Raw genomic sequence first — 110,731 nt, 5'->3', positions numbered from 1 at the left:
CGGACACACCCCCGAGGAGGACGGGCAACTGCGCCGGTCCGCCGGAGCACGGCTGAAGCAGCTGCGCCACGTTCTCGCCCATGCGGTGGCACCTCACAGCCATGAGGCGGCCGACAAGGTCGACTCGGCGATGGAGACGTCCGGCGAGGGCATGCGGACGCTGTGGATCTCCCTCGCCGTTCTGGGGGCGACCACGGTCGTCCAGGCATTGATCGTCGCCCTGTCCGGGTCGGTGGCGCTGCTCGGTGACACCATCCACAACGCCACCGACGCGTTGACCGCCGTTCCGCTCGGTATGGCCTTCCTGCTCGGACGCCGGGCGGCGAACCGCCGCTACACCTATGGGTACGGCCGCGCCGAAGACCTCGCCGGCATCCTCATCGTGGCCACCATCGCCGCCTCCGCGGTCCTGGCCGCCTGGATGGCCGTCGACCGTCTGCTCGACCCACGTGACATCACCCATCTGTGGGCCGTCTCCGCCGCCGCGCTGACGGGCTTCGCCGGCAATGAGTGGGTCGCCCGCTACCGCATCCGCACCGGGAGGAGGATCGGCTCGGCCGCCCTGGTCGCCGACGGGCTGCACGCCCGCACCGACGGATTCACCTCGCTCGCCGTACTCCTCGGGTCCGGCGGCGCGGCTCTCGGGTGGCCGGCGGCCGATCCGGTCGTCGGTCTGCTCATCACCGCCGCGATCCTGTTCGTCCTCAAGGACGCCGCCCGTGAGGTCTACCGGCGCCTGATGGACTCCGTCGATCCCGCTCTCGTCGCCACTGCGGAGATCGCGCTGCGGAGCGTGGACGGGGTGATCGGCATCGGAGCCGTCCGGATGCGCTGGATCGGCCATGCCCTGCGGGCCGAGGCCGACATCGTCGTCCACGCGCATCTCACGGTCGTCCAGGCACATGAGCTGGCGGTCGCGGCCGAACACGCGTTGATCCACACGGTTCCGCGGCTGACCGCAGCGACTATTCACACCGATCACTCCCCCACCACCGGCCCCGACCCGCACAGCGCGCTCGCACACCATGGTGATCGCCCGGACCCGGCCGGTGCGCTGCGGTGACGCCCCGAACCGGCCCTGTCCCTTGCGTGTCCCTCAGGGCGACGGAAGGCTGTGGTGGCGAAGGCGCCGGTCGGGTCGGCCCCAGGGGCCGGCGGCGGCCGGGCGTCGGGGATGCGAAGAAAGGGAGATCATCCATGCCGGCACAAGCAACGGGGCGGCAGCCCACGGCTGAACTCGACGCCCGCTACAGCTCAGCACTCGATCCACGCCCTGGTGCGGCGGACGTGACCGCCACCCCCTGGAGCGAGGCGCGGCAGCAGCTGGAGCGGGCCGAGATCTTCTGGGTGTCCACCGTGCGGCCCGACGGCCGGATGCACGTCACTCCCGTGATCGCCGCCTGGCACAGGGGGGTGATGTATTTCTCCACCGGCCCGCAGGAGCAGAAGGCGGTGAATCTCGCCCATGACGGGCACTGCGCGCTGACCACCGGACGTAACTCGCTCACGGAAGGACTGGACATCGTGGTCGAGGGCGAGGCGAAGCGGGTGGCCGACCCGGCGGTGCTCGAGGAGGTGATCACGGCGTACGAGGCGAAGTACGGCCCGCACATCACATCGGCCGAAGGCACCTTCCACGGGATCGCAGAGGCATTCCGGAGCGGGGACGCGGTGGTCTTCGCGGTGGCTCCGTCGACCGCGTACGGCTTCGGCCGTGACGACGGGGTGTACAGCCACACCCGTTGGACGTTCTGAGCCCGCCAGGCTGCGGTGACGAACCACCGGTACGGGGTCGCCGGACCTCGCCCCCTGCACCCCCGCACCGGGGGCCCCGTGTCTCTTCGAACTGCCCGGCGTCCGCCGATCGAATGAATCCGGCCTGGCCGGAACCGATCGTCCGGCGTGTAACTCGCACAACTAAATCGAACAGACGTACTATCCAAGTGTGCCGATGTACGACTTCCCCCAAGACCTGCGCGACGCCCAGCTCGCCCTCCACCGGACCCGCACGGCTCTGGACCGCTGCGCCGCGAGTCTCCCCTGGTCCGCCGAGCCGATGACCGGCTGGCAGACCGACAAGCAGCTGCACAGCGGCTACCGGTCCGAGAAGACGGACAGCCCTGGCTACACCTGCGAGCAGCGCGACGAGGTGGCACGGCTCCGGAAGCAGTTGCTCGACCTCAGCGTCACGGTGTCCACCCACCCGTACTGGGCGACGGTGGAGAAGGGGGACGCCGTCGAGATCCGCATGGCACTCAAGCACGCCCACGAGGCGGCGGACGGGGTGCCGCGGCCGTGACCGGCGGGATATCCCGGCTCGAGAAGTGGCGGGCGACGCGCGAGTACCTCGCCTGGCAGCTTCGGCATGCCGACCATCGCATCCGAGAACTCGAGGCACTGGAGCAGCGGGAGAGGCACCTGCGTGAGCGGGCCCGGGCCGAGCGGTCCTGGAAGATCCAGCCCCAGCGTTCCAGTTCGAGCGCCCTGCTGCACCGCGGGAACTGCACGCTGTACAGGAACGACTCCGGGTTCATCAGCCGCGACGAAGCGATCATCGCGCTCGCCGAGCCGGACATCGAGCCGTGCCAGATCTGCAACCCGCAGACCGGACTGCGGTGAGCCGGCACGGGGAGTCGTGTTACGTGACCAGGGCGGCGACCCGTGGAACCGGGCCGGCACGCGAAGAGCCCCGCGCGACCGGGCGGGCGTCGAGACCCGACCCGGCCGGCTCGCCCCCGCTCAGGCGTTCCGCCGGGCGGCCTCGCGTTTCCGGCGCTTTCCGAGGGGCGCCTGCGAGAGGTCCTCCGCGCTGCTCCTGAGGTTCTTGTAGCCGTAGCCTCGCTCCCCCAGCCAGGCCTTCGCCGCGGCCTCGGCGCGCTCGGTCGCCTCCAGGATGTCCTCCTCCTCGTCTCCGGAGTCCGAGAAACGGAAGGTGAAGGCCGACCGTGCGGCCAGGTCGTAGGAGAGGTGCCCCTCGGGGGTGAAGGCCGCCCGCAGGACGTCGTGCTCCGCGGCACGGTCCAGGAGATCGGCCCGCTGATCGGCGCCGAGACTGTCGAACACGCCGCGGACCGTGATCCGGAAGGTACGAGTACTCATCCCGCGACCCTAGCCAGCGGGGTCGCTCCCGCTCCACCGGATTTCCGTGCAGCGCGGCCGAGGCCGGACAGGGAGGACGGATTCCCCCGGCGCCGCAGGACACGGCGCGCGAACTTGATAGGCAAGTGAACACTTGCCTATCCTGACGCCGTGGCCGACGATGTCTTCAAAGCCCTGGCGGACCCCACCCGCCGCACCATCCTCGACGAGCTCGCGGACAAGTCCGGACAGACTCTCTTCGAGATCTGCTCGCGACTGAGCATGAAGCATCGGCTCGGCCTTTCGCGCCAGGCGGTCTCGCATCACCTCGCCGTCCTAGAGGCAGCCGGTCTCGTCGAGACCAGGCGGGAAGGCCGCTACAAGTTCCATGACCTGAACACAGCCCCGCTGCGGCGGATCACCGAGCGATGGCTCGTGCCCGACGCACCCGGACCGGAGGAGAGCGCCCCATGAGGATCCACCTGACCAGCGTCTTCGTCGACGACCAGGCGAAGGCCCTGCACTTCTACACCGAGATTCTCGGCTTCGCGAAGAAGCACGACGTTCCGCTGGGCGAGAAGGACCGGTGGCTGACCGTCGTCTCGCCGGAGGAACCGGACGGCACCGAACTCCTCCTGGAGCCCGCCGGGCACCCGGCTGCGGCGACGTACCGCGACGCGTTGGTCGAGGACGGCATCCCGCTCGCCCAGTTCGCCGTCGAGGACGTGAAGGCGGAGTACGAGCGCCTCAGCGGGCTCGGCGTCCGCTTCACCCAGGAGCCCCTGGAGATGGGCCCCGTGACGACCGCGGTCTTCGACGACACCTGCGGCAACTTGATCCAGATCGCCTCGCAGTAGCCGCTCCGGCACCGCGCGGAGCCGGCCATCGCCCGGCAGCGGCCGGAGGAAGGGCACGCGGCCCCGGGACATCTCGCTCGGGGAGAGGGCCGCGACCGAGGACTGCCCGGCACAATCCCCTCCGGCTGCACGCCTTGGGGGGTACCTCGACGAGCGGATCCATCACCCCGAGAGCGGCGGGGAACCGATCCGCTGCCCCTGACCGGGGCGACCACGGCGAGCAACGAACTGCCCAGCGGCGAGGACAGCGCCGCGATCCACGACCGGCTGCTGGTGCGAAGAACTTCGCGGAGCGTTCCTCGGCGGCGGCACCAGTTACGAGATGCGTCGCCTGGATTTCCGCGTGTTCGGTGTGGCGGTCGGTGCGCCGCGGAGGCGGGCTCGGTCCCGGAAGCTCTGTGCGACATCCTCCGTTCCGTCGAGGACCTCACCGACGTCCACGGCGCCGCCGAGCTCTTCCGCGTCATCTGACGGGACCGGGCCCGCCGGGAGGGTTACCGGGCGGCGCCGTGGATGACCGTCAGGGCATGCTCCCGCGCACGCTCGCTCAGGATGCCGTCCAGTTCGTCGAAGAGCGCACCCGCGGTGCTCCCCTTCCAGTCGGCCGGGAGCAGTGCGAGGGGGATGCCGGGGTCGCGGTAGGGCAGTCGGCGCCATTCGGTGAGCATGGGGACATAGGCGCGGAACGCCTCCCGTGGAGTGGCCCTGGCCCAGGAGGACGCGTCGGCGAGCGGGCTGTGGCGGTGGAGGAAGTCGGCGTACATATCGGTGAGTTCGTCCAGGTCCCACCAGGTGCTGACCTTGGAGCGCAGGTCTCCGAAAGCGAGGTGCTCCGCGCCGAAGATGTCCACGTAGCCGGTGAGCCGACGGCTTTCCAGGGTGCGCCGTGTCTCCGTGGCCAGATTCCCCGGGGCGATCCAGGCGCCCGGGGCGGCGGTGCCGAAGCCCAGCCGGGTCAGGCAGGTGCGGAGCTCGTGGCGCTTCTCGCGCTCGGTCTCGGGGACGGAGAACACGACCAGGAGCCAGCCGTCCTCCACCGTGGCCCGGGCGCGCTCGAAGATCCGTACGTCGCCTTCGGCGAGGGTGCCGAGGGCGGAGTCGGCGAGCGAGTAGCCCGCCTTGCTCCCGTGCCGCACGCTTTCCAGGATGCCGCGGCGCTTCATGCGTGAGACCGCGGAGCGCACCGCGGGTGCTTCCACGCCGAGGTCGGACATGACGCGTACGAGGGACGCGACCGAGAGCCAGTTGGCCTCACCTCGCGCGTAGAGGCCGAACAGGGTCGTGATCAGTGGGCCGTGGCGGGTCTCACGGTTCGCCGCACCGGGAGTGTCCGACCGGGTTGCCGCCGTCATGTCCGCACCATGGTCCCCGTAGCCGAGCCGTTCACGAATCCCCCAGCGTAAGGGATGGGGTGCGAGGCCCGGCCGTACCAGGTTGGCCGCGAGGAGACCGTCGGCGAGGGCGGCGTCTGTGTGGTGGGCGGGCCGGCACCCCGAGCCCGCCGGCGCGGATCAACTACGCCTCGCGCCCGTCAGCCGCGCAGCCGGGAGTTGAGCCGGGCTGCCTGGCGCGTCAGGTGGTCGCGTTCGGCGAGGTCGTGTGCCTTCCGGGCGGCCCTGGCGTACAGACTCGCCGCGGCCGCCAGGTCGCCGCCGCGCTCGTGGAGGTACGCCGCCACCGCGTCGTAGCGGGGCAGGGAGTCGTCCAGGGCCGCGAGCGCCGCCAGACCCGCGCGCGCTCCGTCGGCCTCGCCGACGGCGACGGCGCGGTTGAGCCTGACCACCGGGCTGTCCGTCAGACGCGTGAGCTCGTCGTACCACTCCACGATCTGCACCCAGTCGGTCTCCTCGGCGGTGGGCGCGTCGGCGTGGAGTGCCGCGACCGCTGCCTGGGCCTGGAATTCCCCCAGCCTGTCCCGGGCGAGGGCGGCCTGCAGGATGCGGACTCCCTCGGCGATCGCACCGGTGTCCCACCGGCCGCGGTCCTGTTCGGCGAGCGGCACCAGGCTGCCGTCGGAAGCAGTCCTGGCGGCGCGCCGGGCATGGTGGAGGAGCATCAGGGAGAGCAGCCCGGACACCTCGGGGTGGTCGATCGACGAGGCGAGCTGCCGGGTGAGCCTGATGGCCTCGGCCGCGAGGTCGACGTCCCCGGAATAGCCCTCGTTGAAGACCAGGTAGAGGACGCGCAGCACGGTGGCGACGTCGCCGTGCCGGTCGAACCGTATGCCGGAGACGGTTCGCTTGGCCCTGCTGATGCGCTGCGCCATGGTGGCCTCGGGCACGAGGTAGGCCCGGGCGATCTGACGGGTGGTCAGTCCGCCGACGGCGCGCAGGGTGAGTGCGACCGCGGACGACGGCGTCAGCGACGGGTGGGCGCACAGGAAGTAGAGGCTGAGCGTGTCGTCGTACGCGTGCGCCGGCCCGGGTGCCGGCTCCTCGTCGACGAGGTCCTCGCGCCGGCGCCGGGCGGTGTCCGCCCGGGCCGCGTCGAGGAACCTGCGCCAGGCCACGGTGACCAGCCAGCCCTTGGGGTCCCGTGGCGGATCGGCCGGCCAGACACGGACCGCCTCGACCAGTGCGTCCTGAAGGGCGTCCTCGGCCGCCGCGAAGTCGGCTCCGCGGCGGACGAGGATTCCGAGCACGCTCGGCGTGAGGCTCCTGATCCGGGCCTCGTCCACCCCTGGACTCACTCCGCGATGGTGGGCGGAGTGCCCAGGAACGGACGCAGTTCGAGCCACTCGTGGATCGGTTTCCCGCCCGCACCGGGGGCTGCGGAAAGCTCCCCGGCGAGCTCGACGGCGCGCTCGTAGCTGTCGACGTCGATGACCATCCAGCCGGCGATGAGGTCCTTGGTCTCGGCGAACGGCCCGTCGGTGACGGGCGGGCGCCCCTCACCGTCGTACCGGACGAACGTTCCCTCCGGGGAGAGCGCCTGACCCTCGACGTACTCGCCGGTGCCTTCGAGGCGGGTCGCGAAGTCCTGCATGTACTTCATGTGCGCCGAGATCTCCTCAGGCGTCCACCGGTCCATCGGGACGTCGTTGGCCGGAGCCGGTGCGCCTCGGTAGTGCTTGAGCAGCAGGTACTTGGCCATCGGTTTCTCCTCTGTGCTGTGCGGCCCTTCGTGGTCGCGTTCACTGCGGGGACGGAGCCGGCTGCCGGTTCTCGACATCGTGGACCGATTTCTTTTTCGGCTCTCCCTGCCGAGTCGGATCGTGCACGGCGTCGCACGGGGCCACCCCTCCCATGGGCTGTGCGCACAGCATGCCCCACGGAAGTCAGGATGTCCGCGTCCGAACGTGGCTGCCGCACGACCGAACGGCTGTCTTCCCGCCGGGGCCGGCCTCCTGCCCGACCCCGCGCCACCTCCGACAGGAAATGCGAAAAACTTATTGCGCAACTTATCTTTCCTACCTACCGTGGGCTCATGTCAGAGAAGCGTGCGCCCGAACAGATCACCGACCTGCGCCGGTTGAAGGCCTTCACCAACCCCCTGCGGATGCGGCTCTACCGACTGCTGTACGCGGCAGGCACGGCGACCGCCTCCCAGTTGGCCGAACAGGTCGACCAGGCCCCGTCGCTGGTCAGCTATCACCTGCGCAAGCTGGCCGAGCACGGTTTCGTGGCCGAGGCGAGCGGGCGGAGCACCGACGGCCGGGAGCGGTGGTGGCAAGTGGCGACCGAGGAGGGCTGGGGGTTCCGAAGCTCGGACTTCGCGGACACACCCGAGGGCGCGGCCGTCACCGGTGCGCTGGCCCGGGGCATCTTCGAGACCCGCGTCTCCCAGTACCGCACCTATCTGGACCAGTCGGCCGCCTGGGGCAAGGCATGGACCGATGCCGCGTTCAGCTCCGAGTGGCTTCTCGACCTGACCCCCGCCGAGCTCGCGGAGATGAGCGAGGAGTTCACCGCGGTGGCCCGGCGCTGGCGTGATCGCGTCGAGGAGGCCAAGAGGACCGGGGAGACGGACGGCCGTGAGCACGTGTCCGTGCACCTCCACAGCTTCCCGTTCCGGCCCTGACGCCGCACGCCACCGCCACCCACTCCTAGGAGTCCCGCATGACGACCACCGACCCGGCCCTGCCCGGACACGCCTCCCGGCCGGCCCACCGGGACGGCAACGTGCTGCGGTGGCTCACCGCGCACACCGCCTCGCTCGTCGGCGACAGCGTGTACTTCGTCGCACTCGGCTGGTCGGCCCAGAAGGCCGCCGGGCCCGCCGAGGTCGGACTCGTCATGGCCGCGGGAGCTCTGCCACGGGCGTTACTGATGCTCGTCGGGGGTGTGGTGGCGGACCGGTTCGACCCGCGCCGGGTGATTCTCGGCAGTGACGTGCTGCGCTGCCTGCTCATACTGTCGGTGGCCGCCGGCATCGCTCTGAGCGCACCGGCCCTGTGGATGCTGGTCGCGGTGGCGCTCGTCTTCGGCGCGGTGGACGCGCTGTTCGTACCGGCGATAGGGGCGCTCCCACCGAGGATCACCGGCCCCGGCCAGCTGGCCCGTGTCTCCGGCATGCGTTCCCTGTCGATGCGCCTCAGCCAGATCGCTGGTCCGCCGATCGGCGGACTGGCCATGGGGCTGGGAGGCGCGGCGGCCGCATTCACCGTCGCCGGCCTGCTCTTCGCACTGTCGCTGCCGTTCCTGTCGACGATGCGCGTACGCCCCCTCGAGAAGCCCGGGGGGGAACAGCCGGAGAACGGCACCGTCCGCCAGGACCTGCTGGACGGGCTGCGCTACATCCGCCGCCACCGCCTCGTCGGTCCACTCGTCGTGGTCGGCGCCCTCTGCGAGCTCGGGCTCGTCGGCACCCTCAACGTCGGCATGATCCTCCTCAACGCGGAGCGCGGCTGGGGACCTTCCGGCTACGGCTGGATCGTGAGCGGCTTCGGTGCGGGGGCGGCTGCGGGTGCCGCGCTCCTCAGCGTCGTCGGCCGGCTGCCCCGTGCCGGCCTCCTGCTGGCCGGCACGTTGCTCGTGAGCTCCGCGGGAGCCGTCTCCATCGCCCTGGTGCCCGCCCTGTGGATCGCGGTGGCCATGGCCCTGGTCACCGGGCTGTGCGCAGGCACCTTCGGCGGTGTGAACAACGCACTCGTCCAGGCCGCGACCGATCCCGCCTATCTCGGCCGGGTCACTTCCGTCGTCATGCTCGCCATGGTCGGTCTCGCGCCTCTCGGCTACCCACTGGTCGGCGCCGCCATCGGCGCCTGGGGCAGCGCCCCGGTGTTCGTCGGCTGCGGAGCCTTCGCCTGCCTCGGCGTGGCGGTCGTCCTGGCCTCCGGAGCGGTACGGCGCGCCGAACTGCCCAGGGCGCACTGACACATGGCCCGGGGCCGATGCGCCTCAGCCGGCGCGAGTGCGGAGGTGGGCAGGTCCCCGGCGCAGGTCTCGGACGGCGTCGAGGGCCAGGACGGCGAACAGGGCCGTCAGGGCGAAGTCCAGGCCGGTGACGCTGTCGGGGATCAGGGAGCCGAGCAGGGCACCGGCGGTGGCGCTGCCGGCCCGGTACAGGTGCGTGAAGAACCGAGCCACAGGATCCGCCGCCCGGGCCAGGCGCGGGAACGCCCGGTGGCGGTGAGAGGCGTATGCCTCATCGGTGAGTGAGAAGGTGCTGTACGCCTTGGCGAGGCGGCCCCGTACGCGTTCCAGGGGGAAGGACAGTGCGTAGCAGGTGTGCCGGGCGTTCACCAGGAAGGCCGCCACGGCTATGTACACCGGCGGGGCCGCGACGACGACCATCCGGTGAGCAGGAACTCGAACGAGCCGGCGTAGACGAGTGCGGCATGCGGTCGACCGCGACATCTTGTTCCATCTGCAGCAGGACGGCCGGCTGTCCAGCGTCGACCTGGCCAAGCGGGTGGGTCCGACCCCGCCACCCTGTCTGCGCCGGGTCGAACGGCTGGAGGAGAGCGGCGTCATCACGGGCTACAGGGCAGCCATCGATCCCGCCGCTCTCGGGCGTCAACTGGAGGTCCTCGTCGACGTGGAGATCTACGCCCAGGACCGCAAGAGCTTCGAAGCCTTCGAAGCGACGGTGGCCGCCCATGACGAGGTCGTCGAGTGCCGGCGCATGTACGGCCGCCCCGACTACTTCCTCGGCGTCGCCGTGTCCGACCATGCCGCCTACGAGGCCTTCGTCACCGAGAAACTCAGCGGCCTCCCCGCCGTACTGCGTCTCGAGTCCCACCTCACGATGAAGACGGTCAAGATGAACGGCTGACGGACCGCGCGGCTCACCGCCGGCGGGTCTCCAGGTCGCGTGCGCGGCGGCCCGACGCGGGAACCATCCGTACGACACCGCGGACCACGGTGTCGATCAGGTCGTCCGTGGGGGCGTCACTCCCGTGTGTCAGGAGCCGCGCGAGGGTGTGCACCAGTGCCGGCGAGCCCATGACGCGCCGATTGAGGAGCGGACGGTAGCCGTAGCGGGCGAACACCAGCTCGGCGACAGTGTTGCCGAGCCTGTAGTAGCGCCCCCAGCGACGGTTCACCTCGCTCGCGTACTGGTGCAGAGCCTGCTCACGCCCGGGGCCGTCCGGGCGGTGCAGAGCGAGGGCAACGGTCTCGGCGGCGACCTCGCCCGCCTCCATGGCCTGGACGATGCCCTCACCGCTCCACGGACTGACCATGCCCCCGCTGTCGCCGACCAGGAGCAGGCCGCGACCGTACTGGGGCCTCCGGTTGAACCCCATGGGCAGCGCGGCGCTCCGCAGGGGCGAGTCGGCGTTCTCCTCCCGCAACCCCCACTGCGCGGGCACCCGGGCCAGCCACCGGTCCATGGTGGCCCGCAGGTCGACCGTCCCGTGACCACGATGCGGCAGCGCACCCAGGCCGACGTTCACCCGGCCGTCGCCGAGCGGAAAGATCCATCCGTATCCCGGCAGATCACGTCCGGTCCTGGAGCAGCGCAGATCGGCCCAGAGCTCCAGGTAGGGGTCGTGCGTGCGGGCCTCGCTGCGGTAGTAGCGCCGAGCGGCCGTGGCCATCGGCTTGCCGTGGTCCCGCTCCAGGCCCATGGCCAGGGCCGTGCGGGCGGAGGCACCGTCGGCGGCGATCACCACGGGGGCACGGTAGTTCCTCGGCTGCCTGTCGGCTCCCGCGACGGCGCTGACACCGACGATGCGACCGGCCCGATCGGTCAGGGGGCCCGTCGCCTTGGTCTCCAGACACAGCCTCGCTCCGGCGGCCACGGCGTGGCGGGCCAGGATGTCGTCGAAGTCGTGCCGTGACCGGGTGAGTCCGAAGTCCGGGTGGCTGCCCGACCGCGGCCAGTCGATGTGTACCTGCCGACCTCCGCACACCCACCGCATGCCCTTGGTGCGTGTCCATCCCGGAGCGTCGATGTCGACTCCCATGCGGACCAGCTGCTGCACCCCTCGGGGGGTGAGACCGTCGCCGCACACCTTGTCCCGGGGAAAGGTGCCCTTCTCGAGAAGCAGTACGTCCACTCCGGCTCTCGCCAGGTGCAGCGCCGCGGCCGAACCCGCGGGCCCCGCCCCCACCACGATCACCTGCGCCTGGTGGTCGCCGTTACTCACACCCTCGTCTGACTCCACGTGCTGGCTCCTCGATGAGTCGGGGCGGCCGACGATCCCGTGCGGCACCGGTATCGGCGGTCGGTCCGGCAGGCCCGGCTCCGGGCCTGCGCACGGAGCACCTACCCGGTGCGAGCCGGGGACACCCTCCCGAGCAAGTGGTGAACACGTGATCAGATGCCTGCGGAGCGCCGTGTGTTCGATCTGTTTCGGCCGCACTGGGCATTCCACCGACACACCCAGGCCGTCGCGCGCACCGGCCCATGACGGCGACCAGGCCCCGGGATCGTGCTCCCGGGGCCTGGGTGATCTCGACCTGTACCGTCAGGCGGTCGTGATGTTCTCCGCCTGCGGGCCCTTCTGGCCCTGGGTGACGTCGAAGGTGACGGCCTGGCCTTCCTGGAGCTCACGGAAGCCTGTGGCGTTGATGGCGGAGTAGTGCGCGAAGACGTCCGGCCCGCCGCCGTCCTGCTGGATGAAGCCGAAACCCTTTTCGGCGTTGAACCACTTGACGGTTCCGCTGGCCATGCTCGTGCCTTCCCGTTGAGATCCGGATCCGCACCACGCGGTCCCGGAGGTGTCGCGGTCCGCACCGACACAGCGAAACGCCCGCACCGAAGCGCGGGCTGGTACGGCGAACCACGACATCTGGCAGTGACGCTACATGGCGAAACCGGCCCCCACCAGAGAGCAACGACGGGATGTGTGGGACTTGTGCGCTCGACTCACTCCTACGCACGGCACGGGCCGGGCGTGATCCACTGACGCCGTGTCCGATTCGCTCACCTCTGAGGACCGAGGCGCAGCGAGCGGGCGACCGGACCCAACCGGCCCGAAGGGCCGATAGATGGCCAATTCGCATCTACCGCCGCACCACCTTCGCCGGTGTCGGTAGCATCAATCGCCATACCTGTTTCAGACACAACGACCGAAGGACGAGGACTGCATGTCCGAAAACACTCCTACATCCGGCATCAGCGCAGACTACGCACAGCGGATCACGGATGATCTCGCGGCGAACCGGAGCGAGCAGGACCGGGCGCGTGCCGAGCTGACCCGCCTGCAGGACGAGCTCATCCAGCTGGAGGAGGGTGAGCAGATCCTGGTCAAGATGCAAGAAGTACTGGGAACCGCCGAGAAGCCCGCTCCGCGCAAGAACAAGGCCCGCAAGGCTTCGGTCTCCGTACCCGCCGCGCGGCGGGCCAAGAGCGGGACAGCGGCCGGGAAGGCCGGAAGCACACCGAAGTCCCGGGCGCGGGCCGGAGAGAAGGCTTCCGCCGGAAAGACCGCCTCCCCCAAGGCAGCCGCTCCCAAGGGTGCCGCCGAGCCGACGTGGCGCGAACTGGTCACCGGATACCTCGCGGACCAGAGGGAGCCGAAGTCCGCCGCCGAGGTGGCTGCGGCCCTGACGGAGGCCCACCCCCAGCGCACCACGCAGGTCACCGTCGTGCGGAACACCCTAGAGCAGGGTGTCGCACACGGGCTGCTCGAGCGCTCCAAGCAAGGACGTTCCGTCTACTACAGCCCGGTCTCGACCGCGGACCTCGAGACGGCCGCCGGAACGCCGGCCAAGTAGCCGAAGCCCGTAGCAGAGGTGGACGACTCCGCCCACGGACCGGCCGTCACGGCATTCCCGGCGGGGCTGTCGGCCGGCCGGGCAGTGGCGCCGGGCAGACCGCCGGCCTGGCTTCGCCCGCGGTCCCGGCCGGGCCCATTCGGTATCCGATCCGGTCTCTTCCGAGCCTGTCGGCATCGGGGTCCCGGTCCTGCACGTGCGGGCAGAGATCATGCGCTCCGCCCCTGCAGGCCGACCCGGATCCCCCGTCAGAAGCTCACCCGGGCGTGGGACTTGTCCGGGAGGCCTGTGTCATGCCGGAGACGTGGCGCGGGGTAGGCCGTCGGCAGAGGCATGCCACGCGCGGCCATGATGTCCCGGACACGGTCCGGGTAGTCGGTGATGATCCCGTCGACCCCCATGTCGAGGAGTGCCTCGATGGTCGCGGGGTCGTCACAGGTCCAGGGGACGACCTTCAGTCCCCGGCGGTGCGCGTCGCGCATCATCTTCCTGTCCGGGTAGAAGCGGAAGCCCGGGTCCGTGACCGTGCCGCTCTGCGGGAAGCCGTAGTTCGGGGACAGCGCGGTCACGCCGGGAACGGCGGCGGCGGCCCTCACGAAGTCTCCGTCGTAGTCGTCGACGTCGATCCCGCCGAGCCAGGGGGAAGCTCCGGGCTTCCCCACCTGGAGGAAGTCGTAGTTCGTCAGCGCCACCAGAGGGTAGTCCGGCGCGAGGTGGTGCATCTCCTTCAACGACCCCCAGTCGAAGGACTGGACGGACACCTGGTCCTCGATGCCCGAGCGGTGGATCTCCTCGAAGACACGGCGGACGAACAGCTCGCGTGGTGCGGTCTGTTCGGGAGCCCCTGCCTCCACCTTCGTCTCGATGTTCAGCTTGAGCCGCTTCGCTCCGTAACTCCTCACCAGGCCGAGGACGTCACCCAGTTCGACCATGCGGAAGCCGTCGACCCGCTCCTGCTCCGGGAAGCCCGGCAGCTGCTGGTATCCACAGTCCATGGTCCTGATCTGCGCGAGCGTAAGGTCCTTGATGTACTTGCCGACGTAGGGGTACATCAGGTCGTCCGACGTCAGCGGGCCGGTGTCCCGGCACTTCTGGGCGCTGACCTGACGGTCATGGGTCACCACCACTCGCCGGTCCTTCGTGATCTGGGTGTCCAGCTCCAGGGTGCTGACACCCAGGCGTATCGCCTTGCCGAAGCCTTCGAGGGACGACTCCGTGGTCAGGCCGAGGCCACCACGATGGGCCTGCAGGTCGAACACGGCCCGGTGAACGGGTTGGTGCCTGTGGTGCGCCACAGCGGCGTGCGCGGTCGCCGGGACGGCGAGGGCAGGGAGAAGGACCAAACCGGCGATTATGTGCCTCAAGGACATGAGTGCCTCGTCTGTCACGTCGAGCAGGACGCCGCGAAGCCAATCCCGCAGACCGGGCTCGCACGAAGACCCACGGTAAGCGCCTGGTGAACGTCGGCGAAAGGCCGGCTCCTGGGCAGCCCCGCGCCGACATGGTCGTTCGTGGGGAGGCTCCGCCGGCCTGCCGCGGCGGGCGGCCAAGGAGGAGCGGAGCGTGCTGGTCGCCGGAGCCCTGCGGCGGAATGCCCGTGGCGAATCGCAGGAAGGCGCCTTTCGGATGAACCCGCTGCCGGCCGGGAATAGCAGGGACGTCACACGGTTGGCCTCAACATGACCTCTGAGAAGCGTGGGACATTCGGACGGATCGGCATCTGGAGCAGCGCCCTTCACGGGTCGCGGACGGACGACGCGGGCAGGGGTGCGATCGCTGAAGCCGTCGCCGAGCTCGAGGAGCTGGGGTACGGCACCCTCTGGATCGGCGGGAGCCCCTCGGTCGAGGATGCGGCAGCCCTCGTGACCGCCACGCGGACGATCACCGTGGCGACCGGCATCCTGAGCATCTGGGACCACTCCGCCGGGGACGTGGCGGCGCGGATCGCCGCGATCGCCCCAGGCGCGCGGGGGCGGTTCGTTCTCGGTCTGGGCGTCAGCCACGGCCCGATGGTTCCTCAGTACTCGAAGCCCTACAGTGCGATGGTCACCTATCTCGACGCACTCGACGCGGCCACGCCGCCGGTGGGCCCCGGACACCGGGTCCTCGCCGCGCTCGGACCGAGGATGCTGAAGCTCTCCACCGACCGGGCGCTGGGCGCTCACCCCTACCTCGTCACCGCCGAGCACACCGCGGAGGCGCGTGCGGCACTCGGCCCCGACGCACTGCTCGCCCCTGAGCTGTCGGTGGTCCTCGACACCGACGTCGACCGGGCCCGCACCACCGCACGGAACATGCTGGCGATGTATCTCAGGCTTCCCAACTACACCGACAACCTGCTGCGTCTGGGATTCGCCGAGAACGACTTCGACGGGGGCGGCAGTGCCCGTCTTCTCGACGCTCTCTTCGCCCTGGGTGACACCGCACGCGTCAAGGCCCGGACCCGCGAGTATCTCGACGCCGGAGCCGATCACGTGGCGCTGCAGATCCTCACCGCCGACGAGGGCGGCAGCGGCCTGCCCCGGGCCGAATGGCGCGAGCTGGCCGGGGCGTTCGCCGGCGAGTTGTAGACAGCCGCTCCGCCGGAGACCGCTATCCGAGTTCGACGGTGGTGGCGGCGTAGATGCCGGAGAGGTCGATCTCGGGTGTGCCCCCGGTATACATCCGGGCACATTCGAAGGTCGGTTCGAGCCCCAGGCGTTCCACGAGTCCGATCGCCGCTCGGTTCACATCGGGCACGTCCAGGGCCACCGGCTCCCCCCGCTGTACCGCCGACAGACCGTTCAGCAGGGCGAGAGCGATGTCGTCGGAGGCGGCGTAGAGCGGTCCGACGCGCGCCCCGGTCCCGGCGGGACGCGCGGTCCCGAACCCCCGCAACTCGCCGTCCTGCAGGGCGACCAGGGCGGTGTGGCCGGGTACTGCCACCCACAGCGAGAGGAAGGCGTCACGAGGCCCGGGGAAGAATCGGCGGTCGTAGGAAGTCAGCGCCCCGAAGGGAACGGTTCCGGCGTCGACGACCGTGATGCCTGCGGCGGTCTCCTCCGCGTGCGGCACACCCGCGTACCGCACGTGGTTCCAGGCGGTCCGGAATCCGGACCTTCGGTAGTTGTCCTGCTGTTCGACCACACCGTCGAGGCCCACGTTCCGGCCCCCCAGGTGATTCATGGCCGCCCGCCACGCCTGGATCCCGTAGCCCTGACCGCGGACCGGCGGGCTCGCGATGTAGAACCCGATGAATCCGTAGTCCGCTCCGTACCGTACGGCGGACACGGAGGTGACGGGTTCGGCGTCCAGTTTGCCCATGAAGAACCCGTGCGGGTCGGCGGCGTGGAAGGGGAGGCGGTCCAGCTTCCCCGGGTTCCACCCTTCGTCCTCGGCCCACTCCAGGAGTGTCGTCATCTCACGGGTTCCGGCGGTCGTGATCTCGTACTCGTCCATGCTCCTCTTCTACTCGGTGTTCCGGCCGGTTCGGCGGATCGACGACGCGGGTCCACCGGCTCCCCGCTGAGAGACGGTCGCGTTCCCTGCGTCACCGTCGGACCGCGACGAAGCACGTCATGCCGTCCCGCAGCGTTCCCGGAGGACGCCGACTCCGTCGCCCTCCAGTTCCCCGAGGTACGAGGCACGACCGGCCATGGCCATCACCAGAGCCGTGGTGGTGCCGGACACGAGTGGTCCGGCACCTGCCGCGAACGGGCCGTCGGACGCGACGAGCCGTAGCCCACGGATGCGTTGCTTCGCGGGGAGCACGAGGTCCGAATTCCGGTAGTGGTCGGCGACCCGGGTGACCGTCTCGATCGGGTGGTCCCGGTGGATCCCCAGCGGACGCCGGATGTCCTCCGAGTGCACGATTGTTTCTCCGAGCATGGCGACGACAGGGAGCGGCGGCTTCGTCCTGCTCGGCACGATGCTCCGGAATCGCTGGAGCGTCCCCGCCGGTGTCGTCCCCAGGTACTCCGCCAGCCGCATGGCCACCTGCCGGTCGAAGTCGAACCTGCATCGGATCACACCGGCCATCCACCGCACCGTGTCGAGGCTCGCCCCCGCGGTGAGGTGCGCCAGAACCTCACGCACCGTCAGTTCGCTGCACAGTGAGGGCGTCGCCCACTGCGCGTCGGACAGGCGGGAGAGGTCGTCCGCCAGCGCTGCTCGCTCGGAACGGATCAGGGGCCAGATTCCGCCGGCTCCATGGCCGGTGTCCACCACCGGTGTCGCATCGGTCATCAGGGCATGTCTCCTGTCACGGATGGTTCTGTGCGACGCCCTGGGCAGGACCGGATCGAGCCTCGTTCGGGCGACAGGGGTGGGGACTGTCTCGGCACAGGAAAATCATCGGGCCGAGAGACACACGAGCCGTACGCACCGCGTTCCCGCCCTCACCCTCACCACCTTCGCCGGTGTGCCGTGGAACGCGCCCTACTACACGCGCTGCGGATTCCATCCGCTCGACGACCGCGCACTCGGCCCGGGGCTGCGTGAGATCCGCAGCCAGGAAGCCGCTCACGGTCTGGACCGGTGGCCCAGGGTCTGCATGCGCAGAGACCTGTGACCCGGTGTACCGCTGTTCGGTCCAGGGCCGCCGTTCACGACGGGCCTGATCCGGGTGTACCGACACCTGCTCGATGTGGAGGTTCCCGTCGACGGGCTCTGCGATCAGGTAGGCCACCGGGACGTCGGCCGGATCGACGGCGACCCACGCCAGTCCGTTGTGCCGGTAGCGAGCCAGTTCACCGACCGGGAGCGGTTCGTCCTCGGCGACCTCCGGCATTCCGACATCCCTGAAGCACTGTCCGGCGGCTCGCTCGATGTCCTGGAGGCGGGGAAGCTCGTCGATGCTCGCGGGGCGGATACGCATCAGGCCATTGTCGGTGAGGACCATGCCGTTGCGTGCCGGTGGTGGCGGATTCACGCTCCGCACGGAAGCCGCGGAGGTGAGCACGGAGCGATCGGGTGGCGCGGGGCCGGAGGGTGGTTCACGCCTGCTGCGCGTCCCCGGCCGGAACGTTGCCTCTGTGGCTGTTCCTGCCGGGGACGCGCGGGTCACCGTCGGCCGACTCTGCGGCCGTTTCCGATGCCCGCGACATGCAGGGCCAACAGGATCAGCCCGATCAGCATGACGTTCGTCGAAGCGAAGACGTCGTTCGTAGCTATCTCGGCCGCGTTGATCAGAAAAGCGATGAAGAAGAGAACTGCGGCAGCAATACCCAGCATGATGTGGCTCCTTTCGCCGTTGGAACGCATGTGCCCCCGGATGCTCGCATCAGACGTGGACTGCATCGCGTGCACGTACCGGCGCACGCGGGCCGGCGGGCCCGGCGGCCGTCAGCGGGTGGGCCTGCATTCGTTCCTGGACCGGATCCCGACCTCGCGGGACCATGCCGAACACCGGGAGGCCATCCGTCACCTCCTGGCCGGAACGCTGCCGGAGCAGGTGCGCGACCGGCCGACCCACTTCCAGGAGAATGACCACCCGCTGGATCAGGTCGGACACATGCAACTGGTCGGCGGCCCCGAAAGGTGTTGCGGCGCCGACGCGTCGATCGGCATGCTCACTGCCGTGAACCCCGCACCCGAACACATCGGTTCCAGCGTCTCCGTCAGCCTCCGCGTCCGCGATCTTTCTGCACGGGACCTGTCCGCATGCACCTGGTCGGGCTCGGCCACGCACCTACGCCATGTGGAGGAGGAGTTGGTGCGCGCTGCGGCCGGGGAGGTGGACTACCTGGCCGTGTGCACCGCAGCGGATCTGCCGGTGGCGATCGGCGGCGTCGACTACCGGGTCGCCGACGGGGCAGGAACCCTGTGGCAGCTCGCAGTGCTCCCCGCACTGCAGGGTCACGGCCTGGGGACGCTGCTGATCCGCGCGGCCGAACAGAGGATCAGGGACCGCGGCCTGCACAGGGCGGAACTCTCCGTGGAGGAGGACAACCCCCGGGCCCGTTCCCTGTACGAGCGCCTGGGTTACGTCGTCCACGGTCGCGCACCTGACGCCTGGGACGCCGAGGGGCCCGACGGAGTAGTCCGCCGCTACGAGGCGATGTGCGTCCTCATGCGGAGGGACGTTTGAGCTGTTCGGCGCCGGGCCTCGCGGACCTGGCTCACCGGCTCTCACGCAGCAGCTTGCGGCGTTCACCGCGCTTCGGATGGCGGACGGTCACCCCGCCCATTCCGCAGGTCCCTGCCAGACGGACCAGGGGCGATCCCGGGAGTTTCTCCGGGGTCGTCCTGTCCCGCAGGCCCGCCAGACCGGGGTCGACCTGCTGCGATTCCACCGCCCAGCCGTCGGGGACGACGATCTCGACGCCACCGGCCTGGCCGTCCACCTCGATCTCGACCACGCGCAGCCGGCACTCGACCCGCGTGAAGTCGATCTTGACGCCGCCCATGCCGCCGTACGCCCGGATCTGCTCGGGTACGCGCCAGGCCCCTCCTCTGACCACACCCGCCATGCCGCCTTTGAGCAGCAGAGGCTGAGCGGGCGGCATGGCGGGCACCAGGTCGGCGGTGAGCGGAGCCAGTTCGACGAGGGTCCGTGCGGCCAGGGCCACTTCCAGCCGGGCGCCCAGTTCGTCGAGGTCGATGCGGCCGTCGGCCGCCGCGTCCTGCAGCTCCGCCACCACCGCTTCGCGATCGGCGTCGGAGGCGCGCAGGGGGACGGGGTGCGAGGACTCGGCGCTCATGGGCCGATGGTATCGGGCGCGTCGGCCACGCGCGTCGTGAACGCCCGCCCGTTGCTTGCGAGATGCCTCCGGGGGCCTTGCGGAGGACCGCCGGGTGGGGCTGCCCCCCTCTCGGGACGCATGCCTGCCTCATGGGCACCCGGACGTGGCTGGACCACGCTTGCCCCATGACGAACTGGACGCGCAGCACACTGATTTCGACGCTCTGTGCCACCGCCGTGGCCGCCACGGTCACCACCACCCCGGCGGTCGCCCTCGCGGACGTCGCGCGGAGCACGCTCGTACCACGGCTCGACTGGCGACCGTGCGCACTGCCCGAGGGCACCACCGGACCCGCCGGACAGGAGTGCGCGACCCTGCCGGTCCCCCTCGACCACCTCCGGCCCGACGGACGCACCGTCCCCGTCGCTGTCACGCGGCTGCGCAGTGACCGGCCGGAGAACCGGCGCGGAACCCTCGTGGTGGTACCCGGTGGACCCGGCTCGTCCGGAGTCCAGCGACTGGCGCAGAAGGGGGCGGCGTTGCAGGAGGAACTGGAGGGCGCCTATGACCTCATCAGCCTCGATCCGCGCGGAGTCGGCAGCAGTGTCAAGGCCCGCTGCGGCATCGCGGCGGCGGATCGCCGCCTGGTGACTCTGCGGTCGTGGCCCACGCCGGGCGGCGGGACCGCGGAGAGCACCGAGCGGTCCCGCCGGACGGCCGAGTCGTGTGCCGCGAACGGAGGCGAGGTGCTGCGTTCGTTCACGACGAGGAACGAGGTCCGCGACATCGACCTCTTCCGGCGGGCCCTGGGGGAGCGCAGACTCTCGGTCTGGGGTACCTCGTACGGCGCCTACGTGGCGGCCGTCTACGGCCAGACGCACCCCGGCAGCGTCGACCGCACGGTCCTCGACAGCACGGGGGACCCTGACCCGTCACGGGTCGCCCGTGGGTGGCTCGAGAACATGTCGCGCGGTGCCGCCGACCGCTTCGCGGACTTCGCGTCCTGGGCGGCGGACCCCGCGCGCGAAGCGGAGGGGCTGCGGCTGGCCGCGCGCGCGGAGGACGTGGAGCCGTTGTTCCTGGCGCTGGCCGAGGAACTGGACGGCACTCCACGCGACTCGGGGACACCCGGCGTGCCGCTGACCGGCAACGGGCTGAGGCAGGCCCTCCAGAACGCCCTCTACAGCGACCGGGCGTTCCCGGGGATGGCCCGTCTGGTCCTGGAGGCCGGCGACCCGCGGGCCGTGCCGTCCCTTCCGCCGGACCTCACGCAGGTCATCCTCGACGAGGACGCGTCGCTCATGGTCTCGACCATTTGCAACGACGTGCGCTGGCCCGGTCCCGGCTCCGGATACGCGCGGCGGGTGGCCGCCGACCGCGCCCGGTATCCGTTGACGGCCGGGATGCCCGTCAACGTCACCCCGTGCGCCTTCTGGAAGGACGCCCCGGCCGAGGAGCCCGCCCGGATCACCGACAAGGGCCCGTCGGGCATCCTCATGGTGCAGAGCCTGCGCGATCCCGCGACCCCTTACACCGGCGCACTCAAGATGCGTGCGGCGCTCGGTGACCGCGCAAGGATGGTCACCGTCGGCCAGGGCGGGCACGGCATGTATCTGGGTAACGGCAACAAGTGCGGAGACCGTGCCGTGACCCGCTTCCTCACCACCGGGCACCGCCCCGCGCAGGACACCCACTGCGCGAACTGACACGGACCGCGCTCCCCCGTGACCCGGTTCAGCAGGCTGCACAGGCGGAAACCGGCAGAGGCCGGGCAGCGCGACGGAGGGCCTCAGGTCCTGGGAGGCGGACGGCTCACGGTCCGTCCGCCTCCCAGGACCAGCGCTTCGGGTCGCCTTCCACGGGTCCGTACACGGTGCGTCCGCCCGCACCGAACTTCCCGAGCTCCGTGCCGAGCGCGGCCCCTGCGGCGAGGCGCTCCTCGGGCCAGCCGGTCACGTCCAGGAGGAGCCCGTCCAGCGGACCTGCCACCAGCTCCACGTAGACGCGCCCGGGCCGGGGCCCCGGATCGGGATCGTCGTGGTCGGCGCCGTAGACGCGGCGCCTCATCAGTTCGTCCATTTCTCCAGCATCACAGCCGCCACTGACAGTCCCCGTGGTGAGCGGCAGCCCGGTCCGTCACCCGCGGGTGGGCGGGCGCCAGACCGTGAAGTCGCTGATCCTGAAGTGGCTGGTGACCGTCCGGAACGCGAAGTGGCCACTGGTGTACGGCTCCGGATCCTGATGGTCGAACACCAGGCGGCCGTTGTTCCACCACTGCACGGTCGAGCCGTCCGAGACGATCCGGACCCGGTTGGGCTCGCCGGCCGTGAGCAGAGGTTGCGTGTAGTCGAGCAGGAGTGGACGGTTGCCCGCCTCACCGACGTAGCGCCGCAGGCGGGAGGTGGTGTTGGAGTTGGCGCCGTAGCCGACGTAGTAGGTCGTCAGGCGGTCGTACTCCGCCAGGGCCCCGGCCCGGGTGGTGGCGAAGATGTCGCGGGGTGAGCGGACGTCCGTGGCGTTCCAGAAGTTGTTGAGGTCGGAGACCCTGTCGTTGGCACCGCCCTCGGAGACCGCGGTGGCCGTGTACTCGATCTCGTACGGACCGCTCAGCCGGCGGTCGAACCACACCGTCGCGCCGCTCGGTACGTCGATGTCGAGGACTCCGCCGGCGGCCGTCACGCTCCCGCCGTCCTGGAGCTCGGACCTCCATTGCCGCGTTCCGGACCGGAATCCGTCGCGTGCGATCGGGGTCCAGGTGCGGTCCGGGCCGGTGTCCGTCCGGATCGCGGGCCGGGGCGGGTTCTTGGAGCCGTAGCCGAGGTGGTAGTCCGTGAACGTCGACTGGAGGTATCCGCGTACGGTCCAGCCGAGGCGGTAGGCGGGGTTGTGGGCGAGTGTGTAGAGGCGGGTGGAGGTGGGCTCTGTGGTGGTGTAGAGGCGCAGGGCGGTGTGGTCCGCCGTCTCCGCCAGGATCTCCTCCCGCCAGTCGCCCAGGACGTCCCCGTAGAACGGGGTGGCGTTGCGGGCCCCCGGGACCACACCGGCGGGGTCGAAGACGCGCCCCGCGGTCTCCCGGGCAGGGTTCCACTTCTCGACGTGCGTGCCGTCGAGCAGTTCGGCTCCCTTGTCCCCGTCCCACCAGATGCGGAAGTTGACGCTCGGTGTGGTGCCGGAGACCTTGCCGTCCCTGACGTTGCGGACGCCCGCACCCGGCGCGGTGACGTCGGCGGTGGAGGTCCAGTACTCGAGGCCCGGGTGGCGGGGGTCGATGTCGGCCGCCGTGCCCCGGCCGACGTCGAGGTCGGCCTCGCTCTCCGGTTCGGCGGGGTGCGCCCCCGTCACCAGTCGTTCACCGGTGGCCGCGTCGTAGTAGTACCAGGGGAAGCGGGATACGACACCGAGTTCCGACTGCTGGATCGCGAACCCTTCCGGACCTGGCCTGGCCGGATCCAGATCGGCGATGTGGAAGCGGTCGCCGTGACCGGCGCCGTCGACGACGTAGCGGAGGGTCCCGTCGCTGTTGACGACGTAGTTGCCGTCGGCGATGTCGTCCTTCCCGTCCTGGTCCACGTCCACGGTCCGGATCTGGTGGAAGCTCGTGGCCCCGCTGTCCGGCGGTACGACGTACTTCCAGTTCGGCTTCAGCTCCCGGCCGTCGAAGTCCCAGGTCTGGATGAGAGTGCGGAAGGCTCCCCGCTTCGCGCCGACACGTGTGACAAGTTTGGTCACCAGGCTCGGACGGACTCCGTCGAGGTAGGCGATGCCGAACTGTCCCCCCGACGGCCCGTCCGCGGTGAAGTCGTCGGGCACCGGTTGCCGGGTGCGCTCCGTTCCGGTCGCGCCGTCCACGACGGAGACGAACTGGTCGGCCGGCGAGTCCGCTTCGACCGTGGCGCCGTCGGCGAACGTGGTGCCGTCGGCGGTGTGGACGAGCACCTCGGCCCGGCCGTCGCTGTCGAGGTCGTGGACGGTGACGTTGTCGTCGTTACGGAAACCGCCGATGGCGGTGGAGCCGCTGATCGCCGCCGGAGCGGGGTCGTTGGCACCGTTGCCGGGGACCTGGGTGTGGGAGCCCGGTCCCTGGTCGATGCGCCACAGACGCTCCCCGGTGAGGGTGTACGCCTCCAGGAGGTCAGGCCGGTCCCGGGTGCCCGACAGCCGGCTGACCACGAGTTCGTAGCGGCCGTCACCGTCGAGGTCACCGGGCCAGGCGTGCTGCACGGTGTATCCGTCGGCGTCGGCCAGGGGGATCTCCGCGTACCCCTTCCCGAAGTCCGGCGCACTGCCGCTCGGCTTCTTCTCGCGGCCGTCCACGACCGCGCGCACCGTATAGGCGCCGTGCCCCCGCCCACTGTTGTCCTGGTACGTGGTCGAGGTGGTGACCGGCCGGTGGTTGAGGCGCTTCCCCGCCCGGTAGACGTTGAAGGCGATGTCCGAGCCGTACTCGGTACCGAGCAGTCGCCAGCTGAGAAAGGTGCCGCTGCCGGAGGGGACCGCCACGAGACCCCGGTCGAGGTTCTCCATGATGCGGCGGGGCTGTGCTTCGGCGGCCCGGTGTGTGTCGGGGACCGCGTGCGCGGTGGGGGCGGCGAGCAGGCCGGCGAGTGCGGCCACGGCACTCGCCGCCGCGATTCTGCGACGCCCTGGACGGACGAGGGGCATGACGGGTCCTCCGAAGGTGGAAAGCGCTGGCTACGAAGATCCACCGTGCGGCCCGCATCGCGTCGTGTCGATGATCTGCCGCACGCTGCCACGCGACCGCAATGTGCTGATCACATCCGGCGGCCGCGGAACCGGAACCGTGCGAACTCGCGGTTCGCGCGGCGCGGGCGGTCCGTCGTACCGCCGGTGCGGTGTGGCAGCGTGGAGGCGCACCCTCCGAACCACCGGTGTGGTTCAGCACCACAGGGAGGGCAGCGGGAGACAGAGGAGAGAACATGTCGAAGCCGCCACTTCCCGATGCCGCGGTAGCCATGCTGCGCAAGCCCAACCCTGCTGTGATCGCGACTCTTCGTTCGGACGGGCAGCCGGTGTCCACGGCCACCTGGTACCTCTGGGACGACGGCCGGGTACTGGTCAACATGGACGAGGGCCGCAAGCGTCTCGACCATGTGCGTCGGGACGCCCGCGTCACCCTCACGGTGCTCGACGAATCCGACTGGTACACCCATGTGACTCTGATCGGGCATGTCGTCGAGATGAGCGACGACGAAGGCCTGGCCGGCATCGACCGGCTGTCCCAGCAGTACCTCGGCCGGCCGTATGCGGACCGGGACCGCGGCCGGGTGAACGCCTGGATCGAGATCGACCGCTGGCACGGCTGGGGCGGCTTCCGGGACAGCTCCCAGGCAGCGACCTGATTCCCCGGCCGGACCTCGGCGTATGTCCTGGTCAACGGCTTGAGGGTGGGCTCGTAGAAGGGTGGTGCCGGGGGCGGGGCGGGTCCGACCGGCCTGCACCGCGAAGAAGTGGGCGCGCCCTGGGTTGGTGACAGGGGCGGGCGGTGTCGGGAGCGCCGTCCCGACCGGTTCGTCGTGTGGTCGCGCTTTCGAGCAGGACGTGGGCGGGCCGTCGCCGGTGGACGGCGGCTCCCGGCCTGGGTGAGGTCCACGAGGCCGAGAGTGTCGTGCGTCGGCCCCCGCCACGGCTCCCGGCCCGTCACGGCTACCCGTTGTTTCTCCTCGCTGGTCGAAATCAGATCCAGCGCTCTTTCCTGGAACCGATCGGCTGGGACAGAACCTGGACATGCACGCGATGATTTCAAGATCGTCTCGGCTCTAGTGTCGTCGGTGTCAGCAGGAAGTACCGCAATCGACAGCCGCTGGAGACCATGATGCGCTCGCGTCCCGCCGCCCGTTCCGCCCGTCTCGTGCTCGCCGCCGCGGCGGTGGCAGCACTCGCCGCCACCGCCACCGCGTGCGGACCCGAGGACACCACGGACACCGGCAGCTCCGCGGCCTCCTCCGCCGCTCCCTCCGCCGACGGAGGCAGCGACACCCCCACCACCGGCGGCGACGCGACCGGTGACACCAAGTCCGACAGCCCCGGCTCCAGCGGCTCCAGCGACAAGAGCGGTTCCGGCGGCAGCGGGGACAAGAGCGGCTACGGGCAGTCCTGCGGTACCAACGACCTGGAGTTCACGGTCACCGAGGAGTCCCAGGCCGGCGGGTACTACCTCGTCACCGCCAAGGCCAAATCCGGCATCACCTGCTACCTGGACGTCAACACCCCGAGCGTCTCCTTCGGCTCCGGTGCCGACGGCGTCGCCTCCCCCGTCGGACAGGGCGGCGAAGACCCCATCGAGCTCACCGGCTCCGCGGTCGCGTACACCGGGATCAGCCCCAAGACCACGAACACCGATGGCGGCAAGGAATTCGAGAACGTCATCATCGCCACCACGGAGGACGATCCCGACCCCGCCGAGCTCGAACTCCCCGACACGGCCACCGTCGACAAGCCCATCGTCACCAACTGGTCCACCGAGCGCAACGAGACCGTCCCCCGGATCGTCTGACGAACCGCTTGCCGAAGCCTGGAACACGAGGTCCCACGGAGCCCCCCCCCCCCCCCCCCCCCCCCCCGCCCCCGGCGAACGGCTCTCCGGGGCGAGGTGCACTGTCGTCACTTCGACTCCAGCCGCCCCAACGGGTGCGAACGGCCCGCGAGGGCGGCCTTCGCCGATTCCCAGTCCGCGTGGTCGGTGCCGGTGACATGGCGCAGATAGGCGAGGGTGACCTGCTGGACGAGTGCGACGCGGCCGGGGTTCTCGTCGGTGGTCTCCGCGACCTCGTGGCCGGAGATGCCACCGAGGGAATGCTGCCCCCCATGGACCGTCAGCAGGCTCTTGTCGCCGGGACCGAGGGTGTAGGGGTCGGTCGTCCAGGACGGCCCCCGGGTGGAGAGCGGTAGTTCGTCCTCGTCCCCGGCGACGACGAGGCAGGGCGCGGTGACGTGGGCGAAGTCCTGACCGCGCAGCCAGGGAGCGTTCTCGAGGGCGAAGGGGGTGAGCTCGTCGCCTCCCCTGCCGGCCGTGGCCAGCTGGACGGCGGCCATGACGCGGTGATCCGACATGTCCTGCGCGATTCCGGTCTCCGGGTCGGTGACGCGCAGGCCCACCAGGATGCCGGCGGTCTGCCCGCCGAAGGAGTGCCCCGCTGCGACGATACGGCTGTGGTCCACCCGGCCGGCCAGGCCGGGTACGGATGCCTCCAGGACGTCGAGGTCGTCGAGGATCCGCTGCATGTCCTGGACGCGACGGCGCCACAGATGGGGCCTGCGGGGGTCGTCGCCCGCGATGACGTCGAGGCGCCTGGAGTCGAGGTGGGTGGCCTGGATCACCACGAAGCCGTGGGAGGCCCAGTGGTCGACCAGCGGTGCGTAGCCGTCCAGGTTCGATCCGAACCCGTGCGAGAACAGCACGATCGGCAGACGGGTTCCTGTGACCGGGGCGGATACGCGTACGTGCAGGTCCTCGCCGCGCTGAGGTGCGGGCAGCACGACGGGGGCGACCGACACGGTCGGGGTGGCGGCTGGACCGGTGAGGCCGGTAACCCTGTACGTGGTCATGGCTGTCTCTCTTCCGGGTGCGGTGCGGCCAGGCTGTCTTCCGGTGGCGGACACGTTCGTACGCACCGGGTTCGAGCCTGTGTACGTCGGCAAGCGGGACCGGAGGAAATCCCCGGTCGGGTGCACGTCGGCCACGCTAGAACCTGACGTTGACGTGAGAGTCAAGTACCGTGACGGAGGCCACGGAGGAGGAGCGATGCGCATCGGTGAACTCGCCGCCCGTACCGGCGTCAGTGTCCGGGCCCTGCGCTACTACGAGGAGCAGGGTCTGCTCGGTGCCGAGCGCAGCCCGAGCGGCCAGCGCCACTACCCCGAGAGCGCGGCGGACCAGGTCCAGATGATCCAGCAGCTGTACGCCGCCGGGTTGTCCAGCAGGACGATCGCCGAGCTGATGCCGTGCGTCGTCGAGGGCCGCGCAACTCCTGCCCTGCTCGATCGCCTGGCGAAGGAGCGCGAGCTGGTCGACCGGCGCGTCACCGACCTCGTTCACGCCCGGGACCGACTCGACTCGGTCATCACGGATGCCACGAGCAACATACGCACCGGTGCTTCCTGTCGGCGGGGACCGACCGCACAGCTGTAGTGACCCGTTCCGGCTGATCAGCGTGGCCGACGGACGGATACGGCCCCGCCGACGCGGTGAATGGTCGAAGTTCAGGCCCTGCTGGCGTTTCGGGGTGCGCCGCACCGCATCCGTGCGTGACGGTGGAAGTCCTTCGGAGTTCGCCGTGGCCTCTGCTGTCCCGGCTGCTCCGAGGACAGTGAATCCGGCCAGGGGAACTGGCGCTGCTGAGGAGGCTTCATGAACTGGACACTCGAGGTGGTCCCGGTCCCCGTCACCGACATGGACCGGGCGAAAGCGTTCTACACCGAGAAGGTGGGCTTCAAGCTGGACCTGGACGACGAGGTGGCCCCGGGGGTGCGCATCATCCAGATGACCCCGCCGGGCTCACGGTGCTCGATCGCCGTGCTTCAGGGGATGCCACCGTTTCCGGGAGAGCGCGCGATGGCTCCTGGCACGCTCCAGGGCATGCAGGTCTGCGTGACGGACATCGAGGCCGCACGCGAGGAGCTGGTGAGCCGCGGTGTGGACGTCTCTCCGATCCGGCACGTGGGCGCTACGGGCTGGGAGGAGGGCAGGGGTGACACCTGGAACTCATTCATGTCCTTCGCCGATCCGGACGGCAACGGGTGGATGGTCCAGGAGGCCCCTTCGGAGCTGTCCGCCCGCTGACGGGCATCGGCCCGCCGACACGACCGCCGCTGTCGGCGGAGACCGAAAGCCGGACGCCGGAGGCCGGCCTCAGCGCTTCAGGCCCGCCATCAGGTCACGCATGTCACTGATCATGGCCGCCTGGTACGGGGCCGGGTCAGCGACGTCCGGTTCGTCACCGGCACCTTCGTCACCGCGTCCGTCGCTCTGGTAAAGCGTGATTGCGGCAAGGCTCAACGAGAGGACCGCTCCGCCCTCCAGCACCCGGAGCTCCGCATCACCCTCGTCCCTGGTCAGCAGATACGCCTTGTCGCCGAGATCGGGTACGGTCTCCAGCTTCGCCTCCGGATCGAAGCCGAGGTCGGTCACCCGCCGCTGCGCCTCGAATTCGGCTCCGGGATCGGTTTCCTTGTGCAGTGCCACGGCTATTCCGACCGTGTATTCGATGGACCAGCCGTCCACGGGCCGCTCCTCCTCCACCGGGGAACGGAGAGGGATGACGCACCGGATCTTGTCGAGGGCGGCATGCTGCAACAACCCTGTTCCCATGTCCATGGTGGGCTCTCTCGGCGCGATCGCCGCACCGAGAGACTTCAACCGCACGGAGGGGCAGGGGTCCTGGTCCAGCTGGTACCCATGCATTTCCGGACGCCGGTCGTCAGATCCGTACAACGACAGCGCCGCCGTCCAGAGGACCGACGCCATGGCCATACCTCCCAGAGCCCACAGCCATGGCTTTCGGTGACGGGGTCCCCCTCCGGGGTGTCCCGCGAAGCCGTCCACCACCTCGCGGGTCTCGGCCGCGCCGAACTCCCCCGCCATCTCAGGCTCGGAAATCATCTCGCTCCCCCTCGACCGCGCCTCTCCCTCTCCTCAGGATAGTGGGGGCACCCCTCGCGCAGCCGGGCGGACGGAATTCCGTGGCGCCGCCCGGCCCGCGACGTCAGGCGTTGGGATCGAAGGGAATTCCGGCGGGGAGCGCCTTTTTCAGATGGCTGCTGAAATTGCCGTCCTTGAGGCCGAAGACCGCGCTGCCGAAGTTCGCCTGCACCAGCTTGTCCCGCAGGCCGGCGGGGTAACCGTTCCACCCGACGAGGGTGGGGAACCGCCAATCGTGGTAGTGGTTCTCCGGCGGCTCGTCGTTCGAATTCGCGGGGCGGAAGCAGTGGGTGCCGATTCCGTCCTTGTGGTACACGACCTTGGGATGGGTCCCGTCCCACCTGATCTGGTCGCGGGTGTAGATGTCGAAGTCTCCGTGGGCGGAGGTGGACACGTAGCGGGCCTCGTTGTTCTGGATCCACACGACGACGTGCTCCCAGTCGTGCCGGTGCCCGCCGAGCCCGCTGCCGGCCACCGCTTGGTCCTTCTCGAAGTAGAGCCCGTACATCACCGCGCACCAGCCGTTGTTGCACAGGGAACGGGCGTAGCCGTTGGTATTGTCCAGATCCACGGCGTCACGGCAACTGCCGTTGACCGCGCCGGTGGTGTTGAGGCCGGGAGCGATGGTTCCGTCGGGTCCGATCGCCGGCGTCGGATAGCAGCCGTCCGTGTCGTAGTCGAACGCCGGCTGAAAGGCCTGCTCGATCGCGTCCGCAGAGGCGGGCAATGCCGTCGGCGGGGCGGCGAACGCGCTGCCGGCGGTGGCGACGACCAGAGCGACGGCACTGGTGACGACGAGTATGCCCTTGCGGATCGGGGCGCTGCTTCTCACTGAGTCCTCCCGGTGGGCGCGTGCCTGTGGGGGGCACGCGGCTACGCCTGGCATGCCCATCACAATCACTTTGAATCCTGTGAACGCACCACTCCTGACGCCGGGTCACCGACAGCGGGGCCGATGGAAGTGCCGTCAGCCGGTGTGTGGGCAGGACCTCACACACACCCGCCCGCACTCAGCCCCGGCGCGCGGCGACGGGCGCCGCAGCTGCCGTCCCCGTTTGCGCGGCCTTGCCCGGGCGCAAGGTCCACGGCACCGGATCGGTGTTCGTCAGCCACCCCTCGGCAATCAGACGGCGGATCACGTGGATCCGCAGTTGCCTGGACATCTTTCCCCAGCCGAGCGCCGTGCACAGCTGCTTGACGGAAGGCCCGTGGCCATGCAGCGCACGGAACGCGGCGGCGGACTCGGCAGCCGCAGGCCCCTGATCGGGATACTTGGCCGCCCAGACGCCGTAGGCAGTGCGCGCCTTCTCGCCGAACTGGGCGGGAAGGGCCTTGCGCATGAACGCCTCCGACACCCTGGCCGTGGACAGCGCACACTCGGGGCAGCTCTCGACCGCCTCGACATGCCGTCGCAGGGCGACGCTCGCCCGGTCCTTCCACTCCTGCCAGCTCGGCCCTTCCGCCTCCGGCTCGTCACGCGTGGCGGGCTGGACATCCGGCAGGGGGCGCATGCCCGACAGATGGCGCACGGCCTCGGCCAGCAGGTACCTGTCACCGTCCAACTCCCGCAGGAAGCCCTTGTCGAGCAGCTCGGGCAGGGCGGCCCGGCAGTGGCCCGGAAGGTGGGCGGGCAGCGTGCCGTGCTCATCGGCCGGTCCGTGGGCCGCCAGGAACAGCGCGGCCAGCCGAGCCGCCGTCGAGGTCTTCTTGACCGGCTTGGCGGACAGGGTCCGGACCGTCCAGCCCGACACCCGCGAACGCATCAACTTGCCGAAGTGGAGGGCGGATTCCGGCTGACCGGAGAGGTCCGGCACGATGACGCCCACCGGGGTCACGAGATCCCCGCCGAGCAGAGCCTCGTACCCCTGCCAGCCCAGGGCCGCGAAGGCGGTGACCGCTCCCTCCGGATCGGCCAGACGGAGGCTGCGCACGTCCTGGCCGGTGAGGTTGCCGACGCCGGCGCGTGCGGCCCGGATGGTGACGACGGTCGCGAGGAGTTGCGCGTCGGCCGTCGTCAGCGGAAGCGCGCTCACATGGGCCAGGAGCGCGCGCGCGGCCTCTCCCTGGTGGGGCGTCAGCAGGAAGGGCTTCGGAGCCACCACCGGAACGGCCGGGGTGAAGGGTGTGCGGAGGGAGGAGGACACGCCCTGTACAACGCGTGCGAAGACATGAGGTCACCGTCCGCACCGATGTACGGCCGAAAGTGATCGCCGATGAACGATATGAACTCAAACGCCGGACCTCTGGCAAACGGCCCGGACATGGCTAGCATCGGCCGGCATGCACCTGAGCGAGAACCCGACCGGCAATGTCGTGACCGCTTCCGCCCCGAGGCGGCGCTCACGCGGAAGACTGTCCACGATGGCGGCGGGCGGTGTCGCGGGGATCCTCGCGGCCTGCCTCGTCGGCCCCGCGCAGGCCTCGGCGGCGACCGGAGCACCGACCACGATTCCCTGCCCGGCCGACCTGGCGGCGAAGGCGACGTGCTACTCGGGCCAGGACTCCCACGGCGCCCACTACACCGTCGCCGTTCCCCGCTCGTGGAACGGAACGCTGGTCCTGCACGCGCACGGCGGTCCTGGGCTGGGCGAGGAGTCGGATCCGGAGCGCAGCGGGGACGACCTGGAGCGCTGGTCGGTGATGGTCGACCAGGGTTACGCCTGGGCAGGATCGGCCTACCGTCGCGGCGGATACGGAACGAGGATGGCCGCCTCGGACACGGAGAATCTGCGCCGGTTGTTCACACAGAGGTTCGGGCGCCCGAGCACCACGCTGATCCACGGGCAGTCATGGGGCGGCAACGTCGCGGCGAAGACGATCGAGATGTACGGCTCGGGCGCCGACTCGCCCTACGACGGCGCACTGCTCACCAACGGTGTCCTGGCGGGCGGCTCCCGCGGCTACGACTACCGGGTGGACCTCCGCGTCGTCTACCAGTACTACTGCCGGAACCACCCACGCCCGACCGAGCCTGCGTACCCCCTGTGGATGGGGCTCCGTGAGGACTCGGCGATGACCGGTGCGGGGCTGCGCGCCAGGCTCCAGGAGTGCACGGGGTACAGCTCTCGGCCCGCCGAGCGGACGGCTCTTCAGCAGCGGAACCTCGACGACATCCTCGCGGTCACGAAGATCCCCGAGCGGACGCTCGAGTCGCACCTCACCTTCGCCACCTTCACGTTCCGCGACATCGTGCGACGCGTCGGACTGCGCAGCCCCTTCGGCAACAGGCACGTGCGCTACCGGGGGTCGCACGACGACGTGGCGCTCAACGCCGGGGTCGAACGGTTCGACGCCGACCGGACCGCCCGACGCGACCTCTCCTACGACAGCGATCTGACCGGCGCGGTCTCCGTTCCCGTGCTCACCCTGCACGCCATCGACGACCCCACCGCCTTCGTCGAGCACGAGTCGGCGTATCGCGACACCTTGAGCGGCGCCCACCGCGACCGGTACCTCCTGCAGACCTTCACCCAGGAGAGCGAGCACAGCGGGCTCAGCACGGCGGAGTACGCGGGCGCGGTCTCGGCGTTGTCCGGGTGGGTACGCACGGGGCACAAGCCCACGGCGGCATCCGTGGCGTCCTCCTGTCCCGCCTTCGACGCCGTGTACGGGACCGGGTGCTTCTTCCGGCCGGGCCACCGTCCCTCCACCTATGCCTCGCGCGTGAACCCCCGCGCCGGAGCCACCCACTGGCCGGCGATGACCCGCGCCCAGGAGTGGAGGTGGAGCCGCCTCGGGAACGTCGGCATCGCTCCCTGAGGGTGGTCCGGACAACCCACCCAGCGGCCGGGGACCGGCAGTTCCCTCACCGGAGGCGGCCGGGCCCTTGCGAACCACGGGAGGAGACCGTGACTCGGTATCGTCACCGTATGGCAGTCCTCGAACGTCTCCGTCACGACCACGCTCCCGCACTGCTCGCCTTCGAACGGGAGAACCGCGCGTACTTCGCCGCTTCGGTACCGGACCGGGGGGACGACTACTTCTCCGGATTCGACGCGCGGCACTCCGAGTTGCTCGCGGATCAGACGGCGGGGATTCTCCACTTCCACGTCCTGACGGACAGCGACGGGGCGGTGCTGGGGCGCGTCAACCTCGTCGATGTCGCCGACGGCTCGGCGGAACTGGGGTACCGGATCGCGGAGCGGGCCTCGGGAAGGGGACTGGCCACGTCGGGAGTGCGCAGCGTGTGCGGCCTGGCCTTCACCGACTACGACCTGACCTCTCTCCGGGCCATGACGACGCTGGACAACACCGGGTCGAGGGCCGTCCTCGCCCGGACGGGCTTCGTGGAGGCGGGCACGACCACCCTGTCCGGGCGGCCCGGTCTGCGCTTCACCCGCCGTCCGACGGACGCGGACCGCTGAGCCACAGACCCCTCGTACCGCGAACACCCCGGTGGCGCACCGCGATGCGGTGCGCCACCGGGGATCCTGTTCGCGTGATGATCAGTCGTTGTCGACCTGCTCGTCCGTGATCGTGCCCTTGGCGGCGTCGATGTCGAAGGTGGTCTTGTTCCAGTCCTTGGAGACCACGTCGACCTGCCAGACCAGAACGTTGCTGTCGTTCTCGTCGAGGCCGATCGAGGTGACCCAGCCGGGCTGCTTGTCCGTGGCGACCTTGGCCGCCTGCTGGGGCGTCTGCGTCGCCTTCGAGAGCTGGCCCGCCAGCTCCTTCTTGTCCGCGTCGCTCTGGTCCGCGTCGGGTGCGGAGTCGATCACGTCCCCGGACACCGCGTCGATGGTCACCTTGTGAGCGGTGCCGTCCTCCTCGGCGACCTCCGCGATCCACTTCGGGCTGGTGGAGCTGCCGCTCGGGCTCGGGCTGCCGCTACCGCTCGGGCTCGCGCTGGCCTCGGGGCTCGGGCTGGTGGAGCTGCCGGACGGGCTCGGGCTGCCGGAGGCGTCGTCCTCGTCGTCGAGGCCCTCCAGGTCCAGGTCGGTCAGCTTGCCGCCGGACACCTCACCGACGGCCGTCGTGGCGGCCGAGTCGAAGGTGACCTTGACGGTCGACAGCAGGTCCTTGCGCTCGGTCTGGTCCTCGGTCAGCTTCGCCGTGCCGGAGGGGCTCCCGGAAGGACTGGTGGTCTGGTTCGGAAGGACCTTCGCAGCCTCCGAGGTCTCAGCGGCGGTGTCGTCACCGCTGTTCTGCCCACAACCGGTCACAAGGGTGGCGGCAAGAGCAACGGCGCACAGGGCGCCGCCGGCGACACGGAGCCGACGGGTGCGCGGGGAAGCGGTCTTGTTTCGACGGGGCTCAAATCTCATGCTGGCATGCCTAGCCGCGTCCGCGAACAGTCATGTTGTCCGACCGGCGGGTGTCACCCGTTCGACGGCATCGTCCGCCCATTCGGCGTGTCGCGTGCCCTGGAGGCTCCGGACGTGCGGACGGCGCCGGTTCGGCAGAACCGGCGCCGTCCGCGGGGAGCCGCGCGGCGTCAGGCGGTCAGCTGCACCTCTGCGGGGGCGGGTGACGCCGCGGACGGTACGGCGTGCAGCCGTGCCGCCGCGGCAGCCAGGGCGTCGGGCACGGCCCGCGTGCCGGTGGTGACGCAGAGCGTGTAGGAGACGTCCTCGAGTTGACGCCTGCTCTCGGGAGTGCCCAGCCGTGCATGGGTGCTTCGCAGTGTCTCGTAGCGCTTGACGAGATTTCGCAGCGTTGCGGGATTGGCCATCAGCACGGCAGTTCCTCTCCACGGGGCGGCCGGGAGCCCGTGGGCCCCGCGCCGACGAAGTCCGATCGCGCCGGCGGTGCCGCCTGGCGTCACGGCCCGGCCGTGCGAAGTTGTCAGCACGCGTCCGGTCCCTTGCACACGATGGTCGCCCCGCCTCACCCATTCCGCATCCTCAGACACGTACGGTCACCTGCCCGTACTCCTGGAGCGCCGCGCGCTCCGGTGGGAAACAATGGAGGTGACGGGCGGGCGGCTTCTGCCGCGCCCGGTCGGGAGGTCGATCATGGATTACCCGGAGAGTTACGAACTCATCTTCCAGGCGGGCGGCGCCGAGGACGACGTGGTCGTCGTCCGTCTCACGGAACGTTCCGGCGCCGGCGGGTACCCGGTCTACGCGGACGAGACCGGAATCGTGCGTGCCGAGATCAGCGAGCGCGGCGAGGTACGCATGCAGGCGAGCGGCGGCCATCAGGTCCTGGGGGCACCGCTCCTGGCCCGGCCCCTGAGCCCGCGGACGGCCACTCACGGCTCCGACTGAGAGGCTCCGGATCGGAGCACCGACACAACTGAAGTCTGTTCGTGCCCACTCTTCGTCCGAATGTGTTTACTTTCCTGATGCACGACCGTAGTGTGCCCGTGAAACCACAGACTCGGGCACGAAACGGATACGTAACCACATGTACGCACCGGAGCGGCAGCAAGAGATCCTCCGCATCGCCGGCGAGAGCGGGCGCGTCGATGTGCCGTCACTTGCCGAACGGTTCCAGGTGACCGCGGAAACGGTCAGGCGAGATCTCAAGACGCTCGACAGGGCGGGGCTCCTCCGCCGGGTGCACGGTGGTGCGATCCCGGCCGGCCGGCTGGGGTTCGAACCCGATCTCGCCGAGCGTGACACCGTGGCCGCCGACGAGAAGGACCGCATCGCCGCCGCGGCCCTTGCCGAACTCCCGGCCGAGGGCAACGTCATCATCGATGCCGGCACGACGACCGTCAGACTGGCGGCCGCCGTCCCGATCGACTCCCGGATCACCGTGGTCACCCACGCCCTGCCGGTGGCGGCCCGCCTCGCCGACCATCCGGGGATCGCGTTGCACCTGGTCGGCGGCAGGGTCCGGCACCGCACCCGGGCGGCCGTGGACGCCTGGGCGCTGAGCGCGTACGCCGAGATCAACGCGGATGTCGTCTTCCTCGCCACGAACGGCTTCTCCCCGGAGGGCGGCCTGACCACCCCCGATCTGGCCGAGGCCGCCGTGAAGCGTGCCGTGATCGCGGCTGCCCGCAGAGTGGTGCTCCTCGCCGACTCGGGGAAGTCCGGTCAGGAGCACTTCGCGCGCTTCGGCGATCTCTCCCACGTGGACCTGCTGATCACCGATACGGGGCTGAGCCCCGAGGACGCCCGGGCCGTCGAAAGCCGGGGCACGGAAGTGGTACGCGCATGATCCTGACCGTCACTCCCAACCCGAGCCTGGACCGCACGTACGAACTGCCGGGGCTCACCCGTGGCGCGGTCCTGCGGGCCACCGCGGACCGCGTCGACCCCGGTGGCAAGGGCGTCAACGTCTCCCGGGCGGTCGCCGCGGCCGGGCACCGCACCGTCGCCGTCGCGCCGTTGGGCGGGCCCGAGGGTGCCCTGCTGGCCCGGCTGCTCGGTGAACACGGCATCGAGGCCGCCGGCGTGCCCATCGCCGGCAGCACCCGTGTCAACATCACGCTCGTCGAACCCGACGGCGCTCTCACCAAGGTCAACGCGGCGGGACCGGAGATCACCTCTGCGGAGGCCGGACGTCTGCTGGACACGGTGCGCGCCCGCTCGGCCGGCGCGGACTGGATCGCCTGCTGCGGGAGCCTGCCGCGTGGACTGTCACCGCAGTGGTACGCCGAGCTGGTGGCCCGCAGCCACGGTGCCGGTGTCCGGATCGCTCTGGACACCTCCGGCGCCGCGCTCGTCGCCGCACTGCGTGAGCGGCCCGACGTGATCAAGCCGAACACCCAGGAGCTCGCGGAGGCGGTCGGCCGGCCGCTCACGACGGTCGGTGACGCGCTGAAGGCGGCGCAGGAGCTGTGCGAGCTCGGGGCGCGTTCGGTGCTCGCCAGCCTGGGTGCCGTCGGACAACTGCTGGTGGAGCCCTCGGGAGCCCACTTCGCCGGCGCCCGGGTGGATGCCGTCCGGAGCGATGTCGGCGCGGGTGACGCCTCGCTCGCGGGATTCCTGTCCGCGGGCGGAACGGGGCCGGACGCCCTGGCCTCCGCCGTGGCGCACGGCGCCGCCGCCGTGCAGTTGCCCGGAAGCGCCATGCCGACGCCCGCCGACCTCGACCTCTCCGCGGTGGTCACCACCGCGGACATCCCCGTGAACCTGGCGCTTCCGGTCCAGGCCCCATGACCGCCGCGTCCCTGTCCAGTCGTACGACTCCCCCGTCCCCCCGAGCCGTCCGCCGGACGGTCCACGAGCAAGGAGCCCCGCGATGAGTGAGCTGATCACCGCGGAACTGGTCGATCTCGACCTGTCCGCCGAGACGAAGAGCGAAGCCGCCCGTTCACTGGCAGGACGGATGGTCTCGGCCGGCCGCGTCACCGACCTCGACGGCTTCCTCGCCGACGTGGCGGCCCGCGAGGCCCAGATGCCCACCGGTCTGGACGGCGGCATCGGTATCCCGCACTGCCGGAGCGAGCATGTCGCCGCGCCGACACTGGCCTTCGGCCGGAGTCGGAGGGGCATCGACTTCGGTGCCGCCGACGGTCCGGCGGATCTCGTCTTCCTGATAGCCGCGCCCGCGGGTGCGGACGACGACCACCTCACCATCCTGTCGAGCCTGGCACGGCGGCTCATGGACCCCGGCTTCACCGACGCGCTGCGGGCGGAGGCCGATCCGGCCGTGGCGGCGGCACTGATCCGCGGCGAGGATGCGCCCGCGACAGCTCCGGAACCCGAGGATGCCCCGGAGGAAAAGGCCGCGGGGCCGACGACGGAGCAGGCCGCGGAACCCTTCCGCATAGTCGCCGTGACGTCCTGCCCGACCGGAATCGCGCACACGTACATGGCCGCCGAGTCGCTGGAGGCGGCCGCACGAACCCAGGGTGTCGTGCTGGATGTCGAGACCCAGGGATCGGCCGGGTTCGAGCGGCTGGACCCGGGGGTGATCGCCGCCGCGGACGCCGTCATCTGGGCGCACGACGTCGATGTGCGGGAGAAGGGGCGCTTCGCCGGCAAGCCGGTTGTCGACACCGGGGTGAAAGCGGGCATCAACCGGCCGGCCGAGCTCATCGCCGAGGCCCGGGCCAAGGCCGGGCGGGGCGAGATCAGCGGGATCGCCGAAGACGGCGCCGGGCAGGCCGACGGTACGGACGGCTCGGCCGGATCCTCCGGACACTTCGGTGTCCGTCTGCGGACCTATCTGATGTCCGGCGTCAGTTACATGGTTCCGTTCGTCGCGGCCGGCGGACTGCTCATCGCCCTGTCCTTCGCGATCGGGGGCTACGAGATCGCCGGTGCGAAGTCGGTGGCCGACCACTTCGTCTGGGGTGAGGCCGCCAGCTGGGCAGCGCTGCTCAACCAGATCGGCACTGCCGCGTTCGGCTTCCTGGTCCCGGTGCTGGCCGGGTACATCGCCTACGGGATGGCCGACCGTCCCGCGCTCGTTCCCGGATTCGTCGGCGGCGCCATCGCGCTCACCGTCGACGCGGGCTTCCTCGGAGGTCTGGTCGCCGGTCTGCTGGCCGGTGCGGCGGTGATGGCGATCCAGCGGGTGAAGGTGCACCCCACACTGCGCGGCATCATGCCGGTGCTGGTGATCCCCCTGCTCGCGTCGATCGCCGTGGGCTTCCTGATGTTCATCGTGGTCGGCAAGCCGATCGCCTCCCTGCAGAAGGCCCTGACCGACTGGCTGAACGGGCTGTCGGGCTCCAACGCCGTCATCCTCGGTGTCGTCCTCGGCCTGATGATGTGCTTCGACATGGGCGGCCCGCTGAACAAGGTGGCGTACGCCTTCGCGGTCGGCGGTCTGGCCGATCCGACGCCCGGCAGTCTCAAGGTCATGGCCGCCGTGATGGCTGCCGGCATGGTGCCGCCGCTGGCGATGGCCCTCGCCACGACGCTGCGCCGCAGTCTGTTCACCCGCACCGAGCGGGAGAACGGGCGGGCGGCGTGGGTGCTGGGCGCCTCGTTCATCACCGAAGGCGCGATTCCCTTCGCAGCGGCGGATCCCCTGCGGGTGATCCCGTCCGTGATGGCCGGAGGGGCGGTCACCGGCGCCCTGTCCATGGCGTTCGGCTGTACGCTCCGGGCCCCGCACGGCGGCGTGTTCGTCGTCCCGCTCATCGGCGAGCCGTTCCTCTACCTGCTGGCGATCGCCGTCGGCACCGCGGTGTCCACCGCTCTGGTCGTCGCGCTCAAGGGCATGCGACGCGCCCCGGACTCGAACGCCCACGTCGATGACGGTTCCGCCGTCACCGTGGCCGCCTGAGCCCGCTTCTCTCCCCGCACCACGAATCCCCCTGCCCCAGGAGTGAACCCGTGTACCAGCGCACCGTCCACGTCGGGTCCCGCAGCGGCCTGCACGCCCGTCCCGCCTCTCTCTTCGTCCAGGCCGCCATGCGTCAGCCTGTTGCCGTCACCGTCGGACATGAGGGCACCGCCCCGGTGGACGCCCGGAGCATGCTGTCGGTCCTCGCACTGGCGGCCCAGCACGGCGACCCGCTGGTATTGTCGGCCGTCGGCGACAGCGCGCCGGACGCCGTCGAGGAGCTGGCCGGCCTGCTGTCCCAGGACCTCGACGGGAAGGCCTGAGATGACGGAGACCTGGGATCCGGCAGGCGCGGGCGTCCTGCGGCTTCCGACGGGGCGGCTGGTCCGCGGGCGCGGTCTGAGGCATCCGCTCCCCGCGGGACCCGATCCGACCCTCACGGTCCATCTGCTGGGCAGTGCGCCGTCGCCGGTGACCTGGGAGTCCGCGTGGCTGCGCTGGCCCGACTTCCGTCTGCCCGCCGACCGGGCCGCGGCGCGGTCGGTGCTGACGGAGGCATGGAGCAGGGCCCCCGCCGAACGGGTCGAGGTCGCGTGCGGTGGAGGCAGGGGGCGTACCGGTACGGCACTGGCCTGCCTGGCCGTGCTGGACGGGGTACCGGCGGAGGAAGCGGTCGCCTACGTCCGCCGGAACTACCACCCCAAGGCAGTGGAGACGCCCTGGCAGCGTCGTTACGTGGTGCGCTTCGCGGCAGACTGACTGCTGCCGCGAAGCCCGGTCGGATCAGGCCAGCGAGTGCGGAGCAGGAACCGTGGCTCCGCCGCCGGCGCGTACCGCCTCCACGACGCTCTGGTGGAGAGATCTGCTTTCTTCCTCCGATCGGCACGGCACCGGACTGCCGGCCAGTGTGAACCAGTCCGAAGCGCCGCTGTACTGGACGGCGACCTCGGCCTGCCTCTCGGTCCAAGTCGTGTGCACGGTCAGATCACCGCTCACGACACCTACCTCTTCGGTGCGCACTCCGCCGGTTCCCGCGAAGACACCGAGGGTGGTCCACGATGCCCAGTTCATGACGCGTCGCCTTTCGGGACAGTGACAAGCCTGTCAAGCGGACTTGTCTTGAGTATGGCACCGGCGACCATCACTCGCACGGGTGTGCCCGTGAGTATCCGTTCGGTGACGTCGGGGCGCCGGTCAGGGGTGCATCGACGCACCCTTGAGGATCTTGTCCACGCCGTTTCGCGGCCCGTGGACGGCCAGGCCCACCAGGTCCAGGTCGTCCCGCCGCACCGCCCGGACCGCTGCCCGGTTGGCCTTGTCATGTCCGGTCGCGAAGAGGTCCGAGGTGAAGACCGCCAGGGTCGCACCGCGGCCGACCGCCCTGCCGTGCGCGGTCGACAGGAGCTCCTTGGACCCGGTGAACACGAGGACTGGCTGCCGGAACATGGGCAGGTAGGGGGTGTCATCGGCGTCGGCGTACGGCTCACCGACCACCTCGGGCACCTGCGTTCCGAGGCCGCTCACCAGGAAGGCGGTGACATTGAGGCGCTGCCAGGTCTCGAGGTCGTCCCGGAGCAGCACGGCGATCTTGGTGTCGAAGCGCACGGGTGCGTTGTCGTCGGTCATGGCCAGGAGTCTGCCGAGCCCGCCCGCCGTCCGTCTTGTACGAAGTTTGCACGTGCCGGTGCGTCCGCGACGCTCTTGTAGGCTCTGCTCATGGGTGCACGTCCGGACATCACCGCGTGGCGTCCGGATGTCGAGGGGATCGACGAGGTCTTCCACGCGCACTTCGCCGACCACGCCTACCCCATGCACACGCATGACGCGTGGACGCTCCTCATCGTCGACGAGGGCGTGGTCCGCTACGACCTGGACCGCCACGAGCACGGGGCGCCCAGCTCGGTGGTGACGCTGCTGCCTCCGCATGTCCCGCACAACGGCGTCGCGGCCACTCCCGGGGGTTTCCGCAAGCGCGTCCTGTATCTGGACACCGGGCAGATCGGCGCGGACCTCGTGGGACACGCGGTCGACCGGCCCGTCCTGCGCGATCCCCGGCTCCGTCACCGAGTGGACCAGCTCCACCGGACGCTCGTACGTCCCGGAGACGAACTGGAGGCGCAGAGCCGTCTCGCTCTCGTCTCCGAGCGTCTCGCCCGGCACCTGCGCGACGAGCCGGTCGCTCCACAAACGCACGACCGCCGGGTCGCGTACGCGCTGCGGGATCTGCTCGACGAACACTTCGTGGAAGGGCTCACGCTCCGCGAGGCGGCGGAGAAGCTGCACAGCCACCACACGCACCTGGTGCGGGCCTTCAGCCGCGAGTTCGGCATGGCGCCGCACCAGTACCTCACAGGGCGACGCGTAGATCTGGCCAGGCGCCTGCTGCTCGGCGGCATGCGCCTACCGGAGGTCGCGGCCTCGGCCGGCTTCTACGACCAGTCCCACTTCTCCCGGCACTTCAAGCGTGTGGTCGGCACGAGCCCCGGCCACTACGCGCGTACCGGAGTCGCGACGTCCGAAACCTGGTGGCGGCGCTCCAGCGCGCCCCGGACGAACGCGGCCTGACCCGCGTGCTGCAGGTCGTCGGAGATGACGCTGACCAGCCGTACACCGAGGGTCACCGGTGGCGACCAGGCGTCGTCCACGACGCGGTCGAGGGAGCGGCCGTCCAGTCCTCGTACGAAGGCGAGGGTCTGCTCGTGCACGGCGTCGAAGTAGCCGAGGAGGAGGTCGGCCGATCCCACCTTCACGGAACCCACCTGCGCGCTGCTGTGTCCGTAGCCGGTCGATCCCTTTTCCAGGGGGAGCTCGAAGCGGGACGCCCAGTCCTCGGCGAACCAGAGCTGCTCGGTGTCCGCCGCGTCGGCGATGTGGTCGTCCTGGACGCGCGTGAGGTGCCACACGAGCCAGGAGATGGAGTTCGCGCCGTCGTCGAGCCTGGCGTTGAGGTCCTCGGGCGGGAGGTCCTCGACCGCGGCGTGCACCGCTGCATGAATGCGTTCGAACGCATCGGCGAAAATGCCTGCACTGTTCATACGCCCACCATCCCCGGTCCGCGGAGAGGGCCCCGGCTGCGACACGCTGCGGTCGCCGGCGTGCGGTGCGCAGCCCCTTCGGCAGCAGCGCGTCGACCCCCGTGGGGGTCAGCGCGGCGGGTCGGTGTAGCGGACCGTGACCTTCTCGAATCCGAGGGAGCCGAGCAGACCCTGGAGCATGGAAGTGGTGTTCTTCTCGGCGCGCTTCGTCAGACCGCTCTCCTCGGCCGCCTCCCCGATGTGCCGGGCGGCCAGTTTGTTGACCGCCTGCTCGCTGCCGGGGTTGTCGGAGAAGAAGTCGCCGAGCCGGTCGAGGATGCCGCGCTGCTTGGAAACGGCGTAGGAGCGGTCCGGATCCAGGGCGGGCTTTCCCAGCACCGCACGGGGAAGCACGAGTTCGGCCGTGGTCCGGTCCTCGTTCACGGTCACCCCGTCGGGCCCGACCTTGCCGAGGTCGACGGACGCCCCGACGGTGCCCGCGCCGACGTACAGCGTCCGGGTGCCCCGGATCGCGTCGGGCAGGTACTTCGCGTCCTTCTCCAGATCGACGACGACCTGGAAGTTTCCGGACGCGGCCTCGTACGCGCTCATGTCCTGGATGGACTTGAGCACGGCGGGGCCGGAGCGGTCCGTGGTCTTCTCCTCGAAGAGGTCACCGAGCCCCGGCAGGCTGAGCCGGGAGCCGAGGAACAGCAGGACCAGCGCCGCGGCGCACACTCCGGCGAACGGCAGACACCCTCGCATGCGCGCACGACGGCGTGACGTACTGCCCTGCCCGGGGTCACCGGTGCTGTCTGTTCTTACGTCAGTGGACGTCATTCCTTCCGTGTGACCCGGTCCGGCGCTTTCAGTCCGTCCGGGGGCCGAATACGCCAGATCCTGTACGGGCACGGGGTGTTGGGCCGCCGACATCGCCCGCTCCCTCGGGCGGACCGGGTGCGCGAGCGGGGTCCCGGCCGCCGGCTGGACTGCCGGCGGCCGGGACCCCGGGTGCGGGGCGACTCACTCCAGGAGGTCGGCGTACGCTCCCAGGGCCAGTGCGACGTCGGTCTGTGCCCAGAACCGGTGGTAGGTGAAGACCGGGGCGGCTCCGCCGTCCAGGTATGCCTGCACCTTCGGCCAGTTCGGGTCGTCCTTGTAGAACGACCGGATGGAGAGGAACGTCGAGTCGTTGTCGACGGTGTCCCCGTTGGGCATGGCGCCCGTCCAGCCGTTCGGGACGTACACCGGGTCGTCGAACCGGTTGTAGTCGGCGCGCGTCTCCGGCACCGCTATTCCGGCGTCGTCCTGGTAGTGGCTCCACATGCCGTCGAGCAGTCCCTTGGCCGTGGCCTTCGCCTCCGCGTCACCGGACTTGGCGGCGTAGTAGGTCAGTGTCCTGGCGTAGGCACCGGCCACTCCGACGTCGTTGGTGTAGTCGGCGACCGTCACGTGGAGACCGGAGTTGGCGCCGGGGCTCGACGCGTTCCATGTGTCGGGTGCGCCGGACCACTTGAGGGTGGACGGCATGAGGTAGGTGCCGTCCGGGTTGATGGTCGTCTCCGACAGCGCCCAGTCGACCCACTTGTCGAGCACGGCCTTGGCCTGGGCGTCGCCCGACTCGTGGTAGTACTCGGCGACGCGCTCCATGGACCACGCCTGGAATCCGAACCACTGGTTGGACGGCGGGTCGTGGTAGACGGGCTTCTCGTCGTAGTACATGCCGTAGAAGGTCGGTGTGCCGGCCGGGGGCTGGGCGTAACTTCCCTTCCAGCTGTTGGTCGCACCGCCCGCGATGGCCCCCTCGTCGGACTGGAGCCACTGGTAGAAGTCCATCTGCCGGTCGAGGCTCTTGGCCCAGTCCTGCTGGCCCGTGGCCGACTTGGGCTTCAGGTCCGCGACGGAGCTCAGCGCGTAGGCAGCCATCGGGTTCTGGTAGCCGCCGTGGGCGTGGCTCGACCCGATGCGCCAGGACCAGCCCGCCGAGGTGTCGGTGGCGCCGCCCCAGGCGTAGTACCAGGACATCAGGTAGTGCGCGCTGTCCTTGCCACTGCCTGCGGGGCAGGTGGCCGGGCCGACGCAGTTGCCGATCTTCTTGAAGTACTTGTCGAACATGGAGTAGCGGAGGTAGTCGCCCATCTTCGCCGCCTTGCCGACGGTGGCCGAGACCTCGCCCGACTTGCCCTGTTCCTTGGCCCAGACGTCGGCCCAGTAGGCGGCCTGCACGGCGCGGGCGTCCGCGTCCGGGGCGTTGGTGAACTTCCACTGCTTGGCGTAGGAGGCGTCCCCGGTGAACAGGTCGAGGTAGCCGTTGTCACCGCCGTAGGTGAAGTTGTCGCAGGTCGGGTGGGTGACCGTCTCCCAGACCGACTCCTGCGACCCGCGCTGGAAGGTGTTGATGTACGACGGTCCGGTCTCGGTCGGGCCGGCCGAGCACTTGCCGGGTGTGTTGCCGTATCCGTAGACGTTGTCGACGTCCTGGATCCAGTGCATCCCGTAGATGTCGTCGGTGCCGTACGCGCTCTTCAGCTCGCCCGCGATCGGGTCCGAGCCGGAGGGCGCCGACCCGTCGAGGACGGCGGGGTACTCGTCGGGTGTGTCGTGCTCGGGCGCGTAGGTGGCGGGCTTCGACGCGTTGTAGAAGGAGTTCGTGGGCTGGTCGGCGTGGGTGGGGATCATGTACTTCTCCATGGTGGCCCACGCACCGTTGAACTTCGCCCAGTCCCCGGTGATCTTCCCGTACATCGCCTGGAGCCAGATCAGATAGCTGTACGCCTCCGACGTCGTCTCGTGGCCCTGGTCGGGAGCCTCGACTATCAGCGTCTCCACGGAGTGGTAGGGGATGCCCTCCGAGGAGAAGTAGCCGTTCGCCGGATCCGTGATCTTCCCGTATAGGTCGAGGAAGCGCGCGTCGTAGTCGTTCGCGGCGGCGAGCTGGGTGACGGTGACCTCGGCCTTGCTGTGCCCGGGTGCCGTCACCGTGAAGGTCGCGGCTCCCGTGCCGGACGCGGCGGCGGCCACTGTGACCTTCTGCGGCGTGGACCAGTTCGACGGCGTGAACGTCAGGCTCGCGCCGCTGGAGACACTGAGTCCGGTGTTGCCCGTGGTACGCGCCACCGTCACGGTGACGCTCGCGGAGGGCGCGGTGGACAAGGACACGTCGAAGACCCCGGACTTGCCCTGCTGTACGCCGAGTTGGGCGGGAGTCGCGACGACGGCCGGGCCTGCGACGACGGTGATCCCCGCCGGGGTGGACTCAGCCGACGCGCCGAGGCCGTCATAGGCCCTCGCGTACACGGAGTGCGCACCGGCGGCGAGACCTTGGGCACTGTAGGTGTACGGGGAGGTGGTGTCGGTGCCCAGAAGGGTCGTGTTGTCGTAGAACTCGACCTTGCTGATCCCCGCGCCGTCCGCGGCTGCCGCGGTGGCTGCCAGGGGAACGGCGTCTCCGGCGGAGAAGACGGCGCCCGCCGCCGGACTCGTGAGGACGGTGATCGGCGGCTGATGGGCGCCCACGCAGGCGGTGCCGTTGACGGCGAAGGCGGTGGGAGCGGTGTTGGTGCCGCTGTAGGAGAACTGCGCACCCGTCGTGACGGCGGCGCCTGCGGCGATGGAACCGTTCCAGGCGGCGTTCTTGACGGTGACGTTCTTGCCCGACTGGGACCAGGTCCCGTTCCAGCCGTTGGTGAGCTGCTGGTTGCCGGCGTACGCGTAGGTCAGGTTCCAGCCGTCGATCGCGGCGGTGCTCCTGTTGGTGACGGTGAGTTCGGTGCTGAAGCCCGAACCCCAGTCGTTCGCCCTGTAGTCGACACTGCACTGGACGGCGGCCGCCTGGGCCGGCGTACCGGTTGCGGCGGTCATCCCCAGGGGGAGGGCCAGCGCAGCCACCAATGCGGTCATCAAGCGTCGGTTTCCGGCTCCGGTTCTTCCCGGTCTTCTCGGTAACCACGTTCTTCGTGCGCGTCCCGACGGCATGAGCGGTACCTCCTCGCGGCTCGGCGACATGGGGGCGTGCGGAGTTGAGCACAAGCCTTGAACCAGTGGGAGCGCTCCCAGCATGAGGATGAGAAAAAAGAGAGTCAAGAGACTTGAAGAGTCGAATTATTTCGATGACAAGAGATGCGAACTGGCATGTTGACCGACACCACTTGACGCTCTAACGTCAAGCCACACCAGTGGGAGCGGTTCCACCAGTCGACGTGCCGTAGGGGGCACGCCCGGTCTGCAAGGAGTCGCTCATGTGTCATCCCCCGCGCTTATCGCACCTGTTCAGACCGCTTCCCGGAGCGGCGCCCGACATGGCCGGCAGCACTTTCGCGGCCATGGGCACGGCTTCCGGATCCCTCCTCGTACGCACGGTGCCCGAACAGCACCGTGCACCGCGGGAACGTCGGATCTCCGGGAGCGGGAGCCATCGCCTGCGACGGCACGAACAGGACACAGGCGAGCGGTGCGGGTTCTGCGGCAGGCCTTTCGGCCTCCGGTACGGCGCCGGGCCACGCGCCCGGTTCATCCAGGCTCGACAGCACTCTCCGCATCATGGATCCGACCGGCTCCACAGGTCCGCCGGATCCCTCGTCCCACGTGGACCGATCACCGGGATCGGGCGTCCGGAGCAACGAGCTCGACCGCACCACTGTGCGTACGGGCTCCGACGGGAACGCCCGCACTGTCCCCATCCCCTGAGTGAGGAGCACCGGCTTGACCTGAAGACCACGTACCCGCGACAGCGGGTGAACCCGACGACGGCGCCTCTGCGGACCGGGGGACACGGCACCACTCCCCCGCCCCGACAGCGTCGGCCCGAGGGCCGGCACACCGGACAGCTGGACAGGCATGCCGTCGAGGCCTGTCCGGCACCGGTCACCAGGAAACGCGGGCACGCAGGGCAGCCCGCCACCGCGTGGCGCCCACGCGGCTGCACCGTCCGTGAGAACGAAGGACGTCCGCGTTACCCGCTCCCACGGATCGGACCGATATCCCCCTCGCCGTAGGCGAGACCGGCGAGAACACCTGCCCCCACCGGCTCGGCCGGCCTGGTGGTGCAGAGGTTCCACGACCGCAATCCCACACGGACGGGCCTGGACCACCTGGGACCACTCCACGGCCCCGTCCTTGATCAGCGACTACGACGGAACCCCCACCCCGTACGGAATCGGGCTGCGCAACGTTCGCGCACCCTCTACAGCTGAGGAAACGGAATTCGCATGAGCCGCACCAACCTGCGCCGATCCCGCATGGCGCTCATAGCCGCAGGAGCCCTCGTCGCCGCAGCCGCGGGCTCCGCCGCCGCGGCGGCCCCCTTCGGCGCCTCTGCCGCAGCGGCGGCGGGCTGCACGGTCGACTACAAGATCCAGAACCAGTGGAACGGCGGCCTCACCGCCGCGGTGAGTGTCACGAACAACGGTGCCGCCGTTTCCAGTTGGCAGTTGGAGTGGTCGTTCGCCGGCAGCGAGCAGATCAGCCAGGGCTGGAACGCCACCGTTTCGCAGAGCGGCGCAGCCGTGACCGCGAAGAGCCTCTCCTACAACGGTGCTCTCGCGACGGGCGGTTCCGCGTCCTTCGGCTTCAACGCGTCGGGCAACGGCAACAGTGCCGTCCCCGCGACATTCAAGCTGAACGGCGTCACCTGCAACGGGGACACGACGGGGCCGACCGACCCGACGGACCCGACCGATCCGCCCACCGATCCTCCTGCGGGCAGCAAGGTGAACAATCCCTACGAGGGCGCCAAGGTCTACGTGAACCCGGAGTGGTCCGAGAAGGCGGCTGCCGAGGCGGGCGGCAGCAGGGTCTCGAACCAGCCGACGGGCGTCTGGCTCGACCGCATCGCCGCGATCGAGGGTGCGAACGGCGGCATGGGTCTGCGCGACCACCTCGACTCGGCCCTGACGCAGAAGGGCTCCGGCGAGCTCGTCGTACAGCTCGTCATCTACAACCTGCCCGGGCGCGACTGCGCGGCGCTCGCCTCCAACGGCGAGCTCGGCCCCACCGAGATCGGCCGCTACAAGACGGAGTACATCGACCCCATCGCGGCGATCCTGGCGGACTCGAAGTACGCCGGTCTGCGCATCGTCACAACCGTCGAGATCGACTCCCTGCCGAACCTCGTGACCAACGCGGGTGGCCGCCCCACGGCCACTCCGGCCTGTGACGTCATGAAGGCCAACGGCAACTACGTCAAGGGTGTCGGCTACGCGCTCAACAAGCTCGGGGACGCCGGCAACGTCTACAACTACATCGACGCCGGACACCACGGCTGGATCGGCTGGGACGACAACTTCGGCGCCTCCGCCGATGTCTTCCACCAGGCTGCGACCGCCGAGGGCGCGACCGTCGACGACGTCCAGGGCTTCATCACCAACACGGCCAACTACAGCGCGCTGAAGGAGACCAACTTCAAGATCGAGGACTCCGTCAACGGAACCTCGGTGCGCCAGTCGAAGTGGGTCGACTGGAACCGCTACACGGACGAGCTCTCGTTCGCGCAGGCCTTCCGGACCAAGCTCGTCTCGGTCGGCTTCAAGTCGGACATCGGCATGCTCATCGACACCTCGCGCAACGGGTGGGGCGGAACGGCCCGGCCGACCGGTCCGGGTGCCACCACCAGCGTCGACACCTACGTGGACGGCGGCCGTAACGACCGGCGTATCCACCTCGGCAACTGGTGCAACCAGGCCGGAGCCGGGCTCGGAGAACGGCCGAAGGCCGCCCCCGAAGCCGGCATCGACGCGTACGTCTGGATGAAGCCCCCGGGGGAGTCGGACGGGTCCAGCAAGGAGATCCCGAACGACGAGGGCAAGGGATTCGACCGCATGTGCGACCCGACGTACACGGGTAACGCCCGCAACAACAACAACATGTCCGGGGCCCTGGGCGACGCCCCCGTCTCCGGGAAGTGGTTCTCCGCCCAGTTCCAGGAGCTCATGAAGAACGCCTACCCGGCGCTCTAGGCTCCGCGTCGACGGGCCCCGGGCGCTCCCCCGCCCGGGCCCTCCCGACGACTGCGCCACCTGTCGAGAAGAGCGCGTCCGCGAGCAACCTGCGCGGACGCGCTCAGGCGTGCGGCCGGTTCGGCCGCGGGCTTCGCCTTGCTCCCGGTCCGGTCCCCGTCCTTCGACGCGCCGGCAGCCTTCGGTTTCGTTCCGGGCTTCGCCTTGGTACCGGCCTTCGCCTCCGTGCCGGCCTTCACCCTGGTGACGGGCTTCGCCTTCGTGCCGGTCTTGGTGGCGGTGCCGGACTTCGGTCGCGGGTCCGGCTTCACCTTGTCGCTGCTCCCCGGCTCGCTCCCGGCCGAGGGACGCGGGGTGGTCCTCGCTGTCTCCACGGCGGGCTGTTCGTCGGAGAGCGCGTGGTAGTGGTGGCTGAGGCGCCGCCCCAGAAGCGCGTACCCGAGAAGTGCTCCGGCGGTGTTGAGGATGACGTCGTCGACGTCGAAGGCCCGTCCCGCCACGAGCGCGCCCTGCACGAGTTCGACGACCGAGATGACCAGGACGGTCAGCACCGTCATCCGGATCATCCGCAGACGGCGCGGCACCAGGATCGGCAACAGGATGCCGAACGGCGCGCCCAGCAGCAGATTTCCGCCCGCCTGCTTACAGGCGGCGAGGAAGGTGTAGTCCTCCGCGTACTGCCGCAGAGAGCGCCCGGGCCTCAGATTGGAGGTCACGATGTCCTCCGACGCGGGTGACGGGGTGAGCGTCACCTTCGCCAGGACGACGGAGAACGCCACCAGTGCCACGAATGCCGCGGCCAGTACTGCCGCACGTAGCAGCAGTCGTCCCAAACTTCTGCGTCGTGCACTACGATCCGCCTCTGCTGTCATGGCGGAACGGATGCCCCCAACCCTGTCCCCCACACCCGGTATCCGGGTGCGACGATGGGCGCATGAGCGCACAGGAGAAGGACGAGCTATTGGCGCAGGCCGTGAGGCTGCGCGAAGAGGGGCATCCCGAACAGGCCCGGGAACGCCTCCTCTCCCTCACCGCCGCGTTCCCCGACGCGGCGGACGTCGCCTATCAGACCGCCTGGGTCCACGACGTGCTCGGCCTCGAGGCGGAGGCCGTCCCCTATTACGAGCGGAGTCTGCAGGACGAAGGGCTCGGGGACGAGGAGCGCAGGGGGGCGCTGCTGGGGCTCGGCAGCACCTACCGTGTCCTGGGCAGGTTCGGGCAGGCTGTCGAGACGCTCCGGCGCGGGGTGTCGGAGTTCCCGGACGACGGGGCGCTGCGGACCTTCCTGGCCATGGCGCTGTTCAACACCGGGGAGCACCACGAGGCCATGCAGCTCCTGCTGCGACTGGTCGCGACGACCAGCGACAGTCCACACGTGCAGCAGTACCGGCCTGCCATCGAGCACTACGCCGCGGATCTCACACAGACCATGTGAGGCGCGGTCCCTCCGGGCACGGACCTGCGCGTACCGCCCTCCCGAGCGCGGACCGGCCGGGTCCCCGGGAACGTCAGTCAGTGAACGGCGGCGACACGTACACGGAGGCAGCAAGAAGCCCCGGCCGGATCGGGGGAATCCAGCCGGGGCGGCTCTTGTGCGGAAGTGAAGGCCGACTGCTGCCAGGCCGTTCACCCCCACGTATAGATGAACGATAAACCACCGTCCGCCGTTCCCGGAAATCACTCCCACCGGGTGTGATCCACACCACGACCACGCAGGTCGGGTACGACACCGACGGTGAACGGGACGGCGCTGTCGCCGACCGTCAGCGAGCCTCACGGAACACGACGTGACGGCCCGCGGCAGGATCGAACTTCCGCAGCTCCAGCCGGTCGGGGTCGTTGCGCCGGTTCTTCCGTGTCGCATAGGTGTGGCCGGTTCCGGCCGTGGACCGGAGCAGTACGACGGGCCTGGTCTCACTGCGCGCCATGGGACCTCCAGACAGGATCCGACCCCGCTCCCGGGATGGGAATGGGTGTCGTTTTCACTTCTGGTCGGCACAACACGCACAGATGCGCCGTCATTCCCTCGATGGGGTAACCCCCTCGCCTCCGGCACGACCAAGATCCGAACGACAGGTCGACGAACCTCCGACCGTCGCACCGAACGCCCTCTCGACGCCTCGGGATCAGCGACGACGGGCACCGCCGGCCCATGATCCCGCACCACCCCTCATACGCCCTGCTCCGGGGTCGTGCGCGCCGCACGGAATGGCACGCGCGGGCGTACGCCGGGCCGCTCACGCCGGTCGACTTGCGTCAACTCGCCGCCAGAGGCAAGGGTGTTCGGCGGACCCCAGCTCCACCCAGCCGACGGCATATGCCAGAAGCAAGAACGTATCGAGTGTTGCCAAAGCCCTTACGGGGCCCTCGAGCCTGTGCAACAGTCGTGTTCGGTCCACCCCCACGAACCGGCCGTACCGCCTGTATCGGAGTACCAGATGCCGTCCCATCTGTTTGCGGACCGCCCCGCCCCACAACCGCCCGAGCGGGACGCTGTCGATGCCCTGATCAACCGGACCCGGCTGCTGCGCGGCGATGTGGACGCCGTGCGGCGCGACGCCTCAGTGATCGAAGACGACGATCCCCAGCTGCGCTGGCAGCGGGCACTCTGCGACCTCGCCGTCCATCAGCTCGACGACCTCGGCGAGCATCTGGGACAGCTGCGGGACGGCATCCCAGGCATCCCCGCCGCCGAGCCCGCGGGAGACGGGTCCGTCCGGGCACCGGCCGGGCCGCCGACGGGCTCGCTGCTGAGCAGAGTGGGAAGCGCGGAGTGGAACCTGCTCACCGACGAGGTCAGCTGGTCCGACGAGCTCTATCAGATCTTCGGCAGGGCACCGGGAGCCGGAGCGCTGTCCCTGGACGAACTGCCGTCGGTGCTCCTGGCCGAGGACCAGCCCCTCCTGACGTCCATGGTGACCGACTGCCTGGTGGACGGCCGGCCGATAGACGGCGAATTCCGGATCCTGTTGCCCGACGGCAACATGCGGACGCTGCACATGATGGGGGAACCCGTTCTCGACACGGACGGCTGCACCGCGTCGATGTGGGCGGTCCTGCGCGACGTCAGCAGGCTGCGTCGCAGCGAGCACCTCGTGGGCAGGACCCAGGACACGATGCGGCACCGGGAGCAGATGGCACGGGCCGAACACCGGATGGCGGTGGAACTCCAGGAGGCCGTACTGCCGTCGTGGCGCGGCTCGCTGCCGATACCCGGCCGGGGGGCGAGCGGTCTGGACATCGCAGCCCGCTACCTGCCGTCGGGGGCGAGCGAACTGATCGGCGGCGACTGGTACGACGCGCTGCCGCTCCCGGACGGCAGGACGCTGCTCACCGTCGGCGACCTCACCGGCCACGGGCTCCCTGCCACGTCGGCGATGGCGATGCTGCTCGGCGCGCTGCGTGGCATGGCGGTGGCAGGCGTCGACCCGGGGCCGGTCATGGGCCATCTGAACCAGCTGATCGAATGCTCGGCCCAGCCTGTTCTGAGCAGCGCTGTGTGCTGCCGCTTCGATCCCGTGACCCAGACTCTCGTGTGGGCGCAGGCAGGGCACCCCGCGCCGCTGCTCTTCCGCGACGGAGTGGGGTGTCCTCTGCCCGCACCGGACGGGGTTCTGCTCGGTGCCACCTCCGGAGTCATCTACGAGCAGGACCGGATGGACCTGCTGCCGGGCGATGTGCTCGTACTCCACACCGACGGACTGACACGTCGCTGCGACCGGAACGCCGGTCCGGACGTGCTCCTACGGCTGGCGCCCCGGTTCGCGCAGGCCCGCACGGCACAGGAATGCGTGCGGATCGTGGTCGAGGAGCTCGGTACGGACGAACGACTCGACAACGCCTGCGTGTTGGTGGCCCGCGTCGAGGCATGACCGGGCCCTGCCGGCCACATGGAGACCTCGAACCGGCCCTTGGGGACTTCCGGACCGCGCCGTGTCACCGAGTTGCGAGGACTCGGCGGGACCGGCCCGGACCGTCAACAGCCGGTGCGCCGGACCTGACTCCGGGGTCGGTTCAGATCCGGGTGCCTTTTGCCTTCTTGGCTGACGTGCTCGGCGGCAGGGCGCGTTCGATCTCCTCGCGCAGGTCCTCGATCTTGGCGTATCCCGCGAACTGGCCCGTGAGCCTGTACATCTCTCGCAGCCGGTCCCAGGTCCTGTGCGAGGACGTCTCCCCCATCGACACCAGGGCGAGCCGCGCGTAGCGGTCGGCCTGCTCGGGGTCGTCGGCAATGAAGCACGCCGAGGCGAGCGAGATGTAGTCGAAGATCTTGGACCGCTGGCGCCCGTTCATCCTCAGATCGAGCGCCTGCTTGGCGTGCCGCTGAGCGGTGGAGGCAGCACCGGGGTCGTGTTCGGCCAGCGTACGGAAGGCGAGGGCCTGCATCCCGTGCATGTCCGCCTCGTCGAACATCTGCATCCAACTCGGTGGCGGAACATCGCCCTTGTCCGACACGAAGAGCTCCTCGGCTTCGCCGAGAGTGCGCTTCATGGCCTGCCCGTGCCCCATCGCCGCCTGCGCCCAGGCCTCGATGGTGTGCAGCATCGCCCGGGTACGCGGCAGGGTCTCCTCCCCGGATCCGGTTCTGGCGAGCTTCATCAGGTCCAGGGCGTCGTCCGGCCGGCCCAGGTGGACCATCTGGCGAGCGGCGCGGGAGAGCGCCTCACCCGCGCGCGGACGGTCGCCGCCCTCGCGCGCCGCGTGCGCGGCGATCACGAAGTACTTCTGGGCGGTGGGTTCGAGGCCGACGTCGTGGGACATCCAGCCGGCGAGGACAGCGAGGTTGGCCGCGACACCCCAGAGGCGGCGCTGCAGGTGCTCGGGGTGGCGGTAGGCGAGCATGCCGCCGACTTCGTTGAGCTGGCCCACGACGGCCTTGCGCTGGAGTCCGCCGCCTCTGGAGGCGTCCCAGGCGCGGAACACCTCGACCGAGTGCTCGAGGGCCTCGATCTCCTCGGAGCCGACGGGCGCGGCCTCGTACAGGTCGAAGCCCGCGTTGTCGGCGTACAGGGGGTCGTTGAGTCCGGTGGCCCGGGCCGCCGGAGCGGGCTCGGAGTGCAGCCAGTCGTGCATGGCGCCGGTGATGGCTGAGCCTGCGGCGAGCGCCGCGCCCGCGCCCACCAAGCCGCGTCGGTTGAGCATGAGGTCCATTCCCGTGAATTCGGTGAGGACCGCTGCCGTCCGTTCGGGCGCCCACGGCAAGCCGTCGGGATTGTCTTCAGTCCCGGCCTTTCGCCGTTTCCCCACACGCCCGCGCCGGCCGAACCCGAGGTCCTCGATGGTCACGACACGGCCGAGCCGCTCGGTGAACAGAGCCGCCAGCACTTCCGGCACGGGATCGCGGGGGGACTCCCCCATGTCGATCCAGCGCCGGACCCGCGAGGTGTCGGTGGCCAGTTGGAGGTGGCCCATGGCCGCCGCCTGCCTGTTCACCATTCTCGCGAGTTCGCCCTTGGACCAGCCGGCCAGGCCGAACAGGTCGGACAGGCGGGTGTTGGGTTCTCCGGTCACGTCAAGCCCCCAGGTTCTCGGCTGACTTGACCCTAGCCCCCCGGCGGATGCCGGGCGAATATTCGCCAGGGTTCGCCAGGGGTCGCTAGATGTTGTGCCACCCGCACGCCGGTGTCAGGTAGGAAAGCGCCACCCCGCCCGGCAGCCCTAGGTACTCCCCAGGGTGCCGAACGGCCGCCGGCCGGGGCGGCGCACGCAACTTGTCGGCGCACGAAGGGATCTGTCCCGCCCATGTACACAGCATCGTCCTCCGTGTCCGCCCCGCCCCGGCCGCTTCGTCCTCTGGGAGCGGGCGGCGGGCCGTATCTCGCTCCCCGCGCGGCGCAGCAGGCGTCCGTCCCGGGCCGGCCCCGGCGGGCGGCGGGCCCGGGCTCCCAACCACTCAGCGGCAGACTGGACCTGTCCGGTGCCCAGGGCGCGCAGCTCCGGATGGCCATCGCCTCGGTGCACCGCATCTGCCCTGAGTTCAATCCGGTACAGGTGCTGCGGCGGAGCGGGCGTTCGGTGCTCATCGTGGGCACCACCGGCCGCGCGACCGCGGTGGCGAAGTGCTTACTCGACCACTCCCCCGCGTGGACCGAGCGGTTCCGGCACGAAATAGCGGCATACCGTGCCTTCGTCAGGCACCGTCCGCCGGTCCGGGTACCCCGGCTCATCGCCGCAGACCCGGAGAACTGCACCCTGGTGATCGAGCGGATGCCGGGTCGCGTGGCGGCGCTGACGAGGCATCCGGCGGAGGCGCCGCCCCGCGCCGATCTGCGTGCCGTCCTCGGAGCGATCAGCCAGGTCAACGCCTGGAGGCCGCAGGCCGGCCTGTTCGACGCGCCGCTGGACTACGCCGCGCGCATCGCGCGGTATCACGAGTTGGGGCTCTTCACCGACCGTGATCTGGGTGACCTGCAGAAGCTGCTGCACGGTCTGGCCCACGCGGGGGGACGGCAGGGGATGGGCCAGTTCTGCCACGGGGACGCCCTGCTCTCGAACATCCTGCTGCCACCCACCGGGCCGGTGCTCGTCGACTGGGAACACGCCGGCTGGTATCTGCCCGGATACGACCTGGCGACGCTCTGGACCGTGCTCGGAGACGCACCGGCGTCACGACGCCAGATCAGCCAGCTGGCGCAGGCATCCGGCGCCGCGGCCCGTGACGCCTTCCTGGTCAACCTGATGATCGTGCTGACGCGGGAGATCCGTACGTACGAGACGGCTGTCCAGCGTGCCATGCGCGAAGGCGCTCCGGCCGGGGGCGGCCAGGCGCGGCAGGGCGTGCTGTCCTCCGGCGAGCAGCAGCGGCTGCTGCTGCGCAGGCTCCACGACGACTGCGCGATGGCCCGGCGGGCCGTGCGCGCGGCGGTGGGCACACGCTGACCACGCCGGGTCAACCGGCCTGACGGACGGGGGAAGCGCGCTGCGGGACCGGTGCCGACACATGGGTCCCGCAGCGCGTCGTTCGCCGTGTCAGCCCTTGCTCATGAGCCGACTCGGACCACGTCCACGTCGGACGCCCTGACGAAGCCGATGCGGTGGCCGATCTGGACCGTCACGTACTTCTGCGCTCCGCCGAAGTAGGTGTGGTCGTACGGCTTCGAGGCGTCGATCGTCGGCGCGTAGTAGTAGCCGGTGGGCGCCTCGCCGCCTCCAGGGAAGGCCTGGCCCGCCTTGATGGTGTAGACGAGTGGGGTGCCCACGGTCGGCTTGACGAAGTCCGTGGGGTACTCGGCCTTCTCCGGGTAGGCGACGCCGTACACCGGCACTTCGGCCTTGCCTGCCTTCGGCCGAACCACTCGGCCGCGGGTCGGTGTGGTGACCCTGGTCCCGGGCGGGGTGCTGAACCACACCTTCTCGCCGTACCACCAGATCGCCGTCCAGCAGGGTGCCCTGTCGGCGACGACGGCCTGCTGGGTGGCACTGATCTTGCTGCCCCAGTCCGCGGCGCAGTTCGTCCCCGGCGAGCCGTCCGGGTGCAGTCCCGGGTCGGAGAAGAGTGGCGAGTCCGCGGACGGTTCCGTGTGCAGGGGGACCGCGCTGCTCCCCTGCCGTGGCAGGTCGACGCTCTTCTCGCAGTCGCGGAACTCCTGCTGGTTCCTCGCGAAGTCCACGCTGACGGTGACCAGTTCGCTGTGCTTGTGGGCGCTGGGCTCGGCGGGCCCGCCGAGCAGCGCCATGAAGCGGTTCCAGTCCCAGTAGGGTCCCGGGTCCCAGTGCATGTTCTTCGTTCCGGCGGCGCTGGTGGGTGGCACACCGTCGTGCCCGAGGATGTGCTGCCGGTCGAGCGGGATGTCGTACTTCGCGGCCAGGTACCGCACCAGTCGTGCGGTCGACCTGTACATCTCGGGGGTGTACCACTTGGCGCCCTCCGCTGCGACGCCCTCCTGCTCGATGCCGATGGAGTGGGTGTTGAGGTACCAGTTGCCCGCCTGCCAGGCGACGTCCTTGTTCTTCACCATCTGTGTGACGTGGCCGTCCGCAGAGCGCACCACGTAGTGGGCGGAGGTCTGGTTGGCCGGGTTCTGGAAGATCTTCAGGGTGGTGTCGTAGTCGACCTCCGTGTCGTGCAGGACGATGAACTTGACGGCGTTGCTGTCGGGCCGGTTCGCCGTGTCGTAGTTGCCGTAGGTGTCCTTGTCCTCCGGCTCCCCTGTCTGCTGGTAGGCCGCGGGAACCCAGTCGCAGGCCAGGGACCGCGGGCATTCCGGTCGTGAGGTGTCCGCGCCGGCCGTCGCCGGGGAGAGGAGCGCCGCGCTCAGCGCCCCTGCTGTGGTCAGTGCGAGCGCGAGTCTGGTCCTCTTCTTCGACGTCATGACAACCCTTCTTGGGCCAGGGGCGGGTGAGCGTCTGCCGGTCGGCGCACACCGTTCATCGGTCGGCGCACACTCTGTGGCGGGAGGTGTTGGTGAGTCAAGAGTGCAGTGTGCCGTGGACCTGAGCTTGTGTGACTATTCCGCGCTGCGCGTGCCCCGGATGGCCGAGGGGTAGTGCTGGCGGCGACAGGAACGGTCCGCGTGGACCGCACGGAGTTTTCGGAAAGGCCGGACGCACATGGCACAGCCCTTCTCACTGCCGGACTTCTACGTGCCGTATCCGGCGCGTCTCAACCCGCACCTGGACGCGGCCCGGAGCCACACCCGGGAGTGGGCCCGCGGGATGGGGATGCTGGAGGGGTCCGGGATCTGGGAGGAGAAGGACCTCGAGTCCCACGATTACGCGCTGCTCTGCGCGTACACCCATCCCGACTGCTCGTCCGGGGCCCTGTCCCTGGTCACCGACTGGTACGTGTGGGTCTTCTTCTTCGACGACCACTTCCTGGAGCTGTTCAAACGCACTCCGGACCGTGAGGGCGGCAAGAGCTATCTGGACCGGCTGCCCGCCTTCATGCCGATGGAGCGGGGCGCCGCGACACCGGAGCCGACCAATCCGGTGGAGGCGGGGCTGGCGGACCTGTGGGCGAGGACCGTTCCGGCCATGTCGGACGCCTGGCGCGCCCGGTTCGCGGAGTCGACGGAGAACCTGCTCAACGAGTCCCTGTGGGAGCTCTCGAACATCAACGAGGGCAGGATCGCGAATCCGGTCGAGTACATCGAGATGCGGCGCAAGGTGGGCGGCGCCCCGTGGTCGGCGGGGCTGGTGGAGTACGCGGCGAACGCGGAGGTACCCGCCTCGCTGGCGGACGCCCGTCCGCTGAGGGTGCTGCGGGACGCGTTCTCCGACGCGGTGCATCTGCGCAACGACCTCTTCTCGTACCAGCGTGAGGTCGAGGACGAGGGCGAGAACAGCAACGGCGTGCTGGTCCTGGAGAGGTTCCTGGACTGCTCCACCCAGGACGCCGCGGACGCGGTCAACGATCTGCTGACCTCTCGCCTCCACCAGTTCGAGAACACGGCTCTCACCGAACTTCCGCCCCTCTGCGCGGAGAAGGGCCTGAGCCCCGACGAGACGATCGCGGTCCTCGGGTACGTCAAGGGTCTCCAGGACTGGCAGTCCGGGGGCCACGAGTGGCACATGCGCTCCAGCCGCTACATGAACGGCGGGTCCTCGGCCACCCGAACCCTGTCCGGTTTCGGGATGGCCGCCGCGTCCGTCCGCTTCACGGCCCGCTCGGAGTCGGCACGGCTCAGGAGCCACGCCCACGCCCCGTTCCGGCACGTCGGTCCGTCGCTGCTGCCCGATTTCGAGATGCCGTTCACGACCACACTGAGCCCCCACCTGGGCGGGGCGCGGGTGAGGATCGTGGAGTGGTCACGGCGTATGGGTCTGCTGGAGGCGCAGCCCGGGGTGCTGGGTTCGCACATCTGGGACGAAGAACGGCTGATCGCGACGGACCTGCCGCTGTGCGCGGCGGGCCTGCACCCCGACGCGACACCCGAGGAGCTGGACCTGTCGTCGGGCTGGCTGACCTGGGGGACGTACGGCGACGACTGGTTCCCGGTGGTGCACGGCCGGTCCCGTGATCTGGCGGGGGCACGGCTCGCCAACGAGCGGCTGTCGCTGTTCATGCCGCTCGACGCGGCGTCCGCCCCCGAGCCGGTCAACGCGCTGGAGCGGGGGCTGGGCGATCTGTGGCGGCGGACGGCGGGACCGATGGACGAGGTGGCGCGGCGCACGTTCCGGGATGCCGTGGAATCGATGACGGCGAGCTGGCTGTGGGAGCTGGCGAACCAGGCGCAGAACCGGATTCCCGACCCGGTGGACTACATGGAGATGCGCCGCGCCACATTCGGTTCGGACCTGACGATGAGCCTGTGCCGGCTGGGCCACGGCAGGAAGGTGCCGGACGAGGTCTACCGCAGTGGTCCGCTGCGGTCCCTGGAGAACGCGGCGGCCGACTACGCGTGCCTGATGAACGACCTGTTCTCCTACCAGAAGGAGATCGAGTACGAGGGCGAGGTGCACAACGGGGTCCTGGTCGTACAGAACTTCTTCGGGGTGGACTACCCCACGGGGGTGGCGATCGTGCACGACCTCATGAAGGGGCGGATGGAGCAGTTCCAGCATGCGGCCGAGCACGAACTACCGCTTCTGTACGACGAGTTCAACCTGGACGCGGAGGCGCGGGAGACGCTGGCGGGCTATGTGCAGGAGCTCCGGCACTGGCTGGCGGGCATCCTGATCTGGCACCGGGGCTGCCGGCGCTACCGCGATGAGGACCTGCGGCGGGGAACCGCCGCCCCGTGGCACCTCGGCGGGCCCACGGGGTTCGGGACGTCTGCCGCCCAGGTGATCCGGCTGCTGACGGAGCAGGGACGTTTCAGCCTTGCTGGAACAGTTCAGCGGGCAGGGGTTTGAGCAGTGCGTAGAGGTCGTCGGTGATCGGCCGGTCCCAGCTGGCGATGGTGACGAGCACACCGTCGCTCCGGTCGAACTGTACGCAGGAGATCCGGCTCTCGGAGAGCTTGATGCGGCGCACGATCAGCAGACTGTCGCCCTGCAGGACGGGTACGTCCTCCGTGCCCGTCACCTCGACCGGCTCGTCGTTCTCGAGCGCGAGGAGCAGCTGGGCGACCTCGAAGGGGACCTGGCCCTCCTCGGTCTCGCGGGCCGGCGAGCCCTCCGGAAGATTGCCGATGATCATCGCGGGGCCGCGGCCGCCGAACAGGTCGTAGCGCAGGAACACGCCCTGACAGCTTCCGTCGGGAGCGGGGAGCAGGCCGGCGCCGAGGTTGCCGGGCCAGTCCCCCGGATCCATGGCCAGGACATCGAAGTCCGGGCCCGCGGGTGTGGCGGCGCTACGGCGGCGGAGGAAGGACATGGGCCCATGTTACGTGTCCCGGCTCACGTCGCGGAGCCGGGCACTGCTACCCGGACTCCGCCGCCAGCGCTTCCAGGACCCGTACCGCCTCGGTCGCACGTGCGTGCGGGACGAACAGGTGGTCGTGGTGGAATCCGGCGACCACGTTGCAGCTGATCCCCGCATCCGTGAGGGCGAGGGAGACCGCGGCGGTGAGCCCGACGGCGTCGAGCGCCGAGTGCACACGCAGAATGATCCAGCAGGCGACGAAATCGTACGGCAGCCCCGCCGCCACAGCCTGCGCCTCGGCAACCACGAGCGTCAGCCCCTCCCGCTCGGAGACGGTGACCACCGGGGTGACACCGGCGGGCACCTCTCCGGCGGGCAGGGTGGTGTAGACGTAGCGGCCGGGCCTCAGCTCGGGCCGCATGCCGTGCAGCAGTACTCGAAGATCACGTTCGCCCGCCATGGGGCCACGCTACGGCCACGCGGACGCACCCGCGCCCCGGCGGGAACGCACGCGCGAGTAAGCCATTCAGGCACGCCATGTATCCATACGCTCACCTTGCGTGGCACCGGTGGTTGATCGCCCATAGCTTCGGCTCATGAGGAAAAGACACATGAAATGCCTGGCGGGGATCACCCTCTCCACGGCCACGGCCCTGGGTCTCGCGGCCGTCCCCTCCAGCGCGGCCGGACCCGGTGATCTTGTGGTGCGCCCCGGCGATTCCATCCAGAGCGCGGTGGACGCAGCTCGCCCGGGCGACACGATCGTCGTCCTGCCCGGCACCTACCGTGAGAGCGTTCTGATCACCAAGCCGGGCCTGACCCTGCTCGGCACCCGTGGCCGCACGGTCGTCGCACCGCCGGCAGCCGACGGCGCCAAGGCCGCCAACGCCTGCGCCACCGGTGGGAACGGCATCTGCGTGATCGGGACCAAGGGCCACACCGTCGACGACGTCAGCATCCGCTCGCTGACCGTCTCGGGCTTCGACAAGAGCGGCATCTGGGCCTCCTGGACCGACGGACTCAGCGTCCGCAAGGTCACCGCCCGGAGCAACGGCACCTGGGGCATCGCCCAGGAGCGTTCGACCCGTGGCGACTTCCGGCGCAACACCGCCACCGGAAACGGGGACGCGGGGATCTTCATCGCCAACTCGGTCAGCGAGGAGGGCGGAGCGACCGACACCGGAGGGACGCTCGTCCTGGACAACTCGGTCAGCGACAACCGCATCGGCGTCACCGCCCGCCGCGTGAGGAACCTCGTCATCGACGGCAACCTTCTGACGGGCAACTGCAGCGGGGTCTTCGTCGTGGGTGACGAGTCCAAGCCGGCCGCGGGGGCGATGACGATCAGCGGCAACCGGATCCTCGAGAACAACAAGTTCTGTCCGGCGACTCCGCGGCTGTCCGCGATCCAGGGGTCCGGCATCGTCCTGACCGGCAGCGAGGCCACCGACGTGCGTTCCAACGTCATCCGGGACAACGTCGGCTCGACCCCGCTCTCCGGCGGCATCCTGCTGTTCAAGAGCTTCGTGGGCGCGCTCAACACCGACAACACCATCAGCCGCAACCTCGTCGAGGGCAACAAGCCGGCCGACCTCGCCGACCGCGACACCTCCGGCACCGGCAACACTTTCGTCAGCAACACCTGCGGGACGTCCGTCCCGGCCGGGATGTGTGCCGGATGACGGCCCCCCGCCGCGCAAGGAGGAACGAGACGGTATGACCACCGTGAGCCCCACCCCCGACACCACGCCTGTCGCGACCCCCCTCGGCACACCCCAGGTCTCCGCCGCCCAGAACCCGCCGCCGTCCATGCGGCTGCGGGAACTCGCGTTCGGAGCGGCCGTCGCCGGGGCCGTGCGCGCGGCGGCCAGGCTGGGCGTGGCCGACGCGCTGGGAGAGACCCCGGCCTCGGCCGCGGAGCTCGCCCTGGTCGTGGACGCCGAGCCCGTGCCTCTGCGCCGGCTGCTGCGGGCCCTGTGCTGCTACGGGATCTTCAGTGAGACGGAGGACGGCAGGTTCGTCCACACGGAGATGTCCCGGCTGCTGCGCGAGGACGACCCGAACAGTCTTCGCTACATCTCCCTGTGGTGCACGGAGCCCTGGACCTGGGAGGTCTGGCCGCGGCTCGACGACGCGGTGCGCTCCGGCACGACCGTCTTCCCGGAGACGTTCGGCAAGGGCTTCTTCGAATACCTCCACCAGGACGCCGGTGAGTCCGCCCAGGTGTTCAACCGGGCGATGACCACGTCGAGCGTGCAGTCGGCGCAGGACGTCGCCGACCTCCTGGACCTCACCGGGGTCACCTCGGTCGCCGACATCGGTGGCGGCCAGGGGCATGTCCTCGCGAGCCTGCTGGAGAAGCACCCCTCGGTCCACGGCACCCTCCTGGACCTGCCTGGCGTCGTGGCCCGTGCGGACGCCAGGCTTCGGGACGGCGGCCGGCTGGCCGACCGTGTTCGGATCGTGCCCGGCGACTGCCGCGAGGACATCCCCTTCGAGGTGGATCTCTACATCATCAAGAACATCCTCGAATGGGACGACGAGAGCACCCGCAGGACGCTGCACAACGTGGTCGCCGCGGCCCGCCCCGGCGCCCGTGTGGTGATCATCGAGAACCTCGTCGACGACACCCCGTCGATGCGGTTCACCACGGCCATGGACCTGCTGCTCCTGCTCAACGTCGGGGGTGCCAAACACACCCGGGAGAGCCTGGTCGGGCGGATGTCGGACGCGGGCCTGCGGGTGGGCGAGATCCACCCCGTCAACGCGTACCTGCACGCGTTCGAGTGCGTCGTGCCGTAGAGCGTCACCCCGGCGCACGAAGAATCGCCCCGGGTCCGGCACCTGAGTGCCGGACCCGGGGCGATCATCGTGTGTCAGGCGGAGCCGTCGCTCTCCCACCGGTAGAACTGCTGCGCCATCGCGTCCTTCGGACCGCGCCAGGTCTGCGGGTCGTAGGGGCTCACGAAGGCGGTGAGCCGGTCGCTGACGGCCTTGAACTCCGGGTGCTCCGTCACCTTGGCGATCTCCGGGCCCGGGGGCCTGTCCGACTCGATCAGGTGCAGGTACACGTCGCCGAACTGGAACAGCGTGCGCCGGTTGACGCCGACGAGGTGCGGGAGATCGGTGTTGTCCGAGGCCTCGAACAGCTTCGCGATGTCCGGCGCGGACTCGGGTGCCATCCGGGCGACGATCAGTGCGTGGTGCATCTGGCTGCCTTTCGGGGCATCAGTTGGCGGGGACGGAGGCGGAGCGGCGTTCCCGGTCCCGCTGCTCGATCTTGTCGCGGATGAGCTCCAGCTGGACGCGCGAGTTGCGGTTGATGTTGTCGGTCATCCACGCGTCGTCGACCGGTGCGTCGGGCCGCATCGCGAAGTCCTGGCGCCAGTGCATGAGCGTGCCGCCCGGCACCTCCGAGTACTCCCACCGGATGTCCATGTGCTGGAACGGTCCGGGCTCGACCCTCCGGGCGCGGACGTTGCGTCCCTGACGGTCCGTGGTGCGCTCGGAGACCCAGCTCCAGACCTTGCCGTTGTCGTCGGGGTGCATGGTGAGGCGGAAGGTCGTCTTCTGGCCCTCCCGCTTCATCACCTCGACGGCCGCGTACTCGCTGAACAGCTGCGGCCAGTTCTCGAGATCGTTCGTCATGTCCCAGACGAGGTCCAGGGGTGCGGCGATGGTGATCTCGTTCTCGGTGTGTCCGGACACGTCAGACTCCTGTCACTGGGGTGTTGTTCACGAGGTCGAGGAACTCGCCCGGGGTCTTGCACCGGTCGGCGTCGGCCGGCAGGGGGCGCCCGTAGCGGTTCTCGAGCGCGGCCACGATGCCGAGCAGGCCGAGCGAGTCCAGGCCGTACTCGTCGAAGGCCGAGCCGGGGCGGTCGGCCATCGCCGACGGGTCCACCGTGAGGCCGGCGCCGTTCTTCATGAGCACGGCCAGCTCTTCGTACGTCAGTCGATCGTTCATGAGGGACTGCTCCTTCTCACACTGGGGTGTCGGTGGGACGCCGCAGCACCAGGGCCGCGTTCGAACCCATGAGGCCTCGGCTCAGCACGAGCGCCGTCCGCAGTTCGGCGGGGCGTGCGCGCCCGGTGACGACGTCGAGGTCGTGGCACACCTCGAAGACGTTGGGCGTCGGCGGGATCAGGCCGTGCTCCATGGCGAGCACCGCGGCGGACGTGTCGAGCACGGGTGCGCCGCAGTAGGCGCGGCCCGTCCCGGTCTTTGGCGCCGTCACCGGGACACGGCGCCCGTGCGGGCCCAGGGCATCGGCGATCGCCAGGGCCTCGGCGCGGTCCGCCGCGGGCACGCCCATCGCGTCCGCGAAGACGACATCGATCTCCTCCGGCGCGCAGTCCGCCTCGCGGAGCGCCCCTTCGATCGCCCGGGCGAGTCCCGCGCGGGACTCCACCCACCGGGCAGCACCGGTGAAGGTGGCGGCGTGACCGGCCAGTTCGGCCCGGATCCTGGCACCGCGCTCGCGGGCCGCCGTCTCCTCCTCGACCACCAGCATGGCTCCGCCCTCGGCCGGCACGAATCCGCAGGCGTCCGCCGTGAACGGCCGGTAGGCGCGGGTGGGTTCGTCACAGAGGCTGAGGTCTGCGTAGCCGAGCTGGCAGACGACCGAGTACGGTGCGAGCGGTGCCTCGGCCGCACCCACGACGACCGCGTCCGTACCCCGACGGATGGACCGTCCGGCATGCATGAGTGCGTCGAGACCGCCGGCCTCGTCGCTGGCCACGACGGCGCAGGGCCCCTTGAAGCCGCCCCGGATCGAGATCTGGCCGGTGCTGGCCGCGTAGAACCAGGCGATGGACTGGTAGGGGCCGACGTACCGTGATCCCTCACCCCACAGCCTCTGCAGCTCGCGCTGGCCGAACTCACCGCCACCGGATCCGGCGGCGGTGACCACGCCCACCTTGAACGGAGCGCCCTCGTAGTCCGCGCGTCCGAGGCGCGCGTCGTCCAGGGCGAGATCGGCTGCCGCCATCGCGTAGTGCGTGAAGCGGTCGGTCTGGACCAGGAAGCGCTCCTCGATGAACGCGACCGGATCGAAATCCCTGACCTCTCCCGCGACCCGCAGCGGAAGGTTCTCGCACCCCTCGCGGGACACGAGGTCGAGGACGCTGACACCTTCCTGGGTCTGTTTCCAGAAAGCACCGGCGCCGGTCCCGTTGGGGGCGACGACACCGATCCCCGTGATGACGGAACTGCGGCGTGCCGGGGTTGCCGGGGCGTTCATGGGGTCCTCCCGCCTGATCGGGTCATGGCGACGGCGGACTGGAACCCGCCGAAGCCGCTGCCGACCGAGAGCACGCTGCGCAGCTTGAGGGGCCGTGCGGTGCGCGGTACGTAGTCGAGATCGCACTCGGGGTCGGCGGTCTCGTAGTTGGCCGTCGGGGGCACCGTCTGGTGCTCGAGGGCCAGGACGCAGGCGGCGATCTCGATCGCTCCGATGGCGCCCAGCGAGTGGCCGACCATCGACTTGATCGAGCTCATCGGCACCTTGTAGGCGTGTGCGCCCAGGGCCCGCTTCACCGCCGCCGTCTCGTGCCGGTCGTTCTGCTTGGTGCCCGAGCCGTGCGCGTTGACGTAGTCGACCTGCGATCCGTCGATCCGGGCGTGTGCGAGGGCGGTGTTGATGGCCTCGGCCATCTCCAGTCCTTCGCTGGTCAGCCCGGTCATGTGGTAGGCGTTGCCGAAGGTGGCGTAGCCCGATATCTCGCAGTAGACGGTCGCCCCGCGTGCGCGGGCGTGCTCCAGCTCCTCGAGGATGAGGACGGCGCCGCCCTCACCCATGACGAAGCCGTCCCGGCGGGCGTCGAACGGCCTGGAGGCGTGCTCCGGGTCGTCGTTGTTCGCCGAGGTCGCCTTGATCGCGTCGAAGCAGGCCACCGTGATCGGGGTGATCGGCGTGTCGGAAGCCCCGGCGACACAGACGTCCACCCGGCCCTCCTCGACGGAGTGGAAGGCGTAGCCGATCGCGTCGAGGCCGGAGGTGCAGCCGGTCGAGACCGTCTGCACGGGGCCGTGCGCTCCGACCTCCTCCGCGACCGCTGAGGCGAGGGTACTGGGAGCGAACGCCCGCTCCAGGTGGGCGCCCGCCGGCCGGTGGTCGACGTCCCAGCGCGCACCGCTCCCGCTGACGGCGACGTAGTCGTGCTCCAGGCGGGTGGTGCCGCCGACCGCGGTCCCGAGGGAGACCCCGATGCGCCAGGGGTCCTCCTTCTCGAGATCGAGGCCGGCGTCGCCCAGCGCCTCCCTGGCCGCCACGAGGGCGAACTGGATGTAGCGGTCCGAGCGGGCGATCAGGTCGGAGTCCAGGCCGTGGGCGACGGGATCGAAGTCGCACTCCGCGGCGATGCGCGAACGGAACTGGGCCGGGTCGAAGAGTGTGATGCCGCGTGTGGCGGTACGGCCGTTGGCGAGCAGGTCCCAGAACGCGGGGACTCCGATGCCACCGGGGGCGACGACGCCGACCCCCGTCACGGCCACACGGCGCCGGGTCACGAGGCCGCCCCCGTTCGTTCTGGCGGCGCGTAGCCGTCACTGGGGTCCGCGGTCTCCGTGACCTCGGTGTCCACGTGGCCGAGTTCTGGGCGCGGGGCGAGCGGGCCGAGGTGGAAGACCATGCGCGCCTCCGTGTCACCCACGTTGCGGAAGCGGTGGCGGACGTGCGGCGGGATCAGCAGGCCCTGGTCACGCCGCATGGCGAGAGTCTCCCCGTCCAGGTCCACTTCGAGGAGTCCGTCCACGACGTACACGAACTCCTCGGAGTACGGGTGGTAGTGCTCACCGATGCGGTCACCGGGGTCGACGATGGCCAGCCCCATGAAACCGCTGGTGGCGCCCACCGCCGTGGGGGTGAGCATGGCGCGCAGGTCGCCTCCGCGCCTGCGGTTGGGCTGAGTCTCGCTGAGGTCCACGATGCGAGGCCGGTGGGTGGTCATGGCTGTTCTCCTCCAGGCACGTTGTGCGGTGTGACGGCGGCAGGGGGTGGCCCCGCCGCCGGTGACGCATCAGGACTCGGTGGCCCGACGGTCGGTGATCAGGTTCATCTCGGCCTGCGCGAGGAAGCGCGCGGCCTCCTGGTCGGTCGTCGGCATGCCGTTCGCACCGCCGTCGAGCAGCCGGCCCAGCATGGCCGCCTTACGGGGGCCGCCGATGCCGAGGGCCTGCGTGGGCTGTGCGCCGAGCGGGCCTTTCACTTCGAGGAGCCGCACCACGACGTCGTCGCGCTGGAAGATCGTGCTGCTCTCGATGGGGCTCGAGGCGTCGTTCGCCGCCTCCTCGTCCTGACCGGCGAGCAGCCTGGCCAGTGCCATGCCGCAGCCTTCCTTGGCCTGGTAGAACAGCGAGTGCCGCTGGACGTCCTCGGGCGCGTGACGCCCTGCCTTCACGTGGTGGACGGTCGGGAGCGCGGCCCGGGTGAAGAACATCCGGGCGGAGTCGGGATCGCTGAGGTCGCGGTCCTGCTCCAGGTACGGGTTGATGGCCTCCTCGACGGCCCTGACCTCGGGCTGACGGGAGACGTGACGGAGTGCCGCCATGAGGTCCCCTTCGACCTCGACCGCGCGCACGACACGGTTTCCGTGCATGAAGAGCGAGGTGCGGCGCAACCGGGTGTTCTCGTCGACGCGGGCCTGCGGGGAGTCGTAGTCGGAGAGAAGCTTCGCGACCATCTCCTCCGTGCCCGGCTTCACCGTGAAGGTGAGGGCGTGCCGAACGACGCCGTCGCCGAGTCGCGGAGCGGCCTGCAGGCCGCCCTTGGACTTCTCCGAGGTGTTCTCGAAGGCCACGCCGGTCTCCCGGAGGACGCTGAAGCGAAGAGAGCGGGTGTCACGGACGCAGTTGTGCAGCGGCTGGACCGTCGCCACGTGCTCCTCGCTGTTCACCCAGGCGAGGAAGGGAGGCGCGCTCTCCCACTCGCTGGTGATGAGCCACTGCGAGGGGTTCTCGATGGACTGGCACAGCTGGTCGCTGATGTGCCCGGGGATCGAGGCGACCTGGTTGCGCATGTGCTCGTACGCTTCGAGGAACTCGTTCTGGGCACCGTCGTACAGGTCCATCATCAATATGACCCGGAGCCTCGATCCGTCGAAGGCCGACTGGGATATGCGTTCCGAGACGTTTGCCATCGTGCGCTCTCCTTCGGGACAGTGCGACGGCCACGTCCTGTGGCCGCTCGTCATCCGTCGTTTCGGTGGGAGCGGCGCAGTTCCTGCCCGTCGGCGTGAGGTCCGCCCCCGCATCGCGAGCATCGCTCCCGCGACTGATCGTGGAACGCTGGTACGGGCGGCGCGAGATTTATGAACCGTTCAGGTGAGGAGTCGTCGGAAGCCCGGCCGAGGACCCCCTGCGAGGGCATGGTCACTGCATCCGTCACGCGTCCGAGCTGGAGCAACAGATGAACGAGAACGCCGACCTCCGCGTACCGGTCCTCATCGTGGGCGGGTCCCTGGTGGGCCTGTCCACTTCCCTCTTCCTGAGCCGGCTCGGAGTCCGCCACCTGCTGGTCGAGAAGCACAGCAGCACCTCGACGCACCCTCGAGGACGCGGGAACAACGTCCGCACGATGGAGGTGTTCCGCACCGCGGGTGCGGAGCAGCTCATCCGTGACGCCGCGTCCGTACTGGCGGACAACCACGGGATCCTCCAGGCCGGGTCGCTCACCGGGGACGACCAGGAGTGGCTGTTCAAGGAGATCGACCCGGGCGGCGGGCTCGCCAGGTTCAGCCCGAGCGGCTGGTGCCTGTGCAGCCAGAACGACCTGGAGCCGGTGCTGGTGACCCATGCCCGGGCTCAGGGGAGCGAGCTGCGCTTCTCCACTGAGCTGCTGTCCTTCGAGCAGGACGCGGACGGGGTCACCGCCGTGGTGAAGGACCGGGAGACCGGGGAGCACACCACGGTGCGGGCCGACTACCTCGTGGCGGCCGACGGACCACGCAGCCCTGTACGGGAGCAGCTGGGTATCGGCCAGACGGGTCCGGGCGACCTCTTCCACAACGTGAGCATCACGTTCCGCTCGCGCCGGCTCGCCTCCGTGGTGGGCGACCGGCGTTTCATCGTCTGCTATCTGACCAACCCGGAGGCGGACGGGGCGCTGCTGCCGGTGGACAACGTGGAGCGCTGGGTCTTCCACGCCCCGTGGCAGCCCGACCGGGGCGAGACCTTGGAGGACTTCACCGACGAGCGGTGCGCCGAGCACATCCGCAAGGCGGTGGGAGCGCCCGACCTGGACGTCGAGATCACGGGTAAGGCTCCGTGGCACGCGGCCGAGCGGGTCGCCGAACGGTACGGCTCCGGCCGGGTCTTCCTGGCGGGCGACTCGGCGCACGAGATGTCACCCACCGGGGCGTTCGGCTCCAACACGGGTATCCAGGACGCGCACAACCTGGCGTGGAAACTGGCGGCTGTGCTCGACGAGGCGGCGGGTCCGGGACTGCTCCGCACGTACGAGGCGGAGCGGCTGCCGGTGGCACGGGCCACGAGCGCGCGCGCCTCGGCCCGTTCGAGCGAGCACAGCCACCCGGGGTACGCCGGCTCGCCGGGCCCGGGCAACGGCCGCAAGGGCGGCATGCTCACGGTCGCGCTCGGGTACCGCTATGCGCGGGGCGCCGTTCTCGGCGCCGACCCGGACCTCCCGGTGGTTCCCGAGGGCATGGGTCTGACGGGCGAACCCGGCACGCGAGCACCTCACATGTGGCTCGGCCGGGCCGGCGGGCGTGTGTCGACCCTGGACCTCTACGAGAAGTCGTTCGTGCTGCTGTGCGACGCCCGGTATCAGGAGTGGCGTCCGGCGGCGGAGCAGGTGGCGAAGCGCCTCTCGGTCCCCCTGCAGGCCTTCGGGATCGGTTCCGCGCCGGGTGCGGACCTGGAGTCCGAGGACGGGGCGGACTGGGCCGCTTCCCACGGCACGTCGGCCGAGGGCGCCGTTCTGGTGCGCCCCGACGGATTCGTGGCCTGGCGCTCCGAGAGCGCTGCGGCGGACCCGGAGGCGACGTTGTACGAGGTCATGATGACCCTGCTCCACCGCGACTGACGAGACGGCTGCGCGCGGCGGGCCCTGTGGGGCCCGCCGTGCCCGTCAGCCGGTCCCGAACGCCCTGAGGGCGGCGAGGAACGCCGTCGGGTTGTCGGTGTGCACGAGGTGACCGGCGTCGACGGAGGTGAACCGCCCTCCGGGTATCTGCCGGGCCGTCCACTCCAGCTGGCCTTGGTCGATGTGGCTGCGGGATCCTCCGACGACGAGCGTGGGGGCTGTGATCTCACCCAGGCGCTCCCGTGCCTCCGGGTCCGGGTCGTTGAGCTGGGCGTCGATGGACGGCACGACCTGCCAGTCGAAGCCAGGCTCCTCCGACGGCCGCTCGGCCGGCGGGCGGGGCGGGTCGAGCGGGAGCAGGAGCGGCGCGTCCTCGATGACCAGTGCCCCGATCAGTGCCGGGTACCTCTGGGCGAGCAGGAGTGCCGCCACGCCGCCCATGGAGTGTCCGATCACTGTGGCACCGGAGAGGTTGCGGGCCTCCAGGAAGGCGTGCAGGTCGTCGCGGAAGAACTCGAAGGAGTAGCGGCCCGGCCAGTCGCTGAGGCCGTGTCCCCGGAAGTCGAGGGCGTACACCCGGTGACGGGCCGCGAGCTGTTCGGCGATGCCTGTCCAGTCCAGGCTGCTCCCGCCCCTTCCGTGCGCGAGCACGACGGGCGGGGCGGAGGGATCGCCCCAGGTGCGGTGGGCGAGGCGGATACCTCCGGCCTGGACGCTGCTGACGCCGGGGTCGAGGAAGGCGGCGACCGCGCGGGCGAAGTCACCGGGGCCGTCCATCCACGGGAAGTGGCCGGCGCCGCGCTGCACGACGAACTCCGCGTGCGGGAAGAGCGCGGCGAGTTCGGCCGCGCGGTCGGGGGTGGGGCCACCGTCGTACTCCCCCGCGAGGACGAGCACGGGCACCGGCAGTGCCCGGAGTACGGCAACGGCGGCCGCGGTGTCCAGGCCGCTCTCGGGATAGTAGAGCGAGCCTGCCACGGCGTTCCGCTGCGCGGGGGATTCCGCGGCGTGCGCCTGGGCGGCGGCGTCCCAGCGGCCGTACATGAACGGCCTGATGCCGGCCCAGACCTCGGGGGTGGCACGTCCGGCCTGGATCTCGTCGAGCGCGGCCCTGGCCTCGGCGTACCAGGGTTCGTGGGCGCGCAGCGCTGCGGCATCGCGCCGGTCCTGGTCGGTGGCGGGGAGGCCCAGGGTGCCCGCCGCAGGGGTGACGAGCGTGAGGGAGCGCAGCCGCTGCGGGTACTTCGCCGCGTAGAGCGCCGCGAGTTCCCCGGCGGCGGAGTGGCCGAGCAGGTCGGCCTGTTCGAGGCCGAGGTGCACGCGGAGCGCCTCGACGTCGTCGACGAGGCGGTCGATCGCGTAGGTCGAGGTGTCCTCGGGGACAGCTGATTCCCCGGTGCCCCGCAGGTCGAACAGTACGAGCTGCCGTACCCGGGACAGGCCGCCGAGGTCGCCGAAGTAGCGGGCGGCCCGCATGGGGCCGCCCGGCAGGCAGATCAGAGGTTCTCCCTCGCCCACCAGGTGGTAGGCGAGTTCGGTTCCGTCGTACGTGCTGAAGATCGGCATGGTTGTCATCCAAACAGGCCGGACGGCCCGTGGCGGGTGCGTACGCCCACAGCGAATCAGGTGACCGTGCTGTCTGCCAGGGGCCGGGCGGCCGCCCGGCCCGCCGGCTCAGGCGTTCCGGAGACGGCCGCGGTGACCGTCGCGCCCTCGGCGAGGAGCACGTGGGCGGGAGCGGATTCCTCCGGCTGTCCTTCTGACCCGCAAGTGGGCCCGTGAGCTGGACCACCGCCTGGTCGAGGGACTGTGGGCGCACGACGACAGCCGGATCGACGTGCGCTCCGCCTACCGAGTGGCGTGACGACACGGGCCGCAGGTAGCGGTTCTACGGCAACGAGAACTGGGAATCCGACGGCGGCGGGCTCATGCGGGTACGTCACGCGTCGATCGACGACGTACCGGTCGAGGGGACCGGCCGCCTGTACCACCGCCCGGCGCGACGGCGGCCGGACCACCACCCCGGGCTCACCGAGCCGGGCCTCTCACCAGGAGTTGTCCACAGGCCAGGCCTTCCCCCTTGCCAGAACCCCCCGGCTCCTGAATTACTGCTCCCAGGAGGCGACCGAATGGTCGGTCGCCGGTCGTCGAGGGGATGATCCGTATGACCGCGCTGCTGGACGCCGGCGAGCGGCTCGGCCGCGACGAGCTCGAGTCCCTGCAGCTTGAGCGGCTCCGGGCCACACTGCGGCACGCCTACGAGAACGTCGGGTTCTACCGTGCGGCCTTCGACAAGGCGGGGCTGCGCCCCGAAGACTGCCGGACGCTCGCCGATCTCTCCCGCTTCCCGTTCACCGTCAAGTCCGATCTGCGCGACAACTACCCGTTCGGGATGTTCGCCGTTCCCGAGGACCGGGTGCGGCGCATCCACGCCTCCAGCGGCACGACCGGCCGGCCCACGGTCGTCGGGTACACCGAGCGTGACCTGGACACCTGGGCGGACGTAGTCGCCCGGTCGATCAGGGCGGCGGGCGGACGGGCGGGCCACAAGGTCCATGTGGCGTACGGCTACGGCCTGTTCACCGGGGGCCTCGGCGCTCACTACGGAGCGGAACGCCTCGGCTGCACCGTCATTCCCGCGTCCGGGGGCATGACGGCGCGCCAGGTGCAGCTGATCCAGGACTTCCGTCCCGAGATCATCATGATCACGCCCTCGTACATGCTGACCCTGCTGGACGAATTCGAACGCCAGGGGGTCGATCCCCGCACGACGTCGCTGAAGGTCGGCATCTTCGGCGCGGAGCCGTGGACGGAGCAGATGCGCGCCGAGATCGAGGAGCGGTTCGCCATCGACGCGGTCGACATATACGGGCTCTCGGAGGTGATGGGCCCCGGGGTCGCTCAGGAGTGCGTCGAGACCAAGGACGGCCTGCACATCTGGGAGGACCACTTCTACCCGGAGGTCGTCGACCCGTTCACCGGCGAGGTCCTGCCGGACGGCGAGGAGGGTGAGCTGGTGTTCACCTCGCTCACCAAAGAGGCCATGCCGGTGATCCGCTACCGGACCCGGGACCTGACACGGCTCCTGCCCGGTACGGCCCGTACCTTCCGGCGGATGGAGAAGGTCACCGGACGCAGTGACGACATGGTGATCCTGCGCGGGGTGAACCTCTTCCCCACCCAGATCGAGGAGATCGTGCTGCGGACTCCGGGGGTGGCCCCGCACTTCCAGCTGAGGCTGACCCGGGAGGGACGGCTCGACGCGCTGACCGTCCGGGCGGAGGCGCGGGCCGGTGCGACGACGACCGAGCGCGAGGCCGCCGCCCTGTCCATCGCGGCAGCGGTCAAGGACGGGGTCGGGGTGAGCGTCGGGGTCGAGATCGTCGACCCGGAGACACTGGAGCGGTCGGTCGGGAAGATCAGGAGGATCGTCGACCTGCGGAAGGACGGCTGAGGCACCGGCAGGACTCCGGGCGGGCCGGAATGATCAGCGAGCGGCGGTCATGGCGGCGAAGACCACGACGTTGTCCTGATATCCCGTCTTCCTGTCGTAGTCGCCCCCGCAGGTGATCACCCGGAGTTCGGGACGGGGCGAGGGGCCGTAGACCTTTCGGTCCGGAAATGCCTTCTTGCCGTAGACCTCGACGGCGTAGACCGTGAACACGGCGGTGCGCCCGTCAGCCCGGACGATCTCGACGGTGGCGCCCTTGCGCACGGCCCCCAGCCGGTGGAAGACACCGGGGCCGAGGCGGGTGTCCACGTGCCCGGCCGTGACGGCGGTGCCCACCGCGCCGGGGACCGTCCCTCCGGCGTACCAGCCGGCGAGTACGGGGTTGTTGTCGGGGGGCGGCTCCAGGGCCCCGGCCGCGTTCAGGGCGAGCTTCGTCATCGGTGCGTCCACCTTGAGCGCAGGGATCCGCAGCCGGAGTGGGGTGGAGGGCGCGAGCGGACGCACGGTGGGGTGCGGGGCCGCGGCGCTGCGGCCGGGTACCGGACTCGCGAGGGCGCTGCCGGCCGATCCGTCCGCACGAGGGCCGGCCGGTGCCGGGCCCGTCGGCAGGGGGCGCAGAGGAGCCGGACGGACCGGTGGCAGCCACAGGGGTGCCGGTGCCGCGGAGGACCGGCTGACGTAGGCGGGGGGCCCGGGCACCGGACGTCCACGGGCCAGGTAGGCGAGCGCACGCGCGGGCTCCACGGGGCGGGCGGTGGGCCCTGTCGGGGTTACGGGAGCGGCGGCCTCGGCGGGCGGTTGCGGGGGCGGCCGTCCCTCACGCGTTCCGCTGATCACCAGTGCCGTGCCGGCGACCAGCGCCCAGACGAGGTGTCTGACCGCCGGGAACGGCTGGGCCGACGTGCTGGTCGTGCGCCCGGTGTCCATCGTGTGTGCCTCTGCTTCGCAGCGGTTGGGGTCGGTGGGTCCGCGGGCTGGAGCGGCACTCCGGCCCGCGGACAGGACTCGTACGGTCAGGTGCGGGTCTCGGCGGTCCGGCGGCGCAGCCTGACCACTCCCCCGGCCGCCGCTGCCGCGAGCAGGACGCTGCCTGCGGCGAGCTGCGTGCCGTGGTCGGCGGGCGCCCCGAAGCCGGCGTCGACGCCACCGCTGGGAGCGCGCTCGACGATCCGGTAGGTGTCCGTGATCTTGATCCGCGGCGGGCACTTCACCGTGACGGTGTCGATGCCGGGCCGCGTCCCCGCGGGGATGTCGAACACCCCGACGAGTACGCCGTCCCGGTCGCCGGCGAAGAGGTGGAAGGCCCCTCCTGCCACCGATGTGCCCTTGCCGTAGGTCTCCTTGCCGCAGGCTCTGGTACTGACGGTGACCTGTGAGCCGGGCGAGGCCTTCGCCGGACTGATGTGAATGGTCTGTTCACCGGACGGGCCGGCCGCCGCTGCGGCTACCGGGGCAGCCAGAGCGAGAGAGCCTACGGCCAGACAGATACCCGCGCCGATGCGTGTGTTGCGCATGTGGTTCCTCCAACGGGAGCAGGGTCCGGCCGTCTGCGCGGCACCTCTGCTGTGCTCCGTCCCCGAGGCAACCGACAGTCCGTCACCGGTGCAACACGGGGCTCCACCCCACTCGTCACCCGGCCAGGCTCAAGACTGCGCAGAGCGGCGGTCGTTCACGCAGGTCACCCGAGCAGGGAGGGGAAACCGAGGAGGAATTGCACCCAGGACTGCGAACGGGGTACGCCGGCCGAGGCCGCCTCACACCGCCGACCGCGGGAGACGGACCGCGGCTGCGGCACCCCGGGACGTGGCACCGGTCAGGCCGGCCGCGGAGCAGCCGGGTCGTCGGGGTCCCCTGCCGTGCCGGATCCGGAGTCGGCGAACCTGTCGCGCAGCTCCCGCTTGAGGATCTTGCCGCTGGCGTTGCGTGGGAGCTCGCCGACGAACAGGACCCGCTTCGGGGCCTTGAAGTGGGCCAGCTCCGCCCGGGCGTGCTCGATGAGCTCCGCCTCCGAGGCCTCGCCCCGGAGTACGACGACCGCGGTGACGGCCTCGACCCAGCGCGCGTCGGGCAGTCCGACCACGGCCGCCTCGGCCACCGCGGGGTGGGTGTAGAGGGCATCCTCCACCTGGCGGGAGGCGACGAGGACACCGCCCGAGTTGATGACGTCCTTCACGCGGTCGACGACGGTGAAGTAGCCCTCCGTGTCGCGTACGGCTAGGTCACCGGAGTGGAACCAGCCGTCGCGGAACGCCTCGTCGGTCTCCTCCGGCTTGTCCCAGTAGCCCTGGCACAGTTGCGGGGAGCGGTAGACGACTTCACCGGCCGTGCCGTCCGGCACTTCCTTGCCGTGCTCATCGACCACCTTGGCGTCGACGAAGAGCACGGGCCGGCCGCAGGAGTCCATCCGCCCCTCGTGCTCGTCCGGGCCGAGCACCGTGGCGAGGGGACCGATCTCGCTCTGGCCGAAGCAGTTGTAGAACGCCAGCTCCGGGAGCCGCTCACGCAGACGTTCCAGAACGGGCACGGGCATGATCGACGCACCGTAGTACGCCTTGCGCAGCGCGGACAGCTCACGGTCGGCGAACTCCGGGTGGTTGGCGAGACCGATCCAGACGGTCGGCGGCGCGAAGAGGCTGTCCGCCTGCCCGGCTTCGACGAGGTCGAAGATCCGTCCGGCGTCCGGGGCGTCGAGGATGGTGTTCTCGGCGCCCACCGCGAGGTACGGCAGCAGGAACACGTGCATCTGCGCCGAGTGGTAGAGGGGCAGCGAGTGCACCGGCAGGTCGGTGGCCCGCAGGTCGAGGGCCGTGACCGCGCTGACGTACTCGTGGACCAGCGCGCCGTGCGTCATCATCGCGCCCTTGGGCTGGGCGGTGGTGCCGGAGGTGTAGAGCAGTTGGACCAGATCACCGGCATCCGGCTCCCGCTCGGGCGTGAAGGGCCGTGGGGTACCGAGTTCACCGAGGAGGGAGTCCGGTGCGTCGCGCAGCGGCCGGACGGCATGGCCGGCGGGGACGCGCGGCGCGAGGACCGGGTCGGTGAGGACGAGTGCGCTGCCGGACTGGCGGAGGATGTACGCCAGGTCCTCGCCGGTGAGGTTCTGGTTGACCGGCACATGGACCAGTCCGGCCCGGGCGCAGGCCAGGTAGGCGATGAGGTACGCGTCGGAGTTGTGGGCGTAGGAGGCGACCCGGTCACCGGGGCGCAGTCCGTGTGCGGTGGTCAGCACGGCGGCCGCGGTACTGACCGCTTCGTCCAGGGCCGCGTAGGTCCAGGACCGCTCGGCGTACCGTACGGCGGTGCGTCCGGGGGTACGCCGTGCGCTGCGCGTCACGACTCCGTCTACTGTGCTGCTCCGTACACCTGTCATGGCGTGATCCTGTGCGGCGGGTGGTCACGGGTCAAGGGCCCGGAACACCTGTGTCGGGACACCCTGCCCGGCCGGCGGGTCCGGCGGTCCGCGCTGGGGGCCGGCCCGTCGAGCCTGTTCGGGCACCTGGTCCGTCGCTGTGCCGGAACGTCCCCCTACGCGACCCAGCAGTAGACCTCCTGACCCTGGCGTCGGGCGCTGCGGGCGAGCACAGCCAGATCACCGAGGATCACGGATGCGATGTCCGTACCGATGACCTCTCCGTCCGCCGCGCGCTGCGAGGACCACGCGACAGCGGCATCCTCCAACTCGGATCCTCCGGCCTCGGCGAGCGCTGCGGCCAGGCCGGGCGAGATCGCGAAGACGAGACACCCGTCGTCGTCCTGGCCGGCGACGGGACGAGGCTCACCGGCGTCGACGAGATCGTCGAAGCTGCCACCGGCAAGAAGACACTGCCACTCGACAACGGCTTCCTCGGGGTCGAAGTTGCCGAAGGAGACAGACTCGAATGCGCGCCGCGGACCGGTCCGAAGGGCCAGAGCCGCTGACGCGTCGTCCGGAGCCGTGAAGAACTCGACGATGACGCTCATCCGGGCATCATGCCGGACCGCGCACGACGGTGACCGCCCGGCTCGGGGCGATCCCCGGCGCCCTGCCACAGGCACGGGCCGGTTCCACTCGGCAGTCGTCATCAGCCCGACGTGACCGCCGGACAGCTGCCGTCCGGCGAAGAAATAACTGACGAGTCGTCAATTTCTTTGTGTCACCAGGGGCCCCACGGGCGGCTGCGGTGACAGTAACCTCTCCTTCGGCAGGAAGTTTCATCACCGTACGAAGTTTCGAAAGTTATTTTCGCGCAGGCGCTTTCGACGTGAGGGGAAGGGATTCCGGATGGCCGGTGACGTGTCGGAACGGGGAATGAGCCGTCGGGGGCTGAGCGGCGGGATACTGGCGCTGGGCGGAGCACTCGCCCTCGCGCCGATCCCCTTCGCGGGGGCCGCCGGAGCGGCGGCCGGCGTCGAGCGGGGTACGGGGTCGCCGGGCGGCGGAGCTCCGGGCGCGGCATCGGGAACCGGGACGGGTATGGGACCAGGGCGGGGCGGACCGACACTGCGTCGCGGACCGGCCGAACGTGCCGGGCTGCTGCCGGACCAGCTCGACCTGCTCGTCGCCGACGCGGAGAAGTACCTCGCCGACTCCCCCGCTCACCCCTGGTACGCGGGCGCCGTCCTGCTCGCGGGGCGGGGCGGCACGGTGGCTCTGCACCGGCCGATCGGGCAGGCGGTGCGCTACGCGTCGTACGACGAGACGACCGACTCGGGGGTCGAACTTCCACCGGACCAGCAGATCGCGATGGCCGAGGACACCGTCTTCGACCTGGCCTCGGTGTCCAAGCTGTTCACCTCGATCCTCGCCGTGCAGCAGATCGAGCGGGGCACGCTGGAGCTGGAGGCGCCGGTCGTCTCGTACCTCCCCGAGTTCGGCGGGGGCGGCAAGCAGGACGTCACGGTACGTCAGCTGCTCACCCACACGTCCGGTTTCCGGTCCTGGATCCCGCTCTACAAGGAGCCGACCCGTGAGGGGAAGCTGCGGCTGCTCTGGGGCGAGGTCCCGGCCTCGGCTCCCGGCACGAAGTACCTCTACTCCGACCTCAACCTGATCTCGCTGCAGCTGATCCTGGAGAAGATCACCGGCCGCACCCAGGACGCCCTGCTCCGCGAGGAGATCACCGCTCCGCTCGGGATGCGCCGCACCCGGTACAACCCGCCCGCCTCGTGGAAGCCGAAGATCGCGGCGACCGAGGACGCCCGGCTGCCCTGGTCGGGGCTGGAGCGGGGGCTGGTCTGGGGTGAGGTCCACGACGAGAACGCGTACAGCCTGGGCGGGGTGGCCGGCCACGCGGGTGTCTTCTCGTGTGCCTGGGATCTGGCCGTGCTGGCCCGGACACTGCTCAACGGGGGCGTCTACGGCAGGTCCCGGATCCTGTCCGAGGAGTCCGTGGAACTCCTGTTCACCGACTTCAACACCGCGTTCCCCGGCGATGAGCACGGGCTGGGCTTCGAGCTCTACCAGCACTGGTACATGGGGGCGATGGCCACACCGCGCACGGCGGGACACACGGGCTTCACCGGCACGAGCCTGGTCCTCGACCCGACGACCGACTCGTTCCTGATCGTGCTGGGCAACTCCGTCCATCCGGTGCGCACCTGGCGTTCGGGCAGTGCTCCGCGAGTCGCGGCGGCCAACCGGATGGCACGCGCGGTACCGGTCCGCCCGGCCCGGGGGCGCACCGCCTGGTTCTCCGGCATGGCGAACGCCACCACCGCGACACTCGCGCTGCCCGCACTCCGCCCGGCCGCCGCTCGCACGACCTTCACCTGCGCCCTCTGGTGGGACACCGAGCCGGCTTCGGACGTACTCCGGCTGGAGGCCTCGTCGGACTCCGGGGCGACATGGCAGCCCGTCGCCTTCACCTCCGCGCCGGAACAGGAGGGCCGGCCCGGGGCGCCACTGCCGCATCCGGACGGCTCGGTCTCCGGCTGGTCCGGGCGCGTGTGGCACCGGATCGAGGCCGATCTGCACATCTGGCGGGGCAAGGAGGTCCGGCTCCGATGGCGGTACGCCACCGATCAGTTGTACGTCGGGCGCGGTGCCTACGTGGACGACGTCCGGGTCCAGGACGGCGGGAGGACACTCTTCGACGGCAACAGGGCCGGCGACGCCGGGCGCATCGAGGCGACGGGCTGGACCGTTTCCCCCGATTGAGCGGATCCGGCTGGTTGGATGACCGGCATGAACGGAACCCAGTCCATAGACAGCCCGTGGGGCGTGTCGGTGTTCGGAGCGGCGAGTGTGCATGCCGCGCCCGACCTGGCACGCCTCCGCGTCGCGATATCCCAGACGAAGAACAAGCCGGGCGAGGCGTTCGCCGCCACCCGGACCGGGGTGAACCGGATCCGGGAGGTACTGCGCGGGCACGGGGTGCCGGAGACCGCCGTGTCCACATCGAGGCTGAACCTGTCGTCCCAGTGGAGCTACGGCAACGACCGCACGTTCCTGGGTTACGAGTGCACCGCGTCCTTCGTGATCGAACTGCGTGAGCTGGACATCCTGGAGACGGTACTCGTCGACGTCGTGGACGCCGGGGCCAACGAGGTGAAGGGCGTCGAGTTCGACGTGCGCACGAAGAGGGAACTGCGCGCCCGTGCCCGTACGGCGGCCGTGGCCGCGGCCCGGGAGAAGGCCGCCCTGTACGCGGAGGCGGCCGGGGTGCACCTCGGACCCGTGATCCATATCAAGGATGTCGACGCCGAACAGATGCAGAGCTACCGCAGCCACAGCAGTCACCACAGCGGTGGCGGTGAAGGCGACCTCACGCCCGGCAGGGTGACGGTCTCCGCCGGGGTGGTCCTCGGCCTCTCGCTCATCGGCGGCTGAGGTCGCGCACGCCGCGGCTGGACAGGCCGGGCGACTGGCGGAGTGACGGGCAGCTTGACAGGCGGCGCGGACCTCTGCGGCGGTCCGCGCCCTCCCGTCCGAAGGGTGCCTGGCCGCCCCCGGAACAGGGCCTCGACAGACCCGTCCGGAGCGTTTCGAAACTTTCGCCCAGCCAATCGGTCCGACCTCGCCACGACCAAGCCTTGCCACGGGAGCCCTCGGAGATCCGGCCCGGAATGCCTGGGCACAATCATCGCTTCATCAGGCAATATGGGTAACTGGCCTCAAATGAGCGGCAGTTGGCTCGGAAATATTTCGGAAACACCGCGTTGACGCGACTTCCCGCTGAGCGCATACTCTCCCTCACTCCCCTTGTTCCACAGCTCGTCCTCCCGTCGGCAGGTACGCCCTCCCGGTGCGTCCGCCGAGCGCTGCACAGCACCTCGAACGGTCCGAATCCCCCGCACGGGCGCCTCGTTCGAACCGCCCGGCAACCGGAAGAAGAGGCTGGAATCGTGATGGCCCAGAATCCCCCGGGCGGCCGCGCCCGCCCGCGTCCGCAGACCCGCACCCGACGCGCTCTGTCCCTCGTCACCGCGGGTGTCCTCGCCGCGGCAGGTGTCGTGGCACTCGCGGGCAACGCGCAGGCGGTCGGCGCCCTCGGTGACGCCGCGGCAGCCAAGGGTCGCTACTTCGGCACGGCTGTCGCCGCGAACCACCTCGGTGAAGCGGCGTACGCATCCACACTGGACGCCCAGTTCGACTCGGTCACACCCGAGAACGAGATGAAATGGGACGCGGTCGAGAGCTCCCGCGGCTCGTTCAGCTTCTCGGCGGCGGACCAGATCGTCAGCCACGCGCAGAGCAGGGGCATGAAGGTCAGGGGCCACACCCTCGTGTGGCACTCCCAGCTCCCCGACTGGGTGAGTGGTCTGGCCGCCACCGACCTCCGCTCGGCGATGAACAACCACGTCACCCAGGTGATGACCCACTACAAGGGCAAGATCCATTCCTGGGACGTGGTGAACGAGGCCTTCCAGGACGGAAGCAGCGGGGCGCGGCGCAGCTCCCCGTTCCAGGACAAGCTCGGCAACGGCTTCATCGAGGAGGCGTTCCGGACCGCTCGTACGGTCGATGCAGACGCCAAGCTCTGCTACAACGACTACAACACCGACGGTCGGAACGCGAAGAGCAACGCGGTCTACGACATGGTGAAGGACTTCAGGCAGCGCGGTGTCCCCATCGACTGCGTGGGGTTCCAGTCGCACTTCAACAGCAACTCGCCCGTCCCCTCAGACTTCCAGGCCAATCTGCAGCGGTTCGCCGATCTCGGTGTCGACGTGCAGATCACCGAACTGGACATCGAGGGTTCGGGTACGGCCCAGGCGGCGAACTACACCAAGGTGGTCGACGCCTGCCTGGCGGTCACCCGGTGCACGGGCATCACCGTCTGGGGCGTCACGGACAAGTACTCGTGGCGCAGCAGCGGCACCCCGCTGCTCTTCGACGGTGACTACAACAAGAAGCCGGCCTACGACGCGGTGCTCGCCGCGCTCGGCGGTTCCGACGGCGGCGGGGACGGAGGCGGAACCGGCGCCTGCACGGCGACGTACACCCAGACCTCGACATGGAACGGTGGGTACAACGGCCAGGTGACCGTCAAGGCCGGCAGTTCCGGCATCACCGGATGGGCGGTTCCGGTGACCGTTCCGTCGCCCCAGAAGGTCTCCGCCGTCTGGAACGGCACACCCGCCACGGCGGGCGACGTGATGACGGTCAGGCATTCCTGGAACGGCACCCTGGCTGCCGGCGCCTCGACCACCTTCGGATTCACCGTCCAGACGAACGGCAGTACGTCGGCACCCGTCGTGGGCGTCTGCACCGCTTCCTGAACCACCCGCACGGTTCCCTCCGCCCGGAATGACCCGGTCGGTACCCGGCGGAGTCCGCAGGTCACCGGCCCGCCCCTGCCCGGCGCCCCGCCCCGTCGTCCTGAACGGCGGGGCGGGGCGTCGCCCGTCCGTCAGTCGTCGGAGCGGCGCCCGGCTCCCGTCGCGGCGAGCGCCGGGGCCGCGGACGTGGCCGGCACGGTGGCAGCGGCGGGCACGGAAGCCCCCGCCGGAATCGAGGCCGCCCCCGGAACGGGGGCCGTCGATTCGCGCACCACGAGCCGGGGCCTGATCAGCAGGGAGCGCCCGGCCGCGGGGGCGGAGTCGATCCGGGCGCGCAGCTGCTGGAACGTCTCCGCGGCCATCTCCGGGAGCGGCTGGCGGACCGTGGTCAGTGGTGGCTCGAAGAGGTCGGCGAGCAGGATGTCGTCGAAGCCGACCACCGAGACGTCCCGGCCCGCGCCGCGTCCCGCGTCCCTGGCGCCCCGGCAGATCCCGATCGCGCACATGTCGTTGATCGCGACGAAGCCGGTGGGCGGGTCCGGCCGGGAGAGCAGCTCCCTGGCCGCGTTCCGGCCGAGTTCGGCCGCGTCCTTGTCCCCGAACTCGGTGGTGTCCGCTCCGGGCCAGACGATCGCCCCGGCGGGATCGAGTCCCGCCGCCTCCAGGGCCGAACGGAAGCCACGCAGCCGCTCGCGGCGGTTCACGCTGTGCACGGAGCCGGAGACGAAGGCCAGTTTCCGGTGGCCCAGTTCGATCAGGTGCCGGGTGGCCAGCTCCGCCCCCATCGCGTTGTCCACACTGATGCTGGCCAGCGACGACGGGTCGCCCGCCTGTGCGGTCCGGTCGAAGGCGACCATCTTGAGTCCCCGGCTCAGCAGCGGTGTCATGTGGTCGAGCGAGGGGAGCGAGGAGCACAGAACCACCCCGCTCACCCCGTCGGCGAGCAGCTCCTCGCCGTACTTCAGCTCGCGGGCGGGATCGCGCTCGCTGTTGCAGAGCAGTACGTGGTACCCCTCGGCCAGCGCGATGGCCTCCAGCTCCCTGGCCAGCGCTCCCCAGAAGGGGTTGGCGACGGAGGGCACGATCAGGCCTATGACCTTGATCCGTCCGGTGCGCAGCATGCGCGCCGCCCGGTTGGGCCGGTAGTTGAGCTGCTCGATCGCCTGCTCCACCCGGGCAAGGGTGGCCGCCTGCATACGGTCGGTACGCCCGTTGAGGACGTTGGAGACCGTGCTCGCGGAGACCCCTGCGGCCTCCGCGACCTGATGGATCGTTACCCCGCTCATGCCACCTCCGGTTCGGAACGCACTGCCGAGGTTAGTGTACCGATTTACTGAACACACTCCACCGGTACACCCGTTAACGTCCCTGAAAAATATTGTGCATCAGCTGTTGACGCCACTCTCAAGCCGTTCTTAGCATCACTGCATCGATTTACCAGCACTTCCCAGCCATGTCCGGGACGCAACTGCTGGATCGATCCACCGCTCCACCTCAAAAGGGGTGTCCCATGGAACTCAACAGACGGTCCGTGCTCGCCGCGATCGGCGCGGGCACTGCCACGGCCGCTCTCGCCGGCTGTGGTGGCGGCGCGTCGTCCGCCGGCTCGGCCGACGGCCCCGCCGAGGGCGAGATCACTCTGCTCACCCCGATCTACGAGGGTGCGAACGGCAAGACGCTGCTCGAGCAGGAGATCCTCGGCGGGTTCCGGAAGAAGTATCCGGACGTCAAGGTGAACGTGGACTACACCACGTATGCACAGCTCAACGAGAAGATCACCACCGGTCTCGCGGGCGGGCTGCTGCCCGACGTCCTGATGATGGGCGTCGGCTGGATCCCCCCGTTCGCGGCGAAGAAGGCGATAGCCAAGCTCCCGGAGGAGCTAGCCACCGCGCACGACTACGAGAAGCGGGTGCTGGAGCCGTCGCGCTACGACGGCAAGCTCTATGCCCTGCCCGTCGTCCTCGACACCCGCATCGTCGTGTACCGCAAGGATCACTTCGCGGAGGCCGGGATCAGGAAGACCCCGGCCAACTGGGCGGAGCTGCGGGCCGTCGCGAAGCAGCTGACCAGGAACGGCCGCGTCGGCTTCGACCCGTTCTCCATCGAGCTGCGCCAGTGCTGGGAGACCTTCCTCTTCGCCAACGGCGGTCAGCTGTTCAGCTCGGACGGCAAGAAGGTGCTGTTCACGGACGCACGCGGCGTCGAGGCCCTGCAGTTCTTCAAGGACCTGGTGAAGGACGGCTCGGCGGACTACTCGAAGAAGACGGACATCGGCACGCCGTCGAACGTACAGACGGGCAAGGCATCGATGATGATGACGAGCAGTGCCCTGTGGGTCCAGACCAAGGAGCAGAACCCGGAGCTGATCGAGGGCGACAAGCTCGGTGCGTTCGTCCTGGCCAACCGCAGGCCCGCGATGCTCCAGGGCGGCACGCTCGTCACCCAGGCGGCGCGTTCCAAGCACCCCGCCGCCGCCCGTGCGCTCGTCGAGTACCTCGCGTCTCCCGAGTCGGTCCTCGGCGCGGCCGAGCAGCGCGGCTCGGTGCCCGGGCTCCGCGACCTCGAAGACACGGGATACGTCAAGGAGAACCAGTTCGTCGATCTCTCCCTCCAGAACCTCGAGCATGCCGTCTCCGAGGGCGGCACGGCGGCCTGGATGGAGATCCGGGAAAAGATCAAGCCGACGCTGGAGCCCGCGATCGTCGGAGATCAGTCCGCGAAGGACGCCATCGCGGAGCTCGGCCGTCTCGCCGAGGCCGCCATCGGCCGGATGTGAGGACCCGTCACCATGGGAACGACAACCGTACTGAAGGCCAGGCCCGCACGGCCCCCTTCCGCTCCTGAGCCCTCGGTGCCACGGCAGACCGGCCGGGTCCCCACCGGCCCGGGCCGCCGGCGGCGTCGCGCCGGCATGCTCATGGTGGCGCCGGCGCTGCTGCACGCCTCGTTGTGGATCGGTCTTCCGGTCGTGGTCTCGGTGGGCCTGGCCTTCACCAAGTACGACGTGCTGACCGCGCCGGAGTTCGTGGGCCTGGCCAATTTCCGGGACATGCTGGACGACGCGGTCTTCCGTAAGTCCATCGTCAACACCCTCCTGTACACGTTCTTCACCGTGCCGTTCGGGATGGCGCTCGGTCTCCTGGTGGCCCTCGCCCTGCACACGGGGCTCAAGGCACGCGGCATCTTCCGAACCGCCGTGTTCCTGCCCCAGGTCACCGCCACCGTCGCCATCGCGCTGGTCTGGCTGTGGATCTACAACCCGAGCAACGGTCTCCTCAACACACTGTTGTCGTTCCTCGGCATCGAGGGGCCGGCCTGGCTGTCCTCGACCACCTGGGCGCTGCCCTCGGTGATCCTGGTCGGCATCTGGCAGGGCATCGGCATGAAGATGCTCATCTACCTCGCCGCCCTGCAGTCCCTGCCGAAGGAGCTGTACGAGGCCGCGTCGGTGGACGGGGCGTCCAGGGTCAGGCAGTTCTTCTCGATCACGCTGCCGCTGCTGAAGCCGGCGACGTTCTTCGTGCTCATCACCTCGATGATCAGCGCGTTCCAGTCCTTCGACCAGATCTACATCCTGACCGACGGCGGCCCCGCCAACAGCACCACGATGATGACGTACGAGATCTACAAGTCCGCCTTCCGGGAGTTCCGCGTCGGTTACGCCAGCGCGCAGTCGCTGGTGCTCTTCGTGCTGCTGATGGGCTTCACCCTGGTCAACAAGCGGATCATGGGAGGCAGTCGTGGCCACAACTGAGCTGCTGAAGCCGGTTCCCGCGCCAGGATCACCGAAGGCACCGGCGAAGGGCAGGCCTGTCCCCGTCGGCCGGATCGCGCTCTACGTGTCCCTGTCCGTCGTCTCCCTGCTGATGGTGGTGCCGTTCGCCTGGATGGTCATCACCTCGCTCAAGACCCCGGTCGAGATCGCGTCGCAGGACGGCGGACTGCTGCCGGAGCACTGGGAGTTCGGCAACTACGTCGACGCGCTGAAGGCGGCGCCGTTCGCGACGTACGCCCGCAACAGCTTCGTCATCGCGATCAGCCACACCGTGCTCAACGTGCTGGTGGCGTCGATGGCGGGGTACGCGCTGGCGCGCATCAGGTTCCGGGGCAGCGAGACGATCTTCTACCTCTTCGTCGCGGCCCTGATGATCCCCACGTACACCAAGGTGCTGCCGGAGTTCCTGATCGTCCGCTTCATGCCGCTGGCCGGCGGGAACGACATCTTCGGCCAGGGCGGCAGCGGCTGGCTGGACAGCTGGTGGGCGCTCATCGTTCCGGGCGCGGTCACGCCGTTCGCCGTCTTCCTCTTCCGGCAGTTCTATCTGGACCTGCCGGTGGAGCTGGAGGAGGCCGCCCGGCTCGACGGGCTCGGTGAGTTCCGGATCTATGCCCGGATCATGTCGCCGCAGGTCAAGCCCGCCTTCATCACCGTGGCACTGCTGACCTTCGAATCCTCGTGGAACAACTTCCTCTGGCCTCTGCTGGTGACCCATTCGGACAGCCTGCGGGTGATCCAGGTGGGGCTCTCCGTCTTCAAGACGGAGAACGGCACCCAGTGGCACTTCCTGATGGCGGGCACCACGCTCGCCACCCTGCCCATGGTCGTCCTCTTCCTCGTCGGCCAGCGCTACTTCGTGCAGGGCTTCGCAACCGCCGGTCTCAAGTGACCGGTTCCGGCCCGCTGCGGGCCGGTCACCGAAAGGGCAACACCCATGTCTGCTGATCTCAACGGCTCCCGCGCGCTCGTCACGGGGGCGGGCCACGGCATCGGCCGGGCCATCGCCGTCGCCCTGGCCGAGGCCGGCGCCGACGTCGCCGTCCACTACAACTCCTCCGCGGACGAGGCGGCGAGGACCGTCTCCGCCGTCGAGGCGCTCGGCCGCAGGGCCAAGGCGTTCCGGGCCGACGTGACCGTGACCGGGGAGGTGGACCTGCTGGTCGAGGAGGCCACCGGATTCCTCGGCGGCCTGGACGTCCTGGTCTGCAACGCGGGCCATCTGATCGGCCGCGAGAAGATAGCCGAGATGTCGGACGACCACTTCGAGCGGGTCCTCTCCACCAATCTGACGTCGGCGTTCCGCACGGTGCGGGCCGCTCTGCCGTATCTGACGCAGTCCTCCGCCGGACGCATCATCACGATGTCCTCGCTGGCCGCGCACAACGGCGGCGGGCCCGGCTCGGTCGCGTACGCCGCCGCCAAGGCCGGCGTCCGGGGCTTCACCAAGGGGCTCGCGAAGGAGCTCGCCGGGACGGGCATCACGGTCAACACGGTCGCCCCCGGCTTCATCAAGGGCACCGCGTTCCACGACACGTTCACGGCCGTTCCGGCGCAGGAGGCCATGGAGGCGGGTATCCCGGTCGGCCGGGCCGGCACGCCGCAGGACGTCGCCCACGCCGTCGTCCACCTGGCCTCGCCCGCCTCGGGATTCCTCACCGCGACCACGGTGGACATCGACGGTGGCGTATGGCCGCGTTGAGGCGGATCCCGCAGGAGCGGGGCGGCTGGTGGCACGCGTACGTCTGCCCGGCGCACGGCGTGGAGCCCGATCACGGTGACCTGCTCTCCGGTGTCTTTCCCGAGGGCGGTGCACGGTGCGGACGCGGCTGCCGGGTGGACACCCCGGCGGTGCGCGGCGCGTGGACGGTGCTGTCGCACCAGGCCTGGGCGCGGCATCTGCGGGTGCTCGCCCACCGTGGCGGGCGGACGGAGGCAGTGGCGCGGCTCGTCGAGTACTCCGGCCTGTACGCGTCCCTCGGCACGGAGCGGCACGGCGAGGCGCAGGGCTGGATGCTGCGCGGCAGGCTCTTCCACCAGGCACTGACCGACGCCATCTGGGCGGTGAACATCGGGCACACCGTGATCACGCTGGCCGAGGACGGAACCGACGGCCTGGCGGCGGTCCTGCCGCTGCTGGACGACCTGGAACGGGCGGCGCTCGATGCCAGGGGTGTGCTGACCGGCCGGGGTCAGCTGGCGTCCAACTACACCGCCTGGCTGAACGCGGCCGGCGCGTCCACGAGCCGTGCCGCGTCGGCTGCCCGCGGTCTGGAGTGGGACGGCGCGAAGCAGTGGCTGGAGGGCGAGCACGGGCTGTACGCGCATCTGCGGGTGGCCGTCGCCGAGGACGGCTGGGAGTGGGAGGGCAGCACCTACTACCACGGCTTCGTGCTGCGGGCGGCGCTGCTGGCGCTGCGATCCGCGGACCCGGCCTCGGTCCCCTCCGACGTGGCCGGCGTACTGGCCGGGATGACGGATGTGCTGGCCGCTGTCGCGACTCCGGGCGGCCTGCTGCCCGCGTTGCACGACGGCCCGTACCTGCGTAATCCGCTCGCCCTGGAGTGGCTCGAACTGGTCTCTCTGGCTCAGCAGTTGGTGCCCGCGGAGGGGTTGGACGCGGTCGCGTCTCGGGCCCGGGAGGAGCTCGGCGCGTACGACGACGGACTGGACCGTGAGCTGGAGGGCTGGTTCGCGGGACCGCCGCTGCCCCGGCGCGCGGCGCCCGGCGGGGTCACCGTCTTCCCGGCGGCCGGCTACGGGGTGGTGCGCGTGGCGGGCATCCACGCCCTGCTGGACTTCGGCCCGCACGGCGGCTCGCACGGACACCGCGACAAACTGTCGCTCTATCTGTACGGGTCCACGACCCCGTGGCAGCCGGATCCAGGTCAGGTTCCGTACGCGCACGCCGAGTTCCGGGATCTGTACGCGTCGACCGAGGCGCATCCGGCGTTCCGTGTCGACGGAGCGGAGCAGGCGGAGTGCGAAGGCGTGCTCCTGGCGTCGGACGACCGCTCGGTGACCGCCGAGGTCACCACCGCGTACGAGGGCGTGCGTGCGGTGCGCAGGGTCGTGGCGGGCGACTGCTACCTGGTGGACCTGCTGAGCGTGACGGGCCCGCAGGCGCGCCGCGTCACCGGCCAGCTGCGCCCTGGGACCGCTCTGGACGTCCAGCAGCAGGCCACCGGGCCGGTACGCACCACCTGGTACGGCGACGAGTCACTGCACGGCTGGCACACCCACACGCCCGGGGTGGAGGTGCGCCCGTTCTCGCGGCCGGGTCCCGGCCCGGCGGACGATCCTCAGCGCACCCGCACCTGGGTCGACTTCACGGCCGAGGCCGAGCGGATCACGTTCGCCTCGGTGTACCAGGCCTCCTCCGCGGGCCCCGCGGTGACCGGGGTACGACTCGACGGCGAGGAGCTGACGGTGGAGCTGGCGGACGGTTCCGCAGCGTGTTTCGGGACGGGGAGCTGATCCGTGCTGCTCTCCGCCACTCCGCCTCCCGGGCCGCGCCCCGCACAGGAACTCCGGCTGCGGGAGGAGGCCGCACGTCACCGCGGCCTCACCCCGCCCCGCACGCACCCCCTGGCGAGCGTCACCTGGCTCGGCCCCGCGGCGTCCAACCCGGCTCTGGCGTACCGCACCACCGGCGACCGCGCGCATCTGGACGAGAGCCGGCGCTGGATCGAGGCCGCGGTACGGCTGCCGCACTGGGGCCGCGCCCATATGCCGGACCACGATCTGGACGCGGGCTGGCTGCTGCACCACCTCTCCCTCGCCTACCGGTGGATCGGTGACGAACTCCCGGACGGGACAAGGGCGCTGCTCCGCTACAAGCTGCTGCTCCAGGGCCGCAGGATGTACGAGTTCGCGGTGGCGAGCGAGGGCAGCTGGTGGTCGTCGTCGTACTGGCAGAACCACAACTGGATCTGTCACGCGGGTCTGGCGACGGCCGGCTACGTGCTGGGCAAGGAGGAGTGGACCGAGCGCGCCAGGGACAACCTGGGCACGGTCCTGGACCTGATGCCGCAGGACGGTTCGCACGCCGAGGGTGTCGTGTACTGGCGCTACGGTGTGCCGTTCCTGGCGATCCATCTCGATCTGCTCCAGGAGGCCGAGGGCATCGACTGGTGGGGACGCGGCGGCTTCCTGTCGTCGACGTTCCGCTACCGGCTCCACCAGACGGCGCCCGGCTTCGCGTTCAATGTCGACCACGGTGACTGCCACGACCGGCGCAGCGGGCACAGCGCCGGCCTGTACTACCGGCTCGCGGCGCAGTACGGCATCGCGGAGGCGCAGTGGATGGGCGACCTCGCCTCGGGCGAACTGCTGTGGCAGGAGGCCGCGGAGAGCGGGGTACGGCCCGGCATCCTGCCGGAGGCCTATCTGGAGTACCTCTGGTACGACCCGTCCGTGGAGGCGGCCCGGCCGACGGAGACCCATGCGTTCTTCCCGGACCTCGGGCTGCTCACGGCCCGCACCGGCTGGGACGACGACGCCACGCTGGTGTCGTTCAAGGCGAGTCCCGGTGGCGGTCGCACGGCGTGGGAGACATCGGCGAAGCACCGGGCGGAGCTGGGGTGGGAGACCCTGAACCAGGGGCACCACCACCCGGACTCCGGTTCGTTCGTGCTGGTCGCGCAGGGGGAGTTCCTCGCCGTCGACGAGGGCTACAGCAACCGCAAGCGGGCGGCCCACCACAATCTCCTGCTGGTGGACGGCCAGGGGTACGCGGACGAGGACCGCTACCACGTCTACGAGGGCATCCCGTACGAGCGGCAGGCCGGACAGCGCGACGTGCTGGCGGACGCCGAGGGCGGCTGGGCCCATGCCACCGCGGAGATCGCTGCGATGTACGACCCCGCGCTCGGCCTCCGGCGCCTGGACCGGACCCTGGTGTTCACACCGTCCGGGAGGCTCGTCCTGCTCGACCTGGCGGAGGCGGAGGAGGAACGTGCGTGGACGTTCCTCCTCCAGACCGACCGTCCGGCGGAGCTCGGTCCCGGCGGCGAAGCGCTCATCAGGTCGGGGAAGGCCACGGCACTCCTCCAGCGGTTCGCGCCCTCCGACGCCGCGGTCGGCTGCGAGGTCACCGAGGTCGAGGCCAATCCGACGTCCAGTACGCCGGAGCTGCGTCTGACCCGCACGCTGCACACGCTGCGTGCGACGACCCCGCGGTCCGCCGAGGGAGCCTTCCTCACCGCGCTCACGCCGGGCGGATCACCGGGCGGGCCGCCTGACGGACCGCCGGGCGGATCACCGGCCGGATCACCGCGCGGTGAGCGGATCACCTGCGACGAGGGGTTCGGGGTCCGCTTCACGGACACCCGGGAGACCGTCCTCCTGTCCCCCGTCGGCCGGCGAGTCCGCACGGAAGCGGTGGACGCGCACGCCGCGGCCGTGCTGCTGGGCCCGGACGGGACGCCGTACACGGTGGGGTGCACCCGCCTGGAGGTCGACGGCCGCGTCCTCCTCGACGTGTCCGAACCGTACACAGGAAAGGTCGGCTGACCATGCAGGCAATCCTCCCGTCCGGCGGGACGGCGCTGCTGCGCAGGCTGGAGTTCGTCGCCTTCCCCGCAGCCGCCGGCGCGGCGTGCTCGGTGCTGTCCCTGGGCGCGGTGACCTGGCTGCCCGCACTGGCCGCGATGGGGCACGCCCTTCAGCTCTGGCGGGCGGAGGGGGACAGCCGCGTGTTCGCGAACACCTTCGCCGCCTTCCCCCGCTACTGGCGGGCGCTGTGGCGTCACGGTCTGCTCTCCACGGCGGCCGCGGTCGTCCTCACCGTGAACATCGTCCATCTGCTGGGGCGTCCGGAGCCCTGGACCTTCGTCGTGCTCGCCGCGCAGCTCGGAATCGCGGCCGCTCTCGGCATCCACCACGTCGCTCTGGCCGCGGAGGCGGGCCGGACCCCCGAAGGGTCGGTCCGCACCTGGACGGCCGGCGCGCTCGCGCTCGGTTTCGGGTCCCCCGCACGGGGCACCGCGCTGCTCGGCGCCGTGGTGTCCGCCGTGCTCATCTCCCTCGTCGTACCGCTGGGGCCGCTGCTGCTGGGCCCCAGTGTCCCCGTACTGCTCGCTCTGTCCTTCGCCGATCCAAGGAGGCACACCTCATGAGCCGTCCACTGCGTTCCGCCCTGGTCGCCGCGCTCACCGCCGGCACCCCGCTCCTCCTCGCCACGCCCTCCCCCGCGGCCGAGGCGGCCACCGCGTACTACGTCTCGCCGTCCGGGAGCGACTCCGCCGCCGGTACGTCGACGGGTGCGCCGCTCGCCACGATCCAGAAGGCGCTGGACCTCGCGCCCACGGGCGCGGTGGTCCATCTCGCGGCCGGCACGTACCGGCAGGACGTCGTCACCACGCGCCCCGGCGTCACGATCACCGGACCGTCGAACGCGGTGGTGAAGGGTGCGGGCGACAGCAGGATCATCCAGGTGCGCCACGACTCGACGACGCTGAGCGGCTTCACCGTCGACGGCCTGCACGGCTCGGCCGACGACGTCGCGGGGTACCGGCTCAAGCTGGTCTACGTCATGAGCACGACCCCCGGCAACGGGGTGGGCGCCCTGCGGATCACCGGGATGACGCTGAAGAACGCCGCGGACGAATGTCTGCGACTGCGCTACCTCGTCACGGGCGCGGAGGTCGACGACAACACCGTCTCCGACTGCGGGGTGGCCGACTTCAAGTTCGGCGGCGGGGGCAAGAACGGCGAGGGGATCTACCTCGGTACGGCTCCCGAACAGCAGGGCGCGAACGGCGCCCCGGACGCGGCGGCCGACGTCAGCAGGAACAACCGCATCCACCACAACACGATCGTCACCCGGGGCAACGAGTGCGTGGACGTGAAGGAGAACTCGACGAACAACTACGTCGAGTACAACGACTGCAGCGGTCAGAAGGACCCGAGTTCCGGCGGGCTCGACGCTCGCGGCAGCGGCAACATATTCCGCTACAACACCGTGCACGACAACGTGGGCGCAGGTGTACGCCTCGGCGGTGACACCGCGACCGACGGCATCGACACGAGCGTGTACGGCAACACCGTTACCGGCAACGCGGGCGGTGGCATCAAGTTCATGCGCACCCCACAGGGCCCGGTGTGCACCAACACCATGAGCGGGAACACCGGTGGCGACGCGGTCGGCACCTACGCCGACGACTACGACCCGACCGGGGAGTGCCCGCAGTGACCGTCCGGGGGCCCGCGAGACGCGGGGTACTGACAGCCGCCGCGGGAGTGACCGCGGTCGCGGTGACGGCTCCCGGCGCGCGTGCCGCGCAGCCCGACGGCGGACCGGGCGACCGGGGTCCCGCCGGATCCTGGGTCACGTCCTGGGCGACGGCACAGACCGCGCCCACCGCGACGGACACGGTGGCGTCCGCCGGGCTGACCGACGGGGTGTTCACCGCGACCGTGCGCCTCTCGGCGGGTGGCCGGGTACGGCTGAGGTACGGCCACGCCTTCGGGACCATGCCGGTGCTGGTCGGACCGGTGACCGCCGGAGGGCGCCCCGTGACGTTCGGCGGACGGCGGCAGGCGTGGCTGGCCGCCGGCGCGTCCCTGACCAGCGACCCGGTCGACGGACTGCGCGCCACGGACGGGTCCGCGCTGACGGTGGAGACCCGGCTGCCGGGCCCCACGGGGCCGTTGTCCTTCCACCGCAACACGCATGCCTCGCACAGCGTGGACGGGGTGCGCACCACCTCGGTGTTCCTCCTGACGGGCGTGGAGGTGACGGGCGCCCACGGGCCCGTCGTCGCCGTGCTCGGCGACTCGATCTCCGAGGGGGTCGGCACGCCCGACGACGCCGATCTGCGCTGGCCGGACCAGTTGGCCCGGCGGCTTCCCGGATCGGCCGTGGCCGACCTCGGCGTCAGCGGCAACAGGCTGCTGCTGGACGACGCCCGGTTCGGGCCCGGCGGGCAGTCGCGGTTCGACCGTGACGTCCTCGCGCTGCCCGGTCTGCGTACCGTGCTGGTCCAGCTCGGCGTCAACGACCTCCAGCAGCCGCCTGCCCAGACGGACCCCTCGCTCGTCCTGGACGGATTCCGCCAGCTGGTGCTGCGGGCCCGGGGCGCGGGGCTGAGGATCGTCGGCTCGACCGTCACCCCGTTCGAGGGCTGGACCCGTTGGACACCGGAGCTCGACGAGGTGCGGCAGCGCATCAACCGCGCGGTGCGCACGGGCCGTCTGTTCGACGCGGTCGCCGACTTCGACGCCGCGCTCCGCGATCCCGCGCGTCCCTCGCGCATGCGGCCCGCCTTCGACAGCGGTGACGGCCTGCACCCCAATCCTTCCGGTCACGCCGCGCTCGCCGGGGCCGTCGACCGCCGACACCTGTTGTGAGGACCCGAACCATGACCCCGTCCCCAGGCACCGGCGCCACGCGCCGCACCGTTCTGGCCGGAGCGGCGGCGCTCGGCGCGGCCGCCACCCTGCCCCTCACCCTTACCCCTGGTATCGCTCACGCCGCAGCCGGAGAGGCCGGCGCGCTGCGCGTCCGCTGGCACACCCTGCTGACGGGAGGCCCCGGCCTCGACCTGACCGACGGGCGGATAGCGGCGGCAGTCGCCCGGACCGGCCGGGCGGCCACCACCGCCGCCAAGGGCCTGGACCCGTCCCGTACCGACGGGCTGTTCGCGGATCTGACCAGCACGACGCTCTCCAACCACGTCACCACGTCGTTCAAGCGCCTCGCAACGATCGCGACGGCGTGGGCCATCCCCGGCACCCCTCAGCACGGCGACACCGCCGTGCGCGATCTGCTGCTCGCCGGTGTCGACTGGATGCTGACGAACCGTTACGGCCCGGGGCACACCCGCTTCGACAACGACTGGGACTGGGAGATCGGCTCGGCCCTCGCCCTCAACGACGCGTGTGTGCTGCTGTACGACGTGCTCGGCACGGAGCGCCTGGAGCGGGTCACCGCCGCGGTGCGGCACTACACCCCCGACCCCAACCTCTGGCGCGCGGACCGGCAGATCGCCACCGGGGCCAACCGCGTGTGGGTCTCCACCGTGGTCGCCGTCAACGCCGTGCTGCGTGACGACGGGGACGCCCTGGCCCGGGTACGTGACGCTCTTTCGGACGTCGAGGGTTCGGGGGCCAACAGCGTCCTGGCCTTCAACGACCGCGCGGACGGCACGGCGGGGACGGGCGAGGGCTTCTACTCGGACGGCTCGTTCCTTCAGCACTACAAGCACCCGTACAACGGGGGCTACGGCAAGGAACTGCTCAACAGCCTCTCCCGGCTGCTGAATCTGCTCGCCGGAACGGACTGGACGGTCACCGACCCCGATCTCGACAACGTACGCGGCTGGGTCCTCGACGGTTTCGACCCCCTGCTGGCGCGCGGCGACGTGATGGCTTCGGTGTGCGGGCGGGAGATCGCACGTCCCAGCAAGCAGGGCCACGTCTCCGCGCAGACGGTGATCGAGGCGGTGCTCCGGCTGATTCCGAGCTTCCCGGGCGGGACGGGCGAGGGCTTCACGGCGCTGGTGAAGCAGTGGATGTCCGAGGACACCTACCGCGACTTCCTCACCGTCACCGATCCGGCGTCCCTCGTCGCCGCGCTGCGGATCATCGAGTCACCGATCCCCGCCCGCGGCCCGCTGGTCGCCCACAGGCAGCACCCGCGGATGGACAAGGCGGCACACCACCGGCCCTCGTTCGCCCTGGGCATCTCGGCGTACTCCAGCCGGATCTACAACTACGAGTCGATCCAGAACGAGAACCTGCACGGCTGGCACCTCTCCGACGGCATGGTGCTGCTGTACACCGACGACCTCGGGCACTACAGCGAGGACTACTGGCCCACCGTCGACCCCATGCGGCTGCCGGGCACCACGGTCGTCGCCGGGCGGCCCGCGGACGCCGCCGGCCAGCGCACGACGAGCACCGCGGACTGGGCGGGCGGCACCGCCCTGCCGGGGACCACGCTCGGGGCGTACGGCATGGAGCTGCGGGCGTACGGACACACGCTGCGCGGCCTCAAGAGCTGGTTCTGCCTGGACGACGTGATCGCGTGCGTGGGGTCGGGCGTCGGTGCGGACGCGGGCACCGTGGAGACGGTCGTCGAGAACCGCAAGCTGCGCGATCCGTCCGCGACACTGCTCATCGACGGCAGCGCGGCACCCGTCGGAACGGACTGGTCGGCGCGGCTCACCGAGGTCCGGTGGCTGCACCTGGAAGGGACCGGGGGCTATGTGTTCCCCGAACCCGTCGACCTGCGCGGTCTGCGGGAGGAGCGCACGGCGACCTGGCGGGAGATCAACCTCAAGTACGGCACGGACACCCCGGTCACCCGCCCCTATCTGACGCTGTGGCAGGACCACGGGACGGCTCCCGACGGCGCCGGCTACTTCTGGCTCCAGGCCCCGGCGGCGTCGGCGGCACGGACGCGGCAGTTGTCCTCGGCGCCTCCGGTGCGGCCGGTCTCCCGCTCGACGGCCGTGCACGCGGTCCGCCGCTCGGCGGACGGACTGCTCGCCGCGAACTTCTGGACCGCGGGTACGGCGCAGGAACTGACCTGCGACGGTCCCGCCTCCGTGCTGGTGCGCCCGGAGGGCAGGACGCTCACGGTGGCCCTGTCCGACCCTACCCAGCTGCGGTCGTCCGTGGTGCTCGACCTGGACCGGCCCGGTCTCGAGGTCGCCACGGCCGATCCCGGTGTCCGGGCCGCACGCACGGGCCGGGGTCTGCGGATCACCGCGGACACGGCCGGCCTGCACGGGGCGACCCTCACCCTCACCCTGAAGAGGAGCTAGACCCTTGCTGTTCGACATGCCGCTGGAGCGGCTGCGCGAGTACCGCCCGGAGCCCGAGGAACCGGCGGACTTCGACGCGTTCTGGGAGAAGACGCTCGCAGAGGCGGCCCACCACGGCCTGGACGCCACATTCGTCCCCCACGACGCCGGGTTCGCGACCGTGGACGTGTACGACGTGACGTTCAACGGCTGGGGCGGACAGCCGGTGAAGGCCTGGCTGATGCTCCCGCGCGTCCGCTCGGGTCCGCTGCCCGCCGTGGTGCAGTACATCGGCTACAACGGCGGCCGCGGCATCCCGTACTCCTGGCTGACCTGGAGCGCACTCGGCTACGCCCATCTGGTCATGGACAACCGGGGTCAGGGCGGCGGCGGCAAGAACACCGCGGACACCCCGGACCTCCACGCGGACGGCCACGGCTCCTCCTCGCCGGGGTTCCTCACCCGCGGTATCGAGGACCCCTGCCGGCACTACTACCGTCGTCTGATCACCGACGCCGTACGCGCGGTGGACGCGGTGAAGGCCCACGAGGCCGTGGACCCCGCGCGGGTCGCGGTCCTCGGCGGAAGCCAGGGAGGCGGCCTCGTGCTCGCCGTCGCGGGGCTGCGGGACGACCTGGCGGCGGCCGTCGCCGATGTGCCGTTCCTCTGCCACTTCCGGCGTGGTTCGCAGATCACCGACTCCGGTCCGTACGCGGAGGTCGCCCGCTGGCTGTCCGGGCACCGCTTCCGGATCGAGGAGGCGATGAAGACCCTCTCCTACTTCGACGGGGTCAACTTCGCGGCGCGGGCGACGGCACCGGCGTGGATGTCGGTGGGTCTGATGGACCGGATCTGCCCGTCGTCGACGGTCTTCGCGGCGTACCACGCGTACGCGGGCCCCGCCGAGCTGGAGGTGTTCCCGTACAACGGTCACGAGGGCGGCGCGGAGTACGACCTGCCGCGCAAGCTCGGGGCGCTGCGCGGGGTGTTCGGGCGGTAGAGGGTGTGCGCGAGGTCCCGGCCGGGCGGGACCTCGCGGGCGCCCCCGGTCACCGGCCCAGCGCCGCCATGGCGGCGTTGTGGCCGGGCACCCCGCTGACGCCGCCGCCGCGCACCGCACCCGCCCCGCACAGCAGGACGTTGGGGTGCACGGTCTCCACGCCCCAACGGCCCGTCTCCCCGGTGGCGTACGGGAAGGACAGGTCCCGGTGGAAGATGTGGCCGCCGGGCAGCCTCAGATCCCGTTCCAGGTCCACGGGGCTCTTCGCCTCGATGCACGGCCTGCCGTCGGCGTCGAGGGCGAGGCAGTCCGTGACCGGCTCCTCCAGGTGGGCGTCGAGTTCGGCCAGCGTCGCTGCGAGCAGCGCTTCGCGCGTCGTGACGTTGTCGGCCGCGAAGAGCCGGGCGGGGGTGTGGAGCCCGAACAGGGTGAGGGTCTGGTAGCCGCGGGCCACGAGGTCCGGGCCGAGGATCGACGGATCGGTCAGCGAGTGGCAGTAGATCTCGGAGGGCGGGGCGGTGGGCGGACGTCCGCCGGCCGCCTCGCGGTAGGCGGTGGCCAGTTGTCCGTAACCCTCGGCGATGTGGAAGGTGCCGGCGAAGGCCCGGTGCGGGTCGACGGAGCGGTCCCGCAGCTTCGGCAGCCGCGTGAGCAGCATGTTCACCTTCAGCTGTGCGCCTTCGGCCGGCGCGGGAGCTTCCTCGCCGAGGAGCGCGGCCAGCGCCTGCGGCGACGCGTTGACGAGGACCCGGCGCGCGCCGACCACACGTTCCCCGTCGGGTGAGCGGACGGTGACCTCGGCGCGGGTGCCGTCCGTCTCGATGCGGGTCGCCTCGTGCAGGACGCGGATCTCGGCGCCCGCCGCGCGTGCCGCGCGTGCCAGAGCGCCGGTGAGCGCGCCCATTCCGCCGACCGGGACGTCCCAGTCCCCCGTCGAGTTGCCGATCACGTGGTACAGGAAGCAGCGGTTCTGGACCAGGGACGGGTCGTGGGCGTCGGCGAAGGTGCCGATCAGGGCGTCGGTGAGCACGACACCGCGTACGAGGTCGTCGGCGAAGTTCTTCTCGACGGCGACTCCGATGGGCTCCTCGAACAGCGTCCGCCAGGCGTCCGCGTCGTCGAGGCGTGCCCGCAGGTCCTCGCGGGAGGGCAGGGGTTCGGTGAGCGTCGGGAACACCCGCTCGGCGACCCGTCGCGTCATCCCGTTGAAACGCTGCCAGGCCTCGTACTCCCGGCCGTCACCGGTGAGCGCCGTGAAGGAGTCCCGGGTGCCCTCACCCCCGACGAGCAGCCCCGTGGACCGGCCGCCGCGCACGGCCGGGGTGTAGGAGGAGACGGTGCGCTTGCGTACGGCGAAGTCGAGGCCGAGCTCTTGGACGATCTTCTGCGGGAGGAGCGAGACGAGATAGGAGTAGCGGGAGAGACGGGCGTCGATCCCGTCGAAGGGCCGGGTCGACACGGCCGCTCCCCCGGTGGTGCCGAGACGCTCCAGGACCAGGACGCTCTGCCCGGCGCGGGCGAGGTAGGCGGCGGCGACCAGGCCGTTGTGACCGCCGCCGACGACGACCGCGTCGTAGGAGTCGTGTGCGGGTGTACCGGCTGATGGCGTCTCGTCTGCGGACATGCTCCTTCGTAACATGCGCGGCACTTCTGCGGACAGGGCGCGGCACCGTGCTCGGCGACGCGGTAATCCGCTGGTCGGCGCGCCCCGCCTGTGGGAGGGTGCCCGCAGCCGCTCCGAGATCGACCCGTCACAGGAGAGCCCATGAGTGTCCCCGCACGTCTGGCACCGCTGCTCGACCAGTTCGACCGGTCCTGCGAGCGCCTCGGGAACCGGCTGGCAGGGCCCTTCGTGGACAGCGGCGACGGCACGGACGTGGCGGCCCCGGCGCTGACCGACGAGGAGTACCTGTGGGAGCCGGTGCCGGACTGCTGGTCGGTCCGTCGTCGCGGCGCGGGTCCCGGCCCGGGTGCGACCTCCCTGACGGGTGCCGGCGCGTGGGGACGTGACACGGCGCCGTTCCCGCATCCCTCACCGCCGCCCTTCACCACCCTGGCATGGCGTCTGAGTCATCTCGGCGAGATGCTGGCCCTGCGTGCCGATCACACGGCGGGCGGCCACAGCATGACGCGGGACGACTACCGGGTGGCGGGTGACGCGGCGGAGGCACTCGCGGACTTCGCCGCCTCGGCCGCCGCGTGGCGGGCGGCGCTGCTCGGCGCCGACGACGCGGCGCTCGACACGGTCGGGTACTGCACGTATCCCTACGGCAGCGACGCGGAGGACCCCTTCCTGAGCACCGTGTGGTGGGTCAACCAGGAAGTGCTGCACCACGGGGCCGAGATCGCCATGCTGCGGGACCTCCACCGGGCGCGGAGCGGCGCGGCCTGACGGCCGGTGGGGCGGTACCGTCCGGCGGTCAGTGCGGTGGCACCCCGCGCAGTCTGCGCAGGTCGGCGACCCTCCGGTAGACCTCCACCGCCTCCGTTCCCCGGCCGAGCTGTTCCAGGCAGTGCGCCTCGTCGTTGCGGCCGGCGAGGGTGTCGGGGTGATCGGGGCCCAGGGTGCGTTCGCGGATCTCGGCGATCGTGCGGTAGTCGTCGAGGGCGTCGGTCCAGCGGCCGAGCCAGCCCAGCCCCACGGCCACCTCCCGGCGGCTGACGAGCGTGTCGGGGTGGCCGGGGCCCAGGGTGCTTTCCCGGAGGGCGCAGACCTCGCGTGACTCGGCGAGCGCCTCGTCCCAGCGCGCCAGCCGCCCCAGGTTCACGCCCAGGCCGTGCCGGGCACGCAGGGTCTCGGGGTCGGAGGGGCCACCCACCCGGGTGCGGTCCTCGGCCAGGGTGCGGTAGAGCTCCAGGGCCTCGGCGCTACGGCCGAGGCGTCCCAGGCTGATGCCCACCTCGTAGCGCGCGGACAGGGTGTCGGGGTGGTCGGCGCCGAGCGTGGTCGCGCGGGCCCGGGCGACCTCCCGGTAGGTCTGCAGTGCCTCGGTCCAGCGGTCCAGCCGCCCGAGTGTGTACGCCACTTCGTACAGCGTGACCAGGGTGTCCGGATGGGCCGGCCCGAGCACGCGGCCGCGGGCGTCCGCGACCTCGCGGGCCATGCGGTACGAGTCCTCCAGGCGACCGAGTCTGCTCAGGTTGAACGCGAGGTTGTGGCGGCAGCGCAGGGTGTCGGGGTGGTCCGGCCCCATGGAGCGCTCCCGCGAGGCGAGCACCCCGGCGTAGATCTGGTGGGCCTCGAAGTGCCGGTCGAGCTGGCCGAGGACGTACGCCGTCTCCTGCCGGGCCGCGAGGGTCTCGGGATGGTCGGGACCCAGGGTGCGTTCACGGCCGTCGGCGACCCGGCCGAACTCGCGCAGGGCGTCGGCGGCGTGTCCGGTGCGGCTGAGGGTGAACCCGACCTCGTACCTGCTGGCGAGGGTGTCGGGGTGGTCCGGGCCGAGCGCGTGTTCACGCTCGGTGGCGACCGCCCGGTGGACGTCGCCCGCTTCCTCCCAGTGCCCGAGCCGCCCCAGGTCGAGTCCGGCGTTGTGCCGGCCGGCCAGGGTGGCGAGCAGACCGGAAGAGGGTGTGGGGCTGCCCGGAACCACGAGCGGGAGGCCGCCGGTGAGGGCCTGCCCGGCCCCGGTGGTCCAGGCGGCGGTGAGCGCGGCGGCTTGCCCAACGGCTGCTGTCGCGGGATGCCCGGCCCCGACGGCCCGGTGGCCGGTGGTCATGTCGCGGGTCCAGGAGGGGAGTCCGGGCTCCCCTCCTCCAGGCACCACGGGGAAGGGCGGGGCTAGGCGGGTCCGTGCGGCAGCCGGCTGCTCGCCGGTGCGCCCGAGCGCGATGCGCTGCCGGAGGTCACCTGCGTCGGCCGGCCGCCCGTCCGGGGTCTTGGCCAGCAGTTCCAGGACGATCTCGTCGAAGAAACCGGGAAGTTCGGCACGGTGGGTGCGCGGCGGCTCGGGAGCGGTGTCGCGGTGTCCGACGAGCACGGACCAGGAGTCCTCCATGTCGAACGGCGGGACACCCGTGGCGATCTCGTACAGCACACAGCCCAGGGAGTAGAGGTCGCTGCGGTGGTCGACCTCGCCGCCGCTGATCTGCTCGGGCGACATGTAGTGCGGGGTGCCCATGGCGATGCCGGTCCCGGTGAGACGGGAGGTGAAGCCGATGTCGTGGCCGAGCCGCGCGATGCCGAAGTCGCAGATCTTCACCGCGCCGTCGTCGAGCCGCATGATGTTGGCGGGCTTGAGGTCCCGGTGGACGATGCCCTGCCGGTGGGTGTAGCCGAGGGCGTCCGCGACCTGTTCCGCGATGTCGACGACATCGGCCACCGGCAGCGGATGCTGCTCGTTGTCCTCCAGGAGCTGGCTGAGGTTGCGCCCCTCCAGGAGTTCCATGACGAGGTAGAGGACACCGTCGGACTCACCGAAGTCGTGGACGACGGTGACCCCCCGGTGCTGGAGCGCCGCTGCCACCCTGGCCTCGCGGCGGAACCTCTCGCGCACTATGCGGGTGAAGGCCTGGTCGTGCTCGGGCCCCATGGGTTTCAGGCACTTGACCGCCACCTGCCGGCCCAGCGACTCGTCGCGCGCACGCCACACCTCGCCCATGCCTCCGCGCCCGATCAGATCGAGCAGCTGGTACCGGCTCTGGATCAGCCTGCTGTCCGCCATCGCCTGCTGTCGCCCCCGTTTGTTCCGCTTCCCACTCCTGCTGCGCCCGCCCCGGCCCGTCCAGTATGGCTGTCTGTCCGCTCGGTTTGTACGGGGCGGGTCGGCTGCCGGGGCCGAGCCGCGCCGCCGCCACTACGGTTGCGGCGGGGCGCGGGTGGCGGTCCACCGCCGACGGGTGCGGTCGGGCCGTAAGGATCATGACTCGTAGGATGGCGTCCCTGCGCGGTCATCCGCATACCGCGACCGCGCGTGTTCCGGGGAGGGGTGGGTCTGTGCCCAGGTGGGGACTTGTCGTCGAGCAGAACCTCGGGTTCGGCCGGCAGGGCCGGATGTGGTCGGTCGGTGTGATCGACCATGTGGAGGGCAGCCGTGAGGAGGCGCTCGCGGCCCTCCGGGTCCGGGCCGAGCGTTTCGAGCCGGTGCATCCCTCGAACCCGAAGAGCAGGCGGCTGTACCAGGAGGCCGACGGCTTCCTGCTGGTCGTCGAGGGGGTCTGGCAGCCCTGGCACTGCCGCTTCACCGTGGCCGAGCAGTTGTACGACAGCGCTGCCCCCGAGCGGCTGGAGGAGGAACCACCCGCTGCGGAGCCCGATCCGACAGGGCCCACGCAGGCCGTTCCCCGTCCGCGCGAACCGGAACCCGATCCCGGCCCGCCGCCCGCATGGGACGCGGAGGTGCCCGAGGTGCCGTCCTGGCTGGGCCGGGACGACCTCCCCTGACGCGCGTCAGCGCTTGACGGCCCGCAGCACGACGAATTTCGGGTCACCGGCGACGGTCACGCAGTTGCCGAAGATCCGGCGGAGCTGCGTGTGGTAGCCGAGGTGCCGATTGCCGACGACCCACAACTCGCCGCCCTGACGCAGCGCGGCACGCGCTCCGTGGAACATGTTCCGGGCCGTGGCGTCGGTGACCGCCTGGTGCGAGTGGAACGGCGGGTTGCTGAGGACCAGGTCCACGCTGCCCGGGGGCAGGCCGGCCATCCCGTCACCGACCAGGAACTCCGCCTCGGCATCCGGACCGGCGTTGTCGCGGAAGGTCGCTTCGGCGGAGGCGACGGCCTGGTACGACTCGTCGGTGAAGACGACGGACGCTTCGGGGTTGGCCAGCGCGGCGGCCGTACCCACCACGCCGTTCCCGCAGCCGAGGTCGACGACCCGGTCGGGCCCGGTCCGCTGCGGCAGGTGCTTCAGGAAGAAGCGGGTGCCGATGTCGAGGCGTTCGGCGCAGAAGATCCCGGCGTGGTTGGTGACCGTACGGCCCGAGACCACTCCGACGTCGCCCGGCAGTGCGTAGCGGTACGGCCAGGGGCTGGGGGTCCTGGGCAGTGCGGGGTCCGGGGTGGAGAAGATGAGCCGCGCCTTCTTCACCGCGAGGGAGGTGCGGGTGGGCCCGATGATCCGCTCGAACAGCTTGAGGGTGGAGGTGTGGATCTCCTTCACCATGCCGGTACCGATGACGACGGTCCCGGCGTGCACGGCGGGCGCGAGCCGGTGGAGCTGGTCCTCGAGGAGTGCGAGGCTCTTGGGCACCCGCACGAGCAGCAGGTCCACGCGCTCCGGCGGGGTTTCGCGCACCGACAGGACGTGTACGGAACCGGGATCGGCGCCGTTGCGCGCCAGGTTGGCCAGCGTGGCCTGTCGGGCGAGGTACGAATCGGTGATCTGGACCGGGCGGTGCGCGGCCAGCGCGGTGGCGAGGGCGCCCCACCGGTCGCCGACCACGGCCACGGTGCCGGACGCGGGGACCGGCTCGCTCCCGTCCTCTCCCCCCAGCCTCCGCAGCAGGTACTCGTCGGCGGCGTCCCACGCACGGAGGGGATCGCGCGGGTTCTCGGGATAGCGGGCGAGATCGAATTCGCCCTGTGACGTCGTCAAACGGTTCATATTGCGTTCAGGCTAGCCGAGGGGCGGGGAGCGCCTCGCACGCTCCCCGCCCCTCGATGCGTCGTACCGGTTCTACGGGAGCCGCTTGTCCATGGCCGAGCGGCCCTCCTCCGACAGCCTGCGCCGTGCCCACTCCAGGCTCTCGGGGGTCAGATCACGCCCGGAGGCGAGTACCAGATCCTCTGCGGTGGGCTGATCGTTGCCGCCGGTGTGCAGCAGACGGTCGGGGGTGACACCCCGTACTTCCGGCGCGGATACGGATAGGGATTCGGACTCTTCGCTCATACCGCCTCCTCGTCCTTGCGGCAATTCTCGCGCCCGGTCGGCGTCCGCGCATCCGATGCCCGGGAAGGGACCGACCAACTGTCACTTGACCTGCACATGATGAATACGCAACGTTCACACTACCGGCACCGTGCGTGTGGAAGGCTCCCGGTCCAACAGCCAACGCCCGGCCCTCACGACAACGTTCCGCCACCCCGGAGAGGACACCCCACATGTCCAGTCGTCGCCGTTTCTACGCGCGTCCACTGCTCGCTACAGCCGCCTCGATCGTCGTACTCACCGGCGTCGCGTCCGCCGCACCCGCCGCCACCCAGGCGACTCCCCCGGCCACCACTCTCGACGACACGTACTACCAGGACGCCCTCGGCAAGACGGGCACCGCGCTCAAGAGCTCACTGCACACGATCATCAGCGACCAGACCAAGCTCTCCTACAGCCAGGTCTGGGACGCCCTCAAGGCCACGGACCAGGACCCGGCCAACTCCTCCAACGTGATCCTCCTGTACACCGGCCGCTCCCAGTCCAAGAGCGAGAACGGGGGCAACACCGGCGACTGGAACCGGGAGCACGTCTGGGCGAAGTCCCACGGCGACTTCGGCACCGCGACCGGCCCCGGCACCGACATCCACCACCTGCGCCCCGAGGACGTTCAGGTGAACTCCATCCGCGGCAACAAGGACTTCGACAACGGCGGCAGCGCCGTCTCGGGGGCGCCCGGCAACCTCACCGACGGTGACTCCTTCGAACCGCGCGACGCGGTCAAGGGGGACGTGGCCCGGATGATCCTCTACATGGCGGTGCGGTACGAGGGCGACGACGCCTTCGCCGACCTGGAGCCGAACGACCGCGTGAGCAACGGGTCGGCCCCGAACATCGGACGGCTCTCCGTGCTGAAGCAGTGGAGCCAGGAGGACCCTCCGGACAGCTTCGAGAAGAACCGCAACGAGGTCATATTCGACCGGTTCCAGCACAACCGGAACCCGTTCATCGATCACCCCGAGTGGGTCGAGGCCATCTGGTAGGGGCTCAGCCGGGCCCGGCCACGGCCCGCGCGCACTGCTCGGCGGCCTCCTCGCGGGAGCCGAAGCGCGGCAGGTCCTGGCCGGTCCGCTCACGGACCAGGTCCGGGGGACCCAGCCGGTCGCCCGGATCGACGACGGCCGCACGCCGGCCCTCCCGCGCGAGCCGGGAGAGGCCGGCGTGCAGCAGCGCGAGGGCGTCGGAGTCGGCGCCGGTCACCTCCCTCAGGTCGAGGATCACGGGGTCGGCGTCCTCCGAACCCGACTCGTCGAGCGCGTACAGCACACGCTCGGCCGCGGTGAAGTCGAGGGCGCCCTGGGCGGCGACGACACCCACGCGTTCGTGGAGCGCGCGGGCGAGCCGGCCGGACGGGGCGGAGGGGAGCACGTCGGCGGTGGTGACCAGCGTGACGGTGGAGCCGGGAAGTGCCGGGTTCTTCATGAGGTGGAGCCCGAGACGTTCCGAGAGCGCGCCGAGCGCCGCGTGGCCGCGTACCGAGGTGCCCGACGCGTCCAGGAGCGGGCTGTAGGCGGCCAGGCCGAAACGGGCCGGCCCGGCGGCGAGCAGACCGCCGGAGACGCCGCTCTTGGCGGGCAGACCGACCCTGAGCAGCCAGTCGCCGGAGGAGTCGTACATTCCGCAGGTCGCCATGACGGCGAGGACCTGGGCGGCGACCTCGGGGGAGACGACCCGCTCCCCGGTGACCGGATTGACACCGCCGTAGGCCAGGGTCGCGGCCATCACGGCGAGGTCGACGGCCGTGGCCCGTACCGCGCACTGCCGGAAGTAGGTGTCCACGGCCGCCACCGGGTCGACGGGCAGGGTTCCCGTACTGCGGATCAGATAGGCGAGCGCCCGGTTGCGGTCCCCGGTCGCCGCCTCGGAGCCGTGGACGTCCTCGTCGACGTCCAGCTTCCGCCCGGCGAACCGGCTCAGACAGGTCAGGATGCGGCCGAACGCGGGTTGCTCACGGCTGTCGGGGACCAGAGCGGTGGTCACGATGGCGCCGGCGTTGACCATCGCATTGGCCGGCCGCCCGGTGCCGGGCTCCAGGCTGATGGCGTTGAACGCCTCGCCGCTCGGTTCGGCGCCCACCCAGCGGCTCACCTCGTCGAGGCCGAGCGAGGCCAGCGCGAGGGCGTAGACGAAGGGCTTGGACACCGACTGCAGGGTGAAGGGGGTGTCCGCCGCGCCGGCGCTGTAGGAGTGCCCGTCCATACTCACCAGGGCGAGCCCGAAGTCGTCGGGGTCCGACCTGGTCAACTCCGGGATGTAGTCGGCCTGTCGACCCTCCCGCACACCGGCGAAGCGCGCGTGGAGCTCGCGCAGCGCGTCCGTCACGGCTTCCGAGGCGCTCACCGGAGGCCTGCCGGATACCGTGCGGGCCCTGCGTGGAGCAGCCCCTCCCCCGTCATTCCGCCTCGTCGCCGAAGATCTGGCGCAGCCTCGCCTCACGCTCCGTGTCGAGGTTGCTGTGCAGCAGTTCGGCTCCGTCGCCGGGCAGCGACTCGCTGATACGGCTCGGCACCTCGTCCAGGGTGAGCAGGAACAGCGCCGACGTCCCGGGCGTCACCTTCTGCTTGACCTCGGCGATGAAGTCGTCGTCGATGCCGACGTCGGCGAGCTTCCCGCCGAGCGCCCCCGCCGCCGCGCCGATGGCCGCGCCGAGCAGAGGCATCAGGAAGATGAGGCCGAAGAGCATCCCCCAGAAGGTGCCGCTCAGCGCACCCGCGCCGACGAGGTTGATCAACTGTCGGGTCCTCGGCTTGGAGCGCTCGGCGGGCCAGCTCACGACGGCGGCGTCGAGGATCTTGACGAGCCCTTCCTTCTGGAGGGACTTCAGAGCGGCCTCCACGTTCTCCGCGCCGTCCGCCGTCCGGAACTTCCACACGGTGAGTGTGGACATCGCGTACACCTCCGAGGGGAGACGAATAATTCGCCCATATTAGGATCAAAAGGTATGAATTGACTCGTCGAACAACCGCTCCACACCAGGGGGCGGCTCCAGCACCGCGGACCCCGAACCCCCGGGAGGGAACGATGGACACGGACGCGCTGACGCCCGGCCTGCTGCAGGAACTCCGGGCCACCAGGCCCTATCCGGCCCTGTCCCTGACCATGCCCACCCACCGCCGTGCCCCGGACAACGCCCAGGACGCCGTGCGGCTGCGCAACCTCGTGGCCGAGGCCGGCAACCGGCTGGACGCCGACCCCGGGGTGAGCCACGAGGCCAGGGCAGCCGTGAAGGCGCAGCTGGACCGCGCGGTGGCCGAGGTCGACCAGCGCCGCGCCCTGGAGTCCCTCGTCATCTTCGCCGACGCCGACGAGTACCAGATCTGGCAACTTCCGCGCACCGCGCCCGAACGAGTGGTCCTGAGCGACAGCTACCTCACCCGCAACCTGGTCGCGGCCAAGGCGGGGGCGCGACCGTTCTGGGTGCTCAGCCTGTCCGCCGAGCACGCCTCCCTGTTCTCCGGTACGGGCGAGGGCCTGCGCCCCGAACGCAGGGACGGCTTCCCGCTCACGGCCCCGCACGAGGAGCCGAATCCGCAGCGCGAGGAGCGGATCGGGGACACTCCGAGCACCTACAGCAGCGAGGACGCCCGCAACTTCCTGCGCTCGGTCGACGAGCGGCTGCGCGCGGTCCTGGCGGCCGACCCGCGCCCGCTCTTCCTGGTGGGCCTCGCGCCGGCGCTCTCCCTGCTCGACGAGGTCGGTGAGAGCGCGAAGCAGGCTGCGGGCCGGGTCGCGAAGGGGACGACGGCGGACACGACGGCACCCGAGCTGATCAAGGAGCTGGGCCCGGCCCTGGAGGACTGGCGCGCACAGACCGCCTCACGGATCCGGGGCAGGCTCGACAAGGCCCACAGCAGCCGCTCGTTCGCCGGCGGGCTCGACGAGGTGTGGCTGGCCGTGCGGGAAGGCCGGGCGGGCCTGGTCGCGGTCGAGGAACACTTCGACGAGACGGTGAGGATCACCGACGGACACCTGGAGCCGGTCGGCCCGCAGACCACTCCGGCCGAGGACGGACAGGTCCGTGAGGACATCGTCGACGAGCTCGTCGAAGCGGCACTGGACAAGGGCTGCGAGGTCGCCTTCGTCGCGGACGACTCCCTCGCGCACCACGGCAGGCTCGCGGCGGTCCTGCGTTTCTGACCGCGTGTCCTTGCGTGAGGGTTATGTGAACATTGTCTAGATTTGGCGCTCCGAAGCCGATCCCATCACGTCGATCTCACCGATCGCGTCGGGTACGAAGGAGAGCCAGTCATGGACCGATTCAGGCGCGCGTCGGCGGCAGCCCTGCTCACAGCGGTGACGCTCGCCGGAGCGATGGGCGGGGCCGCGGCGTCGTCCGGTGTCCCCGCACCGCCGTCCGGGGAGCGCGCGCAGGACCTGGCCACGCGGCCCGCCCTCTCGGCGTACGCGACCGCGCGCAGCGTGGCGGCCTGGGAGGAGTTCCGTATCCACGGCGCGGCCAGGAACGTCGATTCCGGCACACCCGTCAGCCTGCAGCAGAAGCAGGGCAAGCGCTGGGTGACCCTGCCCGCCACGATCAGGACCGCCAGGAGCGGCGAGTACAGCATGCGGGTGAAGCTGGGCATCACGGGCGAGAACGCCCTCCGGATCGTCGGAGGCGGGGCCGTGTCCCCGGTCGTCCGCACGACCGTGACGTCGGCGGTGCCGCCGGGCGCGCCCACCTCCGTCAACTGAGCCTCCGTCCCACGCACTCCGGCCGGCCCGCTTCCCGCGGGCCGGCCGGAGTGCGTGGGACGGTGTTCAGCCCTCCCAGGTCCAGTCGGCGACCTCGGGCATGTCCGTGCCGTGTTCCCGGATCCAGTCGTGGTGCCGGGTGCGGGCGTCCGCCATGGCCTGCCGGACGGCGACGGCACGGACCCCCAGACCGGGCACCCGGTCGAGCACGTCCATGACCAGCCGGTAGCGGTCCAGGTCGTTGCGGACCACCATGTCGAACGGCGTGGTGGTGGTCCCCTCCTCCTTGTAGCCGCGCACGTGGAGATGGGCGTGTCCCTCGCGGCGGTACGCGAGACGGTGCACCAGCCAGGGGTAGCCGTGGTAGGCGAAGATCACAGGCTTGTCCCGGGTGAAGACGGCGTCGTACTCCGCGTCCGGCATGCCGTGCGGGTGCTCGTCGTGCGGCAGCAGCCTGGTCATGTCGACGACGTTGACCACGCGCACGGCGAGCTCCGGAAGATGACGGCGCAGCAGTCCGGCCGCGGCCATCGTCTCCAGTGTGGGTACGTCGCCGGCACAGGCCAGCACCACGTCGGGTTCGCGGCTGCCGTCCTCGGTCCCCGCCCATTCCCAGACCCCGGCCCCTCGGGCGCAGTGCGCGCGGGCCTCGTCGAGGGTGAGCCAGTCGAAGCCCGGCTGCTTGCCGGCGACGATCACGTTGACGTAGTCACGGCTGCGCAGCACATGGTCGGCGG

Annotated in this window: 107 protein-coding genes and 4 pseudogenes (2 of these 111 only partly in view); 58 read left to right on the top strand and 53 right to left on the bottom strand. The window is 70.5% G+C overall.

Annotated elements, in window-relative coordinates; all coding sequences use genetic code 11:
• The 4 genes from P8A20_RS35445 to P8A20_RS35430 all read left to right on the top strand — a co-directional run.
• Positions 1-1,063, top strand: partial view of a cation diffusion facilitator family transporter gene (locus P8A20_RS35445; protein WP_147961925.1) — the 3' portion only. Its footprint begins 65 nt before the window's first position; only the last 1,063 of its 1,128 coding nucleotides appear in the window; its start codon lies beyond the left edge, outside the window; the stop codon is at positions 1,061-1,063.
• Between the two features lie 134 nt (positions 1,064-1,197).
• A complete protein-coding gene (locus tag P8A20_RS35440; protein ID WP_306104973.1) occupies positions 1,198-1,755 on the top strand; it encodes a pyridoxamine 5'-phosphate oxidase family protein in 558 nt (185 codons plus the stop codon).
• Between the two features lie 196 nt (positions 1,756-1,951).
• Positions 1,952-2,299 (top strand): DUF8825 domain-containing protein, encoded by a 348-nt coding sequence (locus P8A20_RS35435; protein ID WP_261988888.1) that lies wholly within the window; start codon positions 1,952-1,954, stop codon positions 2,297-2,299.
• Positions 2,296-2,619 carry a DUF6233 domain-containing protein gene (locus P8A20_RS35430; protein WP_147961928.1) on the top strand — a complete coding sequence of 108 codons (324 nt, stop codon included), beginning with the start codon at positions 2,296-2,298 and terminating at the stop codon, positions 2,617-2,619. The genes P8A20_RS35435 and P8A20_RS35430 overlap by 4 nt, the downstream gene beginning before the upstream one ends.
• Positions 2,620-2,739: 120 nt before the next feature.
• Here the strand turns inward: P8A20_RS35430 and P8A20_RS35425 are convergent, their stop codons facing one another.
• A complete protein-coding gene (locus tag P8A20_RS35425) occupies positions 2,740-3,099 on the bottom strand; it encodes a DUF6204 family protein (RefSeq protein ID WP_147961929.1) in 360 nt (119 codons plus the stop codon).
• A 150-nt stretch (positions 3,100-3,249) separates the two neighbouring features.
• Between P8A20_RS35425 and P8A20_RS35420 the strand changes: the two genes are divergently transcribed.
• From P8A20_RS35420 to P8A20_RS38945, 4 genes and pseudogenes are all read left to right on the top strand, one after another.
• Entirely contained in the window at positions 3,250-3,552 is a 303-nt protein-coding gene (locus P8A20_RS35420; RefSeq protein WP_147961930.1) for an ArsR/SmtB family transcription factor, read from the top strand.
• Positions 3,549-3,935 carry a VOC family protein gene (locus P8A20_RS35415; RefSeq protein ID WP_147961931.1) on the top strand — a complete coding sequence of 129 codons (387 nt, stop codon included), beginning with the start codon at positions 3,549-3,551 and terminating at the stop codon, positions 3,933-3,935. Before P8A20_RS35420 ends, P8A20_RS35415 begins: the two co-directional genes overlap by 4 nt.
• A 139-nt stretch (positions 3,936-4,074) precedes the next feature.
• A pseudogene (locus P8A20_RS35410) lies at positions 4,075-4,214 on the top strand (AAA family ATPase); the annotation flags it as partial.
• Between the two features lie 46 nt (positions 4,215-4,260).
• Positions 4,261-4,406 (top strand): annotated as a pseudogene (locus P8A20_RS38945) (VWA domain-containing protein); the annotation flags it as partial.
• Between the two features lie 23 nt (positions 4,407-4,429).
• On the opposite strand, the gene P8A20_RS35405 reads toward P8A20_RS38945, so the two are convergent.
• The 3 genes from P8A20_RS35405 to P8A20_RS35395 form a co-directional block, all read right to left on the bottom strand.
• Positions 4,430-5,287, bottom strand: a complete 858-nt coding sequence (locus tag P8A20_RS35405) for a PaaX family transcriptional regulator (RefSeq protein WP_147961932.1) — start codon at positions 5,285-5,287, stop codon at positions 4,430-4,432.
• A 179-nt stretch (positions 5,288-5,466) separates the two neighbouring features.
• Positions 5,467-6,612 carry an RNA polymerase sigma factor gene (locus P8A20_RS35400; protein WP_147961959.1) on the bottom strand — a complete coding sequence of 382 codons (1,146 nt, stop codon included), beginning with the start codon at positions 6,610-6,612 and terminating at the stop codon, positions 5,467-5,469.
• A gap of 8 nt (positions 6,613-6,620) precedes the next feature.
• Positions 6,621-7,028 carry a YciI family protein gene (locus P8A20_RS35395; protein WP_147961933.1) on the bottom strand — a complete coding sequence of 136 codons (408 nt, stop codon included), beginning with the start codon at positions 7,026-7,028 and terminating at the stop codon, positions 6,621-6,623.
• A gap of 333 nt (positions 7,029-7,361) precedes the next feature.
• Here P8A20_RS35395 and P8A20_RS35390 point away from each other — a divergent pair, with 333 nt between their 5' ends.
• Both P8A20_RS35390 and P8A20_RS35385 read left to right on the top strand, forming a co-directional pair.
• Positions 7,362-7,955: an ArsR/SmtB family transcription factor gene (locus tag P8A20_RS35390; protein WP_147961934.1), complete on the top strand. Its 594-nt coding sequence runs from the start codon at positions 7,362-7,364 to the stop codon at positions 7,953-7,955.
• Positions 7,956-7,993: 38 nt separating this feature from the next.
• Entirely contained in the window at positions 7,994-9,250 is a 1,257-nt protein-coding gene (locus P8A20_RS35385; RefSeq protein ID WP_147961935.1) for an MFS transporter, read from the top strand.
• A gap of 24 nt (positions 9,251-9,274) precedes the next feature.
• On the opposite strand, the gene P8A20_RS35380 is transcribed toward P8A20_RS35385, so the two are convergent.
• The gene (locus P8A20_RS35380) at positions 9,275-9,670 is read right to left on the bottom strand and encodes an AzlC family ABC transporter permease (RefSeq protein WP_187282309.1); all 396 of its coding nucleotides are present in this window, start codon (positions 9,668-9,670) and stop codon (positions 9,275-9,277) included.
• Between the two features lie 37 nt (positions 9,671-9,707).
• On the opposite strand from P8A20_RS35380, the gene P8A20_RS35375 reads away from it, so the two are divergent.
• Positions 9,708-10,151, top strand: a complete 444-nt coding sequence (locus tag P8A20_RS35375; protein ID WP_306104972.1) for an Lrp/AsnC family transcriptional regulator — start codon at positions 9,708-9,710, stop codon at positions 10,149-10,151.
• A 13-nt stretch (positions 10,152-10,164) separates the two neighbouring features.
• Here P8A20_RS35375 and P8A20_RS35370 read toward each other — a convergent pair whose 3' ends face one another.
• Together P8A20_RS35370 and P8A20_RS35365 are read right to left on the bottom strand one after the other, a co-directional pair.
• The gene (locus tag P8A20_RS35370) at positions 10,165-11,487 is read right to left on the bottom strand and encodes a geranylgeranyl reductase family protein (protein ID WP_147961938.1); all 1,323 of its coding nucleotides are present in this window, start codon (positions 11,485-11,487) and stop codon (positions 10,165-10,167) included.
• A gap of 303 nt (positions 11,488-11,790) precedes the next feature.
• On the bottom strand, positions 11,791-11,994 hold the full coding sequence (locus tag P8A20_RS35365; RefSeq protein WP_014158060.1) for a cold-shock protein: 204 nt from the start codon (positions 11,992-11,994) through the stop codon (positions 11,791-11,793).
• A gap of 418 nt (positions 11,995-12,412) precedes the next feature.
• Here P8A20_RS35365 and P8A20_RS35360 point away from each other — a divergent pair, with 418 nt between their 5' ends.
• Positions 12,413-13,042, top strand: coding sequence for a hypothetical protein (locus P8A20_RS35360; protein ID WP_147961939.1), 630 nt, complete (start codon positions 12,413-12,415; stop codon positions 13,040-13,042).
• A gap of 248 nt (positions 13,043-13,290) precedes the next feature.
• Here the strand turns inward: P8A20_RS35360 and P8A20_RS35355 are convergent, their stop codons facing one another.
• Positions 13,291-14,412 (bottom strand): glycerophosphodiester phosphodiesterase family protein, encoded by a 1,122-nt coding sequence (locus P8A20_RS35355; protein WP_147961940.1) that lies wholly within the window; start codon positions 14,410-14,412, stop codon positions 13,291-13,293.
• A gap of 309 nt (positions 14,413-14,721) precedes the next feature.
• Between P8A20_RS35355 and P8A20_RS35350 the strand changes: the two genes are divergently transcribed.
• Complete coding sequence (locus P8A20_RS35350; RefSeq protein WP_306104971.1) at positions 14,722-15,612, top strand: LLM class F420-dependent oxidoreductase; 891 nt, start codon at positions 14,722-14,724, stop codon at positions 15,610-15,612.
• 22 nt (positions 15,613-15,634) lie between these two features.
• Here P8A20_RS35350 and P8A20_RS35345 read toward each other — a convergent pair whose 3' ends face one another.
• The 4 genes from P8A20_RS35345 to P8A20_RS35330 all read right to left on the bottom strand — a co-directional run bounded on the left by P8A20_RS35345 (position 15,635) and on the right by P8A20_RS35330 (position 18,253).
• Complete coding sequence (locus P8A20_RS35345; protein ID WP_147961942.1) at positions 15,635-16,480, bottom strand: GNAT family N-acetyltransferase; 846 nt, start codon at positions 16,478-16,480, stop codon at positions 15,635-15,637.
• A gap of 117 nt (positions 16,481-16,597) precedes the next feature.
• Positions 16,598-17,266 (bottom strand): maleylpyruvate isomerase family mycothiol-dependent enzyme, encoded by a 669-nt coding sequence (locus P8A20_RS35340; protein WP_187282310.1) that lies wholly within the window; start codon positions 17,264-17,266, stop codon positions 16,598-16,600.
• Positions 17,267-17,282: 16 nt separating this feature from the next.
• A complete protein-coding gene (locus P8A20_RS35335; RefSeq protein WP_306105236.1) occupies positions 17,283-17,897 on the bottom strand; it encodes a GNAT family N-acetyltransferase in 615 nt (204 codons plus the stop codon).
• A gap of 185 nt (positions 17,898-18,082) precedes the next feature.
• Positions 18,083-18,253, bottom strand: a complete 171-nt coding sequence (locus tag P8A20_RS35330; protein ID WP_187282311.1) for a hypothetical protein — start codon at positions 18,251-18,253, stop codon at positions 18,083-18,085.
• A gap of 334 nt (positions 18,254-18,587) precedes the next feature.
• Between P8A20_RS35330 and P8A20_RS35325 the strand changes: the two genes are divergently transcribed.
• Positions 18,588-19,109, top strand: coding sequence for a GNAT family N-acetyltransferase (locus P8A20_RS35325; protein WP_147958223.1), 522 nt, complete (start codon positions 18,588-18,590; stop codon positions 19,107-19,109).
• A 31-nt stretch (positions 19,110-19,140) separates the two neighbouring features.
• Here the strand turns inward: P8A20_RS35325 and P8A20_RS35320 are convergent, their stop codons facing one another.
• Positions 19,141-19,722, bottom strand: coding sequence for a DUF1707 SHOCT-like domain-containing protein (locus P8A20_RS35320; protein ID WP_306104970.1), 582 nt, complete (start codon positions 19,720-19,722; stop codon positions 19,141-19,143).
• 167 nt (positions 19,723-19,889) lie between these two features.
• On the opposite strand from P8A20_RS35320, the gene P8A20_RS35315 reads away from it, so the two are divergent.
• A complete protein-coding gene (locus tag P8A20_RS35315; protein ID WP_306104969.1) occupies positions 19,890-21,410 on the top strand; it encodes an alpha/beta hydrolase in 1,521 nt (506 codons plus the stop codon).
• Between the two features lie 106 nt (positions 21,411-21,516).
• Here the strand turns inward: P8A20_RS35315 and P8A20_RS35310 are convergent, their stop codons facing one another.
• The 3 genes and pseudogenes from P8A20_RS35310 to P8A20_RS38845 all read right to left on the bottom strand — a co-directional run.
• A complete protein-coding gene (locus P8A20_RS35310) occupies positions 21,517-21,783 on the bottom strand; it encodes a hypothetical protein (RefSeq protein WP_147958216.1) in 267 nt (88 codons plus the stop codon).
• Positions 21,784-21,840: 57 nt separating this feature from the next.
• Positions 21,841-22,449: pseudogene (locus tag P8A20_RS35305) on the bottom strand (DUF6250 domain-containing protein); the annotation flags it as partial.
• 102 nt (positions 22,450-22,551) lie between these two features.
• Positions 22,552-24,228 (bottom strand): annotated as a pseudogene (locus P8A20_RS38845) (rhamnogalacturonan lyase family protein); the annotation flags it as partial.
• Positions 24,229-24,641: 413 nt separating this feature from the next.
• Here P8A20_RS38845 and P8A20_RS35295 point away from each other — a divergent pair.
• Positions 24,642-25,064, top strand: coding sequence for a PPOX class F420-dependent oxidoreductase (locus P8A20_RS35295; protein WP_147958215.1), 423 nt, complete (start codon positions 24,642-24,644; stop codon positions 25,062-25,064).
• Positions 25,065-25,537: 473 nt separating this feature from the next.
• Positions 25,538-26,218, top strand: a complete 681-nt coding sequence (locus P8A20_RS35290) for a DUF4232 domain-containing protein (protein WP_147958222.1) — start codon at positions 25,538-25,540, stop codon at positions 26,216-26,218.
• 107 nt (positions 26,219-26,325) lie between these two features.
• On the opposite strand, the gene P8A20_RS35285 is transcribed toward P8A20_RS35290, so the two are convergent.
• A complete protein-coding gene (locus P8A20_RS35285; protein WP_306104968.1) occupies positions 26,326-27,270 on the bottom strand; it encodes an alpha/beta hydrolase family protein in 945 nt (314 codons plus the stop codon).
• Between the two features lie 196 nt (positions 27,271-27,466).
• On the opposite strand from P8A20_RS35285, the gene P8A20_RS35280 reads away from it, so the two are divergent.
• Together P8A20_RS35280 and P8A20_RS35275 are read left to right on the top strand one after the other, a co-directional pair.
• Positions 27,467-27,853: a MerR family transcriptional regulator gene (locus P8A20_RS35280; RefSeq protein ID WP_147960564.1), complete on the top strand. Its 387-nt coding sequence runs from the start codon at positions 27,467-27,469 to the stop codon at positions 27,851-27,853.
• A gap of 219 nt (positions 27,854-28,072) precedes the next feature.
• Positions 28,073-28,504 (top strand): VOC family protein, encoded by a 432-nt coding sequence (locus P8A20_RS35275; RefSeq protein WP_147960565.1) that lies wholly within the window; start codon positions 28,073-28,075, stop codon positions 28,502-28,504.
• 69 nt (positions 28,505-28,573) lie between these two features.
• Here the strand turns inward: P8A20_RS35275 and P8A20_RS35270 are convergent, their stop codons facing one another.
• From P8A20_RS35270 to P8A20_RS35260, 3 genes are all read right to left on the bottom strand, one after another.
• Positions 28,574-29,323, bottom strand: coding sequence for a hypothetical protein (locus P8A20_RS35270; protein ID WP_147960566.1), 750 nt, complete (start codon positions 29,321-29,323; stop codon positions 28,574-28,576).
• A 103-nt stretch (positions 29,324-29,426) separates the two neighbouring features.
• A complete protein-coding gene (locus tag P8A20_RS35265) occupies positions 29,427-30,194 on the bottom strand; it encodes an NPP1 family protein (protein WP_147960567.1) in 768 nt (255 codons plus the stop codon).
• Between the two features lie 178 nt (positions 30,195-30,372).
• On the bottom strand, positions 30,373-31,506 hold the full coding sequence (locus P8A20_RS35260; protein ID WP_147960568.1) for a hypothetical protein: 1,134 nt from the start codon (positions 31,504-31,506) through the stop codon (positions 30,373-30,375).
• Between the two features lie 217 nt (positions 31,507-31,723).
• Between P8A20_RS35260 and P8A20_RS35255 the strand changes: the two genes are divergently transcribed.
• Together P8A20_RS35255 and P8A20_RS35250 are read left to right on the top strand one after the other, a co-directional pair.
• Positions 31,724-33,121 carry a hypothetical protein gene (locus P8A20_RS35255; RefSeq protein WP_147960669.1) on the top strand — a complete coding sequence of 466 codons (1,398 nt, stop codon included), beginning with the start codon at positions 31,724-31,726 and terminating at the stop codon, positions 33,119-33,121.
• A 110-nt stretch (positions 33,122-33,231) separates the two neighbouring features.
• Positions 33,232-33,726 (top strand): GNAT family N-acetyltransferase, encoded by a 495-nt coding sequence (locus P8A20_RS35250; RefSeq protein ID WP_147960569.1) that lies wholly within the window; start codon positions 33,232-33,234, stop codon positions 33,724-33,726.
• A gap of 81 nt (positions 33,727-33,807) precedes the next feature.
• Here P8A20_RS35250 and P8A20_RS35245 read toward each other — a convergent pair whose 3' ends face one another.
• Together P8A20_RS35245 and P8A20_RS35240 are read right to left on the bottom strand one after the other, a co-directional pair.
• Complete coding sequence (locus tag P8A20_RS35245; RefSeq protein WP_147960570.1) at positions 33,808-34,626, bottom strand: PepSY domain-containing protein; 819 nt, start codon at positions 34,624-34,626, stop codon at positions 33,808-33,810.
• Between the two features lie 170 nt (positions 34,627-34,796).
• On the bottom strand, positions 34,797-35,039 hold the full coding sequence (locus P8A20_RS35240; RefSeq protein ID WP_147960571.1) for a DUF5133 domain-containing protein: 243 nt from the start codon (positions 35,037-35,039) through the stop codon (positions 34,797-34,799).
• A 277-nt stretch (positions 35,040-35,316) separates the two neighbouring features.
• On the opposite strand from P8A20_RS35240, the gene P8A20_RS35235 reads away from it, so the two are divergent.
• The 6 genes from P8A20_RS35235 to P8A20_RS35210 all read left to right on the top strand — a co-directional run bounded on the left by P8A20_RS35235 (position 35,317) and on the right by P8A20_RS35210 (position 40,255).
• A complete protein-coding gene (locus P8A20_RS35235; RefSeq protein WP_147960572.1) occupies positions 35,317-35,571 on the top strand; it encodes a DUF6296 family protein in 255 nt (84 codons plus the stop codon).
• A gap of 139 nt (positions 35,572-35,710) precedes the next feature.
• Entirely contained in the window at positions 35,711-36,472 is a 762-nt protein-coding gene (locus P8A20_RS35230) for a DeoR/GlpR family DNA-binding transcription regulator (protein ID WP_147960573.1), read from the top strand.
• The gene (gene pfkB / locus P8A20_RS35225) at positions 36,469-37,416 is read left to right on the top strand and encodes a 1-phosphofructokinase (protein ID WP_147960574.1); all 948 of its coding nucleotides are present in this window, start codon (positions 36,469-36,471) and stop codon (positions 37,414-37,416) included. The genes P8A20_RS35230 and pfkB overlap by 4 nt, the downstream gene beginning before the upstream one ends.
• Before the next feature lie 82 nt (positions 37,417-37,498).
• Complete coding sequence (locus P8A20_RS35220; RefSeq protein WP_306104967.1) at positions 37,499-39,496, top strand: PTS fructose transporter subunit IIABC; 1,998 nt, start codon at positions 37,499-37,501, stop codon at positions 39,494-39,496.
• A 50-nt stretch (positions 39,497-39,546) separates the two neighbouring features.
• On the top strand, positions 39,547-39,819 hold the full coding sequence (locus P8A20_RS35215) for an HPr family phosphocarrier protein (RefSeq protein WP_147960576.1): 273 nt from the start codon (positions 39,547-39,549) through the stop codon (positions 39,817-39,819).
• A 1-nt stretch (position 39,820) separates the two neighbouring features.
• Positions 39,821-40,255 (top strand): protein-tyrosine phosphatase family protein, encoded by a 435-nt coding sequence (locus P8A20_RS35210; RefSeq protein WP_147960577.1) that lies wholly within the window; start codon positions 39,821-39,823, stop codon positions 40,253-40,255.
• Positions 40,256-40,279: 24 nt separating this feature from the next.
• On the opposite strand, the gene P8A20_RS35205 is transcribed toward P8A20_RS35210, so the two are convergent.
• A complete protein-coding gene (locus P8A20_RS35205; protein WP_014158031.1) occupies positions 40,280-40,567 on the bottom strand; it encodes a hypothetical protein in 288 nt (95 codons plus the stop codon).
• Positions 40,568-40,690: 123 nt separating this feature from the next.
• Positions 40,691-41,122 (bottom strand): DUF2000 domain-containing protein, encoded by a 432-nt coding sequence (locus P8A20_RS35200; protein ID WP_147960578.1) that lies wholly within the window; start codon positions 41,120-41,122, stop codon positions 40,691-40,693.
• A 90-nt stretch (positions 41,123-41,212) separates the two neighbouring features.
• Here P8A20_RS35200 and P8A20_RS35195 point away from each other — a divergent pair, with 90 nt between their 5' ends.
• Positions 41,213-42,061, top strand: a complete 849-nt coding sequence (locus P8A20_RS35195; protein WP_306104966.1) for a helix-turn-helix transcriptional regulator — start codon at positions 41,213-41,215, stop codon at positions 42,059-42,061.
• On the opposite strand, the gene P8A20_RS35190 is transcribed toward P8A20_RS35195, so the two are convergent.
• The 3 genes from P8A20_RS35190 to P8A20_RS35180 form a co-directional block, all read right to left on the bottom strand.
• Positions 41,986-42,531: a mycothiol transferase gene (locus tag P8A20_RS35190; RefSeq protein WP_306104965.1), complete on the bottom strand. Its 546-nt coding sequence runs from the start codon at positions 42,529-42,531 to the stop codon at positions 41,986-41,988. The genes P8A20_RS35195 and P8A20_RS35190 overlap by 76 nt on opposite strands.
• A gap of 108 nt (positions 42,532-42,639) precedes the next feature.
• Positions 42,640-43,275, bottom strand: a complete 636-nt coding sequence (locus tag P8A20_RS35185; RefSeq protein WP_147960670.1) for a DUF4230 domain-containing protein — start codon at positions 43,273-43,275, stop codon at positions 42,640-42,642.
• Between the two features lie 258 nt (positions 43,276-43,533).
• Positions 43,534-46,410, bottom strand: coding sequence for a glycoside hydrolase family 48 protein (locus P8A20_RS35180; protein ID WP_306104964.1), 2,877 nt, complete (start codon positions 46,408-46,410; stop codon positions 43,534-43,536).
• A 1,307-nt stretch (positions 46,411-47,717) separates the two neighbouring features.
• Here P8A20_RS35180 and P8A20_RS35175 point away from each other — a divergent pair.
• The gene (locus tag P8A20_RS35175) at positions 47,718-49,463 is read left to right on the top strand and encodes a glycoside hydrolase family 6 protein (RefSeq protein WP_306104963.1); all 1,746 of its coding nucleotides are present in this window, start codon (positions 47,718-47,720) and stop codon (positions 49,461-49,463) included.
• Here the strand turns inward: P8A20_RS35175 and P8A20_RS35170 are convergent.
• The gene (locus tag P8A20_RS35170) at positions 49,460-50,335 is read right to left on the bottom strand and encodes a VanZ family protein (protein ID WP_147960582.1); all 876 of its coding nucleotides are present in this window, start codon (positions 50,333-50,335) and stop codon (positions 49,460-49,462) included. The genes P8A20_RS35175 and P8A20_RS35170 overlap by 4 nt on opposite strands.
• A gap of 62 nt (positions 50,336-50,397) precedes the next feature.
• Here P8A20_RS35170 and P8A20_RS35165 point away from each other — a divergent pair, with 62 nt between their 5' ends.
• On the top strand, positions 50,398-50,898 hold the full coding sequence (locus P8A20_RS35165; protein WP_147960583.1) for a tetratricopeptide repeat protein: 501 nt from the start codon (positions 50,398-50,400) through the stop codon (positions 50,896-50,898).
• A gap of 328 nt (positions 50,899-51,226) precedes the next feature.
• Here the strand turns inward: P8A20_RS35165 and rpmG are convergent, their stop codons facing one another.
• The gene (gene rpmG, locus P8A20_RS35160; protein WP_109880931.1) at positions 51,227-51,391 is read right to left on the bottom strand and encodes a 50S ribosomal protein L33; all 165 of its coding nucleotides are present in this window, start codon (positions 51,389-51,391) and stop codon (positions 51,227-51,229) included.
• A 510-nt stretch (positions 51,392-51,901) separates the two neighbouring features.
• On the opposite strand from rpmG, the gene P8A20_RS35155 reads away from it, so the two are divergent.
• The gene (locus tag P8A20_RS35155; RefSeq protein WP_306104962.1) at positions 51,902-53,335 is read left to right on the top strand and encodes a PP2C family protein-serine/threonine phosphatase; all 1,434 of its coding nucleotides are present in this window, start codon (positions 51,902-51,904) and stop codon (positions 53,333-53,335) included.
• A 142-nt stretch (positions 53,336-53,477) separates the two neighbouring features.
• Here P8A20_RS35155 and P8A20_RS35150 read toward each other — a convergent pair whose 3' ends face one another.
• Entirely contained in the window at positions 53,478-54,974 is a 1,497-nt protein-coding gene (locus P8A20_RS35150; protein ID WP_306104961.1) for a DNA-binding protein NsdB, read from the bottom strand.
• Between the two features lie 231 nt (positions 54,975-55,205).
• Here P8A20_RS35150 and P8A20_RS35145 point away from each other — a divergent pair, with 231 nt between their 5' ends.
• A complete protein-coding gene (locus tag P8A20_RS35145) occupies positions 55,206-56,342 on the top strand; it encodes an aminoglycoside phosphotransferase family protein (protein WP_306104960.1) in 1,137 nt (378 codons plus the stop codon).
• A 101-nt stretch (positions 56,343-56,443) separates the two neighbouring features.
• Here the strand turns inward: P8A20_RS35145 and P8A20_RS35140 are convergent, their stop codons facing one another.
• Positions 56,444-57,775 (bottom strand): N-acetylmuramoyl-L-alanine amidase, encoded by a 1,332-nt coding sequence (locus P8A20_RS35140; RefSeq protein WP_306104959.1) that lies wholly within the window; start codon positions 57,773-57,775, stop codon positions 56,444-56,446.
• 238 nt (positions 57,776-58,013) lie between these two features.
• On the opposite strand from P8A20_RS35140, the gene P8A20_RS35135 reads away from it, so the two are divergent.
• Positions 58,014-60,257 carry a terpene synthase family protein gene (locus tag P8A20_RS35135; RefSeq protein WP_147960588.1) on the top strand — a complete coding sequence of 748 codons (2,244 nt, stop codon included), beginning with the start codon at positions 58,014-58,016 and terminating at the stop codon, positions 60,255-60,257.
• Here the strand turns inward: P8A20_RS35135 and P8A20_RS35130 are convergent.
• On the bottom strand, positions 60,220-60,720 hold the full coding sequence (locus P8A20_RS35130) for a hypothetical protein (RefSeq protein WP_147960589.1): 501 nt from the start codon (positions 60,718-60,720) through the stop codon (positions 60,220-60,222). The genes P8A20_RS35135 and P8A20_RS35130 overlap by 38 nt on opposite strands.
• Before the next feature lie 46 nt (positions 60,721-60,766).
• Positions 60,767-61,168 carry an ACT domain-containing protein gene (locus P8A20_RS35125; RefSeq protein WP_147960590.1) on the bottom strand — a complete coding sequence of 134 codons (402 nt, stop codon included), beginning with the start codon at positions 61,166-61,168 and terminating at the stop codon, positions 60,767-60,769.
• 136 nt (positions 61,169-61,304) lie between these two features.
• Here P8A20_RS35125 and P8A20_RS35120 point away from each other — a divergent pair, with 136 nt between their 5' ends.
• Together P8A20_RS35120 and P8A20_RS35115 are read left to right on the top strand one after the other, a co-directional pair.
• Positions 61,305-62,390: a right-handed parallel beta-helix repeat-containing protein gene (locus P8A20_RS35120; RefSeq protein WP_261988746.1), complete on the top strand. Its 1,086-nt coding sequence runs from the start codon at positions 61,305-61,307 to the stop codon at positions 62,388-62,390.
• Positions 62,391-62,424: 34 nt separating this feature from the next.
• Positions 62,425-63,510 carry a methyltransferase gene (locus P8A20_RS35115; RefSeq protein WP_306104958.1) on the top strand — a complete coding sequence of 362 codons (1,086 nt, stop codon included), beginning with the start codon at positions 62,425-62,427 and terminating at the stop codon, positions 63,508-63,510.
• Between the two features lie 74 nt (positions 63,511-63,584).
• On the opposite strand, the gene P8A20_RS35110 is transcribed toward P8A20_RS35115, so the two are convergent.
• From P8A20_RS35110 to P8A20_RS35080, 7 genes are all read right to left on the bottom strand, one after another.
• Positions 63,585-63,917 (bottom strand): TcmI family type II polyketide cyclase, encoded by a 333-nt coding sequence (locus tag P8A20_RS35110; protein WP_147960592.1) that lies wholly within the window; start codon positions 63,915-63,917, stop codon positions 63,585-63,587.
• Positions 63,918-63,936: 19 nt separating this feature from the next.
• Complete coding sequence (locus P8A20_RS35105; protein ID WP_147960593.1) at positions 63,937-64,416, bottom strand: SRPBCC family protein; 480 nt, start codon at positions 64,414-64,416, stop codon at positions 63,937-63,939.
• A 1-nt stretch (position 64,417) separates the two neighbouring features.
• Positions 64,418-64,675: an acyl carrier protein gene (locus P8A20_RS35100; protein WP_147960594.1), complete on the bottom strand. Its 258-nt coding sequence runs from the start codon at positions 64,673-64,675 to the stop codon at positions 64,418-64,420.
• Between the two features lie 16 nt (positions 64,676-64,691).
• Complete coding sequence (locus P8A20_RS35095; RefSeq protein WP_306104957.1) at positions 64,692-65,951, bottom strand: ketosynthase chain-length factor; 1,260 nt, start codon at positions 65,949-65,951, stop codon at positions 64,692-64,694.
• A complete protein-coding gene (locus P8A20_RS35090) occupies positions 65,948-67,219 on the bottom strand; it encodes a beta-ketoacyl-[acyl-carrier-protein] synthase family protein (protein ID WP_147960596.1) in 1,272 nt (423 codons plus the stop codon). The genes P8A20_RS35095 and P8A20_RS35090 overlap by 4 nt, the downstream gene beginning before the upstream one ends.
• Entirely contained in the window at positions 67,216-67,659 is a 444-nt protein-coding gene (locus P8A20_RS35085) for a cupin domain-containing protein (protein ID WP_147960597.1), read from the bottom strand. Before P8A20_RS35085 ends, P8A20_RS35090 begins: the two co-directional genes overlap by 4 nt.
• A 69-nt stretch (positions 67,660-67,728) precedes the next feature.
• Positions 67,729-68,847, bottom strand: coding sequence for a SchA/CurD-like domain-containing protein (locus tag P8A20_RS35080; protein WP_306104956.1), 1,119 nt, complete (start codon positions 68,845-68,847; stop codon positions 67,729-67,731).
• A 269-nt stretch (positions 68,848-69,116) separates the two neighbouring features.
• Between P8A20_RS35080 and P8A20_RS35075 the strand changes: the two genes are divergently transcribed.
• Positions 69,117-70,751: an FAD-dependent oxidoreductase gene (locus P8A20_RS35075; protein ID WP_147960599.1), complete on the top strand. Its 1,635-nt coding sequence runs from the start codon at positions 69,117-69,119 to the stop codon at positions 70,749-70,751.
• A gap of 45 nt (positions 70,752-70,796) precedes the next feature.
• Here the strand turns inward: P8A20_RS35075 and P8A20_RS35070 are convergent, their stop codons facing one another.
• Positions 70,797-72,317, bottom strand: coding sequence for an alpha/beta fold hydrolase (locus P8A20_RS35070; RefSeq protein ID WP_306104955.1), 1,521 nt, complete (start codon positions 72,315-72,317; stop codon positions 70,797-70,799).
• A 175-nt stretch (positions 72,318-72,492) separates the two neighbouring features.
• On the opposite strand from P8A20_RS35070, the gene P8A20_RS35065 reads away from it, so the two are divergent.
• The 3 genes from P8A20_RS35065 to paaK all read left to right on the top strand — a co-directional run bounded on the left by P8A20_RS35065 (position 72,493) and on the right by paaK (position 74,205).
• The gene (locus tag P8A20_RS35065; protein WP_327380499.1) at positions 72,493-72,615 is read left to right on the top strand and encodes a DUF1348 family protein; all 123 of its coding nucleotides are present in this window, start codon (positions 72,493-72,495) and stop codon (positions 72,613-72,615) included.
• 64 nt (positions 72,616-72,679) lie between these two features.
• Complete coding sequence (locus tag P8A20_RS35060) at positions 72,680-72,910, top strand: hypothetical protein (RefSeq protein ID WP_261988747.1); 231 nt, start codon at positions 72,680-72,682, stop codon at positions 72,908-72,910.
• A 5-nt stretch (positions 72,911-72,915) separates the two neighbouring features.
• Entirely contained in the window at positions 72,916-74,205 is a 1,290-nt protein-coding gene (gene paaK, locus P8A20_RS35055) for a phenylacetate--CoA ligase PaaK (protein WP_147960601.1), read from the top strand.
• 33 nt (positions 74,206-74,238) lie between these two features.
• On the opposite strand, the gene P8A20_RS35050 is transcribed toward paaK, so the two are convergent.
• From P8A20_RS35050 to P8A20_RS35035, 4 genes are all read right to left on the bottom strand, one after another.
• Positions 74,239-75,129: a class F sortase gene (locus P8A20_RS35050; protein ID WP_371606703.1), complete on the bottom strand. Its 891-nt coding sequence runs from the start codon at positions 75,127-75,129 to the stop codon at positions 74,239-74,241.
• Positions 75,130-75,215: 86 nt separating this feature from the next.
• Entirely contained in the window at positions 75,216-75,716 is a 501-nt protein-coding gene (locus P8A20_RS35045) for a GVDTG sorting domain-containing protein (protein WP_306104954.1), read from the bottom strand.
• Positions 75,717-76,015: 299 nt separating this feature from the next.
• A complete protein-coding gene (locus P8A20_RS35040) occupies positions 76,016-77,572 on the bottom strand; it encodes an acyl-CoA synthetase (protein ID WP_306104953.1) in 1,557 nt (518 codons plus the stop codon).
• Positions 77,573-77,727: 155 nt separating this feature from the next.
• Complete coding sequence (locus P8A20_RS35035; RefSeq protein ID WP_147960605.1) at positions 77,728-78,162, bottom strand: hypothetical protein; 435 nt, start codon at positions 78,160-78,162, stop codon at positions 77,728-77,730.
• Between the two features lie 301 nt (positions 78,163-78,463).
• On the opposite strand from P8A20_RS35035, the gene P8A20_RS35030 reads away from it, so the two are divergent.
• From P8A20_RS35030 to P8A20_RS35020, 3 genes are all read left to right on the top strand, one after another.
• On the top strand, positions 78,464-80,338 hold the full coding sequence (locus tag P8A20_RS35030) for a serine hydrolase domain-containing protein (RefSeq protein WP_306104952.1): 1,875 nt from the start codon (positions 78,464-78,466) through the stop codon (positions 80,336-80,338).
• A 27-nt stretch (positions 80,339-80,365) separates the two neighbouring features.
• Positions 80,366-81,010, top strand: coding sequence for an SIMPL domain-containing protein (locus tag P8A20_RS35025; RefSeq protein ID WP_306104951.1), 645 nt, complete (start codon positions 80,366-80,368; stop codon positions 81,008-81,010).
• Between the two features lie 518 nt (positions 81,011-81,528).
• Complete coding sequence (locus P8A20_RS35020; RefSeq protein ID WP_306104950.1) at positions 81,529-82,902, top strand: glycoside hydrolase family 10 protein; 1,374 nt, start codon at positions 81,529-81,531, stop codon at positions 82,900-82,902.
• 131 nt (positions 82,903-83,033) lie between these two features.
• Here the strand turns inward: P8A20_RS35020 and P8A20_RS35015 are convergent, their stop codons facing one another.
• A complete protein-coding gene (locus P8A20_RS35015; protein WP_261988748.1) occupies positions 83,034-84,188 on the bottom strand; it encodes a LacI family DNA-binding transcriptional regulator in 1,155 nt (384 codons plus the stop codon).
• Positions 84,189-84,412: 224 nt separating this feature from the next.
• On the opposite strand from P8A20_RS35015, the gene P8A20_RS35010 reads away from it, so the two are divergent.
• The 11 genes from P8A20_RS35010 to P8A20_RS34960 are packed head-to-tail and all read left to right on the top strand — an operon-like array spanning position 84,413 to position 98,431.
• Positions 84,413-85,681, top strand: coding sequence for an ABC transporter substrate-binding protein (locus P8A20_RS35010; RefSeq protein WP_306104949.1), 1,269 nt, complete (start codon positions 84,413-84,415; stop codon positions 85,679-85,681).
• 12 nt (positions 85,682-85,693) lie between these two features.
• Entirely contained in the window at positions 85,694-86,659 is a 966-nt protein-coding gene (locus P8A20_RS35005; RefSeq protein ID WP_261988749.1) for a carbohydrate ABC transporter permease, read from the top strand.
• Complete coding sequence (locus tag P8A20_RS35000; RefSeq protein WP_306104948.1) at positions 86,646-87,572, top strand: carbohydrate ABC transporter permease; 927 nt, start codon at positions 86,646-86,648, stop codon at positions 87,570-87,572. Before P8A20_RS35005 ends, P8A20_RS35000 begins: the two co-directional genes overlap by 14 nt.
• Before the next feature lie 45 nt (positions 87,573-87,617).
• Positions 87,618-88,382, top strand: a complete 765-nt coding sequence (locus P8A20_RS34995) for an SDR family NAD(P)-dependent oxidoreductase (RefSeq protein WP_306104947.1) — start codon at positions 87,618-87,620, stop codon at positions 88,380-88,382.
• Complete coding sequence (locus tag P8A20_RS34990; RefSeq protein WP_306104946.1) at positions 88,370-90,157, top strand: heparinase II/III domain-containing protein; 1,788 nt, start codon at positions 88,370-88,372, stop codon at positions 90,155-90,157. Before P8A20_RS34995 ends, P8A20_RS34990 begins: the two co-directional genes overlap by 13 nt.
• A gap of 3 nt (positions 90,158-90,160) precedes the next feature.
• Positions 90,161-92,194 (top strand): DUF4962 domain-containing protein, encoded by a 2,034-nt coding sequence (locus P8A20_RS34985; RefSeq protein WP_147960610.1) that lies wholly within the window; start codon positions 90,161-90,163, stop codon positions 92,192-92,194.
• 2 nt (positions 92,195-92,196) lie between these two features.
• Positions 92,197-92,799: a YesL family protein gene (locus P8A20_RS34980; RefSeq protein ID WP_147960611.1), complete on the top strand. Its 603-nt coding sequence runs from the start codon at positions 92,197-92,199 to the stop codon at positions 92,797-92,799.
• The gene (locus P8A20_RS34975; protein WP_306104945.1) at positions 92,796-93,875 is read left to right on the top strand and encodes a DUF1565 domain-containing protein; all 1,080 of its coding nucleotides are present in this window, start codon (positions 92,796-92,798) and stop codon (positions 93,873-93,875) included. The genes P8A20_RS34980 and P8A20_RS34975 overlap by 4 nt, the downstream gene beginning before the upstream one ends.
• A complete protein-coding gene (locus P8A20_RS34970; protein ID WP_147960613.1) occupies positions 93,872-95,032 on the top strand; it encodes a GDSL-type esterase/lipase family protein in 1,161 nt (386 codons plus the stop codon). Before P8A20_RS34975 ends, P8A20_RS34970 begins: the two co-directional genes overlap by 4 nt.
• 11 nt (positions 95,033-95,043) lie before the next feature.
• Positions 95,044-97,452 (top strand): polysaccharide lyase 8 family protein, encoded by a 2,409-nt coding sequence (locus tag P8A20_RS34965; RefSeq protein WP_306104944.1) that lies wholly within the window; start codon positions 95,044-95,046, stop codon positions 97,450-97,452.
• Positions 97,453-97,456: 4 nt separating this feature from the next.
• Complete coding sequence (locus tag P8A20_RS34960) at positions 97,457-98,431, top strand: acetylxylan esterase (protein WP_147960615.1); 975 nt, start codon at positions 97,457-97,459, stop codon at positions 98,429-98,431.
• A 49-nt stretch (positions 98,432-98,480) separates the two neighbouring features.
• On the opposite strand, the gene P8A20_RS34955 is transcribed toward P8A20_RS34960, so the two are convergent.
• Entirely contained in the window at positions 98,481-100,055 is a 1,575-nt protein-coding gene (locus P8A20_RS34955) for a phytoene desaturase family protein (RefSeq protein ID WP_147960616.1), read from the bottom strand.
• 141 nt (positions 100,056-100,196) lie between these two features.
• On the opposite strand from P8A20_RS34955, the gene P8A20_RS34950 reads away from it, so the two are divergent.
• On the top strand, positions 100,197-100,823 hold the full coding sequence (locus P8A20_RS34950; protein ID WP_306104943.1) for a DinB family protein: 627 nt from the start codon (positions 100,197-100,199) through the stop codon (positions 100,821-100,823).
• Positions 100,824-100,851: 28 nt separating this feature from the next.
• Here the strand turns inward: P8A20_RS34950 and P8A20_RS34945 are convergent, their stop codons facing one another.
• Positions 100,852-103,095 carry a serine/threonine-protein kinase gene (locus tag P8A20_RS34945; RefSeq protein ID WP_306104942.1) on the bottom strand — a complete coding sequence of 748 codons (2,244 nt, stop codon included), beginning with the start codon at positions 103,093-103,095 and terminating at the stop codon, positions 100,852-100,854.
• A 272-nt stretch (positions 103,096-103,367) separates the two neighbouring features.
• Between P8A20_RS34945 and P8A20_RS34940 the strand changes: the two genes are divergently transcribed.
• Entirely contained in the window at positions 103,368-103,814 is a 447-nt protein-coding gene (locus tag P8A20_RS34940; RefSeq protein WP_147960619.1) for a hypothetical protein, read from the top strand.
• 6 nt (positions 103,815-103,820) lie between these two features.
• On the opposite strand, the gene P8A20_RS34935 is transcribed toward P8A20_RS34940, so the two are convergent.
• On the bottom strand, positions 103,821-104,978 hold the full coding sequence (locus P8A20_RS34935; RefSeq protein WP_306104941.1) for a methyltransferase: 1,158 nt from the start codon (positions 104,976-104,978) through the stop codon (positions 103,821-103,823).
• Between the two features lie 72 nt (positions 104,979-105,050).
• Complete coding sequence (locus P8A20_RS34930; protein ID WP_147960620.1) at positions 105,051-105,263, bottom strand: hypothetical protein; 213 nt, start codon at positions 105,261-105,263, stop codon at positions 105,051-105,053.
• Between the two features lie 212 nt (positions 105,264-105,475).
• Between P8A20_RS34930 and P8A20_RS34925 the strand changes: the two genes are divergently transcribed.
• Complete coding sequence (locus tag P8A20_RS34925) at positions 105,476-106,285, top strand: endonuclease I family protein (protein ID WP_147960621.1); 810 nt, start codon at positions 105,476-105,478, stop codon at positions 106,283-106,285.
• A gap of 4 nt (positions 106,286-106,289) precedes the next feature.
• On the opposite strand, the gene glsA is transcribed toward P8A20_RS34925, so the two are convergent.
• Both glsA and P8A20_RS34915 read right to left on the bottom strand, forming a co-directional pair.
• Positions 106,290-107,642: a glutaminase A gene (glsA, locus tag P8A20_RS34920; RefSeq protein ID WP_147960622.1), complete on the bottom strand. Its 1,353-nt coding sequence runs from the start codon at positions 107,640-107,642 to the stop codon at positions 106,290-106,292.
• Positions 107,643-107,694: 52 nt separating this feature from the next.
• Positions 107,695-108,189 (bottom strand): DUF1269 domain-containing protein, encoded by a 495-nt coding sequence (locus tag P8A20_RS34915; RefSeq protein WP_306104940.1) that lies wholly within the window; start codon positions 108,187-108,189, stop codon positions 107,695-107,697.
• Positions 108,190-108,323: 134 nt separating this feature from the next.
• Here P8A20_RS34915 and P8A20_RS34910 point away from each other — a divergent pair, with 134 nt between their 5' ends.
• Positions 108,324-109,439, top strand: a complete 1,116-nt coding sequence (locus tag P8A20_RS34910; protein WP_147960624.1) for a baeRF3 domain-containing protein — start codon at positions 108,324-108,326, stop codon at positions 109,437-109,439.
• Positions 109,440-109,550: 111 nt separating this feature from the next.
• Positions 109,551-109,994 carry a hypothetical protein gene (locus P8A20_RS34905; RefSeq protein ID WP_147960625.1) on the top strand — a complete coding sequence of 148 codons (444 nt, stop codon included), beginning with the start codon at positions 109,551-109,553 and terminating at the stop codon, positions 109,992-109,994.
• 66 nt (positions 109,995-110,060) lie between these two features.
• On the opposite strand, the gene P8A20_RS34900 is transcribed toward P8A20_RS34905, so the two are convergent.
• Positions 110,061-110,731: the 3' portion of a phosphoketolase family protein gene (locus tag P8A20_RS34900; protein ID WP_147960626.1), read on the bottom strand. Its footprint extends 1,717 nt past the window's final position; 671 of the gene's 2,388 nt are visible here — the last part of the coding sequence; its start codon lies off the right edge, out of view — the gene reads right to left on this strand; its stop codon occupies positions 110,061-110,063.

It is taken from the genome of Streptomyces sp. Alt3 (genome assembly GCF_030719215.1).
In the GTDB taxonomy this organism is placed as follows: domain Bacteria; phylum Actinomycetota; class Actinomycetes; order Streptomycetales; family Streptomycetaceae; genus Streptomyces; species Streptomyces glycanivorans.
This window is presented reverse-complemented; position numbering and strand designations above follow the sequence as displayed.

What these genes read in the sequence shown, in the direction of transcription:
- P8A20_RS35440 (WP_306104973.1), top strand. Translation starts at nt 1,198, where the DNA reads ATGCCGGCACAAGCAACGGGGCGGCAGCCCACGGCTGAACTCGACGCC.
- P8A20_RS35435 (WP_261988888.1), top strand. Translation starts at nt 1,952, where the DNA reads ATGTACGACTTCCCCCAAGACCTGCGCGACGCCCAGCTCGCCCTCCAC.
- P8A20_RS35425 (WP_147961929.1), bottom strand. Translation starts at nt 3,099, where the DNA reads ATGAGTACTCGTACCTTCCGGATCACGGTCCGCGGCGTGTTCGACAGT.
- P8A20_RS35415 (WP_147961931.1), top strand. Translation starts at nt 3,549, where the DNA reads ATGAGGATCCACCTGACCAGCGTCTTCGTCGACGACCAGGCGAAGGCC.
- P8A20_RS35405 (WP_147961932.1), bottom strand. Translation starts at nt 5,287, where the DNA reads ATGACGGCGGCAACCCGGTCGGACACTCCCGGTGCGGCGAACCGTGAG.
- P8A20_RS35395 (WP_147961933.1), bottom strand. Translation starts at nt 7,028, where the DNA reads ATGGCCAAGTACCTGCTGCTCAAGCACTACCGAGGCGCACCGGCTCCG.
- P8A20_RS35390 (WP_147961934.1), top strand. Translation starts at nt 7,362, where the DNA reads ATGTCAGAGAAGCGTGCGCCCGAACAGATCACCGACCTGCGCCGGTTG.
- P8A20_RS35385 (WP_147961935.1), top strand. Translation starts at nt 7,994, where the DNA reads ATGACGACCACCGACCCGGCCCTGCCCGGACACGCCTCCCGGCCGGCC.
- P8A20_RS35380 (WP_187282309.1), bottom strand. Translation starts at nt 9,670, where the DNA reads ATGGTCGTCGTCGCGGCCCCGCCGGTGTACATAGCCGTGGCGGCCTTC.
- P8A20_RS35365 (WP_014158060.1), bottom strand. Translation starts at nt 11,994, where the DNA reads ATGGCCAGCGGAACCGTCAAGTGGTTCAACGCCGAAAAGGGTTTCGGC.
- P8A20_RS35360 (WP_147961939.1), top strand. Translation starts at nt 12,413, where the DNA reads ATGTCCGAAAACACTCCTACATCCGGCATCAGCGCAGACTACGCACAG.
- P8A20_RS35355 (WP_147961940.1), bottom strand. Translation starts at nt 14,412, where the DNA reads ATGTCCTTGAGGCACATAATCGCCGGTTTGGTCCTTCTCCCTGCCCTC.
- P8A20_RS35350 (WP_306104971.1), top strand. Translation starts at nt 14,722, where the DNA reads ATGACCTCTGAGAAGCGTGGGACATTCGGACGGATCGGCATCTGGAGC.
- P8A20_RS35345 (WP_147961942.1), bottom strand. Translation starts at nt 16,480, where the DNA reads ATGGACGAGTACGAGATCACGACCGCCGGAACCCGTGAGATGACGACA.
- P8A20_RS35340 (WP_187282310.1), bottom strand. Translation starts at nt 17,266, where the DNA reads ATGACCGATGCGACACCGGTGGTGGACACCGGCCATGGAGCCGGCGGA.
- P8A20_RS35335 (WP_306105236.1), bottom strand. Translation starts at nt 17,897, where the DNA reads ATGCGTATCCGCCCCGCGAGCATCGACGAGCTTCCCCGCCTCCAGGAC.
- P8A20_RS35330 (WP_187282311.1), bottom strand. Translation starts at nt 18,253, where the DNA reads ATGCTGGGTATTGCTGCCGCAGTTCTCTTCTTCATCGCTTTTCTGATC.
- P8A20_RS35325 (WP_147958223.1), top strand. Translation starts at nt 18,588, where the DNA reads ATGCTCACTGCCGTGAACCCCGCACCCGAACACATCGGTTCCAGCGTC.
- P8A20_RS35320 (WP_306104970.1), bottom strand. Translation starts at nt 19,722, where the DNA reads ATGAGCGCCGAGTCCTCGCACCCCGTCCCCCTGCGCGCCTCCGACGCC.
- P8A20_RS35315 (WP_306104969.1), top strand. Translation starts at nt 19,890, where the DNA reads ATGACGAACTGGACGCGCAGCACACTGATTTCGACGCTCTGTGCCACC.
- P8A20_RS35310 (WP_147958216.1), bottom strand. Translation starts at nt 21,783, where the DNA reads ATGGACGAACTGATGAGGCGCCGCGTCTACGGCGCCGACCACGACGAT.
- P8A20_RS35295 (WP_147958215.1), top strand. Translation starts at nt 24,642, where the DNA reads ATGTCGAAGCCGCCACTTCCCGATGCCGCGGTAGCCATGCTGCGCAAG.
- P8A20_RS35290 (WP_147958222.1), top strand. Translation starts at nt 25,538, where the DNA reads ATGCGCTCGCGTCCCGCCGCCCGTTCCGCCCGTCTCGTGCTCGCCGCC.
- P8A20_RS35285 (WP_306104968.1), bottom strand. Translation starts at nt 27,270, where the DNA reads ATGACCACGTACAGGGTTACCGGCCTCACCGGTCCAGCCGCCACCCCG.
- P8A20_RS35280 (WP_147960564.1), top strand. Translation starts at nt 27,467, where the DNA reads ATGCGCATCGGTGAACTCGCCGCCCGTACCGGCGTCAGTGTCCGGGCC.
- P8A20_RS35275 (WP_147960565.1), top strand. Translation starts at nt 28,073, where the DNA reads ATGAACTGGACACTCGAGGTGGTCCCGGTCCCCGTCACCGACATGGAC.
- P8A20_RS35270 (WP_147960566.1), bottom strand. Translation starts at nt 29,323, where the DNA reads ATGATTTCCGAGCCTGAGATGGCGGGGGAGTTCGGCGCGGCCGAGACC.
- P8A20_RS35255 (WP_147960669.1), top strand. Translation starts at nt 31,724, where the DNA reads ATGGCGGCGGGCGGTGTCGCGGGGATCCTCGCGGCCTGCCTCGTCGGC.
- P8A20_RS35250 (WP_147960569.1), top strand. Translation starts at nt 33,232, where the DNA reads ATGGCAGTCCTCGAACGTCTCCGTCACGACCACGCTCCCGCACTGCTC.
- P8A20_RS35245 (WP_147960570.1), bottom strand. Translation starts at nt 34,626, where the DNA reads ATGAGATTTGAGCCCCGTCGAAACAAGACCGCTTCCCCGCGCACCCGT.
- P8A20_RS35235 (WP_147960572.1), top strand. Translation starts at nt 35,317, where the DNA reads ATGGATTACCCGGAGAGTTACGAACTCATCTTCCAGGCGGGCGGCGCC.
- P8A20_RS35230 (WP_147960573.1), top strand. Translation starts at nt 35,711, where the DNA reads ATGTACGCACCGGAGCGGCAGCAAGAGATCCTCCGCATCGCCGGCGAG.
- pfkB (WP_147960574.1), top strand. Translation starts at nt 36,469, where the DNA reads ATGATCCTGACCGTCACTCCCAACCCGAGCCTGGACCGCACGTACGAA.
- P8A20_RS35220 (WP_306104967.1), top strand. Translation starts at nt 37,499, where the DNA reads ATGAGTGAGCTGATCACCGCGGAACTGGTCGATCTCGACCTGTCCGCC.
- P8A20_RS35210 (WP_147960577.1), top strand. Translation starts at nt 39,821, where the DNA reads ATGACGGAGACCTGGGATCCGGCAGGCGCGGGCGTCCTGCGGCTTCCG.
- P8A20_RS35205 (WP_014158031.1), bottom strand. Translation starts at nt 40,567, where the DNA reads ATGAACTGGGCATCGTGGACCACCCTCGGTGTCTTCGCGGGAACCGGC.
- P8A20_RS35200 (WP_147960578.1), bottom strand. Translation starts at nt 41,122, where the DNA reads ATGACCGACGACAACGCACCCGTGCGCTTCGACACCAAGATCGCCGTG.
- P8A20_RS35195 (WP_306104966.1), top strand. Translation starts at nt 41,213, where the DNA reads ATGGGTGCACGTCCGGACATCACCGCGTGGCGTCCGGATGTCGAGGGG.
- P8A20_RS35190 (WP_306104965.1), bottom strand. Translation starts at nt 42,531, where the DNA reads ATGAACAGTGCAGGCATTTTCGCCGATGCGTTCGAACGCATTCATGCA.
- P8A20_RS35185 (WP_147960670.1), bottom strand. Translation starts at nt 43,275, where the DNA reads ATGCGAGGGTGTCTGCCGTTCGCCGGAGTGTGCGCCGCGGCGCTGGTC.
- P8A20_RS35180 (WP_306104964.1), bottom strand. Translation starts at nt 46,410, where the DNA reads ATGACCGCATTGGTGGCTGCGCTGGCCCTCCCCCTGGGGATGACCGCC.
- P8A20_RS35175 (WP_306104963.1), top strand. Translation starts at nt 47,718, where the DNA reads ATGAGCCGCACCAACCTGCGCCGATCCCGCATGGCGCTCATAGCCGCA.
- P8A20_RS35170 (WP_147960582.1), bottom strand. Translation starts at nt 50,335, where the DNA reads ATGACAGCAGAGGCGGATCGTAGTGCACGACGCAGAAGTTTGGGACGA.
- P8A20_RS35165 (WP_147960583.1), top strand. Translation starts at nt 50,398, where the DNA reads ATGAGCGCACAGGAGAAGGACGAGCTATTGGCGCAGGCCGTGAGGCTG.
- rpmG (WP_109880931.1), bottom strand. Translation starts at nt 51,391, where the DNA reads ATGGCGCGCAGTGAGACCAGGCCCGTCGTACTGCTCCGGTCCACGGCC.
- P8A20_RS35155 (WP_306104962.1), top strand. Translation starts at nt 51,902, where the DNA reads ATGCCGTCCCATCTGTTTGCGGACCGCCCCGCCCCACAACCGCCCGAG.
- P8A20_RS35145 (WP_306104960.1), top strand. Translation starts at nt 55,206, where the DNA reads ATGTACACAGCATCGTCCTCCGTGTCCGCCCCGCCCCGGCCGCTTCGT.
- P8A20_RS35140 (WP_306104959.1), bottom strand. Translation starts at nt 57,775, where the DNA reads ATGACGTCGAAGAAGAGGACCAGACTCGCGCTCGCACTGACCACAGCA.
- P8A20_RS35135 (WP_147960588.1), top strand. Translation starts at nt 58,014, where the DNA reads ATGGCACAGCCCTTCTCACTGCCGGACTTCTACGTGCCGTATCCGGCG.
- P8A20_RS35130 (WP_147960589.1), bottom strand. Translation starts at nt 60,720, where the DNA reads ATGTCCTTCCTCCGCCGCCGTAGCGCCGCCACACCCGCGGGCCCGGAC.
- P8A20_RS35125 (WP_147960590.1), bottom strand. Translation starts at nt 61,168, where the DNA reads ATGGCGGGCGAACGTGATCTTCGAGTACTGCTGCACGGCATGCGGCCC.
- P8A20_RS35120 (WP_261988746.1), top strand. Translation starts at nt 61,305, where the DNA reads ATGAGGAAAAGACACATGAAATGCCTGGCGGGGATCACCCTCTCCACG.
- P8A20_RS35115 (WP_306104958.1), top strand. Translation starts at nt 62,425, where the DNA reads ATGACCACCGTGAGCCCCACCCCCGACACCACGCCTGTCGCGACCCCC.
- P8A20_RS35110 (WP_147960592.1), bottom strand. Translation starts at nt 63,917, where the DNA reads ATGCACCACGCACTGATCGTCGCCCGGATGGCACCCGAGTCCGCGCCG.
- P8A20_RS35100 (WP_147960594.1), bottom strand. Translation starts at nt 64,675, where the DNA reads ATGAACGATCGACTGACGTACGAAGAGCTGGCCGTGCTCATGAAGAAC.
- P8A20_RS35095 (WP_306104957.1), bottom strand. Translation starts at nt 65,951, where the DNA reads ATGAACGCCCCGGCAACCCCGGCACGCCGCAGTTCCGTCATCACGGGG.
- P8A20_RS35085 (WP_147960597.1), bottom strand. Translation starts at nt 67,659, where the DNA reads ATGACCACCCACCGGCCTCGCATCGTGGACCTCAGCGAGACTCAGCCC.
- P8A20_RS35080 (WP_306104956.1), bottom strand. Translation starts at nt 68,847, where the DNA reads ATGGCAAACGTCTCGGAACGCATATCCCAGTCGGCCTTCGACGGATCG.
- P8A20_RS35075 (WP_147960599.1), top strand. Translation starts at nt 69,117, where the DNA reads ATGAACGAGAACGCCGACCTCCGCGTACCGGTCCTCATCGTGGGCGGG.
- P8A20_RS35070 (WP_306104955.1), bottom strand. Translation starts at nt 72,317, where the DNA reads ATGCCGATCTTCAGCACGTACGACGGAACCGAACTCGCCTACCACCTG.
- P8A20_RS35060 (WP_261988747.1), top strand. Translation starts at nt 72,680, where the DNA reads ATGCGGGTACGTCACGCGTCGATCGACGACGTACCGGTCGAGGGGACC.
- paaK (WP_147960601.1), top strand. Translation starts at nt 72,916, where the DNA reads ATGACCGCGCTGCTGGACGCCGGCGAGCGGCTCGGCCGCGACGAGCTC.
- P8A20_RS35050 (WP_371606703.1), bottom strand. Translation starts at nt 75,129, where the DNA reads ATGGACACCGGGCGCACGACCAGCACGTCGGCCCAGCCGTTCCCGGCG.
- P8A20_RS35045 (WP_306104954.1), bottom strand. Translation starts at nt 75,716, where the DNA reads ATGCGCAACACACGCATCGGCGCGGGTATCTGTCTGGCCGTAGGCTCT.
- P8A20_RS35040 (WP_306104953.1), bottom strand. Translation starts at nt 77,572, where the DNA reads ATGACAGGTGTACGGAGCAGCACAGTAGACGGAGTCGTGACGCGCAGC.
- P8A20_RS35035 (WP_147960605.1), bottom strand. Translation starts at nt 78,162, where the DNA reads ATGAGCGTCATCGTCGAGTTCTTCACGGCTCCGGACGACGCGTCAGCG.
- P8A20_RS35030 (WP_306104952.1), top strand. Translation starts at nt 78,464, where the DNA reads ATGGCCGGTGACGTGTCGGAACGGGGAATGAGCCGTCGGGGGCTGAGC.
- P8A20_RS35025 (WP_306104951.1), top strand. Translation starts at nt 80,366, where the DNA reads ATGAACGGAACCCAGTCCATAGACAGCCCGTGGGGCGTGTCGGTGTTC.
- P8A20_RS35020 (WP_306104950.1), top strand. Translation starts at nt 81,529, where the DNA reads ATGGCCCAGAATCCCCCGGGCGGCCGCGCCCGCCCGCGTCCGCAGACC.
- P8A20_RS35015 (WP_261988748.1), bottom strand. Translation starts at nt 84,188, where the DNA reads ATGAGCGGGGTAACGATCCATCAGGTCGCGGAGGCCGCAGGGGTCTCC.
- P8A20_RS35010 (WP_306104949.1), top strand. Translation starts at nt 84,413, where the DNA reads ATGGAACTCAACAGACGGTCCGTGCTCGCCGCGATCGGCGCGGGCACT.
- P8A20_RS35005 (WP_261988749.1), top strand. Translation starts at nt 85,694, where the DNA reads ATGGGAACGACAACCGTACTGAAGGCCAGGCCCGCACGGCCCCCTTCC.
- P8A20_RS34995 (WP_306104947.1), top strand. Translation starts at nt 87,618, where the DNA reads ATGTCTGCTGATCTCAACGGCTCCCGCGCGCTCGTCACGGGGGCGGGC.
- P8A20_RS34990 (WP_306104946.1), top strand. Translation starts at nt 88,370, where the DNA reads ATGGCCGCGTTGAGGCGGATCCCGCAGGAGCGGGGCGGCTGGTGGCAC.
- P8A20_RS34980 (WP_147960611.1), top strand. Translation starts at nt 92,197, where the DNA reads ATGCAGGCAATCCTCCCGTCCGGCGGGACGGCGCTGCTGCGCAGGCTG.
- P8A20_RS34975 (WP_306104945.1), top strand. Translation starts at nt 92,796, where the DNA reads ATGAGCCGTCCACTGCGTTCCGCCCTGGTCGCCGCGCTCACCGCCGGC.
- P8A20_RS34965 (WP_306104944.1), top strand. Translation starts at nt 95,044, where the DNA reads ATGACCCCGTCCCCAGGCACCGGCGCCACGCGCCGCACCGTTCTGGCC.
- P8A20_RS34955 (WP_147960616.1), bottom strand. Translation starts at nt 100,055, where the DNA reads ATGTCCGCAGACGAGACGCCATCAGCCGGTACACCCGCACACGACTCC.
- P8A20_RS34950 (WP_306104943.1), top strand. Translation starts at nt 100,197, where the DNA reads ATGAGTGTCCCCGCACGTCTGGCACCGCTGCTCGACCAGTTCGACCGG.
- P8A20_RS34945 (WP_306104942.1), bottom strand. Translation starts at nt 103,095, where the DNA reads ATGGCGGACAGCAGGCTGATCCAGAGCCGGTACCAGCTGCTCGATCTG.
- P8A20_RS34935 (WP_306104941.1), bottom strand. Translation starts at nt 104,978, where the DNA reads ATGAACCGTTTGACGACGTCACAGGGCGAATTCGATCTCGCCCGCTAT.
- P8A20_RS34930 (WP_147960620.1), bottom strand. Translation starts at nt 105,263, where the DNA reads ATGAGCGAAGAGTCCGAATCCCTATCCGTATCCGCGCCGGAAGTACGG.
- P8A20_RS34925 (WP_147960621.1), top strand. Translation starts at nt 105,476, where the DNA reads ATGTCCAGTCGTCGCCGTTTCTACGCGCGTCCACTGCTCGCTACAGCC.
- P8A20_RS34915 (WP_306104940.1), bottom strand. Translation starts at nt 108,189, where the DNA reads ATGTCCACACTCACCGTGTGGAAGTTCCGGACGGCGGACGGCGCGGAG.
- P8A20_RS34910 (WP_147960624.1), top strand. Translation starts at nt 108,324, where the DNA reads ATGGACACGGACGCGCTGACGCCCGGCCTGCTGCAGGAACTCCGGGCC.
- P8A20_RS34905 (WP_147960625.1), top strand. Translation starts at nt 109,551, where the DNA reads ATGGACCGATTCAGGCGCGCGTCGGCGGCAGCCCTGCTCACAGCGGTG.